123 protein-coding genes, 5 tRNA genes, 1 other RNA gene, 1 riboswitch and 3 other annotated features (1 of these 133 running past the window's edge) are annotated in these 115,343 nt (G+C 39.5%); of the genes, 18 read left to right on the forward strand and 111 right to left on the reverse strand.

Annotated features, from left to right (window positions below; translation table 11 throughout):
• Positions 1-135: 135 nt before the first annotated feature.
• The 7 genes from ABID56_RS02525 to ABID56_RS02555 all read right to left on the reverse strand — a co-directional run bounded on the left by ABID56_RS02525 (position 136) and on the right by ABID56_RS02555 (position 3,161).
• Positions 136-225 (reverse strand) — tRNA-Ser (locus tag ABID56_RS02525).
• Positions 226-246: 21 nt separating this feature from the next.
• A tRNA-Ile gene (locus ABID56_RS02530) sits at positions 247-323 on the reverse strand.
• 7 nt (positions 324-330) lie between these two features.
• A tRNA-His gene (locus ABID56_RS02535) sits at positions 331-406 on the reverse strand.
• Between the two features lie 26 nt (positions 407-432).
• Positions 433-506: transfer RNA gene (locus ABID56_RS02540), tRNA-Met, on the reverse strand.
• A 5-nt stretch (positions 507-511) separates the two neighbouring features.
• A tRNA-Asn gene (locus ABID56_RS02545) sits at positions 512-583 on the reverse strand.
• Positions 584-718: 135 nt separating this feature from the next.
• Positions 719-2,353: a Na/Pi cotransporter family protein gene (locus tag ABID56_RS02550; RefSeq protein WP_354219007.1), complete on the reverse strand. Its 1,635-nt coding sequence runs from the start codon at positions 2,351-2,353 to the stop codon at positions 719-721.
• 175 nt (positions 2,354-2,528) lie between these two features.
• Complete coding sequence (locus ABID56_RS02555; protein WP_354219009.1) at positions 2,529-3,161, reverse strand: NfeD family protein; 633 nt, start codon at positions 3,159-3,161, stop codon at positions 2,529-2,531.
• 144 nt (positions 3,162-3,305) lie between these two features.
• On the opposite strand from ABID56_RS02555, the gene ispG reads away from it, so the two are divergent.
• Entirely contained in the window at positions 3,306-4,409 is a 1,104-nt protein-coding gene (gene ispG / locus ABID56_RS02560; protein WP_354219011.1) for a flavodoxin-dependent (E)-4-hydroxy-3-methylbut-2-enyl-diphosphate synthase, read from the forward strand.
• 42 nt (positions 4,410-4,451) lie between these two features.
• Here the strand turns inward: ispG and ABID56_RS02565 are convergent, their stop codons facing one another.
• Together ABID56_RS02565 and ABID56_RS02570 are read right to left on the reverse strand one after the other, a co-directional pair.
• The gene (locus tag ABID56_RS02565) at positions 4,452-4,886 is read right to left on the reverse strand and encodes a hypothetical protein (RefSeq protein WP_354219013.1); all 435 of its coding nucleotides are present in this window, start codon (positions 4,884-4,886) and stop codon (positions 4,452-4,454) included.
• Positions 4,887-4,953: 67 nt separating this feature from the next.
• A complete protein-coding gene (locus ABID56_RS02570; RefSeq protein WP_354219015.1) occupies positions 4,954-5,658 on the reverse strand; it encodes a lytic transglycosylase domain-containing protein in 705 nt (234 codons plus the stop codon).
• A 159-nt stretch (positions 5,659-5,817) separates the two neighbouring features.
• On the opposite strand from ABID56_RS02570, the gene ABID56_RS02575 reads away from it, so the two are divergent.
• On the forward strand, positions 5,818-6,090 hold the full coding sequence (locus ABID56_RS02575; protein ID WP_354219017.1) for a DUF2624 family protein: 273 nt from the start codon (positions 5,818-5,820) through the stop codon (positions 6,088-6,090).
• Position 6,091: 1 nt separating this feature from the next.
• Here the strand turns inward: ABID56_RS02575 and ABID56_RS02580 are convergent, their stop codons facing one another.
• Both ABID56_RS02580 and ABID56_RS02585 read right to left on the reverse strand, forming a co-directional pair.
• Positions 6,092-6,985, reverse strand: coding sequence for a deoxyribonuclease IV (locus ABID56_RS02580; protein WP_354219019.1), 894 nt, complete (start codon positions 6,983-6,985; stop codon positions 6,092-6,094).
• Complete coding sequence (locus tag ABID56_RS02585) at positions 6,986-8,314, reverse strand: DEAD/DEAH box helicase (protein ID WP_354219021.1); 1,329 nt, start codon at positions 8,312-8,314, stop codon at positions 6,986-6,988. It lies immediately after the preceding gene.
• A 139-nt stretch (positions 8,315-8,453) separates the two neighbouring features.
• On the opposite strand from ABID56_RS02585, the gene ABID56_RS02590 reads away from it, so the two are divergent.
• Positions 8,454-9,413 carry a 4-hydroxy-3-methylbut-2-enyl diphosphate reductase gene (locus ABID56_RS02590; protein ID WP_354219023.1) on the forward strand — a complete coding sequence of 320 codons (960 nt, stop codon included), beginning with the start codon at positions 8,454-8,456 and terminating at the stop codon, positions 9,411-9,413.
• Between the two features lie 44 nt (positions 9,414-9,457).
• Here the strand turns inward: ABID56_RS02590 and guaA are convergent, their stop codons facing one another.
• The 23 genes from guaA to rpsU all read right to left on the reverse strand — a co-directional run bounded on the left by guaA (position 9,458) and on the right by rpsU (position 29,568).
• Positions 9,458-10,996, reverse strand: coding sequence for a glutamine-hydrolyzing GMP synthase (gene guaA, locus ABID56_RS02595; protein WP_354219025.1), 1,539 nt, complete (start codon positions 10,994-10,996; stop codon positions 9,458-9,460).
• Between the two features lie 76 nt (positions 10,997-11,072).
• A riboswitch (purine riboswitch) is annotated at positions 11,073-11,174 on the reverse strand.
• Positions 11,175-11,196: 22 nt separating this feature from the next.
• Positions 11,197-12,660 carry an IMP dehydrogenase gene (gene guaB, locus ABID56_RS02600; RefSeq protein ID WP_354219312.1) on the reverse strand — a complete coding sequence of 488 codons (1,464 nt, stop codon included), beginning with the start codon at positions 12,658-12,660 and terminating at the stop codon, positions 11,197-11,199.
• Positions 12,661-12,815: 155 nt separating this feature from the next.
• Positions 12,816-13,940 (reverse strand): Nif3-like dinuclear metal center hexameric protein, encoded by a 1,125-nt coding sequence (locus ABID56_RS02605; protein WP_354219027.1) that lies wholly within the window; start codon positions 13,938-13,940, stop codon positions 12,816-12,818.
• The gene (locus tag ABID56_RS02610; RefSeq protein ID WP_354219029.1) at positions 13,940-14,635 is read right to left on the reverse strand and encodes a tRNA (adenine(22)-N(1))-methyltransferase; all 696 of its coding nucleotides are present in this window, start codon (positions 14,633-14,635) and stop codon (positions 13,940-13,942) included. Before ABID56_RS02610 ends, ABID56_RS02605 begins: the two co-directional genes overlap by 1 nt.
• Before the next feature lie 90 nt (positions 14,636-14,725).
• Complete coding sequence (gene cccA / locus ABID56_RS02615; RefSeq protein ID WP_354219031.1) at positions 14,726-15,088, reverse strand: cytochrome c550; 363 nt, start codon at positions 15,086-15,088, stop codon at positions 14,726-14,728.
• Between the two features lie 99 nt (positions 15,089-15,187).
• The gene (locus ABID56_RS02620; protein ID WP_354219033.1) at positions 15,188-15,736 is read right to left on the reverse strand and encodes a hypothetical protein; all 549 of its coding nucleotides are present in this window, start codon (positions 15,734-15,736) and stop codon (positions 15,188-15,190) included.
• Between the two features lie 24 nt (positions 15,737-15,760).
• Positions 15,761-16,912, reverse strand: coding sequence for an RNA polymerase sigma factor RpoD (gene rpoD, locus ABID56_RS02625; RefSeq protein ID WP_354219035.1), 1,152 nt, complete (start codon positions 16,910-16,912; stop codon positions 15,761-15,763).
• Between the two features lie 26 nt (positions 16,913-16,938).
• Positions 16,939-18,768 carry a DNA primase gene (dnaG, locus tag ABID56_RS02630; protein WP_354219037.1) on the reverse strand — a complete coding sequence of 610 codons (1,830 nt, stop codon included), beginning with the start codon at positions 18,766-18,768 and terminating at the stop codon, positions 16,939-16,941.
• A 261-nt stretch (positions 18,769-19,029) separates the two neighbouring features.
• Positions 19,030-19,827, reverse strand: coding sequence for a pyruvate, water dikinase regulatory protein (locus tag ABID56_RS02635; protein WP_354219039.1), 798 nt, complete (start codon positions 19,825-19,827; stop codon positions 19,030-19,032).
• 16 nt (positions 19,828-19,843) lie between these two features.
• Positions 19,844-20,473 (reverse strand): transcriptional regulator CcpN, encoded by a 630-nt coding sequence (gene ccpN, locus ABID56_RS02640; protein ID WP_354219041.1) that lies wholly within the window; start codon positions 20,471-20,473, stop codon positions 19,844-19,846.
• A gap of 85 nt (positions 20,474-20,558) precedes the next feature.
• Entirely contained in the window at positions 20,559-21,302 is a 744-nt protein-coding gene (recO, locus tag ABID56_RS02645) for a DNA repair protein RecO (RefSeq protein ID WP_354219043.1), read from the reverse strand.
• A gap of 25 nt (positions 21,303-21,327) precedes the next feature.
• Positions 21,328-21,462 (reverse strand): YqzL family protein, encoded by a 135-nt coding sequence (locus ABID56_RS02650; RefSeq protein ID WP_377946481.1) that lies wholly within the window; start codon positions 21,460-21,462, stop codon positions 21,328-21,330.
• A 110-nt stretch (positions 21,463-21,572) separates the two neighbouring features.
• The gene (era, locus tag ABID56_RS02655) at positions 21,573-22,478 is read right to left on the reverse strand and encodes a GTPase Era (protein WP_354219045.1); all 906 of its coding nucleotides are present in this window, start codon (positions 22,476-22,478) and stop codon (positions 21,573-21,575) included.
• A gap of 124 nt (positions 22,479-22,602) precedes the next feature.
• Positions 22,603-22,962 (reverse strand): diacylglycerol kinase family protein, encoded by a 360-nt coding sequence (locus tag ABID56_RS02660; protein WP_354219046.1) that lies wholly within the window; start codon positions 22,960-22,962, stop codon positions 22,603-22,605.
• The gene (ybeY, locus tag ABID56_RS02665) at positions 22,952-23,425 is read right to left on the reverse strand and encodes an rRNA maturation RNase YbeY (RefSeq protein ID WP_354219047.1); all 474 of its coding nucleotides are present in this window, start codon (positions 23,423-23,425) and stop codon (positions 22,952-22,954) included. The genes ABID56_RS02660 and ybeY overlap by 11 nt, the downstream gene beginning before the upstream one ends.
• A gap of 15 nt (positions 23,426-23,440) precedes the next feature.
• A complete protein-coding gene (locus tag ABID56_RS02670; protein WP_354219048.1) occupies positions 23,441-24,394 on the reverse strand; it encodes a PhoH family protein in 954 nt (317 codons plus the stop codon).
• A gap of 3 nt (positions 24,395-24,397) precedes the next feature.
• Positions 24,398-25,546: a sporulation protein YqfD gene (locus ABID56_RS02675; protein ID WP_354219313.1), complete on the reverse strand. Its 1,149-nt coding sequence runs from the start codon at positions 25,544-25,546 to the stop codon at positions 24,398-24,400.
• Positions 25,547-25,579: 33 nt separating this feature from the next.
• A complete protein-coding gene (gene yqfC / locus ABID56_RS02680) occupies positions 25,580-25,858 on the reverse strand; it encodes a sporulation protein YqfC (protein WP_354219049.1) in 279 nt (92 codons plus the stop codon).
• Positions 25,859-25,936: 78 nt separating this feature from the next.
• A complete protein-coding gene (locus tag ABID56_RS02685; RefSeq protein ID WP_354219051.1) occupies positions 25,937-26,413 on the reverse strand; it encodes a YqfB family membrane protein in 477 nt (158 codons plus the stop codon).
• 25 nt (positions 26,414-26,438) lie between these two features.
• On the reverse strand, positions 26,439-27,437 hold the full coding sequence (floA, locus tag ABID56_RS02690) for a flotillin-like protein FloA (RefSeq protein WP_354219053.1): 999 nt from the start codon (positions 27,435-27,437) through the stop codon (positions 26,439-26,441).
• A gap of 22 nt (positions 27,438-27,459) precedes the next feature.
• Positions 27,460-28,782: an NfeD family protein gene (locus tag ABID56_RS02695; protein WP_354219054.1), complete on the reverse strand. Its 1,323-nt coding sequence runs from the start codon at positions 28,780-28,782 to the stop codon at positions 27,460-27,462.
• A 141-nt stretch (positions 28,783-28,923) separates the two neighbouring features.
• The gene (locus ABID56_RS02700) at positions 28,924-29,370 is read right to left on the reverse strand and encodes a GatB/YqeY domain-containing protein (RefSeq protein WP_354219056.1); all 447 of its coding nucleotides are present in this window, start codon (positions 29,368-29,370) and stop codon (positions 28,924-28,926) included.
• 18 nt (positions 29,371-29,388) lie between these two features.
• Positions 29,389-29,568 carry a 30S ribosomal protein S21 gene (rpsU, locus tag ABID56_RS02705; protein ID WP_306974537.1) on the reverse strand — a complete coding sequence of 60 codons (180 nt, stop codon included), beginning with the start codon at positions 29,566-29,568 and terminating at the stop codon, positions 29,389-29,391.
• A gap of 142 nt (positions 29,569-29,710) precedes the next feature.
• Between rpsU and ABID56_RS02710 the strand changes: the two genes are divergently transcribed.
• A complete protein-coding gene (locus tag ABID56_RS02710; protein ID WP_354219058.1) occupies positions 29,711-30,643 on the forward strand; it encodes a Na/Pi symporter in 933 nt (310 codons plus the stop codon).
• Between the two features lie 181 nt (positions 30,644-30,824).
• On the opposite strand, the gene deoC is transcribed toward ABID56_RS02710, so the two are convergent.
• The 12 genes from deoC to gpr form a co-directional block, all read right to left on the reverse strand.
• The gene (gene deoC, locus ABID56_RS02715) at positions 30,825-31,496 is read right to left on the reverse strand and encodes a deoxyribose-phosphate aldolase (RefSeq protein WP_354219059.1); all 672 of its coding nucleotides are present in this window, start codon (positions 31,494-31,496) and stop codon (positions 30,825-30,827) included.
• 51 nt (positions 31,497-31,547) lie between these two features.
• Positions 31,548-32,315 carry a 16S rRNA (uracil(1498)-N(3))-methyltransferase gene (locus ABID56_RS02720; protein ID WP_354219060.1) on the reverse strand — a complete coding sequence of 256 codons (768 nt, stop codon included), beginning with the start codon at positions 32,313-32,315 and terminating at the stop codon, positions 31,548-31,550.
• Between the two features lie 12 nt (positions 32,316-32,327).
• Entirely contained in the window at positions 32,328-33,269 is a 942-nt protein-coding gene (prmA, locus tag ABID56_RS02725; RefSeq protein ID WP_354219062.1) for a 50S ribosomal protein L11 methyltransferase, read from the reverse strand.
• A 25-nt stretch (positions 33,270-33,294) separates the two neighbouring features.
• The gene (dnaJ, locus tag ABID56_RS02730; protein ID WP_354219063.1) at positions 33,295-34,410 is read right to left on the reverse strand and encodes a molecular chaperone DnaJ; all 1,116 of its coding nucleotides are present in this window, start codon (positions 34,408-34,410) and stop codon (positions 33,295-33,297) included.
• 157 nt (positions 34,411-34,567) lie between these two features.
• Positions 34,568-36,385, reverse strand: coding sequence for a molecular chaperone DnaK (dnaK, locus tag ABID56_RS02735; protein ID WP_354219064.1), 1,818 nt, complete (start codon positions 36,383-36,385; stop codon positions 34,568-34,570).
• A 35-nt stretch (positions 36,386-36,420) separates the two neighbouring features.
• On the reverse strand, positions 36,421-36,984 hold the full coding sequence (grpE, locus tag ABID56_RS02740) for a nucleotide exchange factor GrpE (RefSeq protein WP_354219066.1): 564 nt from the start codon (positions 36,982-36,984) through the stop codon (positions 36,421-36,423).
• 150 nt (positions 36,985-37,134) lie between these two features.
• Positions 37,135-38,163 carry a heat-inducible transcriptional repressor HrcA gene (hrcA, locus tag ABID56_RS02745; protein WP_354219068.1) on the reverse strand — a complete coding sequence of 343 codons (1,029 nt, stop codon included), beginning with the start codon at positions 38,161-38,163 and terminating at the stop codon, positions 37,135-37,137.
• Between the two features lie 76 nt (positions 38,164-38,239).
• A complete protein-coding gene (gene hemW / locus ABID56_RS02750; protein WP_354219070.1) occupies positions 38,240-39,403 on the reverse strand; it encodes a radical SAM family heme chaperone HemW in 1,164 nt (387 codons plus the stop codon).
• A gap of 232 nt (positions 39,404-39,635) precedes the next feature.
• Positions 39,636-41,450 (reverse strand): translation elongation factor 4, encoded by a 1,815-nt coding sequence (lepA, locus tag ABID56_RS02755; RefSeq protein WP_354219071.1) that lies wholly within the window; start codon positions 41,448-41,450, stop codon positions 39,636-39,638.
• A gap of 85 nt (positions 41,451-41,535) precedes the next feature.
• On the reverse strand, positions 41,536-41,817 hold the full coding sequence (locus ABID56_RS02760) for a hypothetical protein (RefSeq protein WP_354219073.1): 282 nt from the start codon (positions 41,815-41,817) through the stop codon (positions 41,536-41,538).
• Between the two features lie 19 nt (positions 41,818-41,836).
• A complete protein-coding gene (gene spoIIP / locus ABID56_RS02765; RefSeq protein WP_354219074.1) occupies positions 41,837-42,946 on the reverse strand; it encodes a stage II sporulation protein P in 1,110 nt (369 codons plus the stop codon).
• A 65-nt stretch (positions 42,947-43,011) separates the two neighbouring features.
• Positions 43,012-44,100 carry a GPR endopeptidase gene (gpr, locus tag ABID56_RS02770; protein ID WP_354219075.1) on the reverse strand — a complete coding sequence of 363 codons (1,089 nt, stop codon included), beginning with the start codon at positions 44,098-44,100 and terminating at the stop codon, positions 43,012-43,014.
• Between the two features lie 187 nt (positions 44,101-44,287).
• Here gpr and rpsT point away from each other — a divergent pair, with 187 nt between their 5' ends.
• The gene (gene rpsT / locus ABID56_RS02775) at positions 44,288-44,554 is read left to right on the forward strand and encodes a 30S ribosomal protein S20 (protein ID WP_354219076.1); all 267 of its coding nucleotides are present in this window, start codon (positions 44,288-44,290) and stop codon (positions 44,552-44,554) included.
• A gap of 28 nt (positions 44,555-44,582) precedes the next feature.
• Here the strand turns inward: rpsT and holA are convergent, their stop codons facing one another.
• Positions 44,583-45,620: a DNA polymerase III subunit delta gene (gene holA, locus ABID56_RS02780; protein ID WP_354219078.1), complete on the reverse strand. Its 1,038-nt coding sequence runs from the start codon at positions 45,618-45,620 to the stop codon at positions 44,583-44,585.
• Positions 45,621-45,931: 311 nt separating this feature from the next.
• On the opposite strand from holA, the gene ABID56_RS02785 reads away from it, so the two are divergent.
• Positions 45,932-46,066, forward strand: coding sequence for a YqzM family protein (locus tag ABID56_RS02785; protein ID WP_354219080.1), 135 nt, complete (start codon positions 45,932-45,934; stop codon positions 46,064-46,066).
• A 49-nt stretch (positions 46,067-46,115) separates the two neighbouring features.
• Here the strand turns inward: ABID56_RS02785 and ABID56_RS02790 are convergent, their stop codons facing one another.
• From ABID56_RS02790 to ABID56_RS02800, 3 genes are read right to left on the reverse strand one after another with little or no spacing between them, the layout of a single operon-like run.
• On the reverse strand, positions 46,116-48,290 hold the full coding sequence (locus ABID56_RS02790; protein WP_354219081.1) for a DNA internalization-related competence protein ComEC/Rec2: 2,175 nt from the start codon (positions 48,288-48,290) through the stop codon (positions 46,116-46,118).
• 59 nt (positions 48,291-48,349) lie between these two features.
• Positions 48,350-48,919 carry a ComE operon protein 2 gene (locus ABID56_RS02795; RefSeq protein ID WP_354219082.1) on the reverse strand — a complete coding sequence of 190 codons (570 nt, stop codon included), beginning with the start codon at positions 48,917-48,919 and terminating at the stop codon, positions 48,350-48,352.
• A 60-nt stretch (positions 48,920-48,979) separates the two neighbouring features.
• Positions 48,980-49,570, reverse strand: coding sequence for a helix-hairpin-helix domain-containing protein (locus ABID56_RS02800; RefSeq protein ID WP_354219083.1), 591 nt, complete (start codon positions 49,568-49,570; stop codon positions 48,980-48,982).
• A 56-nt stretch (positions 49,571-49,626) separates the two neighbouring features.
• On the opposite strand from ABID56_RS02800, the gene comER reads away from it, so the two are divergent.
• The gene (gene comER, locus ABID56_RS02805) at positions 49,627-50,454 is read left to right on the forward strand and encodes a late competence protein ComER (protein WP_354219084.1); all 828 of its coding nucleotides are present in this window, start codon (positions 49,627-49,629) and stop codon (positions 50,452-50,454) included.
• Between the two features lie 77 nt (positions 50,455-50,531).
• Here the strand turns inward: comER and ABID56_RS02810 are convergent, their stop codons facing one another.
• The 8 genes from ABID56_RS02810 to ABID56_RS02845 are packed head-to-tail and all read right to left on the reverse strand — an operon-like array spanning position 50,532 to position 55,517.
• On the reverse strand, positions 50,532-51,260 hold the full coding sequence (locus ABID56_RS02810; protein ID WP_354219086.1) for a class I SAM-dependent DNA methyltransferase: 729 nt from the start codon (positions 51,258-51,260) through the stop codon (positions 50,532-50,534).
• Between the two features lie 18 nt (positions 51,261-51,278).
• Positions 51,279-51,626 carry a ribosome silencing factor gene (rsfS, locus tag ABID56_RS02815; protein WP_354219087.1) on the reverse strand — a complete coding sequence of 116 codons (348 nt, stop codon included), beginning with the start codon at positions 51,624-51,626 and terminating at the stop codon, positions 51,279-51,281.
• 6 nt (positions 51,627-51,632) lie between these two features.
• Entirely contained in the window at positions 51,633-52,211 is a 579-nt protein-coding gene (gene yqeK, locus ABID56_RS02820; RefSeq protein WP_354219089.1) for a bis(5'-nucleosyl)-tetraphosphatase (symmetrical) YqeK, read from the reverse strand.
• Positions 52,201-52,761 (reverse strand): nicotinate-nucleotide adenylyltransferase, encoded by a 561-nt coding sequence (locus tag ABID56_RS02825; RefSeq protein ID WP_354219090.1) that lies wholly within the window; start codon positions 52,759-52,761, stop codon positions 52,201-52,203. Before ABID56_RS02825 ends, yqeK begins: the two co-directional genes overlap by 11 nt.
• Positions 52,762-52,773: 12 nt before the next feature.
• Positions 52,774-53,064, reverse strand: a complete 291-nt coding sequence (gene yhbY / locus ABID56_RS02830; protein ID WP_354219091.1) for a ribosome assembly RNA-binding protein YhbY — start codon at positions 53,062-53,064, stop codon at positions 52,774-52,776.
• Between the two features lie 18 nt (positions 53,065-53,082).
• Entirely contained in the window at positions 53,083-53,865 is a 783-nt protein-coding gene (aroE, locus tag ABID56_RS02835; RefSeq protein ID WP_354219092.1) for a shikimate dehydrogenase, read from the reverse strand.
• A gap of 19 nt (positions 53,866-53,884) precedes the next feature.
• Positions 53,885-54,991, reverse strand: a complete 1,107-nt coding sequence (yqeH, locus tag ABID56_RS02840; protein ID WP_354219093.1) for a ribosome biogenesis GTPase YqeH — start codon at positions 54,989-54,991, stop codon at positions 53,885-53,887.
• A 1-nt stretch (position 54,992) separates the two neighbouring features.
• The gene (locus ABID56_RS02845; RefSeq protein WP_354219314.1) at positions 54,993-55,517 is read right to left on the reverse strand and encodes a YqeG family HAD IIIA-type phosphatase; all 525 of its coding nucleotides are present in this window, start codon (positions 55,515-55,517) and stop codon (positions 54,993-54,995) included.
• A gap of 346 nt (positions 55,518-55,863) precedes the next feature.
• Between ABID56_RS02845 and ABID56_RS02850 the strand changes: the two genes are divergently transcribed.
• The 8 genes from ABID56_RS02850 to sigK all read left to right on the forward strand — a co-directional run bounded on the left by ABID56_RS02850 (position 55,864) and on the right by sigK (position 62,292).
• Positions 55,864-56,004: a sporulation histidine kinase inhibitor Sda gene (locus ABID56_RS02850; protein ID WP_354219094.1), complete on the forward strand. Its 141-nt coding sequence runs from the start codon at positions 55,864-55,866 to the stop codon at positions 56,002-56,004.
• 158 nt (positions 56,005-56,162) lie between these two features.
• The gene (locus ABID56_RS02855; RefSeq protein ID WP_354219095.1) at positions 56,163-58,493 is read left to right on the forward strand and encodes a Na+/H+ antiporter subunit A; all 2,331 of its coding nucleotides are present in this window, start codon (positions 56,163-56,165) and stop codon (positions 58,491-58,493) included.
• Between the two features lies 1 nt (position 58,494).
• Entirely contained in the window at positions 58,495-58,830 is a 336-nt protein-coding gene (locus ABID56_RS02860) for a Na(+)/H(+) antiporter subunit C (RefSeq protein WP_354219096.1), read from the forward strand.
• The gene (locus ABID56_RS02865) at positions 58,823-60,307 is read left to right on the forward strand and encodes a Na+/H+ antiporter subunit D (protein WP_354219098.1); all 1,485 of its coding nucleotides are present in this window, start codon (positions 58,823-58,825) and stop codon (positions 60,305-60,307) included. Before ABID56_RS02860 ends, ABID56_RS02865 begins: the two co-directional genes overlap by 8 nt.
• A gap of 4 nt (positions 60,308-60,311) precedes the next feature.
• Positions 60,312-60,788: a Na+/H+ antiporter subunit E gene (locus ABID56_RS02870; RefSeq protein WP_354219099.1), complete on the forward strand. Its 477-nt coding sequence runs from the start codon at positions 60,312-60,314 to the stop codon at positions 60,786-60,788.
• On the forward strand, positions 60,788-61,093 hold the full coding sequence (locus tag ABID56_RS02875; protein WP_354219101.1) for a Na(+)/H(+) antiporter subunit F1: 306 nt from the start codon (positions 60,788-60,790) through the stop codon (positions 61,091-61,093). The genes ABID56_RS02870 and ABID56_RS02875 overlap by 1 nt, the downstream gene beginning before the upstream one ends.
• Complete coding sequence (gene mnhG / locus ABID56_RS02880) at positions 61,074-61,418, forward strand: monovalent cation/H(+) antiporter subunit G (RefSeq protein WP_354219102.1); 345 nt, start codon at positions 61,074-61,076, stop codon at positions 61,416-61,418. The genes ABID56_RS02875 and mnhG overlap by 20 nt, the downstream gene beginning before the upstream one ends.
• A 154-nt stretch (positions 61,419-61,572) precedes the next feature.
• Positions 61,573-62,292: an RNA polymerase sporulation sigma factor SigK gene (gene sigK / locus ABID56_RS02885; protein ID WP_377946486.1), complete on the forward strand. Its 720-nt coding sequence runs from the start codon at positions 61,573-61,575 to the stop codon at positions 62,290-62,292.
• A gap of 37 nt (positions 62,293-62,329) precedes the next feature.
• Here sigK and mtnN read toward each other — a convergent pair whose 3' ends face one another.
• The 16 genes from mtnN to ABID56_RS02965 all read right to left on the reverse strand — a co-directional run bounded on the left by mtnN (position 62,330) and on the right by ABID56_RS02965 (position 78,935).
• Positions 62,330-63,019: a 5'-methylthioadenosine/S-adenosylhomocysteine nucleosidase gene (mtnN, locus tag ABID56_RS02890; RefSeq protein ID WP_354219104.1), complete on the reverse strand. Its 690-nt coding sequence runs from the start codon at positions 63,017-63,019 to the stop codon at positions 62,330-62,332.
• Positions 63,020-63,049: 30 nt separating this feature from the next.
• Positions 63,050-63,817 (reverse strand): YrrS family protein, encoded by a 768-nt coding sequence (locus ABID56_RS02895; RefSeq protein WP_354219106.1) that lies wholly within the window; start codon positions 63,815-63,817, stop codon positions 63,050-63,052.
• A 71-nt stretch (positions 63,818-63,888) separates the two neighbouring features.
• Positions 63,889-64,365, reverse strand: a complete 477-nt coding sequence (greA, locus tag ABID56_RS02900; RefSeq protein ID WP_354219107.1) for a transcription elongation factor GreA — start codon at positions 64,363-64,365, stop codon at positions 63,889-63,891.
• A 52-nt stretch (positions 64,366-64,417) separates the two neighbouring features.
• A complete protein-coding gene (udk, locus tag ABID56_RS02905) occupies positions 64,418-65,050 on the reverse strand; it encodes a uridine kinase (protein WP_354219109.1) in 633 nt (210 codons plus the stop codon).
• Positions 65,051-65,068: 18 nt separating this feature from the next.
• On the reverse strand, positions 65,069-65,722 hold the full coding sequence (locus tag ABID56_RS02910) for an O-methyltransferase (protein WP_354219111.1): 654 nt from the start codon (positions 65,720-65,722) through the stop codon (positions 65,069-65,071).
• A gap of 148 nt (positions 65,723-65,870) precedes the next feature.
• A complete protein-coding gene (gene mltG / locus ABID56_RS02915; protein ID WP_354219113.1) occupies positions 65,871-67,004 on the reverse strand; it encodes an endolytic transglycosylase MltG in 1,134 nt (377 codons plus the stop codon).
• Between the two features lie 140 nt (positions 67,005-67,144).
• Positions 67,145-67,429: a DUF1292 domain-containing protein gene (locus ABID56_RS02920; RefSeq protein WP_354219114.1), complete on the reverse strand. Its 285-nt coding sequence runs from the start codon at positions 67,427-67,429 to the stop codon at positions 67,145-67,147.
• A 16-nt stretch (positions 67,430-67,445) separates the two neighbouring features.
• Entirely contained in the window at positions 67,446-67,862 is a 417-nt protein-coding gene (gene ruvX / locus ABID56_RS02925; protein WP_354219115.1) for a Holliday junction resolvase RuvX, read from the reverse strand.
• A 9-nt stretch (positions 67,863-67,871) separates the two neighbouring features.
• Entirely contained in the window at positions 67,872-68,135 is a 264-nt protein-coding gene (locus tag ABID56_RS02930) for an IreB family regulatory phosphoprotein (RefSeq protein ID WP_354219116.1), read from the reverse strand.
• A 46-nt stretch (positions 68,136-68,181) separates the two neighbouring features.
• Complete coding sequence (alaS, locus tag ABID56_RS02935) at positions 68,182-70,824, reverse strand: alanine--tRNA ligase (protein WP_354219117.1); 2,643 nt, start codon at positions 70,822-70,824, stop codon at positions 68,182-68,184.
• Positions 70,825-71,212: 388 nt separating this feature from the next.
• Positions 71,213-71,413 (reverse strand) — a binding site (T-box leader).
• Between the two features lie 310 nt (positions 71,414-71,723).
• Positions 71,724-74,042 carry an SF1B family DNA helicase RecD2 gene (gene recD2, locus ABID56_RS02940; protein ID WP_354219118.1) on the reverse strand — a complete coding sequence of 773 codons (2,319 nt, stop codon included), beginning with the start codon at positions 74,040-74,042 and terminating at the stop codon, positions 71,724-71,726.
• Between the two features lie 14 nt (positions 74,043-74,056).
• Positions 74,057-74,725: a tetratricopeptide repeat protein gene (locus ABID56_RS02945; RefSeq protein WP_354219119.1), complete on the reverse strand. Its 669-nt coding sequence runs from the start codon at positions 74,723-74,725 to the stop codon at positions 74,057-74,059.
• An 80-nt stretch (positions 74,726-74,805) separates the two neighbouring features.
• Complete coding sequence (mnmA, locus tag ABID56_RS02950) at positions 74,806-75,918, reverse strand: tRNA 2-thiouridine(34) synthase MnmA (RefSeq protein WP_354219120.1); 1,113 nt, start codon at positions 75,916-75,918, stop codon at positions 74,806-74,808.
• Positions 75,919-77,070 (reverse strand): cysteine desulfurase family protein, encoded by a 1,152-nt coding sequence (locus ABID56_RS02955; RefSeq protein ID WP_354219121.1) that lies wholly within the window; start codon positions 77,068-77,070, stop codon positions 75,919-75,921.
• A 21-nt stretch (positions 77,071-77,091) separates the two neighbouring features.
• On the reverse strand, positions 77,092-77,511 hold the full coding sequence (cymR, locus tag ABID56_RS02960; protein WP_354219122.1) for a cysteine metabolism transcriptional regulator CymR: 420 nt from the start codon (positions 77,509-77,511) through the stop codon (positions 77,092-77,094).
• A gap of 125 nt (positions 77,512-77,636) precedes the next feature.
• Entirely contained in the window at positions 77,637-78,935 is a 1,299-nt protein-coding gene (locus tag ABID56_RS02965) for a replication-associated recombination protein A (protein WP_354219124.1), read from the reverse strand.
• 165 nt (positions 78,936-79,100) lie between these two features.
• On the opposite strand from ABID56_RS02965, the gene ABID56_RS02970 reads away from it, so the two are divergent.
• Entirely contained in the window at positions 79,101-79,724 is a 624-nt protein-coding gene (locus tag ABID56_RS02970; RefSeq protein WP_354219125.1) for an RsfA family transcriptional regulator, read from the forward strand.
• A gap of 48 nt (positions 79,725-79,772) precedes the next feature.
• Here the strand turns inward: ABID56_RS02970 and ssrS are convergent.
• From ssrS to ABID56_RS03020, 10 genes are all read right to left on the reverse strand, one after another.
• A non-coding RNA gene (gene ssrS, locus ABID56_RS02975) (6S RNA) lies at positions 79,773-79,956 on the reverse strand.
• A gap of 91 nt (positions 79,957-80,047) precedes the next feature.
• The gene (gene aspS, locus ABID56_RS02980; protein ID WP_354219126.1) at positions 80,048-81,823 is read right to left on the reverse strand and encodes an aspartate--tRNA ligase; all 1,776 of its coding nucleotides are present in this window, start codon (positions 81,821-81,823) and stop codon (positions 80,048-80,050) included.
• Between the two features lie 11 nt (positions 81,824-81,834).
• On the reverse strand, positions 81,835-83,103 hold the full coding sequence (gene hisS, locus ABID56_RS02985; protein WP_354219127.1) for a histidine--tRNA ligase: 1,269 nt from the start codon (positions 83,101-83,103) through the stop codon (positions 81,835-81,837).
• A 60-nt stretch (positions 83,104-83,163) separates the two neighbouring features.
• Positions 83,164-83,396, reverse strand: a binding site (T-box leader).
• A gap of 54 nt (positions 83,397-83,450) precedes the next feature.
• Complete coding sequence (dtd, locus tag ABID56_RS02990; protein ID WP_354219128.1) at positions 83,451-83,894, reverse strand: D-aminoacyl-tRNA deacylase; 444 nt, start codon at positions 83,892-83,894, stop codon at positions 83,451-83,453.
• A gap of 12 nt (positions 83,895-83,906) precedes the next feature.
• Positions 83,907-86,093, reverse strand: a complete 2,187-nt coding sequence (locus ABID56_RS02995; RefSeq protein ID WP_354219129.1) for a RelA/SpoT family protein — start codon at positions 86,091-86,093, stop codon at positions 83,907-83,909.
• Positions 86,094-86,307: 214 nt separating this feature from the next.
• Positions 86,308-86,820: an adenine phosphoribosyltransferase gene (locus ABID56_RS03000; protein WP_354219131.1), complete on the reverse strand. Its 513-nt coding sequence runs from the start codon at positions 86,818-86,820 to the stop codon at positions 86,308-86,310.
• Complete coding sequence (gene recJ / locus ABID56_RS03005; RefSeq protein ID WP_354219132.1) at positions 86,810-89,125, reverse strand: single-stranded-DNA-specific exonuclease RecJ; 2,316 nt, start codon at positions 89,123-89,125, stop codon at positions 86,810-86,812. The genes ABID56_RS03000 and recJ overlap by 11 nt, the downstream gene beginning before the upstream one ends.
• Before the next feature lie 57 nt (positions 89,126-89,182).
• Positions 89,183-89,539 (reverse strand): lipopolysaccharide assembly protein LapA domain-containing protein, encoded by a 357-nt coding sequence (locus ABID56_RS03010; RefSeq protein WP_354219133.1) that lies wholly within the window; start codon positions 89,537-89,539, stop codon positions 89,183-89,185.
• A gap of 107 nt (positions 89,540-89,646) precedes the next feature.
• Positions 89,647-91,917, reverse strand: a complete 2,271-nt coding sequence (secDF, locus tag ABID56_RS03015; protein WP_354219134.1) for a protein translocase subunit SecDF — start codon at positions 91,915-91,917, stop codon at positions 89,647-89,649.
• Between the two features lie 49 nt (positions 91,918-91,966).
• Positions 91,967-92,263 carry a post-transcriptional regulator gene (locus ABID56_RS03020; protein WP_377946488.1) on the reverse strand — a complete coding sequence of 99 codons (297 nt, stop codon included), beginning with the start codon at positions 92,261-92,263 and terminating at the stop codon, positions 91,967-91,969.
• 215 nt (positions 92,264-92,478) lie between these two features.
• Here ABID56_RS03020 and spoVB point away from each other — a divergent pair, with 215 nt between their 5' ends.
• Positions 92,479-94,020 carry a stage V sporulation protein B gene (spoVB, locus tag ABID56_RS03025; RefSeq protein WP_354219136.1) on the forward strand — a complete coding sequence of 514 codons (1,542 nt, stop codon included), beginning with the start codon at positions 92,479-92,481 and terminating at the stop codon, positions 94,018-94,020.
• Here the strand turns inward: spoVB and ABID56_RS03030 are convergent.
• The gene (locus tag ABID56_RS03030; protein WP_354219137.1) at positions 94,000-94,653 is read right to left on the reverse strand and encodes a DUF421 domain-containing protein; all 654 of its coding nucleotides are present in this window, start codon (positions 94,651-94,653) and stop codon (positions 94,000-94,002) included. The genes spoVB and ABID56_RS03030 overlap by 21 nt on opposite strands.
• A 53-nt stretch (positions 94,654-94,706) precedes the next feature.
• On the reverse strand, positions 94,707-95,987 hold the full coding sequence (locus ABID56_RS03035; protein ID WP_354219138.1) for an ArsB/NhaD family transporter: 1,281 nt from the start codon (positions 95,985-95,987) through the stop codon (positions 94,707-94,709).
• A gap of 118 nt (positions 95,988-96,105) precedes the next feature.
• On the opposite strand from ABID56_RS03035, the gene ABID56_RS03040 reads away from it, so the two are divergent.
• A complete protein-coding gene (locus tag ABID56_RS03040; RefSeq protein WP_354219139.1) occupies positions 96,106-96,480 on the forward strand; it encodes a TIGR04086 family membrane protein in 375 nt (124 codons plus the stop codon).
• Between the two features lie 43 nt (positions 96,481-96,523).
• On the opposite strand, the gene yajC is transcribed toward ABID56_RS03040, so the two are convergent.
• The 25 genes from yajC to radC form a co-directional block, all read right to left on the reverse strand.
• On the reverse strand, positions 96,524-96,781 hold the full coding sequence (yajC, locus tag ABID56_RS03045) for a preprotein translocase subunit YajC (protein ID WP_354219140.1): 258 nt from the start codon (positions 96,779-96,781) through the stop codon (positions 96,524-96,526).
• A gap of 16 nt (positions 96,782-96,797) precedes the next feature.
• Positions 96,798-97,934 carry a tRNA guanosine(34) transglycosylase Tgt gene (gene tgt, locus ABID56_RS03050; protein ID WP_354219141.1) on the reverse strand — a complete coding sequence of 379 codons (1,137 nt, stop codon included), beginning with the start codon at positions 97,932-97,934 and terminating at the stop codon, positions 96,798-96,800.
• An 18-nt stretch (positions 97,935-97,952) separates the two neighbouring features.
• Entirely contained in the window at positions 97,953-98,978 is a 1,026-nt protein-coding gene (queA, locus tag ABID56_RS03055) for a tRNA preQ1(34) S-adenosylmethionine ribosyltransferase-isomerase QueA (RefSeq protein ID WP_354219142.1), read from the reverse strand.
• Between the two features lie 15 nt (positions 98,979-98,993).
• Complete coding sequence (locus ABID56_RS03060; RefSeq protein WP_354219143.1) at positions 98,994-99,194, reverse strand: DUF2905 domain-containing protein; 201 nt, start codon at positions 99,192-99,194, stop codon at positions 98,994-98,996.
• Positions 99,191-100,192, reverse strand: a complete 1,002-nt coding sequence (ruvB, locus tag ABID56_RS03065; protein ID WP_354219144.1) for a Holliday junction branch migration DNA helicase RuvB — start codon at positions 100,190-100,192, stop codon at positions 99,191-99,193. The genes ABID56_RS03060 and ruvB overlap by 4 nt, the downstream gene beginning before the upstream one ends.
• Before the next feature lie 11 nt (positions 100,193-100,203).
• On the reverse strand, positions 100,204-100,809 hold the full coding sequence (gene ruvA, locus ABID56_RS03070) for a Holliday junction branch migration protein RuvA (RefSeq protein WP_354219145.1): 606 nt from the start codon (positions 100,807-100,809) through the stop codon (positions 100,204-100,206).
• Between the two features lie 136 nt (positions 100,810-100,945).
• A complete protein-coding gene (locus ABID56_RS03075; RefSeq protein ID WP_354219146.1) occupies positions 100,946-101,665 on the reverse strand; it encodes a YebC/PmpR family DNA-binding transcriptional regulator in 720 nt (239 codons plus the stop codon).
• Between the two features lie 22 nt (positions 101,666-101,687).
• The gene (locus ABID56_RS03080) at positions 101,688-102,446 is read right to left on the reverse strand and encodes an SDR family NAD(P)-dependent oxidoreductase (protein ID WP_354219147.1); all 759 of its coding nucleotides are present in this window, start codon (positions 102,444-102,446) and stop codon (positions 101,688-101,690) included.
• A 48-nt stretch (positions 102,447-102,494) separates the two neighbouring features.
• A complete protein-coding gene (locus ABID56_RS03085; protein ID WP_354219148.1) occupies positions 102,495-102,992 on the reverse strand; it encodes a YhcN/YlaJ family sporulation lipoprotein in 498 nt (165 codons plus the stop codon).
• Between the two features lie 52 nt (positions 102,993-103,044).
• Entirely contained in the window at positions 103,045-103,803 is a 759-nt protein-coding gene (gene nadE / locus ABID56_RS03090) for an NAD(+) synthase (RefSeq protein WP_354219149.1), read from the reverse strand.
• Positions 103,804-103,908: 105 nt separating this feature from the next.
• Positions 103,909-104,328: a LysM peptidoglycan-binding domain-containing protein gene (locus ABID56_RS03095; protein WP_354219150.1), complete on the reverse strand. Its 420-nt coding sequence runs from the start codon at positions 104,326-104,328 to the stop codon at positions 103,909-103,911.
• Positions 104,329-104,405: 77 nt separating this feature from the next.
• Positions 104,406-105,695 (reverse strand): GTPase ObgE, encoded by a 1,290-nt coding sequence (gene obgE / locus ABID56_RS03100; RefSeq protein WP_354219151.1) that lies wholly within the window; start codon positions 105,693-105,695, stop codon positions 104,406-104,408.
• 18 nt (positions 105,696-105,713) lie between these two features.
• Positions 105,714-106,238 carry a Spo0B domain-containing protein gene (locus tag ABID56_RS03105; RefSeq protein ID WP_354219152.1) on the reverse strand — a complete coding sequence of 175 codons (525 nt, stop codon included), beginning with the start codon at positions 106,236-106,238 and terminating at the stop codon, positions 105,714-105,716.
• A gap of 137 nt (positions 106,239-106,375) precedes the next feature.
• Positions 106,376-106,666 carry a 50S ribosomal protein L27 gene (gene rpmA, locus ABID56_RS03110; protein ID WP_354219153.1) on the reverse strand — a complete coding sequence of 97 codons (291 nt, stop codon included), beginning with the start codon at positions 106,664-106,666 and terminating at the stop codon, positions 106,376-106,378.
• Between the two features lie 14 nt (positions 106,667-106,680).
• On the reverse strand, positions 106,681-107,013 hold the full coding sequence (locus ABID56_RS03115) for a ribosomal-processing cysteine protease Prp (protein WP_354219154.1): 333 nt from the start codon (positions 107,011-107,013) through the stop codon (positions 106,681-106,683).
• Between the two features lie 11 nt (positions 107,014-107,024).
• On the reverse strand, positions 107,025-107,333 hold the full coding sequence (gene rplU, locus ABID56_RS03120) for a 50S ribosomal protein L21 (protein WP_354219155.1): 309 nt from the start codon (positions 107,331-107,333) through the stop codon (positions 107,025-107,027).
• A gap of 13 nt (positions 107,334-107,346) precedes the next feature.
• Positions 107,347-107,420 (reverse strand) — a sequence feature (ribosomal protein L21 leader region).
• Positions 107,421-107,458: 38 nt separating this feature from the next.
• On the reverse strand, positions 107,459-108,874 hold the full coding sequence (locus ABID56_RS03125; RefSeq protein WP_354219156.1) for a ribonuclease E/G: 1,416 nt from the start codon (positions 108,872-108,874) through the stop codon (positions 107,459-107,461).
• Between the two features lie 16 nt (positions 108,875-108,890).
• On the reverse strand, positions 108,891-109,715 hold the full coding sequence (locus tag ABID56_RS03130) for a M50 family metallopeptidase (RefSeq protein ID WP_354219157.1): 825 nt from the start codon (positions 109,713-109,715) through the stop codon (positions 108,891-108,893).
• A gap of 1 nt (position 109,716) precedes the next feature.
• Positions 109,717-110,460 carry a peptidoglycan DD-metalloendopeptidase family protein gene (locus ABID56_RS03135; protein ID WP_354219158.1) on the reverse strand — a complete coding sequence of 248 codons (744 nt, stop codon included), beginning with the start codon at positions 110,458-110,460 and terminating at the stop codon, positions 109,717-109,719.
• Between the two features lie 119 nt (positions 110,461-110,579).
• Complete coding sequence (gene minD / locus ABID56_RS03140; protein ID WP_354219159.1) at positions 110,580-111,374, reverse strand: septum site-determining protein MinD; 795 nt, start codon at positions 111,372-111,374, stop codon at positions 110,580-110,582.
• A gap of 1 nt (position 111,375) precedes the next feature.
• Entirely contained in the window at positions 111,376-112,047 is a 672-nt protein-coding gene (minC, locus tag ABID56_RS03145; RefSeq protein ID WP_354219160.1) for a septum site-determining protein MinC, read from the reverse strand.
• Between the two features lie 22 nt (positions 112,048-112,069).
• Positions 112,070-112,594 (reverse strand): rod shape-determining protein MreD, encoded by a 525-nt coding sequence (gene mreD, locus ABID56_RS03150; protein ID WP_354219161.1) that lies wholly within the window; start codon positions 112,592-112,594, stop codon positions 112,070-112,072.
• Entirely contained in the window at positions 112,594-113,457 is an 864-nt protein-coding gene (mreC, locus tag ABID56_RS03155; protein WP_354219162.1) for a rod shape-determining protein MreC, read from the reverse strand. Before mreC ends, mreD begins: the two co-directional genes overlap by 1 nt.
• Before the next feature lie 23 nt (positions 113,458-113,480).
• A complete protein-coding gene (locus ABID56_RS03160; protein ID WP_354219163.1) occupies positions 113,481-114,512 on the reverse strand; it encodes a rod shape-determining protein in 1,032 nt (343 codons plus the stop codon).
• A gap of 207 nt (positions 114,513-114,719) precedes the next feature.
• On the reverse strand, positions 114,720-115,343 hold the 3' portion of the coding sequence (gene radC, locus ABID56_RS03165) for a RadC family protein (RefSeq protein ID WP_354219164.1). Its footprint extends 66 nt past the window's final position; only the last 624 of its 690 coding nucleotides appear in the window; its start codon lies beyond the right edge, outside the window; its stop codon occupies positions 114,720-114,722.

The raw sequence follows: 115,343 nt of genomic DNA on the forward strand, positions 1-115,343 counted from the left end.
CCTCCGTGTATATGTTTGATGTGGTTATCTACATTTTACACGAAACTGTTATGAGTTGCTTTTTTTAGGTGTTGCACTTAATATTACAATTCGTCACATAAAAAAACAAGCTTAGCGTCTAAGCTTGTTTGAAAGCGGAGGAGGAGGGATTCGAACCCCCGCGGGCCGTGAAGCCCCTAGCGGTTTTCGAGACCGCCCCCTTCAGCCGAACTTGGGTACTCCTCCGTAGAATAGTTTGAAATAGTATGGTGGACCCTGCAGGATTCGAACCTGCGACCGATCGGTTATGAGCCGATAGCTCTAACCAACTGAGCTAAGGGTCCGTCTAAATGGGGCGACCGGTGGGAATCGAACCCACGAATGCCGGAGCCACAATCCGGTGCGTTAACCTCTTCGCCACGGCCGCCATCAATCTTGCTTGTTATGTAAAAGTAGCGGCGGAGGGAATCGAACCCCCGACCTCACGGGTATGAACCGTACGCTCTCGCCAGCTGAGCTACACCGCCATTGACTCCAGCGGCAGGATTCGAACCTGCGACCAATTGGTTAACAGCCAACTGCTCTACCTCTGAGCTACGCTGGAATAAGTTCATCGCTAAGAACAGCGACGAAATATAATTTACCATGAGACAAACAGCTTGTCAACAGGGTTTAACCGTTTAAACAAAAAATATGTAACAGGCTAAAGGATGACGTCCCTTTAGCCTGTTTATTATAACTATTCTTTGTCTTGATCCACTTCTTGTGCAATGTTTAATGCATGGTCACCAATTCGTTCTAAGTTACTGATGATATCAACAAAGATGATACCTGCCGTACCTGTACACTTGCCTTCATTCAAACGCATAATGTGTTTCTTACGGTACGTGCGCTCCATCTCATCGATTTCATTTTCTTTACGCATGACATTACGCGCTAATTCAGCATCATCTGTTTCATATGCCTGCATAGCTTTTTGGACGGTATCGATTGTTAAATCAAACATTTCGTTCAGGTCTTCATTTGCTTGCTCTGTTAAATTAACTTTATTTGCGATCCTATACTCATTTAACTCAATAATGTTCTCAAAGTGGTCACCGATTCGTTCAATGTCACGGACAATATCAACGACAGAGGAGTGAGTTGCACTGTCTGCTTCATTAATATCTTCACTCGATACTTGTGTTAAATAGTTAGTAATTTTCTTATCTAAGTTGTTAATCGCATCTTCAAACGAATAAGCTATCTCAGAGTGTTTGGATTGATTTGTGTTTAAATATTCACGTGTTTGTTCTAAACCTTTGATCGCTAATTGACCCATGTGGAGCGATTCGCTTTTCGCTTGGTAAATTGCCATTGACGGTGATTGTGATAAGAAGATCGGATCTAAGTGTTGTGGTTTCGCATCCACCATGGTCTCCTCACCAGGAACAATTTTCGTCACTAAGAATGCAATAAAACCAATGAATGGGAACTGAATAATCGTGTTCGTTAAGTTAAACGTTCCGTGCGCAAAAGCAATCGTCATTTTCGGTCCTAATGATAATGATGTTGCTAACCATTCAACTAATGCTGTAAATGGTGCAAGTAATATAATGAACAATGTTGCACCTACAACGTTAAAAATAACGTGTGATGCGGCAGCACGTTTAGCAGCGACACTTGAACCGATCGCCGCAAAAACAGCTGTAATGGTCGTTCCAATATTATCACCGAATAAAACCGGTAATGCTGCGTCCAATTCAATCGCGTTTTCAGCATACAAGGACTGCAGAACGCCAATCGCTGCTGATGAACTTTGTACACTGACTGTGAAAATAGCACCAATTGCTGTACCTAAGATTGGAATATCACTCATAGTTACCGTTAAATCTTCAAATGCTTGTAAATTTTCAAGCGGACTTACACCTTCACCCATTAAGCTTAAACCATAGAATAACGCACCAAAACCGAATACAGTCTGACCAAAATACGTTACTTTCTTATTTTTGAAGAAGAATAATAAGAAAGTACCGACAGCCATAATCGGTAAGGCGTATGCTTCAATATCAATACCAATAATGAATGCTGTAACCGTTGTACCGATATTCGCACCAATAATAACACCAATCGACTGTCTTAGGGTCATAAACCCAGCATTAACTAAACCAACAACTAGAACTGTTGTCGCTGAACTGGACTGCAATAGGACAGTTACGATAATACCAGCTAACAGCCCCATAAAAGGGTTTGTCGTAAAACGGTCTAAAATGTCGCGTAGTTTATCACCAGCTGAACGCTGTAAGCCATCACTCATGTATTTAAGACCAAATAAGAAAATAGCTAAACCACCAATAAATTGAAATACGATGTCCTGAACAGAAAGACCATCCATTGTTTCTCACTCCAAATCTATAATTTTTGTGATTTCTTGTAGAAAATCGCAGAAAACTATTGTGCCAAGATAGTGTTATTAAGTAAACCCTTCTCACCTATTCTTTACACAATCTTTACATTCTTAACAAACTTAAAAGATCGCAGCATAGAATACCTATTACAATGATGCTTAACTAATCCCGTTCTAAACGATCGACTAATATTCTCGTCCCATCGACGCTGACAACTTTAATCGCTTCACCTTTTTCTATCCATTGGGCTTGTGACACAGCATCATATCGCTCATCTTGAATCGTGATCGTCCCTGTTGGTCGCAATACCGTTTCAGTATGACCGGTTAAACCTACTAACATTTGATACGATTCATTCATTGAATTGTAACCTTTTTCACTCGTTAGTTGATCGCGCAACGTCATCTTCCCCCACATTTGACGTCTCGGCAATAGGCGAATTTTTAATAACAACAAGCTACTTAACGAACCTACAATGACACCTGATATACTGTAAGCAGCTGACATCATATCTGGTGCAGCAAATCCGACAGAAAATGTTACGATGACAAACCCTATAACCCCTAAAATACCATCATTTAATAATTTACCGTCTGCCACAATCATACCTAGCCCAACCGCAAATCCGATGGCAACTAGAATAAGATCACCAGTTGATAAATGAGCCGAAAAATACATTCCTATGGCTAAAACACCGATTATAGCTCCGATACCACGCATTTTAATGAGTAATTCCCCGATAAAGAAAAACATAGCGATCGTTGTCAGTAAAAAAAGACCTAACACGCTTTCCATAACGACGCTCCCCCTTCAAAACAATTATTAACTTATCATCATTATAGCAGGATTCATCGTTAGCATGTTAAACTGATTATGTGTTATGATTCTGATGAATGAAAAAATAATAACTTGTTTCACAAATAAAGGAGAGTTGAATACATGTCTGCGATTACACATCGTAAAGATACAAGACCTGTCCGAGTCGGTAATGTGGTTATCGGAGGACGTGACGATGTCATTATCCAATCCATGACAACGACGAAAACACATGACGTTGAAGCGACTGTAAATGAAATACATCGATTAGAAGAAGCTGGCTGCCAAGTTGTTCGTGTTGCTTGTCCAGATGACCGAGCGGCTGACGCGATTCCAGAAATTAAAAAACAAATCAACATTCCATTAGTCGTTGATATCCACTTTGATTATCGCTTAGCGTTAAAAGCGATTGAAGGTGGCGCTGACAAGATCCGTATTAACCCAGGTAACATTGGTAAGCGCGAACGAATCGAAGCTGTAGTCAATGCAGCAAAAGAAAAAGGCATTCCGATTCGTATTGGTGTAAACGCTGGTTCATTAGAACGCCATTTACTCGAAAAATACGGTTATCCTACAGCTGATGCTATGGTGGAAAGTGCCTTGCATCACATTAAAATTCTTGAAGAGCTCGACTTCCACGATATTGTCGTGTCCTTAAAAGCGTCGGATATCCATTTAGCAATTGAAGCTTATGAAAAAGCAGCTGAACACATCTCTTACCCGATTCACTTAGGGATTACAGAATCAGGTACATTATTTGCCGGTACCGTTAAAAGCGCGGCTGGTTTAGGTGCTATTTTGAATAAAGGAATTGGAAGTACGTTAAGAATTTCATTGAGTGCAGACCCTGTTGAAGAAGTAAAAGTTGCCAAAGAGTTGCTTAAATCATTTGGTTTAGCATCCAACGCCGCAACATTAATTTCTTGTCCAACATGCGGTCGGATTGAAATTGATCTCATTTCGATTGCAAATGAAGTCGAGGAGTACATTCAACAAATTAAAGCACCAATTAAGGTCGCCGTGCTAGGCTGTGCCGTAAACGGACCTGGTGAAGCTCGTGAAGCTGATATTGGTATAGCTGGTGCTCGTGGTGAAGGTCTACTGTTCAGACACGGCGAAATTATTCGTAAAGTGCCTGAAGATATTATGGTTGATGAACTTAAGAAAGAAGTCGACAAATTAGCAGAAGAACATTATCAAAAACAGCGTGAAGAACAAGAAGTATAAATATAAAAGGACCCGTCATGATTTCATGGCGGGTCCTTTTATCTAAATCATTGGAAACACGAATAGTCGAATCAAAACGGCTACTAAGGCTGCTCCTATCGCTATATTACCAAGCGAATCAGCTCCGCGACGTTTGGCGTAAATTCCCATCACAACCCCAACGGTCGCAAACAAAAATGTCCATACGAAAAATGCTAAAAACGAAGCACTTAGTGCAATCCAGCCCCAACCTGCATCAACATGCTCTTCGTAATGAGCTTCTTTTTCCTCTTTTTGAATCTTTTCTTTATCGAGTTCATCAGGATTAAATGTTGCTGCATCACTACTGAATTCAACATCTTCGTGTCGTTCGTTTACCCGATCCTCAGCAAGCCTTACGCCAGTTAAAGGATCATTCGTTGGATTGAATCCTTTATTTTGTTCAAAATAATTATCGCCACTACTATAATCTTTAGGATGTTGGTCGTCGTTGCTCATAAACATTCCCTCACTTTCTATAGCTTATCTATAGTGTGTGAGGGAATGTTTAATTTATTCATTAACCTTACTGATTAAAAGCGACATTGCGGTTTTCATCTGCTTTTTCCTGGATTTCTACAGCATACCAACTTTCAGCATGTCCATTTTTTGCTCGGTACTGTTCTAATCCGCCAATACCTCTATGGTAAGCTGTCAGTGCCTCATCCCAATTACCATACTCGCCATATAAGTGGTCAAGATACACGATCGATAATTGAATGCTATACGTTGGATTAAACAACAATTCTTTTTCATACGGTAAATCGGCCATATCCGCTATCCACGGCGCAGTATTTTCCATAAACTGTGACATGCCATAAGCATGACCGTATTGCGTTGGCGGCCCTACTAACTCTGGATCAAATGTGTCACCTGTTTCGACTTTCAATAATTCGTAAACGATAAATGGATCAATACCATATGCATTCGCTTTTTGAACTAAAAACAGAGCCCACGATTTCTTGAACTCACCGTTACTATTGTTCACCATTTTATTAGCTTGGCGCTCAATTTCCTCCCAATGTTGGTAAGAAAAATCTGAATCCCAATTTAAACTCATCGTTTTCATCGGCTCTTGTTCAGACGCTAACACTTCTTGTTGTTCTTTTAATCGATCATTTTCATCTTCTAATTGGTCGATAGCTCGCTCGTAATATAAATTATTAATAATGAATGCTGTCACAATGATCATGATCGTCATGAAAAACAAGGCATAATGCTTTAGTTTCATTCAAACATCCTTTCTAGAGCTTTATAACTAGTTTTAAAGCTTGCCCTAATGTCGTATCATAACGAAACTTGACTATAGAAGCAACTATAACGACTCCAAAACACATTCTTCCCGCTACAGCATACAAATAAACATCTGACGCTTGAAAGGAGTAATTAAATGTTTAAAGAATTGATTCTCAACCGTTTATACCAAGCGACACCTGAAGAAATCGTATATTATAGTCACAAATACAACATACCGTTAAATGAACAAGAAGCTTCTGCTTTAATTCGTTTCATTCATCAAAAAAAAATCGACCCTTTTCAAGAAAAAGGTCGATTAAAAACATTTCAATTTATTGAACAGCAATTTGGTCCAAAAACAGCGCAAGACACAGCTGATTTGTTAAAAACATTAGCTGATCAGTACGGCTTAAATCACTTATTATAAGTTATTGGTTCATGATTTTGTCTTTTAAGTCAGGATCAAAGGTACCATTGGTCAACATATCGATTTCAAAACGATAAGGCGGTTTTTTGTTCTTTTTATCAGTCCCGACAAATGGTGTTTCTAAAATTTTAGGTAAATCTTTTAGTTGATCATGGTGAACAACATAATGAAGGGCATCAAAACCAATATGGCCAAAGCCAATATTTTCGTGGCGGTCTTTTTGGGCGCCACGTTCATTTTTACTATCGTTGACATGGACGACCTTTAATCGATCTAAGCCAATAATATCGTCAAATTGTTTCAACACACCATCAAAGTCATTGACAATGTCATAACCAGCATCATGAACGTGACACGTATCTAAACAAACGGATAAACGCTCATTATGAGTGACGCCATCGATGATTTGTGCAATTTCTTCAAATGAACGCCCCACTTCAGACCCTTTACCAGCCATCGTTTCAAGTGCGATTTGAACGTCACGATTATCTTCAAACACATCATTTAAGCCTTTAATAATTTGGTTAATCCCTTTGTCTACCCCTTCACCAACGTGTGAACCTGGGTGCAAGACAATTTGTTTAGCGCCGATTGCTTCTGTACGCTCGATTTCTGAACGAAGGAAGTCGACCCCCAACTCATATGTTTCCGGTTTATTCGTATTACCGATATTAATGATATACGGCGCATGAATGACAATCTCATCAATATCATGCTCAGCCATATGTTCTTTTGCCGCTTCAATATTCAATTCGTCGATCGCTTTCCGCTTTGTATTTTGCGGTGCACCTGTATAAATCATAAATGTATTCGCACCATATGAAACGGCGGATTCACTAGAACCTAATAACATCTTCTTCCCACTCATTGATACGTGTGAACCTAATTTCATCATTTAGTCTCCTCTCTTTTGACGATTCCCTTTACGATATTGATCACGTTTTAAGTCTTTTTTAAATTTATCTTTTTCTTGCTTCATCTTCTTTTTATAACCTGGTTTAACTTGTTTGCGCTTTTTGACTTTCTTCCACGCTTGTTGATCCAATTGTTGCTCTTGTTTTTCGCGCTGTTTACGTTCATTCCATTTTTTAACGGGTACCCATTCACCGTTTTTAATGTCATAGTTCTCAAACGTAATACCGCGTTCTTCTAATTCTTGGATCACAGTTAAATCATCGTCATGATACAAACTGACGGCTGTTCCTTCTAAGCCGGCACGGGCCGTTCGTCCAACTCGGTGAATATAACTTTCCACATCAAATGGAATCTCAGCATTAAATACGTGACTGACACCTGGAATATCGATGCCGCGTGCAGCGAGATCTGTTGCGACAATATACTCATAGCGCAATGCTTTGACATCTTTGAGCATCCGTTTACGTTCTCGCGGTTTTAGACCTCCATGGATAACACCTACATCAAGTCCTCGGTCACGTAAACTGTCCGCTAATTGATCGGCGTGTTCTTTTTTATTCACAAATATCAAGGCAATATACGGATGAATTAATTTAGACGCTTCTTCAATCACGGCTGCTGGTTCACGATGCTTTAATGGTATTAACCTGTGCTCTAACTGTTCCGGACTTAACACGTGCTCATCAATTTGAATATGTTCTGGATTCGTTAAATACTTTGTTAAAAACGGCTGCAACCCTTTCGGAATGGTTGCCGAAAACACTAATGTTTGTACATCATCATGCATGCGGTATAACACGTTATCGACTTCTTCAATTAAGCCTAAGTCGATCAACAAATCCGCTTCATCGATAACAACGTTTCTGACCGTTGACGGATTAATGGTTTGTTCTTCTATAAAATCTAATATACGTCCCGGTGTCCCGACAATGATATGGGGGGGGTGTTGTAGCTTTTGCTCTAATCGTTGTTTATCCGTTCCACCAATCACGAGCTTGGATGTCCATGCTTCATCTGTTAAGTTGATCATGGTTTTCACTTCTTCATAAATTTGCATCGCTAATTCACGTGTCGGTGTGATAATTAACGTTTGTGTTTCATCACGACTCGAATCAAGCTGATCAAATAATGGAATTAAATAAGCATGCGTCTTCCCAGTCCCTGTTTGTGACTGACCGATGATATTTCGTCGCTTCAACGCAGGCGGAATAACGCGCTGTTGAATGTCAGTTGGATGTTTAAAACCTAACTGATTCACAATGTGTAACATGTTTTGCGATAAATCATATGATTGAAAATACTGTTTCATTTTACCGAACTCCTTTTCTTCCCCTTCATATTATAAACGACACAAGCGAACAACGCTACTCATTCAAAGATTTTGTCAAAGTCGATAAAAACCATTATAATGACACTAGAGATGTTAGTTATGAGGAGGCCATGTTGACATGGAAGTCATTAAAATTGCGCCAAGGGGATATTGTTACGGTGTGGTGGATGCAATGGTTATCGCAAGTAATGCAGCAAAAGACCAAAACTTACCACGTCCGATTTATATACTAGGCATGATCGTCCACAATAGTCACGTCACACAAGCATTTGAAGATGAAGGTGTGATCACACTAGATGGAAAAGATAAAACACGTGACGAATTATTAAAAGATATTGATGAAGGTACTGTTGTTTTCACTGCTCACGGTGTATCACCTGAAGTGAAACAAGTAGCTGAAGAGAAAGGTTTAACGGTATTAGATGCTACATGTCCAGATGTTACGCGCACACACGACTTAATCCGTGACCGGGTCAGCGAAGGATATGAAATTGTTTATATCGGCAAGCGAGGACATCCTGAGCCTGAAGGGGCTGTCGGTGTTGCACCAGACCATGTTCATCTCATCCAAGATGAAGACGAAGTAGACGATTTAGATTTACCGAGTGATGCTAAAGTTCTCGTTACAAATCAGACAACGATGAGTCAATGGGATGTTTACGACACCATGTTAAAAGTACAAGAGAAATACCCACAAACCGAAATGGAACAAGAAATCTGCATGGCCACACAAGTCCGACAAGAAGCGGTTGCAGAACAAGCGGTAGATGCTGATTTAACATTAGTCGTGGGTGACCCAAAAAGTAATAACTCCAATCGTTTAGCGCAAGTGTCTAAAGAAAAAGCAGGAACTGAAGCCTATCGCATTTCAGATGTATCAGAGATCAATCTTGATTGGCTCGATGGCTGTAAAACAGTTGCTGTTACAGCTGGTGCATCAACACCAACACCAATTGCCAAAGAAGTGATCAAGTTTATAGAAGAATATGACCCGGACAACCAAGAAACATGGGATTTAACGAGTAAAGTGACAAGACAAAAAATATTGCCAAAAGTAAAACCGAAAAAACGTGCATAAAAAAATGCCGGTCTACTCCAATGTAGGCCGGCATTTTTCTAACCTTACTCCCATTCAATCGTGGAAGGTGGCTTGCTCGTGATATCATAGACGACTCGGTTCACTTGATTGACTTCATTCGTAATTCGATTTGAGATTTTTTCTAACACGTCCCACGGTAACCTCGCCCAGTCGGAAGTCATCCCATCAACTGACGTAACAGCACGAATCGCGACCGTATGATTATACGAGCGTTCGTCACCTTGTACCCCCACACTTTGAATGCCCGGTAAAACGGTGAAATATTGCCACACATCACGCTCTAAATCATTCCATTTGATCTCTTCTCGTAATATAGCATCTGATTCGCGTACAATCTCCAATTTATCTTCGGTAATATCACCTAATACACGAATCCCTAAACCTGGACCAGGAAACGGTTGACGCCATACAATATGCTCTGGAATCCCTAATTGTTCACCTAAACGACGAACTTCGTCTTTAAATAGCGCTTTAAGTGGTTCGATCAAGTCTAAATTCATTTGCTCAGGCAAACCACCGACGTTATGGTGCGACTTAATTGTTTGAGCTGTTTCCGTGCCACTTTCGATAATATCTGTATAAAGCGTCCCTTGCGCTAAATAATCAATATTCGTTAATTGATCCGCTTGCTCATCAAAGACTTCAATAAATTCATTACCGATAATTTTTCGTTTTTGTTCCGGATCCGAAACACCAGCTAACTTCGATAAAAATCGATCTTGGGCATCGACTTTAATCACATTCATGTTAAAGCCATCTTCAAACATCGTCATGACGTCGTCAGCTTCTTGTTTTCTAAGTAAACCGTGATCAACAAAAATACAGGTTAACTGATCTCCGATTGCTTTATGCAACAACACGGCGACAACTGACGAATCTACACCACCACTTAAGGCACATAACACGTTTCGACCTTGCACTTCGTCTCTAATTTGTTCAATTTGCATATCGACGACATGGTCCATTGTCCACTCGCCAACACACCCACAAACATCATAGACAAATTGTTTTAACATATCATTGCCGTGTTCAGTATGATTGACTTCTGGATGAAATTGCACCCCATAAAATTGCTTATCTTGATTGCTAAATGAAGCGATCGGACACGATTCATTCGTCGCATTCACAACAAAACCTTCAGGCACATCTGTCACCAAATCACCATGACTCATCCAGACGCGTTGCTGATGTGGTAAGCCATTAAATAATGCTGACGACTGTTGGATGTCAATTGACGCTTTACCGTACTCTCGGTTGGTTGCTTTCGTCACATCCCCACCTAATTGCTTAGCCATGACTTGCATACCATAACAAATCCCTAAAATAGGTACTCCCAACTCATAAATAGCAGGGTCTAGCTGCGATGCATGGTCATCATAAACACTTCCTGGACCGCCTGACAAAATAATGCCTTTCGGGTTCATCTCTTTCAGTTCATTTGCCGTGATGTTATTCGGGTGCAATTCACTATAAACCCCGACTTCACGCAAACGTCTCGTAATTAATTGATTATACTGGCTACCAAAATCTAATACAATGATCTTTTCTTGAATCGTCGTCATGTTCATACTCCTTATCCGATATTCAATTAACAAAAAAATACAACTCCACTTCATCGTTCACATGAAGGCAGAATTGTATCAATTAACCTGCCTTCATAGTCCAGTTGTTTAAGGCAACTTGGTAGAAACACTTACGCCTTATTCGTAAGTATATATGAAAGTTTCATTATTGTATTAAATTGTTAATCGTGTATGTGATATTAAACAGAATAATTAGGTGCCTCTTTCGTTACTTGTACATCATGTGGATGACTTTCACGTAGGCCTGCTCCTGTAATTTTTACGAATTGTGCTTGTTCACGTAAAGACGATAAATGAGGCGTACCGCAATACCCCATACCAGAACGAACACCACCGATCATTTGAAAGAGTGTATCAGCAACGGCTCCTTTATAGTCTACACGGCCTTCAATACCTTCTGGAACAAATTTCTTCGCTTCTTCTTGGAAATAGCGATCCTTACTTCCTTGTTCCATAGAAGCAACAGACCCCATGCCGCGATAGACTTTAAATCGACGGCCTTGATGAATCTCGACATGACCAGGACTTTCGGTTGTACCCGCTAATGCACTACCGAGCATAACCGCATGACCGCCTGCTGCTAATGCTTTAACGATGTCACCGGAATATTTAATGCCACCATCTGCAATAATTGGCACATTATGTTGACGAGCTTTTGTCGCACAATCATAGACGGCTGTTATTTGAGGAACGCCTACACCAGCAACGACGCGTGTTGTACAAATTGACCCAGGTCCGATTCCGACTTTAATCACATCAGCACCAGCATCAATTAACGCCTTTGTACCTTCAGCCGTTGCCACATTACCTGCAATGATATTGACACTTGGGTAAGTGTGACGAATCATATGAATCGTATCGAGCACACCTTGCGAATGACCATGCGCTGTATCAATCACTAACGCATCAACACCAGCTTGGACCAACTGTTCTGTGCGTCGTGTTGTATCACCCGACACGCCAACCGCTGCAGCGACGAGCAAACGGCCAGCTTGATCAACTGCAGAACTTGGGTATTCCACATCTTTTTCAATGTCTTTTATCGTGATAAGGCCTTTTAAAACATTATCCTCATCCACAAGAGGCAGTTTTTCGATACGGTGTTGTTGAAGAATTTGTTCCGCCTGATCTAACGTTGTATCAACAGATGATGTCACCAAGCGTTCCTTCGTCATGACATCGTTGATCGGCATTGAATAATCAACAATAAAACGCAAATCCCGATTCGTAATAATGCCAACTAACTTACGGTCATCTTCGTTATTGACAATCGGAACACCTGAAATACGATACTTACCCATTAAATACTCAGCATCAAACACTTGGTGATCAGGTGTTAAGTAAAACGGATCAGTAATAACACCACGTTCAGACCGTTTCACTTTGTCAACTTGGTCTGCCTGTTCTTCAATCGACATGTTTTTGTGTATAACACCTAAACCACCTTGGCGAGCCATGGCGATTGCCATATCTGCTTCGGTGACCGTGTCCATTCCCGAACTAATCAACGGCATTTTCAGCTTCAACGTGTCTGTTAATGTCGTTGAGACATCAACATCTTTCGGCACGACATTTGATTCAGCAGGTAATAACAATACATCATCAAACGTCAATCCTTCTTTTTTAAATTTGTCTTCCCACACGATTAACACATCTCCTTTTCACCTATTGCATTTTTTTCAACTCGTTAGTATCATGAGCTATTGATTGATATGCAAATATTAAAAGTAGATTAACAATCGCATCAGACCATGTCAATGACATGAAGACAAGTAAAAAGATTTGAAAAATTCATGCATTACGTATTTAAAAACTGAAACGGTTCAGTGACCTGGTTAGAGGAGATGAATTCAACATGACCATGTTTAGCACTGGCACGATTTTCAAGTTCACGTTTTAATTCTGACTTCACGATTTGTTCAATATGGTGACCTGGATCAATCATCGCTAAGCCGATCCCTAATGCATCATGTGCTGTGTGGTAATAGACATCGCCTGTGATCAATACGTCAGCCCCTTGACGTTTAGCCTGTTGAATAAATTTATTGCCATCACCACCAATAACGGCTACCTTTTTAACCTTTTTGTCTGGACGACCAACAAACCTTAACTGCGGAACATTAAACGCATGTTTGACTGCTTGCGCGAACTGTTCGAGCGTCGTCGCCTCAGACAGTGTTCCGATACGACCGAGCCCATATGTTTCACCTGATAAGTTTAACGGATAGACATCATATGCCATTTCTTCGTATGGATGGGCATCAGTCGCTTTCGTAATCGTTTCATTTAAACGTCCTTCAGATACGACTGTTTCCAAGCGTATTTCGTTCACTTTTTCCAATTCTCCTGCAGACCCGATATATGGGTCAGTACCTTCTTGAGGTTTAAAGGTGCCATATCCTTCGCTATTAAACGTACAATGGCTATAATTGCCAATATGACCTGCACCAGCTTCAGATAAGGCATCACGCACTTCATCTTCATGAGATGTTGGGACAAAGACGACGATTTTATACAGTGATTCTTGTTCTGTCGGTACCACAACATCGTCAGACTTAAGATTTAGCTGTGACATTAACCAATCATTAACGCCTCCTTGAGCTATATCTAGATTGGTATGCGCGGCGTACACTGTTATTTGATGTTGAATGAGCTTTTGAACGATTTTCCCTTTTTCACTGTTTAAATCCACTGTTTTTAACGGTTTAAAAATAAGCGGGTGATGAGCAATGATTAAATCGATATCTTTTTCGATCGCTTCATCGACGACACCCTCTAAAACGTCTAATGCTATCATGACACGGTTAACAGGTTGATTAAGATCACCAACTTGTAAACCAATCGGATCCCCATCAAATGCGAGTTTTTTCGGTGCAAAAGATTCCAATAACTTAATAATATCATTTGCAGTTGTTTGTGCCATTACGATAACGCCTCCTTAATCCAATGTAATTCTTGTTCAAATTGTTCAATTTTTTCTTGGTTAGGCACCTTCGCTTGTTTCATATTTTGAATAATATCTTGTTGATTCTGGTATACCGATGACCATTTTTCCCGAAACGCTTGATTCGGTTGTTGCAACATGAGAGGTCCAAGGTAAAGTTCACGCTCTGTGTAGTTGACTGGTTGTGCGCTTTTAGTTAATACTAAGATTTCATAATAATAACCATCTTCTTGCAAAACGGTTTCATAGTTAATGACAAATTGATTGTCGACTGCAAAACGGCGGATGAGGTTTGCATCAATATTAGGTTGCAATATAAGTAATTCGTCACCTGAAAGTTTGTCTTGACCATCTGTTAATATGGAAGAAATGAGTGAGCCACCCATTCCAGCAATTGTGATGCAATCCGCTTCACCTCGTTCAATGACCGATAAGCCATCACCAAGCCTTACATCGATTTGGTCAGATAAACCAAATTGGGTTACTTGATTTATGGCTGCTTGTTTCGGACCTTCATTCACTTCACCTGCAATTGCTTTCATTGACGGTCGTTCGAGGCAAATATAACAAGGTAATTGAGCATGATCTGATCCGATATCAGCTAAAACTTTGGTGTCATGCGGTATTAATTGTTTAACTTGAGTTAATCGTTGAGATAAGACGGACTGTTTCATGTAGGTTCCCCTTTGTTAAAAGTAAAAAGCCCAGAAACGATTGTCTGTATGTACATTACAAACATGCTCCTGGACTTATCATTCATATCCTTACTGTTCAGATAACCATTCAGCTAACATTTGCGCTTGCTCATCATTAGCATAGTTACCTGTCATTAGCGGGCTTCCTTCTACACCGTTCGCGATAATATCTTGTAATTCTTCAACAGAGTAATCATCACTAACATTTTGAAGAGAAGGGCCAGTCCCACCTTCTAAGTTACCACCGTGACATGACATACAATTATTCTCGTAGTATGCTTCAGGGTTTTCTGCTGACTCTTCCGTTTGTTCTTCACCATCAGATTCATCAGCATTTTGCATTTGACTTAAGCCAACGCCACTCATAACTATAATGGCTATAATACCTAAAACCGCAATCGTAGCAAATGGTACAATTGGATTTCTGCTCATCGAATTCATCCTCCTTAAGTGACCATAAATATGTATCTTTCAGCTATATTTATTTTACTTCAAAAATAGCATAACGGAAAGGGCAAAAATGTGAAATTATTATAAAAAAATCATTGACGCTAATAACATAATCCCAACAATGCCGGAAGCTGTTAAATAATAATAGCGCCAATATATCCCAATAATAACCCATAACACACAGTGAACCGCTATCACACCATTAAGTAACATACCTTGCCCGTATAATGTGTTGATAAACGATATTGAACTTATGAGTAATACTAAAAAAACAAGCATAACTGGAATGTGTATCATCGAACTCGCACGTCGTCTAAACCAATAGACATGGCCGATTAATATAATGAGTATTAATACAGATAACGATAAATCAACGGCGACATTAAGTTCAACCACGACTGACATCAATAATGAAGCAGGAAGAAGAAGGAGAAGAAAGATCACGTCTAAATAAATCAACGCTTGTTTACGATTCTTCTTCTTAACAGACTGATCATTTTCTTCTTCTACACCTTCCCCAAACGTATAAAGAGCAAGTAAAAAATCACAATATTCAGCTGGTAAAAGCTTGGATTTTTTCCAATGTTTTATTTCATCAATAATTACCTGTTTTCGATCATCATTCCCCATGTTGCACCTCCGAGATTGGAGAGGTTACTCAAGAAAGTCTTTTAATCGTTTACTACGACTTGGGTGTCTCAACTTACGCAATGCTTTAGCTTCGATTTGACGAATTCGTTCTCTCGTGACGCCAAATACTTTACCAACCTCTTCAAGTGTGCGTGTTCTTCCATCATCTAAACCAAAACGTAGACGTAGGACGTTTTCCTCGCGGTCAGTTAACGTATCTAACACATCTTCAAGTTGTTCTTTTAGCAACTCATAAGCTGCGTGATCCGATGGTGACGTTGCTTCTTGGTCTTCGATAAAGTCACCTAAATGTGAATCATCTTCTTCGCCAATTGGTGTTTCTAAGGAGACGGGTTCTTGAGCAATCTTCAAGATTTCTCGTACTTTATCAGGTGTTAAATCCATTTCTTCAGCAATCTCTTCAGGTGTTGGTTCACGACCTAAATCCTGCAATAATTGACGTTGAACACGGATTAATTTGTTAATCGTTTCAACCATATGCACTGGAATACGAATTGTACGCGCTTGGTCAGCAATTGCACGTGTAATGGCTTGTCTAATCCACCATGTCGCATACGTACTAAATTTAAACCCTTTACGGTAGTCGAACTTTTCAACAGCTTTAATCAAGCCCATATTACCTTCTTGGATCAAATCAAGGAATAACATGCCTCGACCGACATAACGCTTCGCAATACTCACGACTAGTCGCAAGTTGGCTTCAGATAAACGACGCTTAGCTTCTTCATCACCTTGTTCAATTCGGTTCGCTAGTTCAATCTCCTCATCTGCAGATAAGAGATCAACACGACCAATTTCTTTAAGGTACATACGAACAGGGTCGTTAATTTTAACACCTGGAGGCACACTTAAGTCTGTTAGGTCTAATTCTTCTTCTTTTGTAATGTTTTGCAACTTAGGGTCGTCGTTTTCGCCAATAATATCAATACCTTGATCAGCTAATTGTTCATAAAAGTCATCCATTTGCTCTGAGTCTAAATCAAAATGACCTAATTTATCAGCGATTTCTTCATAAACGAGGACGCCTCGCTTTTTACCAGTTTCAAGTAATTGTTCTTTCGTTTGATCTAACGTTAACTCTTGCTCGTCACCTTGTTCTTGGTTTTGAGTCTGCTGTTGTTGTTCTTCTTGAGATTCGATCGGCTTTTCAGCCATTGGTACCCCTCCTTCCAAACTGATTGCTATAGCTTGGATTTATTACTTTTCTTTCTCAATTCAAGTATTTTCATACCTATTCGAGCTGCCGACTTCGGATCATTTTCCTTTTCAGCATTTTTTAGCATTGTTTCTAATGATCGAATTTCTTGATCCACATCAGCTTCTTTTAGTATGGCAAATAAATAATCATCAAGTTCTTCTCTCTCTATTGTGTCATGGATTGGTAATAACGCTAACGATGCGACGAGTTGCTTTACGTCATCATCAGGCAAGCGTTCCATGAATCGACTGACATCCGGCTCATTCCCTTCCTCATAATATGCGTACAAATAAGTGACTAACACTTGATGTTCCTGCATGTTAAATTTTGAGCCTAGACGTTCTTGGACTTGTTCAGCGACATATTGATTCTGTAACATATGAGCGATCAAATAACGCTCAGCATTTTGATATGCGGGAAATATTTCAGTTTTTTGTTGACGTGTCTGAGTTCGTTGCGATTCCGTTCTAGCACGTTTAGCTTGTTCATCACGCCGTTCATTTATTCTCCGACGTTCAGCAATTTCTTCATCTAACGAATCACGCTGCACTCCTAAATCTTGAACCAACTGTTTTAAATAGACATCACGTTCCACTGCATGATCAACTGTAGCGATTAAATCGAGAGCCTTTTCAATATACTCAAATTGATCACTTTGTACGTGTAAGTTGTAGTCTTTTTTGAGATGGTTCAACATGAACGTCACGTATGTCTCAGCAGTACCCAACACTTGGTTTTGAAATTTATCGGCGCCGTACGATTGAATAAAGTCATCTGGATCCATCTGATACGGTGTGTTGGCAATTAATACATCCAACCCAACTTGCTGTAGCATGTCAGCCGCTCGTTTACTCGCCTCACGCCCGGCTTGATCACCGTCATAACAAATAATCACTTTTGAAACATAACGTTTTAACAAGTGAGCTTGTGATTCTGTTAGGCTTGTCCCTAACGTTGCTACACCATGTTGTACACCTGCTTGATGAGCTTTAATAACATCAGCATATCCTTCGAACAAAATAATTTCATTTTCTTTTTGAGCTACTTTTCGCGCGGCATGAAAGTTGTATAATAACTTTCCTTTTTGGAAAAGCTTAGAATCAGGGCTGTTTAAATACTTAGGTTCAACCCCTTCTTCTACTGCGCGACCACCGAAACCGACTATTTTACCTTGATGATTACGGATAGGAAAAATGACTCGACCTTTAAACCGGTCATTGAAGATATTCCCGTCACGCTGGCTAAGTAAACCTATACTAGCTAAGCTTTGTAGGTCAAAGCCCTTTTGTTCTAAAAAGGATGTTAAAAACTGGTCCTTTAACGGTGAGTAACCTATTTGAAACTCTTCGATATCATCGTCTGTAAATCCTCTATCATTTAAATATTGATAGGCTTCTTGCCCATCTTCTGTATAACGAAGAACATGATGAAATAATCGTCCTGCCCATTCATAAGCGTCAATCGCAGACTGTTCTGACTCTGATATAGATGATTCAGCAGATGATGGCACATATTCATCTGGAATCGTCTCGCCACTTCGTTTTGCAAGGGCTTGGACAGCTTCAACAAAGGATAAAGAGTCCAACTCCATTAAAAACTTAATGACATTGCCACCTTTGCCACAACCGAAGCAATGAAATATTTGTTTATCAGGAGAAACAGAAAATGACGGTGTATTTTCACCGTGAAAAGGACAAAGGCCAAAATAATTTCGGCCTTTATGCGTAAGCTGTATATGCTCACCAATCACATCGACAATATCGTTTTGTGACATGATTTGATCTATTAATTCTTCAGGGATTTTTTGTTGCATATACATCACCATATATCATTTATTCGATAGAAGTTTTTAAATCCCTTCAAAAATCGACAGTTTACAATAGTTTTTATAGATTTAAATTTATTATCGCAATTTCCGAGGGACAATCTACGAGTAAATTCACCACAAGTATGCATTATAACCTAAAAATCGTTTTAACGCCATTAGTTTGTTTAAAATTCATACTATGAAATCGACTTCATTTCAAAAGAAATCGACCCGTCTATATTAGACGAGCCGATCATGCCATTTGTTTCAACGAATCGTATTTAAAATAGCATTGGCTGTTTCTTCAACTGCTTTTGTTGAAACATTAATCGTTCGACAACCAATGTGGTCGACAATTTTGTTGAAATAATCTATCTCTTCTTGAATTCGTTCGCTTCGAGCGTAATTTGCACTTCCATCTAACCCAAGTGATTTAAGACGCTCATGACGTATGTGATTCAATTGCTCTGGTTCAATATTTAAGCCGACACATTTGCTCGGGTCAACTTGAAATAATTCCTCAGGTGGATCAACTTCAGGAACAATTGGGACATTGGCTACTTTCAACTGTTTATGTGCCAAAAATTGGGACAAAGGCGTTTTGGACGTTCTCGATACCCCAATCAACACTAAATCAGCTTTTAAAATCCCTTTCGCATCTCGCCCGTCATCATATTTAACAGCAAATTCAATTGCTTCAATTCGCTTATAATAATCTTCATCCAATTTATGCACCAACCCTGGTTGCAAAATAGGCTCTTCGTTCAAATAGCCTTGCAAATGATCCATAATCGGACCTAACATATCCATTGCAATAACGTTGGCCTCATCCGCGCGGGCTTGTAGGTGCTTACGGAAGTCTGGTTTGACTAATGTATAAGCAATGATCCCACCATTTTCTTTCGCTGTTTGGACTGTTTCATTAAGCGTTGCTACATCTTCAACGTAAGGAATTCGTTGTATACGCATTTCAGAATTGAGAAATTGACTAAGCGCTGCTTTCGCCATTAATTCAGCTGTTTCACCAACGGAATCGGACACAATATAAAACGTATTCGGGTTCATTCATCGTTTCCCCCTTTTATAAATCATCTCGATTGACTAGGCCTACAAAAGCCTTAGTAATATTAGTTTTTGTTAATCGACCAATTACTTCCATACCTCGTTCATGTTCTTGTATAACAGGTAATGCATCAATTTGATTCTCGATTAACTTAATACTCGCATCTACGAGTAAATCATTCTTTTGACACACTTTGATTTTCGGTAAACGCGTCATAATAATATGAACAGGGACTTCAGATAAATCTTGTTGCCCCATACTCGTCCTTAATAAATCTTTTCGCGACAATACACCGACTAAAATACCGTGCTGATCCACAACAAAAAGAGTCCCGACGTCTTCTAAAAACATTGTCGTAATCGCGTCATAAGCATGAGTTTGATCATTGACAACGACAGGGACGGAATAATGATCACGTACGGTTAGTTTTTTGATTTTATCAGTTAAAAGCTCACTACCTGTCTTACCTGTATAAAAATAGCCAACACGAGGCCTAGCATCTAAAAAACCAGCCATCGTCAGAATAGCTAAATCTGGTCTTAATGTTGCTCGCGTTAAATTAAGTTCATCAGCAATATTTTCTCCTGTGATTGGACCACGTTCTTTCACAATCGTCACAATTTGTTCTTGCCGATCCGTTAAATCCATTAACTTTCACCACCTTAAACGGTCATAAGTCATATGAATATTATACATTAATTTTAAAAATAAATAAATAGTATAACACATTTAATCAATCTAACCTTAAGTCATTCATTTGTTGTAGAAATCGTTTCGACTTAATCGTATAACCTCCATAATAATCGTAATACTGATTCAGTATATTTTTAATTAGCTCAAGTGTTTCATCTTGAATCGATACGCTTCGTATACTTTTGATACTTCTTTGACTCATGAGACGAAGAACATGAAATACCTGTGGTGAAAGGTTAATACAATCTGTTGTGCTGTAACGGCATCGCTCACAAACGACGCCACCTTCGCTTACCGAAAAGCCAACAATGGGTTCTTCCGTGTGTCCATTGACACATTGATTCACAACAGGAGCAAACCCTGCTATATGATACATTTTTAATTCATACATTAATGTAATGGCAAGCGGCGGATCGGATTCCATTCGCTCTAAACTGACACGAAATTCATCAAATAGCGGGGCGTTTGGTTGCTTTTCATCTAATAACTTCGTTGTTAGTTCTGCCATATAAGTTGCATAAGCCGTCAACATAATATCTTCTCTCACATGACGCATGCTATGTAACATTTCACCTTGATGTATCGTCCCCATACCTTTACCGACATAGAGTAAAAACTGACCATAGATAAATGGCTGCGACACCGCAGCCATTTGACTTCGAGATTTTTTGGCGCCACGCGCTATGGCGCTTAACATGCCACACTCTTCGGTTAATAATGTGATAATTTTATTCGTTTCCCCGTAATCTTGTGTTTTGAGTACAATACCATTCACTTGTTGCATAAGCCTCTCCACCCACTTTCCTACGTTATACGTTAGGTTTAAGTTTAGACGATTGAGGTGATGAGGATGGTTGCGTTTGTTTCACTTTCTCCATTTCAAGTTGTTTTGCTAATAAATAAGCTTCAACATTTCCGGTTTTCTCAAATAAACGCCAAGACATATTTAACATCCTATACGCCACCTTTCAGTTGTTGAACTGAAATCCTTAAGCTTATTTTCACCGAAATGAAACAGTTCATGAGTTAAAATAATTACCAATTAAACGCTTTATTAATATTCATCCTCACGGTAACCGAAATCACGCAAGTGGAATTGTCGATTGCGCCAGTCTTTTTGAACTTTCACCCATAATTCTAAATAAATACCCGTGCCAAGTAACGATTCTATATCTGAGCGCGCTTCGGATCCAATTTGTTTTAACATAGCTCCTTGCTTACCTATAATTATGCCTTTTTGTGAATTTCGTTCGACCACAATTGTGGCTTGGACATCTATCATGTCTTGGTCGTCACGTTCTTTAATAGAATCTATGACAACAGCGATTGAATGTGGTATTTCTTCGTGTGTATGATGTAACACTTTTTCACGAATAAATTCACTAATGATAAACCGCTCAGGGTGGTCTGTTAAATGATCTTCTGGGTAATATTGTGGCCCTTCTGGTAAATGACGACCTAAAACCGTCAACAGTTCATCTGTATTATTGCCTTCTAATGCCGAGATAGGGACAATATCGTCGAAGTCAAGCTTCTGTCGATATGTATCAATCATCGGTAATAGTTCATCTGGATGGACTTCATCGATTTTATTGATCACCAGTACGACTGGGTTTTGAACTTGTTTTAATCGTTCAATGATATATTCATCGCCTTTGCCGTAACCTTCGTCGGCATTAACCATGAACATAATCACGTCTACTTCATTTAATGTATTAACCGCCGACTGTACCATGAAATCACCGAGTCGATGTTTCGGTTTATGGACACCTGGTGTATCAATAAAAACATATTGTGCGTCGTCTGTCGTTAACACACCTTGTATTTTGTTGCGGGTCGTTTGTGGTTTATCGCTCATGATCGCTATTTTTTCGCCAATGACACGATTCATAAATGTTGATTTACCCACATTTGGTCGACCGATAATCGCAATAAATCCTGAATGATATTGTTCTGTCATAAGTCGCTCTCTCCTATTTTAAGCTTGTATTTTAAGTTTACTACAAACGGGATGAAAATTCACATAATCAAATGATGTGAGCCAATCGATAAAATAAAACCCGCCACTGTGAGCGAGTTTTACGTTATATCAACGAAGTCCATATTTTAGGGACGAAAATGATAATTCCAATGAGCATTGCTGTGATTGAAGAGGTTAACACTGCTGCTGCACTAATATCTTTAATCCGCTTTGCTATTGAATCATAGTCTGGAAATAGGACATCCGTTATCATTTCAATTACAGAATTAATTAATTCTAACGTGACAACAAAACCACCAGCTATAATAATCCATAACCATTCTATTCGACTCAAGTCAACCACTAACCCAGCGAAGACTGTTATGACTAAGACGATAAGATGGATTCGAAAATTATATTCTTGAGTTAGCGCGATCTTAAGTCCGTTTAAGGCATAGTTTAAGCCGATCCGATTACGTTTCATCGCGCTTCAATCCAAATGATTGTAAAATGGTTTCTTGTTTATGAAACATTGCTTTTTCGTCGGTTTCTGTCTCATGGTCATACCCTAACAAATGTAATAAACCATGAACGCCTAGAAAAGCGAATTCACGCTCAAATGAGTGATTATATTCATCTGCTTGCGCTTCCGCTCGGTCGATTGAAATGACAATATCACCTAAATGAACAGGAATATCATCACCTATAATATCCATCTCACCTTCACCTTGTTCTTCTAAAGCGAATGATATCACATCCGTCGCGTAATCTTTCCCGCGATAATCAGCGTTGATTTGCTGAATCGTCTCATCATCCACGAGTGTGACAGACATTTCTGCAGCATCATCAACTGCTTCTTGTTGAGCAGCATACTGTAAAACGTCATGTAATAACTGTATTAAATCATCTTGTACCTTTTCTGTTTCATCAATTAAGTCGATTTGCATGCTAAAGCCTCCTCATCACGTTTCATAAGCATCAATAATACGCTGGACAAGCGGGTGTCTTACGACGTCAGCCCCTTTTAGATAATTGAAAGAAATTCCTTTAACACCTGATAACTTTTCCTCCGTTACTTTAAGCCCTGATCTGACGCCTTTTGGCAAGTCAATTTGAGTAATATCGCCTGTAACAACCATTTTTGAACCAAAGCCTAAGCGGGTTAAAAACATCTTTATTTGTTCTGGTGTTGTATTTTGCGCTTCATCTAAAATAACAAATGCATCATCTAGTGTACGCCCACGCATATAGGCAAGCGGTGCGATTTCAATCGTTCCGCGTTCCATCAATCTCGCTGTATGCTCCTTTCCAATCACATCATGTAACGCATCGTATAATGGACGTAGATACGGATCGACTTTTTCTTTCAAATCCCCCGGTAAAAAACCCAAGCTCTCCCCCGCTTCAACAGCAGGTCGTGTTAAAATCATTCGCTTCACTTCACCGTTCCGAAGCGCTTTTGCAGCCATTACAACTGCCAAATATGTTTTACCTGTCCCGGCTGGCCCAACACCGAACACTAAGTCGTTCGCTTTCATTGCCGCAACATAATCCCGTTGACCTAAAGTCTTCACACGGATTGGTTTACCGTTTTGATTTTTCGTTATCTCATCTTCAAATAATGTTTCAAACTGTTCTAATTTATCCGTTCTAGCTAGTTCGATACCATAAATAATATCTCGTTCTGTAACGGTAATCCCTTTTTTAATAACATTTAGAACTTTTTGCAGTAAATCATGTACGAGTTCTATATCGTCTTTTTGACCTTCTATTTTAATTTGCCCACCACGTGTAATAATATTGACAGGCATAAACTCTTCAATTTGTTTGATATTGCGATCATTCGTACCAAATAAATTAAGCGTATCGTTATGATCTTCAAGATGTAAATTGATACTTTGTTTATCTGCTTGCATACATCAATCTCCTTGGTTGATTTTTTGCTCTTGTACAATGTTTTCATGAACTTTAATAAACATGTCTAAGTTAACTTTATCACTGTCCCGTTCCTCGTGCAAAACTTTTTGATACGTGACATCAATGGATGAACCTAATTGCCTTTTCAACTGTTCTTCAATCTCTCTTTCTAATTGTTCATCCAAATTAAATTCTGTTTGTTGGTCTGTTATTGTATGTATTTGATGACGATGAATCGACACGGGTAATTGCCAATCCAAAAAATAAACGGGACGAGTGGATGTATGGATAAGGTCGTCCGGGCGATCTGGCTTAAACAAATTCCAATTATCAAACAATGTTAACGAATACTTAGTCGATGGTTTTTGCTCGACTGTTTGATAACGATAATCCAAAGGAATCGAGGCTTGTACACGATACCAAACATCAGCAATTACTTCACCCTCTGCGTGAACCTGCACGTCTCCTTCTTCTTCAAGTTCACCACTCACTAACACATCCCCTTTATTAACTGTATCATGAATTCGAACTAAAGGGCGGCCAGTCTCAATGAACATGGATTGGATAACGCCTGTTTGTTTAGCAATCAAGTTGACAGGTTCTTCATTCAATGGCGGTTCATACACGTCTGTTTCCTCAACTGTGATCGTAAATGAACTGCCTTCTTGAGACAGACCTACATAGGCTAGTTCCTCAATTTGATTCATTAACTCTCGCTCAACTCGACTTAAGTCGTCTTGGCGGAAGACCCACTCCCCTTGTTTCAACCCTAATTCGTTCAATGATTGTCTTACATCATATCGAAGCTCTGGTGATCCACCAACAATGTCAACACGCCAAATAACATTCGATAGTAAAACGATGACTAAACAAACTAAAACGACGCCAAAACTATATGAGATCCATTGATGTTTGTGATGATAAAACCGCCATAAACGCGGTTTTTCTTGTAAAAGAATCGAACAATGGTAAGCTCGTCTAGTCTGTTTCATGAGTCGGATAGCCTGTGGTGATACCTTAACAAACAATGAGCTATCATCTATTCGTTTAACACCATAAACCGGATAACCTCGATCCACAATTGATTGGATAAATGCCTCAGGTTGTTCACCTGTAATCGTGACAGTCATTAAGTCATATTGATTCATCATGCCCAATGATTTACCCCCTCCTTTTTAAGAAGTTCATGCCTCCCAATTCACCGCGTCGATATGCCCTTCAACGACAATATCCTCCCGCAATAAATTTTTTATAACAAGCTCACGACCGTTAATGACGATCCGACCATTCGATTGGTTTACAATGACTTGGTCACTCGAAAAGTGACGCAACCCTTGATGATTTTCAATATAAATATGAATTTGACCGATCATCGTTATACGGGGGTAATCAAGAATAATATCTTTTGGTAATTGACCTTGATCACTTAACCAACGCTTAACTCGTTTTGATAACTGCGACACGTAATCGCCCCCTATCACCACCAATGTATGAAAAAAACACAGGATGTATACGTTCTACATCCTGTGTTTCATCCCTTTTTATAGCGTTCGTTTTGCCTTCGCTTTCGGTTTCCCTAACACTTCTGCCATGATAACACTTTCGACAATTCGTTTTCGTGTAATGTTTTCATGAACAGATACGCGATGAATCGATGAACGATCGTCGTCACGAATAGAGCCACGTTTTATCGTATCCATATTATCAATCGCACTACTATGGACACCTGTTCGTGATTCTGTCTCCACATCTTCTAATCGTTGGCGTGAATCTTCCATTGCTTCATACCAACTCGATGTTTGATTAGACAACTCATCCATTTTTTCTTGTGCTGTTTGTTGTACTGATTCTTGGGCCTCTTCTACCTTTTCCTTAGTTGGCCCGGATGGTGTAGCAGGTACTGGTCGGTTTCGTGTGTTTTTTTCTTTGTCACCATCTTGAAAAACACTCAGCAAACCGACAATGGCTGCTATAATAACGAAAATATTGCTAGCGATTAATTCAATTAATCCACCCATATGCAATCACTCTCCTTTAGAGCGATTATTTTCTATCATCACTCTCATCATTTTCGTGTTTGCTTAATTTACCAATCATTTCACGCATATCCGTATCAGCTAACATGTTTTTATAATTCACGTAATCCATAACGCCCATGTTACCATTTCGTAATGCTTCGGCAAGTGCTTGAGGTACTTCAGATTCAGCCTCAACCACTTTCGCTTGCATTTCTTGAACTTTCGCAATGTTTTCTTGTTCTTGCGCGACAGCCATTGCACGGCGTTCTTCTGCTTTCGCCTGAGCAATATTTTTATCGGCTTCAGCTTGGTCAGTTTGTAACATCGCGCCGATGTTCTTACCAATATCAATATCGGCAATATCAATGGATAAAATCTCGAATGCTGTTCCTGCATCTAACCCTTTAGACAACACATTTTGTGAGATCGTATCAGGGTTTTCTAATACCTTGCCGTGATTATCAGATGAACCAATCGTACTGACAATCCCTTCGCCAACACGAGCGATGACTGTATCTTCACCAGCACCACCGACTAGGCGATCGATATTGGCACGAACGGTAATACGTGCTTTTGCTTTCACTTCGATACCATCCATCGCAACACCAGCGATAAATGGTGTTTCAATCACTTTCGGGTTAACACTCATTTGCACGGCTTCTAACACGTCACGACCTGCTAAGTCGATCGCCGCACAACGTTCAAAGCTTAACTCAATGTTCGCACGCTGAGCCGCAATTAACGCATTCACAACGCGGTCGACATTACCACCGGCTAAATAGTGGCTTTCAAGTTGGTTCGTTTGAACGTCTAAACCAGCCTTATGGGCTTTAATTAATGGGTTAATTACCATTTTCGGTACGACACGACGTAAGCGCATACCAACAAGTGTGAAAATACTAATACGTACACCCGCTGCTAGTGCACTAATCCATAGCATCACTGGAACGAACGTAAATAAGATCGCAATCCCAATAATAAGTAATGCTACAATAATCAACGGAAATAAATCTGCTAATTCCATTAAACATCCTCCTTAAACTTTCTTATGAATTCATTTCGCGAACAACTATCCGAGACCCTTCTACTTTTACAATTTTAATGGGTTGATGTTGTGCAATAAATTGTCCTTCTGTTACCACATCTAATCGCTCATCACCGAATAATGCTGTTCCAGATGGTCTTAAAAATGTTAACGCTTGCCCTTCTTGGCCAATTAAATCGTCTCGATTATGATTGGACAAATAACCTTTTTCAGAACTTGTCTGATCTTTTAGAACGATATGTCGAAAGATACCGCGGTCTGTATCAAGCTTTTTGAATAAAAATACAGCCACTGCAATCGCGATTAAAATCGCAATGCTTAAACTGATGGCCATTTGACCAAGGTCAGCTCCTGATACAAGAAGAGCCCCTAATATAGCTACGCCACCAATCGCTCCTAATATACCACTAGGAACAAAAATCTCGATAATAATACAGACCAACCCTATTAACAGTAGTATCATCGCCTCATAGCCAGCAAACCCAGCAATGAGATGGCCATAGAAAAACAATAATAACGCCACCGCCCCCATAATACCTGCAATTCCAAAACCAGGCGAGTACAGTTCAACGATTAACCCAATACTTGCCACAGACAGTAATATCGAAATGACAACGGGGTTCGTCACAAAGCGAGCGATATTTTCAGAAATAGTCGGTTGGGTTTCAACAATTCGTGGATTGTCATAACCTAGTTGCGATATGACTTCTGCACGATTCGACACATTTGCCTTCGCATAACCTACATCTACAGCCTCATCAGGGCTTAACGTAAGGTACTCACCTTCACCTGCATCATATTCCGGAAGATCGATTGATGAATCAGCCATCGCTCTAGCATACAACGGATCACGTCCCTGACGTTCAGCCGCCGCTTCCATCGCTGCGATCCATGCTGATTGTGCTTTCTCATCAGCTGCTGTACCGTCTCCTGTTATGACACCTGACGCTCCCATCGTGGCTACACTATTCATATAAATGTCATCCGCCATTAAGGCTATGTAAGAACCTGCTGATAGAGCTTGACTTTTAACATACGCTGTAATAGGAGTATCCGTATCAGATAACAACCCGGCAATTTCATTCGCAGAATCAACCCGACCACCTGGTGTATCAATTTCTAAAATAATATGATCAGCGAATTGATTTTCTGCTTCTTCAATACTTCTCTCCATAAATGCAACTAATCCACGTTCAACATCTTCTTCAACAGGGACGATATAAACCGTATTGTTATCATTATGCTCATCAGCAATAAGTGATGGCATTTGACCGATTAAAAAAAACACAATAGCTACTGTGCACCATTGAAGCCATCGTTTCAAAGACAAGTCCCCCTTCCACGCTCAATCGTCGCAATTTTACGATAAAATAACGAAAAAATAAGTGCTAAGCCTATCAATGCATCATTTCTATCTAAGATCATGATGGTTTCATTGACAAGCAAAGCACCTATCTTCCTTCACCTATTGTAAACGTTCCATAACGAGCTTGTTTACTTTAGAGCCATCTGTCTTACCTTTTACTTTAGGCATGACTGCGCTCATCACAGTACCCATGTCTTGTTTGGACGTCGCACCGACTTCTTGAATTGTTTCATCGATAATCTCCACTAATTCTTCGTCGGATAACTGCTTAGGTAAATATGATTCAACAAGAGCTAATTCCTGCTCCGTTTTGTCGACTAAATCTTTACGATCAGCATCCTTGAACTCTTGGAGGGAGTCTTTTCTTTGCTTTACTTCACGCATAAGAACTTGGAGCTCTTCTTCTTCCGTAAGCTCGCCGTCCTTTTTGTTAAGTGCTTCATTTTGCAATGAAGATTTAATTCCACGAATGACTGCAAGCTTATCTTTCTCTTTGTTGCGCATAGCTTGTTTCATGTCATCGTTTAAACGATCAAGCAAAGCCATTAATGATACACCCTCTTCTTACTTTTTATTCTTTTTAGCAGCTTCTGTTTTCTTCTTCTTACGACGTTCGCTCGGTTTTTCGTAGAATTCGCGCTTACGATATTCTGAAAGCGTGCCATTCTTAGAAACCGATTTTCTAAAGCGTCGAAGAGCATCTTCAATAGACTCATTCTTTCTAACGTTAGTTTGATTTGACATGCTCAACCCTCCCTCCAAATAAAACGCATAAATCAATATGTGCCTTAGCACATCTTAAGTTATTATATTAAATATTTTTGCTTTGGTCAACGTTTTACTCATGACTTGTCCAAATTCACATAGTATGGATTGAGGTGTTACGATGTATTCACTTTTATTATTGATTTTCGTATTAATTGGTTTGTTAATATTTGGTTTAACACTTATGAAAATCGGCTTTCGCACGATGACGGAGCGACAGCTGTCAATATTGAAAGAAAAATTATCCAAAAGAAATGGCCTCATATTCGGCTTTTTGATGACGATTCTTTTGCAAAGTAGCTCCGTTTCCATTGCGATGTTAATGACGTTTATAAGGCGTGGTGACAGGGCTGTTCCCTTCATTCTTTGTTACTTAATTGGTGCTAATATCGGGACAACGTTAACGACACAATTATTTGTTTGGAACAATACGTTTTTAATGATTAGTTGTTTAATTTTAGGGACAACCTTAATATTATTACCGTTCAAACATTATGGGTGCTTTAGTATTGGTACCATTATGTTAGGGTTAGGTACCATATTTGCAGCATTATATGGATTTGAAAATTTAACGCATACGTTAACGTTGTCAAAAGTGGATCATTGGCTATCATCACCACAAACGAGCAACGTTGAATTGTTATTGACAGGCTTTGCGACAACAGCTGTATTACAATCGTCAACGACTTTTACTGCTTTATTGATCGGTTTATCGCAAGATGGTGCTTTTGTGATTAATCACATATTTTATTTGATCGTTGGCGCTAATCTCGGGACGTGTATAACCGTGATTATTTTATCAATTGGTCAATCTCGTTTAGCGAAAATGACAGCTTACAGCCACGTTATGATTAATATGCTCGGTATGATCATCGCTTTGATTCCGCAATTTAAAACTAGCATAATCTACATTGTGACTTGGGCTATCGATTCTGTGAACCAACAAATTGTCGCCTTAGCGTTTATGTATAATGTAGCACTAGGCCTAATCATACTTATCGGTTTAAAACCATTCTCCCGTGTTATGACATTCATTTATGAGCGTAAAGTTTAAAGAGGCTGAGACAAAAGTAAATAATACAAAGTAACACCCGAACAATTTTAAAAATAAATTGTTCGGGTGTTCTGCCAGGCGTCTACTTGTTTTGATTCCGCTTATTAGTGCTTAACTGTTATGAAGTTAAAATATTCGTCTTTTGTAAAATTTAATACCCTACTGTCCCAGCCTCTAGCACTTAGTAATCTGAATTAGATTGTTCGCCATTTACGATTTGTACACCAGAAGAAGCGCCAATTCGTGTTGCGCCAGCTTCGATCATCGCGTTAGCGTCTTCTAAACTTTTAACACCGCCTGATGCTTTAACACCCATTTCAGGCCCAACTGTCGCGCGCATCAGTTTAATATCTTCAACTGTTGCACCACCTCCAGAGAAACCTGTTGACGTTTTCACATAGTCTGCACCAGCACGTTTTGCTAATTCACACGCTTTAACTTTCTCATCTTGCGTTAATAAAGACGTTTCAATAATGACTTTAACGAGCGCACGATCCTTCGCTTCATCTACAACTGCTTGAATATCGCGCTCTACTTCTTCGTATTGACCATCTTTAAGTGAGCCAATGTTAATCACCATATCAACTTCCGTAGCCCCTTGGTCGATAACTTGATTTGTCTCAAACGCTTTTGTCTCTGGCGTTGTTGCTCCTAATGGAAAACCAATAACAGTACAAACTTTCACGTCTGTATCTTTAAGTAGTTCATAACTATGCGCTACCCAAGTCGGCGTCACGCAAACAGATGCAAAATGATTGTCTTTTGCTTCCTGACAAATTTGATTAATTTTCTCTGTTTGTGTTTCAGGCTTTAATTGTGTGTGATCAATTTTACTTGCTAATGATTGACTCATGGTCATCTCTCCTTCAAATTCCTATTTATAACACTTTTAAACAATGCTATATTAGTTTGTTTCCTCTAAAGAATACGATATAACAGATAATAAATAAAGTGAAGCTGTTTCTGTTCTCAAAATACGTTTCCCGAGACGCGCCGGCAATACACCAGCATCTTCACACTTCGCTAATTCATGTGGTGAAATGCCGCCTTCAGGTCCAATAATGATTAAAACACGATGTTGCCCTTTTATTAATTGCATTAAATCATCAAGTAACCGTGCTGGTTGATGGCTACCTTTTGCTTCATACTCACTTGCGACAATGATCTTATCAAAATGATTAAAATCTATAACGTCATCCAACGATTGGAGCGAATGAATGTGTGGAATCATTAATCGATGCGATTGTTCACTTGCTTCTTTAGCGATCTTTTTTAAACGGTCTATTTTTTTAGGCTGTTTTTTTCGATCCCATTTCACAATGGACCGGTCCATTTGTAGTGGGATAAACGAACGCATCCCTAGCTCAGTACCTTTTTGTACAATCGTGTCTAATTTATCCCCTTTAGGTAAGCCTTGAGCAACACTAATATGCACAGGTAATTCCGTATCTTCGTTTAACTCATAGTCAATCGTAGCATACAGTTGTTTTTGCGATTCATCGATTTGATCCAAGATGAGCTGATAGCTTTGTTCGTTTTCATTACAACCAATGATAGCATCACCTGAAACCATTCGCATAACGTTAACGATATGGTGAAAATCGTCACCTTCAATCAAAACTGATTGATTATCGTATATCCAGTTATCGTTCGGTATAAAATATCGCTGCATAATAACCTCTCACTATTCAGGCTTTTGTGCAATGATCGAAATCCAATCTTCCATTTGATTCGTTTCGACAATGTTAAAGCCTTGCTTTTCCAAATCTTGTTTAACAAGCTCTTTTTTAGCATTAATAATACCCGAGGTAATAAAATAGCCCCCTGGCTTAATTAATTGATAGGCTTCTTGCGTTGTTTTAACAATAATCTCCGCTAAAATATTAGATACGATAACATCAGCTTGTACGTCAATGTCTTTTAACAGATCATTTTGTCGCGTTGTGACACGGTCTTGTACTTTATTTAATTTAACGTTGATTGTCGTGCTTTTAACGGCAACTTCATCTAAATCAAACGCTTGAACATCGGCAGCTCCTAATAATATTGCACCAATCGATAACACACCTGAACCAGAGCCAACGTCCATGACGCTATCGCCAGTTTGAATATATCGCTCTAGGGCTTGTAAGCTTAGAACCGTCGTTGGGTGCGTACCTGTGCCAAATGCCATACCTGGATCAAGCTCTATGATGATCTCATCGCTACTGACAGGCTGGTAATCTTCCCAAGTCGGTGTGATTGTAATTTTATCGGAAATTTTAACTGGTTTATAGTATTTTTTCCACGCTGTCGCCCATTCTTCTTCATTAATCTCCGAAATGGTAACTTTATTATGACCAATATCGATATCGAACGTCTCGAGGTTATTAATGGCTTGTTTGATTTCTTCTACCGTTTCACCTAAAAAACTATTAACCGGTAAATAGGCTTTAATATAGACGCCTTCTTCTGGATAGTTTTCAGGATCCAACTCATAAATCGTACCATACATCGTCGACCAATCTTTATCTAAATCATTTCGGTCTTCAATGACAACCCCGCTCGCACCTGCTTCATGCAAGATATTTGAGACCGGTTCAATCGCCTCATTCGTCGTATGAATTTTAAATTCAGACCATTTCACTACTAATCAGCTCACTTTAATTAAATTAGTCACCTTTAAACGCGCGTTTGAATCGAGTAAATAAATTGTCTTGTTGTTCATCTAAAGAATCTTCGCCACTTAGTTCGTGGAATTCACGTAACAGTTCTTTTTGACGGTCGTTTAAGTTTTTCGGTACCATCACTTTAACTAAAATGTGTTGGTCACCTTGGCCATAACCATGAACGTTTGGCGCACCTTTTCCTTTCAATCGGAAATGGGTACCCGTTTGTGTACCAGCTGGTATTTTAAGTTTCACACGACCGTGAACAGTTGGTACTTCAAGTTCGTCACCAAGTGCAGCTTGTGTGAACGTGATTGGAATTTCGCATAATATATCGTCACCATCACGCTCAAAGAACTCATGACGTTTCACGCGGACTAAAACGAATAAATCGCCCGGAGGCCCACCGTTGACGCCTGCTCGACCTTGTCCTGTCACGCGGATTTGTTGACCGTCTTCGATACCACCTGGAATGTTGATATCAATCTTCTGGTGTTTACGGACTTTGCCGTCACCGCCACATGTTGAACATTTCTCTTCAACAAATTGGCCAGTACCAGAACAATGTTGACAAACGCGACGGTTGACAACACGTCCGAATGGTGTGTTTTGTTCAACGTTCATTTGACCTGAACCACCGCAATGGGAGCAAGTCGATACATTTGAACCTGGTTTAGCACCAGAACCATCACAAGTTTCACAGTCTTCGTCTTTAGGAATTTGGATGGTTGTTTCTTTTCCGAAAACTGCTTCTTCAAAATCGATTTCCATCGTATATTGTAAGTCTTGACCTTGGCGTGGTGCGTTAGGATCACGACGGCCGCCACCACCGAAGAACATGTCGAAAATATCACTGAAATCTCCGAAACCTTCTGCACCAAAGCCACCTTGGCCTTGTTGACCACCAGCATGCCCAAATCTGTCGTATTGTTGACGTTTTTGGTCATCACTTAATGTTTCGTAAGCTTCTTTGGCTTCTTTGAACTTTTCATCAGCGTTTTCTTCTTCACTGACATCTGGGTGATATTGTCTAGCTAGCTTGCGGTATGCTTTTTTAATTTCGTCTTTTGAAGCGTCTTGGGAAACACCAAGCACCTCATAATAGTCTCGTTTACTCAATTGAAGATCACACTCCCGTATCTTCTCACATAAAGTTTATATTAACATTATTGTCTTTGTTTCTGCAATTTTTGCTATGACTGATAGCAATCATAAATAAAGCCAAAGCCAAGAATAACCTCGCTTGGCTTTGACTTTTTTGGACTAAACGAAGCGCTTATTTGCGTTCGTCTTCGTTTACTTCTTCATAATCAGCATCAACTACGTTGTCATCTTCTTGACCTTCGCCTTCTTGTTGCTGTTGTTGCTGTGCTTGTTCATACATTTTCACTGATAGGTTTTGGACTTCTTGTTCGAGCGCTTCTTTCTTTTCTTTAATCGCTTCTTGGTCTTCACCTTCTAGTGCAGTTTGTAGTTCTTCTTTAGCTGATTCAGCTTTTTGTTTTTCTTCATCTGTTACATTGTCGCCAAGGTCGTTGATTGTTTTGTCGACAGTGAAAATAAGTTGATCTGCTTCGTTACGTAGTTCAACTTCTTCACGGCGTTTCTTATCCGCTTCAGCATTTTCTTCTGCATCTTTCACCATTTGCTCAACTTCTTCTTCAGATAGACCAGAAGATGATTTAATAGTAATCGATTGTTCTTTATTTGTGCCTAAGTCTTTCGCGCTTACACTAACAATACCGTTAGCATCGATATCGAATTTAACTTCGATTTGTGGAACGCCACGTGGTGCTGGTGGAATGTCAGTTAATTGGAAACGACCTAATGTTTTGTTGTCTGCTGCCATTTCACGTTCACCTTGCAGGACGTGAATGTCAACGGATTGTTGATTGTCAGCAGCTGTTGAGAATACTTGTGATTCACTTGTTGGAATCGTTGTATTACGTTCAATTAGTTTCGTCATGACGCCACCCATTGTTTCGATACCTAATGAAAGTGGAGTAACGTCTAGAAGTACAACGTCTTTCACATCACCTTGTAAGACGCCACCTTGGATCGCAGCACCGAGTGCAACAACTTCGTCAGGGTTAACACCTTTAGACGGCTCTTTGCCAATTTCTTTTTGGATCGCATCTTGTACTGCTGGGATACGCGTTGAACCACCAACTAAGATTGCTTGATCAATGTCTGATGATGACATACCTGCATCTTTAAGTGCACGGCGAGTAGGTCCCATCGTACGCTCTACTAATTCAGTTGCTAACTCTTCAAATTTAGCACGCGTCACGTTCATTTCTAAGTGTAATGGTCCAGCTTCGCCTGCTGAGATGAACGGTAGTGAAATTTGTGTTTGTGCTACACCTGATAAGTCTTTCTTCGCTTTTTCAGCTGCTTCTTTTAAGCGCTGTAACGCCATTTTATCTTGTGATAAGTCAATGCCGTTTTCTTTCTTGAACTCTGCAACCATATGATCGATTAAGACTTGGTCGAAATCGTCACCGCCTAGTTTATTGTCACCAGCTGTTGCGACAACTTCGAATGTACCTTCACCGATATCTAGGATAGATACGTCAAATGTACCGCCACCTAAGTCGTATACAAGAACTGTTTGATCTTGATCTTGGTCAATACCGTAAGCAAGTGCTGCTGCTGTTGGTTCGTTAATGATACGCTCAACTTCTAAACCAGCAATTGTACCAGCATCTTTTGTCGCTTGACGTTCAGCATCGTTGAAGTAAGCAGGTACTGTAATAACTGCTTTAGATACTTCTTCACCTAAATAATCTTCAGCATACTGTTTGATGTGTTGAAGAATGATAGCTGACATCTCTTGTGGTGTGTATTCTTTACCTTCAATTTCAACTTTATAATCAGTGCCCATATGGCGTTTAATTGATTGGATTGTGTTTTCGTTAGTGATTGCTTGGCGTTTAGCCACTTCACCTACTTGGCGTTCGCCATTTTTGAAAGCAACAACTGAAGGTGTCGTACGGTTACCTTCTGGGTTCGGAATAACTTTTGATTCGCCACCTTCCATCACTGCTACACATGAATTGGTTGTTCCTAAGTCAATACCAATAATCTTACTCATTGTAAAGTTCCTCCTTCATACCTTCAAAATTACATTTATTCGTTAACTTTCACCATTGCTGGTCGAATAACGCGATCTTTTAATTGATAACCTTTTTGCATTACTTCAATAATTTGATTTGATTCATAACCGTCCTCACTAACTTGCATGACGGCCTGATGTTTTTGCGGATCAAATTGTGCACCCTCTGATTCAATTTCTTCGATGCCATGATCAACTAATGCTTGTTTCAGTTGGTTATAAACCATTTTCATACCTTCAGCATAAGATTCTGTCGTTTCATCATTAACATCGACTTGTAGTGCACGTTCAAAGTTATCAACGACTGGAATTAAATCATTTGCTAAGTCTTGAGATTTATATTTCAGATCCGCTTCCCGCTCTTTCTTTGAGCGACGGCTGAAATTATCAAAGTCAGCTTGCAAACGAGCTAAACGCTCCTGTAAGGCTTCATTTTCCTGTTGTAATTGTTCTACTTCTGACAATTCTTCAGTTTCAGACTGCTCTTGATCAGTTGAAGTTTCGTTGACTTCTTCTGTTTGTTCAGTCTGTTCTACTTCCTCTTCAGTCACGTTTTCTTGTTTTGTTTCGTCGTTCATAACAGTCACCTCCTACTCCTTCGTTTTCACCAATTGTTTAATATACCATGTTTTAAACTTAAACAAAAGACTCGCACAAAGAAACTTGGCTTTTAAGTGATGCCAAGCTTCACAGTTTTATCATAGCCATTTACCATTTTACCCGCTGTCTTAATCTTTAAACCACTTGTGTAAAGACTGCGTCATATGACGAGACCACGTATCGAGTAACGAAATGGCTTTAGCATATTCCATACGTGTTGGGCCTAACAGCGCAATCGTTCCAATTTGTTCTTGTCCCATCGAATACGTCGCTGTAATCAATGTACAATGATTCATCGCTTCCATATCGTTTTCGTGACCAATCGAAATACGAATGCCTTCCTTATCTGCCTTAAGCATAGGTGCTATCGTTTCTTCACTTTCCATGACGTTAAATAACGACCTTGCTTTTTCAATATCATTAAATTCCGGCTGCATTAAAATATTCGATTTGCCACTGACATACAAACTCGATGTTTGATGTCCAAAAAGGGCGTTATGAATCAAGTCATACGATTTTTGATAATTCGACGTATAACGATTTAATAAGTCTAATACTTCACTTTCGATCATGCGATCTAGGTAAACGATCGGAACACCCACCAATTTCTCATTGAGAATGTTGACGACTTTTTCTAAATCGCTATGATCAATCGAATGTGGGACTGCAAAGGAACGATGCTCAACATGCCCAGTGTCCGTTACTAAAATCGCAATCGCTGACTGTTTATTAATCGGAAGAATTTGCAGTTGTTTTAACTTCGTTTCATAAACTTCTGGGCCTAACACGAGCGTTGTATACTGCGTTAATTCTGACAACATGTGTGCTGAGTTTTGCATCACTTTCTCCATTTCAATCATACGATCATTAAACTGTGATTTAATCACATCTAATTCTTGTCGCGACAATTTAAACGGCGACAACATATGATCAACATAAAAGCGATAGCCTTTCTCAGACGGCACTCGTCCAGAAGAGCTATGTGTCTTTGTTAAATAACCCCCATCTTCCAAATCAGCCATATCATTACGAATAGTAGCTGGACTGTATGAAATATGGTCCTTCTTTGCAATGTTACGTGATCCGATTGGCTGAGCTATTTCAATGAACTCATCAATGATCACTTGCAAAATGAGTGCTTGTCGATCAGTAAGCATCTGCATCACCCCTGTTAGCACTCAAACCTATCGAGTGCTAATGCTAAGTATAAGTTATCAAAATCATTTTAGGCTGTCAATTGAAAACTTTATTCCATGTTGTATCATCAATTAAGAACGATGAAAATGCGTCATTACCGAATAACATGCCGTCATGCGTTAAAGCGATTCGATTGCCATCTTGAATGAGCCAACCTTTTTGTTTCAAGCGGTCAATTTCTTCTTGGTAAAGATCAAAAAACGAAAAACCATAACGGTTATAAAACGTTCCATCAGACACTCCTACATCACGACGTAAACCTAAAAACATTTCTTCTTCCACTTGCTCTTTTAATGTAATAGGTTCCCGATGAACGACAGGCTTTGATCCATTTGCAATATAATCTTGATAATGGTTAACAGGTCTAATATTCACATACCTCTCACCGTCTAAATAACCGTGGGCTCCAGCTCCAAAAGCATAATACGGAACATTCGCCCAATACGTTAAGTTATGGCGACTTTCGTATCCTGGTTTGGCAAAATTACTAACTTCATAATGGCTCAACCCTTTTTCAGCCATCATCTCGACTAATGTATTGTACATTTCCGCTTCATCTTCTTCTGGTGGCTTCGTTAATTGACCTTTTTGATAGCGCATATAAAAGACCGTTTTCGGTTCAATTTGTAAAGCGTATGATGAATAATGCGGTAAATCATATGCTAAAGCTTGTTCCAACGTTTGGCGGAAGTGCTCAACCGATTGATTCGGTAATGCATATATAAAATCCATACTAATATTCGTTAAGTCGTATTGCTTCAGCATATCGACTGAATAGCTAACATCTTCTACTGAGTGGATACGATTCAACTGTTGTAAGTAGTCATCATCGAGTACTTGTACTCCTAAAGAAACGCGGTTCACGCCGTATTCAGCCATTAAACGAACATGCTCCTCTTGAAATTCACCTGGATTCGCCTCAATTGTCCATTCTTCGACGCTTGATGTATTAATAAACTGATGAATCGTTTGAAATAATCGTTCAAGCTGCGATGGGTTTAAGGCAGTTGGCGTACCTCCACCAATGTAAATCGTGTCCACATCTATCGGGCCGTCCGTAATATACATCGCCATTTCTTGATGTAATGATGTTAAATAGTGTGTTGCTGTTTCTTCGTCATAGTACATTTTCGCGAAATCACAATAATGACAGATTTCATGACAAAACGGTATGTGTATATAAACAGCTTTCGGTTCCATTTTACCCCTTCTTTCCTCTCTCTGTGTCATTCCACTCAAAACAACGGAAAGAGCTTAAAAAACTTATAAGGCAAAGTAAAACCCGAACAATTTTAATAAAAAATAAATCGTTCGGGTTCTCTGCTTAAATGACGCTCCATCAAAACGCTTCATAAGTACTTAACTAACGTTATTTTCTAACTCTTATAGATTGTAAAAAATAACTTACTGTCCCAAGCTTTCGTCGTTTCGCTTAATTATCATCATCCATCTCTAAAACAGACATAAAGGCTTCTTGCGGGATTTCAACTTTACCGACCATTTTCATCCGCTGTTTACCTTCTTTCTGTTTCTCTAACAATTTACGCTTACGAGTAATGTCACCGCCATAACACTTCGATAAGACGTTTTTACGCATGGCTTTAATTGTCGAGCGAGCAATGACATTATTACCGATTGCTGCTTGTACCGGCACTTCGAATTGTTGTCTCGGAATGAGCTCTTTTAATTTTTCTGCAATTTGTTTACCGCGATGATAAGCGAAATCTCGGTGAACAATAAAGGATAACGCATCAATGGTTTCGCCGTTTAATAAAATATCCATTTTCACTAGGTTCGATGGTTTATAACCTTTAAGTTCGTAATCAAACGATGCGTAACCTTTCGTTTGCGATTTCAATCGGTCGAAGAAATCGTACACAATTTCCGATAATGGAATATCATAAACGATATTAACGCGGTTTTCGTCCATATATTGCATGTCCGAATATTCACCACGCTTCTTCTGACAAATCTCCATAACTGGTCCGACATAATCATTCGGCACCATAATAGAAGCTGTCACAAACGGCTCGCGAACTTCATTAACTTGTTGTGTGTCAGGCATGTGAGCAGGGTTCTCAATCTCAATTGTGTTCCCGTCTGTTAATTCTACTTCATAAATAACACTCGGTGCTGTCGTAATTAATTGAATATTAAATTCGCGTTCAATCCGTTCTTGGATGATTTCCATGTGTAATAACCCTAAAAAGCCACAACGGAAACCGAACCCTAACGCTTGTGATGACTCAGGTTCATATTGTAAGGACGAATCATTTAGCTCCAAACGTTCTAAAGCTTCACGCAAATCGTTGTAATTGTCAGCACTAACCGGGAATAAACCACAGAAAACCATCGGATTCAAGCGACGGTAACCTGGTAATGGTTCATCAGCCGGATTGTTGGCAAGCGTGATTGTATCACCTACACGTGTATCCTTCACATTTTTGATAGAAGCTGTTAAAAACCCAACGTCACCAACAGACAATTCTTTTTTACGGACAGCATTCGGTGTGAAAACGCCCATGTCATTCACTTCGAATTCTTTTCCCGTTTGCATCATCTGGATTTTGTCGCCGATTTTAATAGAACCTTCTTTGACACATGTATAAGCGATGACACCACGGTAAGGGTCGTATAATGAGTCAAAAATCAACCCGCGTGTCGGGTCATCTTCCTTACCAGCTGGCGCTGGAATATCGGTTACGATGCGTTCCATAATCTCGTCTATTCCTTTACCATCTTTCGCAGAAGCTAAGATAGCCTCATCACCATCAATACCGATGACATCTTCAATTTCTTGTTTAACCCGATCAACATCAGCACTTGGAAGATCAATTTTATTGATGACTGGAATGATTTCTAAATCATTATCCAATGCTAAATAAACGTTCGCTAATGTTTGCGCTTCGATTCCTTGAGCTGCGTCGACAACGAGAATAGCCCCTTCACAAGCCGCTAAACTACGTGACACTTCATATGTAAAATCGACGTGCCCTGGTGTATCGATCAAGTGGAAAATATAGTTCTCCCCATCACTAGCACCGTATTCTAATTGAACTGAGTTTAATTTAATCGTAATTCCGCGTTCACGCTCTAAATCCATTCCATCGAGAAATTGTTCTTTCATTTCACGATCAGATAACGCTTTCGTTTTTTCTAATATTCGATCGGCCAATGTCGATTTGCCGTGATCAATATGCGCGATAATCGAAAAGTTTCGAATGTGTTGTTGTCTTTCATTAGTCAAATTTACCACTCCTGTATACGTCCATTCGCTAGCTCGATTATAGCAATACCACAGGTGATATTCAATTCAAATCTATTTTTTGTCGTCAACCAAACGTTACAGCTAAGCGATATAAAACATGAAAGATCGTGGCAAAAATCGTTTTGATATACTCTTCCAACAATTGAGCCACATGAAATAGACCACCTTCATCCTCTTCAGCTTCATTCATAACATCTTGATGTTTTTGGTCAAATGTTTTAGAGGATCCTGTTTCGTGTTCATGTTCTTCAATCACGTTCACTTTCTCTTGCTCGTCACCATGTCCAACTTCGAAACCGAATTGAAAGATCAAAACAATGACCAATACCCAAATAATTAAACGCATCGAAACACCTCTTCCACCACTATTGTTGTTGCTCGATATAATCCACGAATACATCCGCAAACAGCTCAAGACTATAGTTCATTTCGTCAAAATTGTTATCAACGCCACCGACTTCTAAGAGTAGTTTCTGATCTGAAATGTCTTGATTAAACACACCATTCGTTCCAGCGCCTTGACTGACTTGGACCCCTCGACTTAACGTCGGATATCGTTTTTCTAGCATGTCATGTAACTCAGCTGCAAAAGACAGGTTCGCTTCGTAATCTTCATGTTCTCCGCCAACAACAAACATGAGTTTTGCGGCTTTCTTTCCATTGATAGTTGTCGTCGTTATACGATGTGGCTGGGCATCTCGATGAATATCAATATAGTATTCTGTTTCGCCATTATCATCAATTTCAGACAACGTACGTCTTGCAACATCATATGAATCACCGTAATCAAGGCCTTCTTGCTGTAAGGTTTGATAAAAATCAGTCGTCTCGACATACGTTTCTACGCCATCATCTTGTAATTGACTTTGCAACTCCACGCTTAAATCAACAACATTATTCTTGTGACTATAGGCTTCATTACTCGTTGCATCGTCGTCAAGGTAAGGTAAAAAACCTTCTCGATTATGTGTATTATAAATATAAACTCGCTGTTGGTTGTACTCATCGCCACTTCGTTGTTCGTCTTGATCTATCTCTTCATCTTGTTCAAATATATAATCAGGTGGTGCAGATTCAACGGCCGTCGTGAAATAATTAGTACCACTTCCTGCTATCGCAATCTGATCTCCGTGACCAGGGAAATTCGGTAATTCATGCCCAAATAACAAACGCAAATCTTGATAAGGGGAGTTCGTAATTAAAGGGATTAAGATATTGGACATTGTTAGCGTTTGAGCATTTTCTGGTGACACGTCAGACATAATCGGTTGATCAAACGACAACAATGAGGTAAGTGAAGAGCCTTCTATGTCTTGAACCCACTCATGCAGTATATTGGTCGATGGTTCTGGTGCTATTTTTGCAAGTGTTGGAACACATAACCATAAACAGATAAAACATGTTATAAATATCGTTATAGGTTGATGCTTTACAGTTTTAATGAAATAAGCTAGATTCCGATAGCGTTTGGTCATACCTTTTCAACCTCTCTATTAACGTTCTATTAAACGTTATGTGATTAGTTGAAAAGGTAGAACCTCTACTTCAAAAAATCTTTAGCATTTTCAGGTTTCACAGCATGATGTAAGCCTTGGTTTAAACTAGAAGCTACTAATTTCGCCATGTGAACAATGACATCGTCCACTTCTTTTGGCGTCACGATCAGATTATGTCCAATCGGATCTAACACTTCTTTGATTAATTGTCTTTTTTCATCTTCATTCAGTTGCCCAATGACACCTAAATAACGTTCGCGAGCTTCAGAATCAGGTAAGTCGTCATCTGTTAATGTCTTGCGTTCACCAAATGTCATACCACTAGGGGTTAACGCTTTGCTTGCGTCATCTTGCTCATTCATTTCTCTTCCGAAATGTTTCAAGACGTAATCAATCGTGTCACTTGTGATCGTCACCGCATCAACAACAGTCGGTATTCCTATCGAAAAAACCGGAACATTAAGCGTTTTTTGACTCACTTCTTTCCGGTCATTTCCGACCCCTGAACCTGGATGAATACCTGTATCAGAAAGTTGTATCGTGGTATTAACGCGATCAATTGAACGAGCTGCCAACGCGTCTATCGCAATAATAAAATCGGGTTGTATCTTTTCAACGACACCAAAAATTAAATCCGTCGTTTCGACACCCGTCAACCCCATCACACTTGGCGTAAAGGCTGTAACTGGTCTATAACCTTTTTCGACACGTTCAGGTTGCAACTGAAACAAATGATTCGTGACGTACACCTTTTTCGTCACTTGTGGCCCTAACGCATCTGGTGTGACGTAATCATTACCAAGCCCTACGATAAGACCCATTTGGTCAGGGTGAATATCGTGAAACTCTAGCAATCGTTCTAACTCATTAGCGACCAATATTGCTAATTGCTTTTGGACTTCATCGTCTAATTGGCGCATCAAATGGGATTCAATTGTGACGTAACGGCCAGCCGATTTCCCAACCCTTTCAGCCCCTTTGTCATCAATTTTGACTCGTGTTAGTTTAATCTCATCTTCTTCAAACGTTTTAATCGTAATACCATCGAGTTCTTCTTTCTTATCTGGATTTTGCTCGACAAACATATCACGTGCTTCAATCGCAAGGTCCGTCCTTGGCTTTACATGTTTCATCAGCGATTCCACCTTTCATATCAAACAGTTTGACACGAATTAGTGTCACCCATTACGTCTATTTTTAAACGACAAGTGTATCTTCTTGACAGTAAACTATTGAAAACTAGCGAACGCTTTGATAAAATGACCCTTGTCCAAGATACGAATGAATTGGCACGGATATATTCATCAGGAGGTGAAAGAAATGGCTAACAATCCACAAGGTGAAAAACGAATTCGCATTAATGCTGACAAGCGTGAACGTAATATCGAACCTCGTTCAGATATGCGTACAGCTGCTAAGCGTGTTGAAAAAGCAGTTCGTAACAAAGACGTAGATGAAGCAAAGCGTCTTCTACAAACTGCAACAAGTAAAATCGATAAAGCAGTTCAACGTGGCATTATTCATAAAAACAATGGTAATCGTAAGAAGAGCAAGTTAATGCAAAAAGTTAACAGTCTAGTTAAGTAATTAGACACAAAAAACGTTCGCTATGTCACTAGCGAACGTTTTTTTGTGTCTTTGGTAAATGAGTTGCAACAGATTGTAAATACAATTCTAATGCCAGCCATTTATCAAGTTGTCCTGTTTTTAATTTTTCATCCGTATGAGCCGCATCACTAATCGCCGATTTTAATGCTTGTTCTGTAAAAAACCGCTCCCGCTTCATCGCCATTTTAACCGCATATGGATGCACACGAACTTGTTTCGCAATTTGTTGTTGTTGATAGCCTTTTCGTTTCAACAATTTGCACTGTAGTATTAGTCGAACTTGCGAGACGACAAGCGCCAACAATGCAATCGGTTCCTCATTTTGCTTCCGCAATTCCTTCAAAATATTTAACGCATCCCCTAAACGATTCTCAACTAACGCATCGATTAATGAATACGTGCTCGTCTCGGCGTAGGTGCTGATTAATGTTTCAGCTTCTTCGTCATTAATCGGTCGATCGTCAAAATATAACGATAATTTATGTAGTTCTGATTGCAAGGCATGAATGTGGTCACCCACGCGCTCAACTAACAAATCAATTACGTTTTGAGGTAGCGATAAATGATGATTGTCAGCCATTTGCTTAATAAAAGACTGCATATCATAAACATTAGGCGGCGAACAATCAATCATTTGAGCCGATTCTTTTAATTGTTTAACGATTTTACGTCGTTGATCTAATTTTTCATAAGGTGCAATAATAATCAGCGTCGTAAAATCCGTCGGTTGTGTCACATAATCCATTAATACATCCACATCATGTTCAACCTCTTGTTTCGACTGCCCCGTCAAAAAACTCGCTCGATTAATGATCACCATTTTATGATCACTAAAAAAAGGAAATGTCTCAGCATCATGAATGGCTTCTTGGACAGGGGTCGTCTCCATATCAAATCGTTGCTCGTCAGCCTCTGGATCAATCGTTTGAATTTTGTTAGTAATTTTTTCAGTTGCTTGTTGTATAAAAAATGATTCTTGTCCATAAAGTACATAAATAGGAGCTAAAGAAATCGTTTTTTGGTCAACAAATTGTTGTGCGTGCATAGTATGTCCTCCTCTATCGTTATCGTATACTGATTATGCTTATGGCACAAGAGTTGAATCACACAAAGAGAGGAGCCGTAACATTCAGGCCCCTCCCAAGATCTATATAAACACTAAAAACAAATGCCCGGGAACCTTTGTTTTTAGCGTTATTTGCTGTTATAATAAGTATGTGAGATATAAACGATAATTATCGCTGTTAGTTCTTAACAATCAGCGACGAAAAGGTCACAAATTTTTGACATTCAACAAAATGTATAGATTTTTGACGTTGAATCACTTATACTGTTATTGATGTAGGAGGGATGGTCGTGAACGATTTCGAACATGATGTACAATCAAAAAATAATGATGTTGTCGATTCCATTAAAGGATTTGGCTTTTCGTTCATTTTCTTCTTTTTAATCTTTGCGATTGGTACAATTTTTACGCTCTTCGCAAACTAAATGGATCTTCTTAAAAGAGGCTAATATCATTAGCCTCTTTTTATTTATCTTATGGCAAAAATGGTGCAACAGTACGTTGTCCATTTTTAACTTCAATCATAATCGCGCCGTTTTGATCTGTTCTGTAAACATCGATCCCTTCGTCTACGAGTCGTTCATAAACTTCTGGAGAAGGGTGGTTATAAGGGTTGTTTCGACCCGCTGATATGAGCGCAACGTCAGGACTTGTCACATCTAAAAAGTCAAACGAAGATGACGACTGACTACCGTGATGTGCCACTTTTAAGATATCGACATCCGTCAGAACACCTCGATGAATTAATTCTTCCTCCACACTTTCTGTCGTATCGCCAGTCATAAGCAATGACCAATCTGGATGGTCAATAAGTACAACGAGCGACCGTTCATTCTCTTCTTCAAATACGAAATCTTTAGACGGTGCCAGCACGCTAAACTGCGTGTCTTTCCACTTGATCGAATCACCCGCTTTTAATGGGAAGGTGTTTTCTATGTCCAAAGCATCTGCATGCTCTCCAAATGGATGGGTGAAAACAAAATCAGGACTGAAATCGTTTATGAAGTGAGGAGCTGATGCAACATGATCATAATCGAAATGGGTTAACCAAACGGCATCAACATGACGGATACCCTTCGACCATAAAAACGGTTTAATAATCGTTTGATAATTATCATCTGTTACCTCAGACTGAAATGATACTTCTTCACCAACATCAAAGATAAACACCCCTTCACGATGGGGCAATTCCACCACAATCGCCTCCGCCTGACCGACATCAAGCATCGTGATGTTAGAACTACGATCCCAATACGGCATCATTTGATTCACAATTAGTATGATAATCGTCGCAGAAGCAGTCAGGCCAGCAAAAGTTAACCTCCCTTCTTCCCAACTACGCATCATGATTAATAACCCGGCATAAAACAAGATTATAGCAACTAAATGCGGAACGCCTGTCACCCAAATCGCGACATCAGGTTGCCCGACTACATAAAACATTTGTATCATCCACTCTTGAATTGTTAAATACATCGTTTCAAGAGGCTTCACAATCGACAACGGAAACCAAACAAATAACAATAACAACAAACTGAACGGTATAATAACCACCGTATAAAACGGAATCATCACTAAATTTGCTAAAGGCGATAACACATTCGTAAAGTAAAAATGAGTTAATTGAATAGGTAAGATCGCTAACTGACTCACGATACTAATAATTAAGGACTGCCAAAGCCAATGATCGTAACGCATAAGTAAACGCTTTGATAATATTAACGCTAATGTTACAGCAAACGAAAATTGAAACCCGACTTGAAACATTAAAAAGGGATTCACCCATAACACGACTAAACAAACAATGGATAACACATCTGTTGCATCTAACCGTTTGTTTAAAAACGAAAGCACTAAAAACAATGACGCCATCATACCCGCTCTAATAACTGGTGGATTAGCTCCTGCTATGACAATATAGAGTGGTATCACCACTAATAAAAGCAACTTAACGAGTTCGCGTGGCAATCGAATCACACGTTGCAACATAATATAAAAAAGACCTAACGTTAAACCAACGTGTAATCCTGAGATCGCTAATAAATGAGATAAATTCCAAAATTGAAACGTGTCAATGACCTCATCTTGTAACAACGCTCGGTCACCGAAGATAAGCGCCGTGAGCCAAGCAACTGTCTCTTGTTGATAATGTGTATTTATTGCTTCAATCAGCCAGTGTCGATAATCATGAATATACGACAGGATTGATGCACCTTCACAATCATATAGCATCGGATGATAACTCGTTGCCACGATGCCTTGTGTCGTCAAATAATGAGCATAATCAAATTGACCTGGGTTTGTTGCAGTTGTTGGGGGTGTTAACGTTGCATCCAGTTGACATGTTGCTCCGTGTTTAACATTCGGTAAAGCTACATCTTTAGGAAAAAATAGTTGAGCACGACTACCATTGTCTAACTGGACCATATAAGAATGAGACTGTTTGTGAATTTGACGATCAGATATGATGTGTGCAGATTGATGATAACGTATTTCATTCTTTATCGGGGATAATATTTGAGGTGAGGGGGTGTGCCATAACGAGAGCGTGAAGAGGATCAAGCAGGCGATCAATAAGCTTAAACGTTTGTATAATATCGCCCAAAACAAATACAGGACGATGCCCATAACACCAAACGCTAAGCTCATCGGCAAATAACCTGCTATATAACTTAAAACGATAATATACCAATGTCCGCGCATTATCGTTAGTCAGAATACGTAAATAATTGGTTCGCTTTCATTCTCAAATCTTGCAGCTCTTCATCACTCGCTCCTCGTTCTTCTAATTTCTCAATTAAAGACGTCATGAAATAAAGCTTGTCTTTCGTGTTCGTATCAATATGTAAATAGTCTAATTCGACTTTCTCATATTCAACACCCGCTTCTTCTAATAGTTCGATCGCATAAGGGTGATTCTTATAATCATGTGCATAAAAGATTTTTTGGATACCGCTTTGAATAATGGTTTTACAACAATTCAAACACGGAAAATGCGTGACATAAATTTCGGCACCTTCTGTCGCAACACCAAACTTAGCGCACTGTAATATAGCATTAACTTCAGCATGAATCGTTCGAACACAATGGCCGTCAATCACTTTACACCCTTCATCAATACAATGAACACTTCCAGATGGACTTCCATTATAACCGCCTGCTATAACACGTTTATCACGTACAATCGTTGCGCCGACAGCCAACCGTTCACACGTACTGCGTAACGCCAGTAAATGACTTTGTGACATATAATACTGATCCCAAGAAATTCGTTCCATTCTCGTGCCTCCTTTTTATATTTATTGTATAGAACCGTCTGTATGACGTAAAGAGTCATATTAAGGAACCATAATATCATCACGTATGCGTTCTAATGTTTTTTCTCCTATACCACTAATGTTCAAAAGGTCTTCTGGTGATTGAAACGGCCCATGCTCATCACGATAGTCAATAATTGTTTGCGCTTTAGCATTGCCAATTCCGGGTAAAACCGTCAATTCATCGACCGAAGCATGATTGATTCTAATTTTGTCTTGATCAATCGTCATGTCAACTGACGACACTTCTCCGTTTTCTTGTTGAAAAGGTACGACAATCACCATTTCATCATAAACAAGTTGAGCTAAATTAACTTGATAACTATCTGCATCATCAGTCAGCCCGCCCGCTGTTTCAATGACATCAACGACACGATCACCTTCTTTCATATGATAAACACCCGGAATATTGATAGCCCCTTTTATATCAACAAGCCACTCCTTTTGAACATCACCCTGTTCAACTTGACTGTCGTCCTCAAGCACCGTTGTTTCTTCTTGCGCAATCGTCATATCAACTTCATTTGAATCTTGTGATGACTGAATGAAACTAACTAACATGACACACATCACGATTACGATAATAATAATCCATTTTTTCGGTATTAACATGTTTTTCACCTTCTATCATATATATAGAGATAAGTTGGTTTTGGAGGAGGATTAATATGAATTGGGGAATTATCGGGACAGGTAATATGGGAACAGTGTTGCTCAAAGCTTTAATAGACAGTCAAGCTGTAGACCAACAACACATTTACATTCATAATCGAACGTTACTGAAAGCGTATCGTCAAAAAGAAACATATCCTAACCTTCACATATTACAAACCGTCGATGCGATGGCAGCGTCATGTGATATCATTCTTTTGTGCACAAAACCGAAAGATATTATAACAGTTGCAAAACGGCTTGAACATCAAGTTTCAGACGATCAACTAGTTGTATCAATTACGAGTTCTATTTCAGCCGATGACCTTCAACATTTACTCCCATGTCAAACAGCTAGACTTATCCCAAGTGTTACGAATCAAGCGATGCAAGGGACAACGCTTTTAACATTCAATGATTCCATTACAGAAGAGATGAAATGGGGCTTATGGCAAACGTGCAAACTCTTTTCGACCCCAGTGGAAGTAAGTGAAGAACAGGTGAGGGTGGCATCAGATATCGTAAGCTGTGGCCCGGCATTTATTAGTTATTTACTCGAAACATTAATCGAAGCAGCCGTCGATGAAACATCAATTGATAGCGAGACAGCTCACTCACTCATGGCTTCAACGATCATCGGTTACGGGGCATTATTAAATGACGATGATGTTACGTTAGCGTCCTTAAAAGAAAAAGTGATGGTTAAAGGAGGTATAACGGGTGTTGGTATGAAAGGATTAGAGAAGAGTGTTCCAGTAGGATTTCACGACGTATTCAAACATACACATGCCAAATTCAATCAAGAAAAGCAACACGTCGATGAATGGTTGAATCTTTTCACATAGTGATATTACTTATATTTTAATCGATTCTACAAAAAAAGCAACCGTTAAGTACACCTTACCGGTTGCTTCCATTATGTTTACTTTTGACAAATATAAAACAAGCGATCAGCTTCATCAAGGTCTTCCGTTTGTCCCCAGTCACCTACTACAGACAATAACTTAAAACCTGCTTGATGCAACCATTCTCTCATATCATCTATGGTGAAAACGCGTTGGCGATGGGATTCATCGAATCGAGTGTATCGTCCATCCTCTTCTTGTACAAAGAAGGTCAAATCGTGATTGATTTCACCACGATGTTCACCGGGTTCCGTTAACCATACATACGACACATTATCTCGAATATCAGCAAACATTTCCGATTCGATTAACAATTCAATATAATGAATCGAATGACTATCAAATACGAACAATCCACCAGCATTCAAATGTTGATAAATAGTTTGAAACGTTTGAAACAAGTCATTCGGCTCGACCATATAGTTCATAACATCGAGATAACTGACGACCATATCAAACGTTTGATTTAACTGAAATTGTCGCGCATCCCCTTGTATCCAATGACATTCCTTCTGTAATTCAAAAGATTTTTGTTGTGCGACATCAATCATATCTTGTGACTGGTCTAGTCCAACGATTTCTTGAGACAAACCAGCTAATTTCAATGTTAATTCACCCGTCCCACAGCCAACATCGAGTATGCGCTCAGGGGATGTTGTAAAATACTTATCAATCGTTTGCCTAGTGAACAGTTCCCAATTCTCGTACGGGACATCATTCATTAATTCGTCATAAACGTAAGCCATATTTTTATACATGATCAATTACGAAACAGAAATCGATACTTCGTCTGCATCGCCCCATAATTTTTCTAAATTATAGTACTGACGTTCTTCCGCATGGAAAATATGAACGACGACATCATCTAAGTCTACTAACACCCAGCGCGCATCATCTTTTCCTTCAATTCGTTTCACCTCGATGCCTTCTTCTTCAACAGCATCTTTAATCCCTTTACTAATCGCTTCAACTTGACGCTCATTGCTACCATGACAGATTAAAAAATAATCAGCAATTAATGATACATCTCTCATGTCTAGTGCGACCAAGTTTTCTGCGCGCTTATCATCACACGCTTGCGCCGCGATGTTCAACAAATCTAAACTTTCCATATTTTATTAACCTCCATTTTGATTCAAACTCATCGTTAGTGCATTATATGCATGAAATGTTTCAGGATAAACAGGTTGCCCTTTACTCATTAAAAAATAAATCGTTTGTTGTAACGCATACTGACAAGCCTGGTCGATATCATGCTCTGCTAATCGTCTCGCTTCATGAACAGGTTCGAAATCGCGTCCTGGCTCAATATAATCAGCTAAAAAGACGATTTTTTCAATTAGACTCATCTGTACATGACCTGTTGTGTGCCACGTTATGGCCCCTAACACATCAATGTCGTCAATCATGAACCACTGCTTGACCATCTTAGCTCCAACAGGTCCATGCCATAATTCATGATGATAATCTAATAAATCTTTCGGGATATCATTCGACGTTACAATCCAGTGTTTGAGCAATTCACGATCCATATGTTTAGCGTAATCATGTAACGCGGCTGCTAACCCTACTTTATCTCGATCCGCTCCATATTTTTCAGCTAAATAGAGCGCTGTATCCGTTACACGCTCAACATGTTCATATCGTTTTAACGATAATGTTTTTTTCGTTTCAGCTAAAGCAGCTTCAACATTCATATAAATGATGCTCCTTTATATAATCTAAAACAGAAACAGGCAGTCCATCAGGTTGACTCATTTGCGCTAATTGTTGGCGAATAGACGTTGAAGACACATCAACATCTTCCATTTTTATTTGTTGCACCGTTTGATCACGAAATAATGAGCCGGGACGCGATACACCGACGAATTGGATCAATGACCGCAATTCTTCAATACCGTACCATTTAGGCAAATAATCAACCATATCGCCACCAATGACAAAATAAAATGTGTCATTTGGATAACGGTGTTGTAAGTCTTTGATCGTATCAACGGTATATGACAAACCTTGACGTTCACTCTCGATCGTGGTGACACGTATTTGTTCTTCATTTCTCACTAGTGTGTGCAACATGGCGACACGATGGTCAAACGATGCACGAGCTGGTTCTTTATGAGGCGGTTGATACGTCGGCATTAACCACACTTCATCTACTTCTAATTGGTCTAACACAGCGTGACAAACCGTTAAATGACCGACATGTGGGGGGTCAAACGTTCCACCGAATAACGCAATTTGCCGCATCATATCACACCCTTATGGTAAGTCATACTGTGACTGCTCTGCCGATTCACGGTATAAAACAATGATATTACCAATTGTTTGGACGATTTCCGCATCTGTTCCTTGAGCAATTTGTTCTGCTATATCATCTTTGTCTTCAAAATTGTTCTGCAAAACCGATACTTTTATTAATTCACGTTTTTCTAACGTTTCATCAATTTGGTCGATCATATTGTGATTAATACCACTCTTACCGACTTGAAATAAAGGCGATAAGTGATGAGCATGTTTTCTTAAATAGCGTTTTTGTTTTCCTGTTAACACGAATGGTCTCCTCCTATGTCATGATTCGTTCGTCCATATTTCAAATGCTTTAACCGCTTGATAGTATAACATGGATTCACCGAAAAGTAAGCAGTGACCACGTTCTTTCGCTTCTTTGAGTAATGGCGTCCATGTCGGTTGATAAATAATGTCACTGATTATGACATGATCCGGAACACGATCGAGAGAGATGACTAACTCATGATCATTTGGGGTCATACCAACTCGAGTCGTATTGAGGATTAAGTCGACATGCGGTTTAACATCATCAACTTGATTCATACTTATGGCCTCAACACCATCAAACTGTTGAGCTAAGGTTTCTGCTTTAGTATAAGTCCTATTTGCCACAATAACTTTGTTTATTTGATGCTTCAATAAGGCATGTATAACCCCTTTAGCTGCTCCACCTGCTCCTAGCACTAACACGGTATTCTCATGGCGATGTTGGTACCAATTTGGGTATGTTCGGTAAAGCGATTCAACATAACCAACTCCATCCGTGTTATACCCGACCAATTCACCATCTTTAATGTTAACCGTATTGACCGATTGCATGACAGCAGCACTGTCTTCTAATCGATCTAGATATGGAATGATGGCTTCTTTGTATGGAACGGTCACATTGAATCCTTTGAATCCTCCATCTCGCATTTGATTAAGCGTCTCTTCTATTTGTGTTGGCTTAATCGAGAACAAATGATATTGACCAGTTAAGCCTGCTTCATTTAATAAATGATGGTGTATATCTGGCGATTTCGATTGTTCAACGGCTTCTCCAATCAAACCGAGACGATACATGTCGTCCACATCCTTTTATTTAAATAATGGCATCACGTATTAGAACCCGGACGCCTTGTGGGGCATAAGCCGTGACTGACGTATTGCCTTGTGGGACTGTTACCCAGCCTAACCCAGAGAAGACGATATCCTGTTTGTGGTTAGCATTTAATTGGAACGTGTGCGGCTCTAAAGGCGGCACTTCATCAATGGTGTCTTCAGATGGCGGTGATAATAGTTCGCCTAAATGTTGATCATATAATAAGTCTGCTTTATCTGTCTTGGTGCGATGGATATGAATATCATTCGACATATAACAAACAAACCCTTTACGTTCGTCGACTTTATCAATGTCTAACCGAGCTATACCACCAAAAAACAACGTTTGATCTGATTCTAATTGGAACACTTTCGGTTTGACTTCTTTATTCGGTGTAATCACTTTTAAATCTTTTTTAGGTAGATAATGAGCGATTTGATGGCGGTTAATGATACCTGGCGTATCGATCAACGATGATTGATCATCTAACGGAATATTAATAAACCCTAACGTTGTCCCAGGGAAATATGATGTTGTAATGACATCATGTTGATCAATGGATCGATTAATCAAATAGTTAATAAACGTCGATTTCCCAACATTTGTAGAACCGACGACAAAAATATCTTTACCTTGACGGAGTCGTTCTAATTCAAACGCGCATTCTTCCATATTCGTCCCCTTCGTCGAACTCACAAGGTAAACATCTTTAACTTTCAAACCGAATTCTTTCGCGACGCGTTTCAACCAATGTTTAATTTTATTAAAGTTAATAGATTGCGGTAATAAATCGACTTTATTGCCGACTAATATGATATCATTTTGTCCAACAAACCGGTTGAGTCCTTTGACAAAACTCCCGTGAACGTCAAACAAATCAACGATATTAACGACTAACCCATCATGGTCTCCAATTTCATGTAATAAGGCAAGGAAGTCATCATCTGTTAAATCGACATCTTGCACTTCATTATAATGCTTTAAACGAAAACAACGTTTACAAATCACATCTTCCCGCTCTAACGCTGTGACAGGTGCATAACCTAACGCATTTTCATCTTCAGTTTGTATTTTCACGCCACATCCTTGGCAATAAATTGTTTCCATGTTAATCCTCCCAGTTTAAGTAACCTTTACGGCGAAAGTATTTCAATAACCGTCGTTCTACTAATCGGTTAAACCGTGTGAAGAAACCATCCGTTTTCACAATCGGCACAACTAATATCGTATGGTAATGAGCTCTGTTACCACCAAACACATCGGTTAACACTTGATCCCCTACTACTGCTATATCTTGACGATTCAACCCCATATTTCGTCGCGCTTTTTTGAACGCGTGTTGCATCGGTTTCCGCGCCTTTGAAATAAAAGGGACATCTAATGGTAAGCTGAATGATGACACTCGACTTTCATTATTATTCGATATAATAACAACTTGGATATTATGATGTCGAAGCGTTTCAATCCACTCAACTACCTCTTGCGTGGCATTTGGCTCGTCCCACGCAACTAACGTATTATCTAAATCCGTAATCACACCTTTAATTCCATGACGTTTAAGCATCGTTGGTGTGATGTTATGGATCGAATTGACATAATCATTCGGTAAAAACCTTTTTAACAATACCGTCACCTCATCACATTTTCTCACTAATTTACATCATATACAATCCAGCGACATCTTTCAAAGAAATTCTTACCTTTACGTATCTAATTTGTTTTGTGATATGAAAACAAAAAATCATTCATATGCAACTTTTCGTTCGACAAATCATTGCAATCTTTTTACCTGTGGATATGTTTATGCACATATTTTAACTTGATTTGACACGTTTTAACCGATTTTAACAAACAGATATAAACAAGTTGTACACATGTTAATCACATGTTAATCACATTGTCGATAACGGTTAGCCATGATAATATAAACGATACATTAGTCAAGATTAGGAGGTGGCAGCCTTTAGGGCTGACGGATTATGGAATCTTTATCCAATCAACTGCTGATCGATTCATATCGCAAAGCAAAACGTATGAACCTCAATGATGATTTCATCCAATTAATAGAACGAGAATTAAAAAAACGAAAAATATTTGATATGTTAAAAGAATCGTCATAATTTTAATTTCTTCCTATATTAGAATCAGACACATACATCGTGTGTCTGATTTTTTTATAACCTAAAAGCGTATAGTTTTGCTTTTCAAACGGACTGTAATATCGTTATAATGTTACTGTATTTATTGTTGTGTAGTTTGCTTGAAAGGATGAAAAAACATGATTTTTGCCATATTCGCTCCACTATTATTAGCAATTATTATCCCATTTTTAAGTCGTTGGAAGGATAAAATACATACTGGGTGGTTAATCTTACCGATTCCATTCGCTGTTTTCATCTATTTCCTTCAATTTGTTGGATCTGATTTTCAACCTAAAGTTTTTTCGGTTGATTGGATTCCATCACTCGACATAGCGTTAAGTTTCCATTTAGATGGACTAAGCTTACTTTTCGCATTATTAATTAGTGGAATTGGAACATTAGTCGTTTTATATTCCATTTATTACTTAAATCATAAAGAACAGCTCAGTCATTTTTATACGTATCTCTATATTTTCATGACAGCCATGTTAGGTGTTATTCTTTCTGATAATGTGTTCGGTTTATATGCCTTTTGGGAATTCACATCGATCTCTTCATTTTTATTGATTGGGTATTGGCACCATCGTGAACGTTCTCGATATGGCGCTTTAAAATCCATGTTAATCACCGTTTTTGGTGGATTCAGTTTACTTGCCGGACTTATTTTATTAACGATCGTAACAGGAACGACGAGTATTCAAGGAATGGTTGATCAAGCTGACACCATTGTGAACAGTGAATTCTTTCCGTTCATCTTAACCTTTTTAATACTTGGTGCTTTTACGAAATCAGCACAGTTTCCATTTCACATTTGGTTACCTGATGCGATGGAAGCTCCTACACCAGTTAGTGCTTACTTACACTCAGCAACAATGGTCAAAGCAGGTATTTACTTAATGGCTCGCTTTTCACCGATTTTAGCTGGAGAGCCATACGTCTTTATCATATTAAGTTTAGTCGGACTGGTAACGTTAACGTGGGGCTCCTACATGGCTGTGCGTCAAACAGACTTAAAAGGTATTTTAGCGTTTTCGACAATCAGTCAACTCGGCATGATTATGGCCATGTTAGGTTTTGGCACGAAAGTCGCGCTATTTGCTGCGGTGTTTCACATTTTAAATCATGCGACGTTTAAAGGTAGCCTATTTATGATCGCAGGTATCGTCGATCATGAAACGGGATCACGTGACATTCGCAAACTAGGTGGTTTATTTACATTCATGCCTGTTTCGGCGACGCTTGCCATCTTTGGTACATTTTCTATGGCTGGTGTGCCATTACCGTTCTTAAACGGTTTTTATAGTAAAGAAATGTTTTTCAAAGCATCATTGGACAATACAGCTTCAAGTCCATTCGCTGAAACGTTAGTGACGATCATACCTATTTTAGCTGTCGTTGGAAGTATCTTTACGTTTATTTATTCGATGTATTTATTCTTCAATACGTTTACAGGTGAATCACAAGTGGATGAATTACCGAAACATCCGCACGAAGCGCCTAAAATGATGCTTTTACCACCGTTTATTTTAGTATTAGGGGTTCTGACCATCGGGTTATTCCCGACGATTTTCAATGAGTCATTAATTACACATGCTGCTGACGCTGTTTATGGTGGTGAAGCCAATAAAGACATATACTTCTGGCACGGTTTGATTCCAGCGTTTTATATGTCGATTGCTGTCGTCGTTATCGGTGCTGTTATGTATCTGACAAAGTCAAAATGGGACCGCATTTACCATGCACTTCCTGGTCGTTTAAGTTTGAACAAGGTATACGACTGGATTGTGGCTAAAACAGAAACAGCATCTCAAGCGATTACACAATTTTACATGACAGGTTCACTCCGTAATTATATGGTGCTATTACTCACGGCTATCAGTGCCATTGTCATCAGTGTAATGCTGATAACAGACGGAATGAATTTTGACATGGCCGAAACAGCTCCTATTACAACGAGTGAAGTTCTTGTTGTCTTATTTATGGCAGCAGCTGCGGTAGCTACTATTTTCGCACGCAATCGCATTGCTATCATCTTAATAGTTGGTGTTGTTGGCTACGGTATGGCTGTCTTGTTCGTCATGTATCGTGCGCCTGACTTAGCATTAACACAACTCATCGTTGAAACGGTGACAGTTGCCCTATTCTTATTGTGTTTCTATCATTTACCGAATTTAAACAAATCGAAAACAACATGGTTTACGAAGTCCACTAACGTTATCATTTCTGTTGTCTTCGGTCTTATCATGATGGTGGTTGGTATTAGTGCGTACAATGGTCGCGCATTTGATCCAATTGCTCAATATTTTATTGATAATAGTTATAAATTAGGTGGCGGTGACAATATGGTTAACGTTATCCTTGTCGATTTCCGTGGCATTGATACGTTATTTGAAGTGGCCGTACTCTTCGGTGCAGCCTTAGCCATTGTCGCCATGATCAAACTTCGTCGAAATAAGGGGGCGAATTAATATGGAATTTATTTTAATCGGCTTAGCCTCGTTATTATTTGGAACGGGTATTTACAACCTTTTACAAAAACAGTTGTTGCGCATCATTATCGGCACTGTTCTTGTATCACATGGTGCACACTTATTTTTATTAACGATGGCACGTGTCAAAACAGGAGCTCCTCCATTAATTAGTGATGCATCAAGCTATACAGACCCATTGCCACAAGCGCTTATTTTAACAGCGATTGTTATTAGCTTTGGTGTTACTAGCTTCTTACTCGTTCTCGCTTATCGAACGTACACATTAAATAAAACAGACAATATGGAAGAAATGCGAGGTCGTGAATATGAGTAATTTAATATTTTTACCAATCGTCATTCCTCTTCTCGCAAGTATAGTCGCAGCATTGTTTGCGAAACAGTTAAGAGGTGTACGACTCTTTTCCCAAATCACTGCCGTTTTATCCCTCGTGTTTATTAGTGGATTAACGTTTTATATTTTTAGTGAAGGTACAATTGTAGGGCAAGCAGGTGGATGGCAGGCACCTTATGGGATCTCGATAGTCGGTGATCCACTAGCTATGCTACTTGTCACAACAACAAATGTGATCGGAACAGCCGCTCTTTTCTATGCACCGAGAATCTTGGAGCGACAGCAAGAAACGTTTTATTTTTATGGTTTTTACTTTTTGTTGATATCCGGTGTTTCTGGTGCATTCATGACAGGGGATCTATTTAACTTATTCGTCTTTTTTGAAGTGTTACTTATGGCTTCATATGGCCTGATCGTATTAGGAAATGGTAAAGCACAGTTACGTGAATCATTTAAATATGTGTTGTTTAACTTATTTTCTTCGATGTTATTCATCGTGTCAGTCGCTTATATCTATTCAATTACAGGAACGGTGAACTTTGCTCAATTAGCAGAGCGAGTGGAGTCCGTTGATCAACAAGGGGCTTTAACGACCGTCGGGGTTATACTCTTTTTCGTCTTTGCGGTAAAAGGAGCGATTTTCCCACTTTACTATTGGTTACCGAATTCTTATGTTGTACCGAATCCAGTAGTATCAGCATTATTCGGTGCTTTGTTAACAAAAGTCGGTATTTATTCGATCATTCGCATCTATACACTTATTTTCGTTCATGAAACGGGTGTGACGCATCAATTATTTATATGGCTAGCAATGCTCACGATGCTATTCGGTGTCATCGGTGCTTTATCAACTCATAATGTGAAATTAATTATCGCGTACAACATTATTCCTGCTGTAGGGTTCATGCTAATGGGGGTTGGTTTATATTCGCCTGAATCGATTGCAGGATCTGTCTATTATTTGATGCATGATATGGTCATTAAAGGTGCCCTGTTTTTCTTAATTGGGGCATTAGTCGTCGCTGCAGGCACAAAAGACTTACGTCAAATGAGTGGCGTGATTCAGCGTTATCCACTACTAGGCTGGATTTTCTTTGTAGCTTCACTTATTCTAGCTGGAGTACCGCCATTTAGCGGGTTTATTGGTAAAATTCTTTTATTAGAAGGTGGTTTAGCACAAGAAGAGTTTTTACTCGTCATTGTCGCTCTACTATCCAGTTTGCTCATTTTATTATCGATGATGCGTATCTTTGTTTACGGTTTTTGGGGCGAAAAAATGGACGGCATGTCATCTGATTATAAACATATTCGCAAATTAACAATTCCAGGGGTTGTCTTAGTGGGAATTGCGATCTTTTTAGGTGTTGGTGCCGAATTCGTCTATCCACACATTGAATCCATTTCTAATATGCTGTACGACAGAACGGAATACATTAGTTCTGTCTTAAAGGAGTCATGATAATATGGCGGTACAAATTGTTGTCAACTTACTTATAGCCATTACATGGATGTTTTTAAGTGAAACGTATGATTTTGTCAGCTTCTTTGTTGGTTATGTAATCGGGATTGGCCTATTGTTTTTACTACGTCGATTCTTAACTGATAAGTATTATATGGTGCGTGTGTTTTCCGTGATAAAATTAATTCTTATTTTTATCAAGGAATTAATTTTATCCAGTATAGAAATTGTAAAACACGCCTATAAACCATCCATCAATGTAGAACCTGGCATTTTCGCATTGCCTATCGATCTAACGAGTGATAAAGAAATCACACTATTAACATCTTTAATTTCATTAACGCCTGGTACGTTAAGTGTTTCAGTCTCTTATGATTGTAAGCATGTCTATATTCATGCGATGGATCTACCTGATGTCGAAGCATCTATAAATGACATAAAGCAAACATTTGAATCGGCCATAATGGAGGTGACACGCTAATGCTACAAGATTTTGGAGCAGACATGTTAAGTGTCACGGTTTGGATCAGTTTTATCGGGATCTCCTTATCCATTATTTTATTAGTTTACCGTACAATTAAAGGACCGACGAATGCAGACCGAGCTGTTGCACTTGATTCAATTGGAATTAACATGATGGCATTAGTTGGTTTACAAGCAATTAATCTTGCAACTGATCAGCTTAATGATATTGTCTTATTGATCGGTATCTTGCTATTTATCGGTACGATTGCTATAGCAAAATTTCTAGAAAAGGGTGTTATCATTGATCGACATAATCATTAGTTTATTACTTTTAATCGGTACGTTTTTCACCTTTTCTGGCTCGCTCGGTATCATTCGTTTTCCTGATGTTTATACACGCTTGCACGCCGCTACTAAGGCTGCAACGTTAGGAGTTGCTGGTGTATTACTCGGAGCCTTTTTCTATCTATTATTCGATCAAGGCATTGTGAGCGGTAAATTATTAATTGGTATTGTTTTCGTTCTCATGACTGCACCAATAAGCGGTCATATGATTTCACGAGCCGCTTACAACTCAGGTGTTCAACTTACTCAACACACCAAACATGATCAACTTAATCAAGACACACGACGGACAACGAAATAAACGAATAAATCGATCCGACCCTTCTTGTTTGAAATTGCATAGAAGGGTCGGATCATTTTTATTTAATAATAATTGTATGTGTACACGCACATTTGCCTATTGTGGCTCATAAAGTAAACATAGAGACTAAATACCCTTGTAGGGAGATGATTGCGTGCTAAGCGTTATAAAACTTCTGTCGATCTTTCTGCACAATCCTTATCTTTTCTTCGCCTACGTCAAAGGTCATGCCTTCCCACAACCCTTATCACCAGATGATGAGCGTTACTACTTGGAACAATGGCAAAAAGGGGATATTGACGCTCGCAATAAATTAATCGAGCATAATTTACGTTTAGTCGCTCATATCGCTAAAAAATATGAACAAAACAACGAAGAACAAGAAGATTTAATATCGATAGGGACAGTTGGTTTGATTAAAGGAGTTGAGAGTTATTCGCTCGATAAAGGGACTAAGTTGGCCACGTATGTCGCACGATGTATTGATAACGAAATTCTTATGTTTTTACGTTCCACGAAGAAAAGTCAAAAAGATGTTTCTCTTCAGGACCCCATTGGCCATGATAAAGAAGGTAACGAAATCAGTCTCATTGACGTATTAAAATCCGACCAACCTGATTTAACGGATAAAGTCCAAACAGCGATTGATATTGAAGCGATTTTTGGTTATTTACACCTACTTGATGAAAGGGAAAAAGAGGTCATTGTTAAACGTTACGGATTGGGACGTCAGCCTGATTATACACAGAGAGAAATTGCTAAGGCGTTGAACATTTCACGTAGCTATGTATCCCGAATTGAAAAGCGGGCCTTAATGAAAATGTTCCATGCTTTTTATCGAGATCGTCAACAAAATGAGTCATCTACAAAATAAAAGCAGCTATCTGATTGATTCAGATAGCTACTCAACATTATGTCAACATCTCAGCAATTAACGTTGCACTATTTTTCGCTGCTTTTTCTAAATAAGCTTCAAAGGAAATATCAGATGATTGACCAGCGATATCGGATAATGACCGAATGATTAAGCACGGTGTATCATATTGATGACACACCTGTGCGATGGAAACAGCTTCCATTTCTAAAGCTTTAACGTCAGGAAAGCGTTTTGCAACGGTTTGAACACGTTCATAATCTGACATAAACGAATCTCCGGTTCCAATTAACCCTTCAGCCACTGTCACGTCGTCTGGTAAAATTTCTTTCGCTTGTTGTGCTCGCTTAACTAATTCATCATCAGAACGAAATCGAGCCGGCATTTGTGGAATCTGGCCATGTGTATAACCAAATGCCGTCGCATCTGCGTCATGGTGAATCGTCTCAGTACCAATGACGATATCACCTACATTTAACGACTGATCAACACCGCCGCTTGATCCTGTATTGATAACATAATCAGGTTGGAAACGTTCATGAAGTAACGTTGTTGATATAGCGGCATTCACTTTACCAATTCCTGATCGTAATAAGACGACATCATGGTCGTGTAACTGTCCAACAATAAAATGACAGTTCGCAATTGTTTCTTCATAGTCAACAGTCATTTGTGATTTCAGCCATTCTACTTCTTCATCCATTGCTCCAATTAAACCGTATCGCATTTGTCGTATGCCTCCTGTATTGTTCACTCATTACTCGTCATTTGATGATTCTGCATTGTAATCAGGATGTTCATCATTGACTTCTAGTACTTCCATCTTTTGTGGTTGCCAACCTTCTTCTTCAATCCAATCTAAATAGACGCGATACACATCATCTTGGGCACCATCTGTCACTGTACCTATAACATGATTAGCCATACCGCCACTTTCTAAGCGCCAAAAAATGATATCGTCTTCGGCTAATCCTGTCGCATACTCGATCGCATCTTCCATTTCTTTACGATCTTGTGTTCCTTCAGAGAATTCAGAGTTATGAGGTTCTTCTTGTTCCGTTCCAATAGGCTCCCAATCGCGTTCGATTACACGAATTACATTGTCTTTATCCGACTCTGTTACGGTTTCTTCTGTCGGTTCATCAGGGTTACTTGTGTCGTCTGATTGACTTTCGTCCGAGTTGGCCTCGTCTTCACTGCCTTCTTCATCAGATTGTGAATCATCGTTAGCGTCGGTTTCATCTGTTGATTCATCCGCACCCGATGATGCTTGATTATCATCGCTGTCAGCGTTTTCAGATTCGCCTGCATCACCCTCATCTTCTGATGATTCATTGTTTCCATTGTCTGATGATTCTGCCGCTGGTTCATCTTGTTGCTGATCAGCTGTATCATCATTGCCACCAAACAACCAAAAACCGACTAATACAATAATTAAAAGAACGACTAACCAAATTAATGAATTCATTAACTTTGTGTTTTTACGACGTTTCTCAAAACGTTCAGAACGACTATCATGTTCCATTGCTCGGCCTCCTTATACGCAACTATTATGTTAAACAGTCCTACACGGTTGTGTAGGACTTTAATTGATAGTTATTTGACTTCTTTAATTTTAACTTCGAATTCGCCACCAGGTGTTTGGACCATCACTTGATCGCCAATTTTTTTACCGAGTAAGCTTTGCGCCATCGGTGAATCATTGGAAATACGACCTTCAAATGGATCCGCTTCGGCACTACCAACGATTTGATATTCTTCTTCATCACCATCAGGTAACTCTTCAAATATAACCGTTTTACCTAATTGGACAATTTCATTATTATCATCATCATTTTCAATAATAACAGCATAACGAATCATATTTTCAATTTGTGAAATGCGCGCTTCAACAAAAGCTTGTTCATCTTTAGCAGCATCATACTCAGAGTTCTCTGATAAGTCACCAAAGTCACGTGCAATCTTTATACGTTCAACCACTTCTGGTCGTCTTACGGTCTTTAACTCTTCTAATTCTTCTTCTAATTTGCGTTTTCCGTCTTCTGTCATGTAATAGCTTTGTTCTTCAGCCATGTTTGGACACTCCTTCTCATTCATATATCTACATTAGCGCTAATATTAATGGTTATATTTGTTTTTTGTCAATAATACTTTTGATTTTTGTTGATAATAAATCAATTGCGACGTGATTTTCGCCACCTTCAGGTATGATAATATCCGCATACCGTTTCGCCGGTTCAACGAATTGTAAATGCATCGGTCGAACGACATTCATATATTGATTCATGACCGATTCTAATGTTCGGCCGCGTTCTTTAATGTCACGCATCATGCGTCGAATAATACGAATATCAGCGTCTGTATCAACAAAGACTTTAATATCCATAATATCTCGAAGACGAGCATCCTCTAATACGAGAATACCTTCTAAAATGATCACTTCTTGTGGCTCAGTGTGGATCGTTTCATCTGAACGCGTGTGTAATTCGTAATTATACACCGGTTTTTCGACCGATTCACGGCGAGATAATCGATTGAGATGGTCAATTAATAAATCATTATCAAATGCTAATGGATGATCATAATTGGTATTTAATCGCTCTTCAAATGGTATATGTGATTGATCTTTATAATATGAATCTTGTTCTAACATTAGAATCGATGTATTTTGAAATTGTTCACAAATGGTTCTAGTTACAGTCGTCTTACCTGAACCAGTACCACCTGCAACCCCTATTATTATCGGCTTATCGTTCAAGGCCTGTTGCTCCCTTCTTCACTCACTATCTGTTTGACTGTTTTTAACCGCTATCGCCACACCATCACCTGATTCAACGATCGTCGTCGTGTAATCGCTATGGTTCGATAACCACTGATTAAACTGATTAATTTTTTCACCTATATTAACAAACCGCTCATTGTCTTGTACCTCTTTAGCAACATACCCCTTAAATAAAACGTTGTCAACCACAATGAGACCACCTTCTGCTACAAATGGATCAATCTTTTCTACAAAGGCTTGATACTGCCCTTTTGCCGCATCAACAAACACTAGGTCATACGTTTGACTATCAGAAGATAACTCGTCCAACCAAACATTCGCATCGTGATGAATCACTTGAATCCGATCGTGTAATTGGGCTTCATGAATAAAATGTGTAGCCTCTTGAAAACGATTGTCGTCACGTTCGATTGTCGTAATAGACGCATGTTTAGTTGCTAGCGCCATTTGAATCGCCGAATACCCAATGGCTGTTCCGATCTCTAGTATATGTTGTGGTTGGTGTAAACGCACTAACTGTTGAAGTAATCCTATGCCATCACGTTCCATAATAGGTACGTGATGATTGTCGGCATACTGCTCCATTTTATCTAACAACGGGTGTTGTTCAGGTTGTAATGAACGGATATAATGCTTTGTTTTAGACATGTTACTTTCACGCGTCCTTCCATTGCCATAAGCAACGACGTTATTTTACCACAAGCTGAAGCTATTTGTCTTATGATGAACTTCAATGTGATGAATTTAGACAAAAATAGAGGAATGCGATATGACATCGCACTCCTAACAATGATGATTAATCATTTGATGGTCGATACTGATCAATATTTTGATTATGTTCTTCTAAAGTTTCAGCGAAATGAACATCCCCATCGTCACCATGTAAGAAGTATTTATAATTATGGTATTCTGGGTTAACAGCTGCTTCTAATGCACTTTCATGGTAGTTAGATATAGGCCCTGGTGGCAACCCTAGATTTTGATACGTATTGTACGGATGATCAATTTCTAAGTCTTCATATAAAACCCGTTCTTGATGTTCCCCTTTCGCATAGAGAACAGTTGGGTCTGTTTGTAACGGCATTTCTTGCTCACCTTCATCAGGGTTTATTCGATTATAAAAGACACCTGAGATCATAGGGCGACTTTCTTGTTCTGATGCTTCATTTTCAATTAGTGAGGCCATCGTCAATGCTTCGTGAATCGATAAATTACGACTATCAATTTGATCGATATATTGGAACACTTGGTTTTGCGTTTCGTCCAACATCATTGTAACAACTTGTTCAACGGTCGGATCTTCTTCATAAAAAGGATACGTTAATGCATTTAAGTACCCTTCTAATGGATAACGAACTTCCTCAGCGAGAATATCATCTGACAATAGTTCAGGATACTGCTCCATCATTGACTGAATAAATGCTTCGTCATTCATTTTATCCATAAATTCTTGTTCATTGATCGACGTTTCCTCTGCAAAGATGCCGGCGATTTCTTCAATGGTTGTCCCTTCTGGAATCGTGACTCTAAAGATTGGATCAACCATAATGACACCTGTTTTTAATGTTTCAATAATTTCATCCATCGTTAAGCTTTTAGACATTTGATAGTCACCAGCTTGAAAACCTGTTTCATTTTTGAATGTGACGTAGTAGTCAAAAATGGTGGCATTACTGATAATATCTTTTTCTTCTAAAATACTAGCAATATCTTCGACGCTTGATCCTAGTGGGATATTAACTTCGATGAGTTCATCATTATCTGGGTCAACAGGGCTTAAACCTTCTTCAATATAGTTGTATAAGAAGTAGCCACCGATGGTAAATAAAATCACTAACACTAAAATGACAATCAAAATAACTTTACGAGCCATACTTGCTTCTTTGACACGTCTTGCTTTTATATTTTCTGTTTCATTGGAAGATGACAAATAACTTCCCCCTATCATTCTTAATACCAAATAAAGTATAAAATAAAACACGACATTTTTCTATCTTTGTTGTTAAATTGTTGATAAATATTTTTGGGAAACATAAAAGAGACCATGTGATATCACATGGTCCACTTAACTTATTCTGTTTCTTCATCTGACTCAGAAAATGTCGCGAGCATTTCTTCTACGATTTGCCATTCTTCTTCGGTTTCAATTTGAAAGAGGGTTAAATCGTCTGAGTCACCTTCTGCTTCTTCGTAACGAAACGCAAATACTTCGACTTCTTCCTCTTCTTCTTGTTCAGCAGGTACAGCAACCAAATATGATTGCTCTGTGTGATCTACATCAAACGTGAACAGCACATCAAATAAATGTTCTTCTCCTGACTCATCAGGAATAATAATACGTTCTTTCTCCTGCATAGGGGTCCACTCCTTTTTAACGGTTAGCGTCAAGATAACTTTGTAAAATCATGACGGCTGCCATTTTATCAATGACTTGCTTTCGTTTCTGTCGGCTCATATCAGCATCTAATAAAACCCGTTCAGCTGCCATTGTTGTTAACCGTTCATCCCATAACACGACGGGTAATTCATATGTTTCTTCTAAGTACGACGCGAACTCTTGACTAACTTCACCTCGTTCACCAACAGACCCATTCATGTTCTTAGGAAAACCGACTACAATTTTACTAATCTCATGCTCTTGGATGATACGACTCATTTTGTCTTTGACTGACTCATAGTTATCTTCATTCCATTTAAGCGTTTCTATACCTTGAGCAGTAAAATGTAATGCATCTGATACGGCAATACCGATCGTTTTTTCACCTACATCTAGTCCTAAAACTTTCATGTGTTATCCTCAAGTATCTTTCGTTGTTTTTAAGTAATTTTTCACAACTTCTTCGATAATTTCATCGCGTTCGAGTAGTGACATTAAATTACGGGCGTCATTGTGACGAGGGATATAAGCTGGATCACCCGATAATAAATAACCAACGATTTGATTAATCGGATTATATCCTTTCTCTTCAAGTGATTGATAAACTTGATGCAATGTTTCGTTCACTTGTTTGGCCTGTGAGTCATCAGAAAACTGATACTGCATTGTGTGATCATTTGACATATACAATCCCCCTCAAACGACTTTAACTTCATTATATACTGAAATGCTACGAAGATAAAACCGTTTTGACATATTCTTTTGCTACAGCCAGTGCATCGTCGATTTTTTCGGGTTGTTTACCGCCTGCTTGTGCCATATCTGGACGGCCACCACCGCCGCCACCACACTGTGTAGCTGCTTCTTTAATCAGATTGCCTGCATGGAAACCACGGTCAATTAAATCTTGAGACACACCTGAAGCCAATTGGACTTTACCGTCGTTTTCCATCGCTAATAAAATGATGCCAGAATTTAATTGTTGTTTCAAATCATCAACCATATTGCGTAACGCATTCATATCACTAACGTCCACTTTTTCTGCTAATAACGAAACATCATCAATGGTTTCGACTTGATCTAAAATATTAGCTGACTCAACATTCGCAAGTTTTTGGGTAAGCGATTCATTTTCTCGTTGTAAATCTTTTATTTCTTGGTATAAAGCATCAATACGCTGTGGCACTTGCTCTGTTTTTGTTTTCAATTTTGACGCTGCTTCACTTAATAACTGCTCACGGCCTTCGTAATATGCGTAAGCACCTTGGCCTGTAGTCGCCTCAATACGACGTGTGCCAGCACCAATACCAGTTTCTTGCGTAATCTTAAATAGGCCGATTTCCGCTGTATTATTAACGTGGCACCCGCCACATAATTCAATACTATAATCATCCACGAATACAACACGTACTTCTTCGCCATATTTCGCATCGAATAAGGCCATAGCTCCCATCTCTTTAGCTTCCTCTAACGTGTGATGAGAGATAGCTACATTGATGGATTGCCACACTTTTTCGTTTACAATACGCTCGATTTCTTTTAATTGTTCTTCTGATACGGCGTTAAAATGAGTGAAGTCAAAACGTAAACGATCTGGGGCCACTAGTGAACCTGCTTGGTTAACGTGATCACCTAAAACATCTTTAAGCGCTTGATGCAGTAAGTGTGTGGCTGTGTGGTTTTTAACTGTTTGCTTACGGTCATATTCGTTGACTTCCGCTTCGACTGATTGTTGAAGCGTTAGTGTACCTTCTGTCACGTCGATCTGATGCAAGTTTTGCCCGTTTGGCCCTTTTTGCACATCTTTAACATGCGCAACACCTGTTTCTGATTTGATTACACCTTTGTCAGCTATCTGTCCACCACTTTCTGCATAGAAAGGTGTATCAGCTAATACAATCGTCGCTTCATCACCAGCTTGAAGGTTCGAAGTCATGGCTTGATCTTTAACAATTGTTGACAGTGTCGTTGTCGTCGTTAATTGGTCATAACCAATAAATTGACTGTCTACATCAATTTGCTGTAACACTTCATCTTGTACTTGCATTGAGTCCACTTTTTGGCGTGCTTCACGCGCTCTTTCACGTTGTTTAGACATCTCTCGTTCAAAACCTACTTCATCAATCGTGAAGCCCTCAGCCTGAACATATTCTTCAGTTAATTCTTTCGGGAAGCCGTACGTATCATATAACGTAAATACTTCTTCACCTGGAAAAACATTGCTCTGTTTCGCTTTTTCAGCTTGCATCACTTTTTCTAAAATCGCTAAGCCTTCTTGCAATGTTTCATGGAAACGTTCTTCTTCTTTTTTCACCACTTCTTGAATGAAATCTTTTTTATTATGAACTTCTGGATAGAAGTCATACATAATCGTTGCGACTTGATCCACTAATCGATACATAAACGGTTCATTTAAATTCAAGTCCTTCGCAAAACGAATAGCACGGCGTAATAAACGACGTAGGACATAACCACGACCTTCGTTTGATGGAAGTGCTCCGTCTCCGATTGCGAATGCTACTGTACGCACGTGGTCAGCGATAACTTTGAACGCTGTGTCTTGTCGTTCGTTGTCATGATATTGGACACCCGACAGTTGCTCTGTTCGTTCGATAATCGGTTTGAATAAATCCGTTTCAAAGTTTGTTCGTGTATCTTGGATGACAGAAACGATTCGTTCTAATCCCATCCCCGTATCAATATTTTTCTTCGGTAATGGGGTATAAGTATCATCAGGGTTATGGTTAAATTGTGAAAAGACGAGATTCCAAATTTCTAAGTAACGTTCATTTTCGCCACCTGGGTATAGTTCAGGATCTTTCGGGTCATTTCCATATGCTTCACCACGGTCGTAGAAAATCTCTGTGTTCGGTCCACTTGGGCCTTCACCAATATCCCAAAAGTTTTCCTCAATACGTATGATACGCTCAGTCGGTAAGCCGACTTGGTCTTTCCAAATATGATACGCTTCATCATCTTCTGGGTGCACAGTGACTGATAAACGTTCAGCGTCAAATCCAATCCAGTCATCACTTGTTAAGAATTCCCACGCCCATTCAATCGCTTTTTCTTTAAAATAATCACCGATTGAAAAATTACCGAGCATTTCAAAAAACGTGTGGTGACGAGCCGTAAAGCCGACATTTTCGATATCGTTTGTTCGAATCGATTTTTGTGCATTGACAATACGTGGATTGTCCGGAATGATTCGTCCGTCAAAATATTTTTTAAGCGTGGCCACCCCACTGTTAATCCATAGAAGGGTTGGATCTTCTTGTGGCACGAGTGATCGGCTTGGTTCTACACCATGGCCTTTTTCTTTAAAAAAGTCTAAAAACATTTGTCTCACTTCATGCGATTGCAATTGTGTCATCTTTATTCCTCCTGTATCGTTTATTTAAATGTCATTTAAAATTAGGCTTTGTTAAAGTCTGTTGTTGAATTGTGATCCGCTTTTGGTGGACGCTTTCCGACGACCCGGATGGTCTAGTGTCGACGTTGGCCACAAAAGCGGATTTCATAAGCTTCCTTGACTAATTCTGCGCCGAGTACTCGCAGGCGCAGGACGTACTTCGACACGATGTCGTGACGTCCACGTTGCAAACAGGACGTTTGCGTTCTTAGTGGACGTTCCTCCGTGTATCGAGCTGGAGTCGCCACCTCCGCTTCTCACAATTCAACAACTCAATGCTAATTCATTTGAAAATCAAGACTAAACATTAACAGAGCCTAAAATAAAAAACCGTCCCTACACTTCAATGTGTAGGGACGGTTTTTCCGCGGTACCACCCTAATTATAGGCAAATGCCTATCGACTTAAGCACAGTAACGTTGTGACGACGTCGGGGGTTAACCGCTCTCCAGATTAGCGTTCAGTGACACTTATCTTAGGGTTTTTTCCAGCTAATAAAACCCCTCTCTGTAAGTAGTTTGTCACTTACTCGATCCTTCATTGATTTATATACGTATTATATTCAATCGTTATTATAGAGAACCCCGGTCGTTATGTCAACTTATATCATTATGTAGGCCAGCTACCCAAAATCGATAGCTAGCCATTAATACTGATTAACGAAAACGTTTCATCAACTTCCGACTTGACCGACGGAGCTGTTTCATCGTTTTGTTTTTACGAAAGCGTTTATTATTTCGTAAGGCATATACGATTGCAGCTCCAATGACTCCAGTCGACATAGCACGCCCCAAATCATCACCAACCTTATCATTAAAAGCTGTGTCATACCGAACGGTACAACCATTCTTAGCTTTTACTTAAGACATAAAATCATAAGGCGAAAATTCTTCCTGCTCATCAACTTCAGCGTTTTCAAGATTTTGTTCGGCTGACTGGGGAACTTGTTCAACATTATGCCCTAAAAACGCTTGAATACGCGACACTAAAGTGGTTCGTCTTTCATATGCATCGCCTTTTTGTAGCCCTTCGAGAAAAATATCGTAGTCACCACAAATAATTAAGGATGCCTTGCCTCTTGTCACTGCTGTATAAATTAAGTTTTTAACGAGCATTCGTTTGAATGGCCTAACAATTGGCATAATGACAATCGGGAATTCGCTTCCTTGTGATTTATGAATCGATATGGCATAAGCTAACATGATTTGGTTTAAATCTTGGCGCGTATAGGACACTTCAAGCCCTTCGAAATTAATGATCAGTTCATCTTTATTGGAATCAGCTTCTTTTGCGTCTTTAACGGCAACTATTTCACCAATATCTCCGTTGAATACATCTTTTTCTGGTTGATTGACGAGTTGGATCACTTTATCGCCTGTACGATAAACCGACTGGAAATGCAACAATTCACGTTTTGATTCTTCTTTCGGGTTAAAAATTTGCTGTAAAGAGTCATTCAACTCATGAATACCGACTTTCGTTTTGTACATGGGCGCTAACACTTGTATATCTCGCATCGAGTAGCCTTTTTCAAGTGCTTTCGTGACAATCTTTTCAATCGTGTCAACTGCATAATCACTCGAGGTGTCAATAAAATTAAAATCGGCTTTTTTTCCAACGGATTGTTCAGGTAATTGATCGTGTTTGATGTCATGAGCCAATTTAATGATATAGGAATCATTTTTTTGCCGGTAAATATCTTGTAATCGACAAACGGGTATGGATTGTGATGCTAAAAGGTCTGCTAATACTTGTCCTGGGCCAACGGATGGTAACTGGTCCTCATCACCGACAAAAATGACTTTCATATCAGCAGGAACAGCTTTAAGCAATCGGTTCGCTAACCAAATATCAACCATCGAAAACTCATCAACAATCATAACTTTCCCGCTTAATTGATTACTCGCATTATATTCAAACTCTTCTTCACCTGACCAGCCGAGTAAACTGTGAATGGTTTTCGCTTTAATCCCTGTTGATTCAGTCAAACGTTTCGCCGCACGTCCCGTTGGTGCTGCCAAAATATAATCGCTTTGCTTTTTTTGTTCTTTCTTTTGAAACAATGCTTCATAACAATGGAGAATGCCTTTAACAACAGTCGTTTTACCCGTGCCGGGTCCACCTGTTAATAACATCACTTTTTCATTTAACGCTTTTTTGACCGCTTCATATTGTTCTTCACCATAGGCGATACCTTCTTGTTCCTCGACGTCACCAATTGCCGCCATTAATTCACTCTCATCAAACGTTAAGTCTTCATTCGTTTCTAATAGACGCGTTAGCTGTGAGGCAACTCCTTCTTCTGCAAAATAAAGCTGAGGTAAATAAATACGGTCTGCTTCCATTACAATTAATTCGTCATCCACTAATTGATTTAAATAGTCATGAAGTGACTGTTTTGTTTCTTCAGTTTGTCCACGAAACAACAATTCATTTAATCGTGTGACTAACGAAGGTAATTCAACATACACGTGCCCATTCGTTGATTCTTCATCTAAAACATGCAAAATACCAGCTTGGACTCGCGTCGGGTGGTTATCTTCAATCCCGATGGTTTTAGCGATCTCATCGGCTCTTTGGAATCCGAAACCATCAACATAAAACACAAAATCATACGGATTATCTTGTAGTTGTTTTATCGTGTTTTCAGCGTAAACATCGTACAATTTTTGAGCTAGTTGTAGGCCGACACCATATTTCGCTAATTCAACTGTCACTTGTTCAAAACCTTGGTGCAACCTTAAATCCGCGATAAATTGCTTTTTAGTTTCAGCTTTTAGCCCTACGACTTCATCTAATTTCGATTCGTCACGTAATATGTCATCCACGGCATTAAGACCGAGCGTATCGACAATCTTCGACGCTGTTTTTTCACCGATGCCATAAAATAAATCACTTGCTAAATATTTTACTAAACTATCTTCGGTCTTTGGGAGCTCCTTTTCATATGTAAAGACATTCAGTTGATCACCAAATTTTGGGTGATTCTGCATTTGACCGTAAAATATGTAATCATTACCATGAGTTAAGGCTGGAAAATGGCCTTTAACAACTAAATCTTTTTCATCGATATCTATGTCTGTTTCCACAACAGAAATAGACGCAATCGAAAATTGCGTCTGTTGGTTTTGGAAAATCATTTGATTTAGCTGTCCTTTTGCATAATAGTGTTCCGCCATTACAGCTCGCTCCCTTAAGCGTCATCTTCGTTTAATAACTGTTCCACCTGTTTTTTGCCATGACTAGCTAGCACATGGTCAGGGTGTACCTCTAGCGCATGGTCAAATTGTTTAAGTGCCGCTTCAGGTTCCTCACGGTGTAACAAACATACAGCTTTATTATAATAAGCATCACTATGGTTTGCATCTAATGATATGACGATATCCATTTGCTTCTCCGCTTCATCAATCATACCCGAATAGGCTAACGTTAATCCATACTGAAACTGAATGTCGACATCATCATGACTTAACTCACTTGCCCGTTGCATATAAGGTAAAGCTAGTTTTGGTTGATCCTGACTAAGAAGTGACATACCTAGCATAAAGTAAACGTCTTCATCAGATAACCCTTGTTTGATCGCTTCTTGAAACTGTTCTGTTGCATCAGCAAATTGTTCTTGTTCGTAAAATAAGCTTCCTAAACCATAATGAGCAGCCGGTAATTCAGATTCTAATGATAACGCTTTTCGATAAAAACGCTCTGCCGATTCGAATTCTTGTAAATGAACAAGCAAATTAGCGAAATTAATGAAGCCTACTGGATCTTCAGGATTAGCTTCAATATAATCATTAAACGCTTGTGCCGCCTCTTCAAATTGATGATTTTGCATATAGTCAATGCCTTTTTGTAACTCACTCATAATTGTATCCCTTTCTTTCTTTATGTAACGTCAAAAAAGTCACCACGCGTCTTATGCAGTGCTGACTTTTTTGATTACCTTTAAGCTAAATGCGCTAACGGCTCCTCATGACGATAAGCTTCTTCGATTGTACCGCCACCAAGGCACAGGTCATCATCGTAAAATACAACAGCTTGTCCCGGCGTGATAGCACGTTCAGGCTCATCAAATTTCACTTGCACGGTCCCATCAGCGTTCGGATAAACGGTCACGCCACTATCTTGTTGACGGTAACGAAATTTCGCCGTACACGTGAACGGTTCTGATAAATCTTGATCTACTAACCAGTTCACATCCACTGCTAATAAGGCATCGGAATATAACGCGTCATGATGAAAACCTTGACCGACATATAAAACATTATCGTCCAGATTTTTACCAACAACAAACCACGGGTCGCCTGCACCGCCAATACCTAATCCTTGACGTTGACCGATCGTATAATACATTAAACCGTCGTGTTCACCTTTTACTTCACCCGATAACGTTTGCATTTGACCAGGTTGAGCCGGTAAATATTCACTTAAGAAATCTTTGAAGTTTCGTTCACCAATGAAGCATATACCGGTACTATCTTTTTTCGTCGCTGTCGCTAAATCATGCTCTTTCGCAATGTCGCGTACTTCTTGTTTATCCAATTCGCCAAGTGGAAACATAATTTTAGGTAAAATGTCACTCGATATTTGGTTTAAGAAATACGTTTGGTCTTTGTTACGATCGACACCACGTAGCATTTCCACCTGTCCATCTCGTTCACGAACGCGAGCATAATGCCCTGTTGCTAAATAATCCGCGCCTAGACCCATCGCATGGTCTAAAAACGCTTTGAATTTAATTTCTTTATTACACATGACATCAGGATTCGGTGTTCTGCCTGCTTGGTATTCGTCTAAGAAATATTGAAACACTTTGTCCCAATACTTCGATTCGAAATTGACCGAGTAATACGGTATATCGAGTTGATGACAAACACGTGCAACATCCTCATAATCTTCCGTTGCGGTACAAACGCCGAACTCATCTGTGTCATCCCAATTTTTCATAAAAATCCCGACGACGTCGTATCCTTGTTGTTTAAGCAACAACGCAGTTACAGATGAATCGACCCCGCCTGACATACCAACAACGACGCGCGTATTCGCATTATCTGACATTTAAGTCACCACCTTTTCTAATCGTTCTATTATCGGTTTTATTTTTTCAGCGACGATCTGCATATCGTCTTCTGTATTATCAATGCCGAAACTAAATCGAATTGAATTCGTTAAACGAGCATCCTTTTCACCGTACATCGCTTTTAATACGTGTGACGGATCAATCGAACCTGCTGTGCAAGCCGAACCAGATGACACAGCAATACCAGCTAAATCAAGATTCGTTAAAAACATTTCGACTTCGGTCTTAGGGAAGCTAAGGTTTATAATATTCGGCACTCTTTGAGTCAAATCACCGTTGACTGAAAACTCTATCCCTTGCTTTTCCAATTCTAATATTAATCTGTCTTGCAATGCTTGATAATGCTCGTGTCTCTTTTCACGATTGGCTTGTAACGTTTGAATCGCTTGATTGAAGCCAGCGATAGCCAATGTATTTTCTGTCCCCGGTCGCCACTTGCGTTCTTGTTCACCACCTAGTAATTGTTGCTCAAGGTGAATGTCATCACGTTTGTATAATAAGCCAACGCCTTTTGGGCCATAAATTTTATGACTCGAAGCAGTTAGTAAATCGACTCCAAGCTCAGTCACATCAATCGGCATGACGCCAAACATTTGCACAGCATCCGTATGAAAGACTGCCTGATGGTCGGTTAGCACGTCGCTAATCTCTTGAATCGGTTGAACGACACCTGTTTCGTTATTCACCGCCATAATTGTGACTAAAATCGTATCGTCTCGAAGGGCTGCTTGTACATCTTGTACACGCACTTGGCCTGATTGATCAACAGGCAAGTACGTCACTTCGAAACCAGCTGCTTCCAATTGTTCGCACGGATGTAAGACAGCATGGTGTTCAATCGTCGTCGTAATAATATGGTTTCCTTGAGCTCGATAAGCATGAGCTGTTCCGAAAATCGCTAAATTATTCGCTTCAGTGCCACCGCTTGTAAAAATAATCGAAGAAAACGGCGCATTCAACGCTTTAGCGGCTGTCGTTCTCGATTCGTCTAACAGTTTGCGGCCATCTCGTCCATATCGGTGAATGCTGGACGGGTTACCGAAGTGATGTTGCATCACGTCCGTCATTTTAGCTTGTACATCCGAATGAATGGGCGTTGTTGCCGCATGATCTAAATAAATCGGCTCCATGTTGTCACCTACTTTGAACTCTTAAATATAAAACATATGCTCTTCTTGATAAATATCATCATCGTATTCAGCTAAATCTTCGAGCGTGGTTTGTTCTAACACGTCTTTGACGGCATCGCGGATCCGTTTCCACAATTCGCGCTTTGCCGGTTCTTCATCTTCCATTTCTTCAACGGGACGAATTGGACCTTCTAACGTTCGAATGATATCAGCTGCCGTGATTTGCTTTGGTTCTCGCGTGAGTAAGTACCCACCTTTAGCTCCTCGAACACTTTTAACTAAACGTTCATTCCGTAACGGAGCAATCAGTTGCTCTAAATAATGTTCGGACAATCCGTAATCGGCTGCAATTGATTTTAAAGGTATCGGCTTATCACCGTATTGTTTAGCGAGCGCGATCATAATCGTTAATCCATAACGCCCTTTTGTAGAAATTTTCAACCGGAGTGCCTCCTATCATTCTCATCCATACTTATCTTTATTATAACACGGTCAATCATTGATTGCCGAAGTAGTCGCTTGAAAAACCAGATGATATTATATCATGTTTTAACGATTCATTGCATTTATTCTGATCGATTTTGCCGACCTTTTTCTTTTAAATGATTTAGTTTTTCATAAATTTGTGCGAGTCGTTTCTCTTCGCCAATTTCTTTCGGTTTATAATATGTCGCATCTTTCAACCGTTCTGGTAAATACTCTTGATACACCCAACCCCCTTGATAGTTGTGAGGGTATTTATAATCGATACCATGACCTAAATCTTGAGCACCTTGGTAATGAGTGTCTTTTAAGTGATCTGGAATATCATCAGTCATCCCTTTTTGGACATGAGTAATTGCTTGATCTAATGCTTTATAGGCTGTATTTGATTTCGGCGACAAACAAAGCTCAACCGTGACGACTGACAACGGAATGCGCCCTTCAGGTAATCCAAGTCGTTCAACGGATTGAATCGCTGGAAGCACTCGCGCCGTTAATGGCGGATTGGCTAACCCAATATCTTCATACGCAATGACTAATAAACGTCGTGTGATCGCTTCTAGATCGCCACCTTCTAACAGCCGTGCTAAATAATGCAGTGCCGCATTCACATCGCTACCGCGTATACTCTTTTGAAAACTGGACAACAAATTATAATAGATGTCACCTTTTTTATCGTGTGAAAACCCTTTGTTTTGAATACAATACTGGACAGTGTCATCTTGAACATGATAAACACCTTTATCGTCTTGATCAGAAGCAAATACGATGTCTTCGAGTAATGTTAAGGCTGTACGCGCATCGCCGGTCTGTGAAGCAATACGTTCTAATTGATCCTGTGATATCTCAATGGATAAATGACCTAACCCTTTGTCAGCGTCAGACAACGCATGATTCAGTAGTGTCATAATCGCATCACGCGTCAGTAATGACAATTGCTTAATTTGACCGCACCGCGATCGAATTGCATTATTCACACTGTGAAACGGGTTCTCCGTTGTCGCGCCAACAAGTGTGATCACACCTTCTTCAAGCGCTTTAAGCAAATAATCTTGTTGGCTTTTATTAAATCGGTGAATCTCATCGATAAAAAGAATGGCTCCACCGCTCATTTTTGATTTAGCAATAATCTCTTCAATATCTTTTTTGCTAGCTGTTGTCGCATTAATCGCATAAAAATCCTGATGGGTGGATCCTGCGATAGCAAATGCGAGTGATGTCTTGCCTGTGCCAGGCTCACCATACAAAATCATCGATGGAACATGATTTTGTTTAATCATTTTATATAATGGCGTATTAGGCCCGATGATATCATCTTGACCAATCACTTCTTCAATTTTTTCAGGGCGCATTCGATACGCTAATGGTTCATTCACTAACATAGCATAACTCCTTTAATTCGTACGCTAATCTTATTTTACACGATTGGCTAACATGTGACGAATATTATTTCCCTTTATGTATAAACCTTGCTCATTCTGTATATGATAGATATCGAAATCTATAATCACTAGTTAAATGATATAAATGAAAGGAACGATTCGTCTATGGTGAAAGTACGTCAAGATGCGTGGTCCCACGAAGATGATTTGTTGTTAGCCGAGACCGTACTACGTCACATTCGTGAAGGCAGTACACAACTCAATGCATTCGAAGAAGTCGGCGATGCTTTAAACCGAACAGCCGCCGCTTGTGGATTTAGATGGAATGCTGAAGTAAGGCAAAACTATGAAAAAGCAGTAGATTTAGCCAAACGACAACGGAAAGAACGTAAACGTGCCCAAAAACAATCGCAACCTGTTGCACAAGCTAAGCCTGAAGAACCGAACAATTTACCGGCAAAAATCGATACACCACAAATCGATGCGCCGGCAAATCCATCAATTGATCACATTATTCAGCAACTTCAATTGTTGAAGACAGCTTTTGATGAACAACAACATATTAATCAAGTCCAATCCGAAAATCATCAATTAAAAGAGGAAAACGATACGTTACGAAACGAATTACATCAACTTCAATCGCAATACGACAGTTTACAAGACGATTATCAAACTTTTATCGCTATTATGGATCGTGCTCGTAAAATGATGATTTTCGATGAAAGTGATACGGATTCGCCTACATTCCAAATGGAGAAGAATGGTAATTTACAACAAGTGGCGAAATAAAAGAAGAGAGGTTATTCCCTTTTTGGAAATAACCTCTCTTCTTTATGTAACAATCCCAATTGTGCCGTCTCTCCATTTTGTTTTGAACCCGCTCAAGGCAGGTGGGTGTCTTGTTCCATGTTTGTTGTAAGTCCTCGAAAGGCATTTACGCACCATGGAAACGTCAGACTCCCATTTTATATAAGTGTTCGGTCAAAACGTATGAGGAGTTAGACGTACACATTAGGATTGCTTCATTTGTTATTTTGTATTTAAATCATAGCATGAACCCGCTTACGTTTCAAGCCCAAAAATCGGCCAAAATGACAACAAAATTTTCCTTATTAAACGTCTTGTTGATCAGTTTTTGTCGACTTTAGATGCAATTCATCTAGTTGACGTTCATCGACGACATCAGGTGCTTTTGTTAGCAGATCTGATGCTGATGCTGTCTTCGGAAAGGCAATCGTATCGCGTAAGTTCGTTTTACCAGCTAATAGCATCACTAGACGGTCAAATCCTAACGCAATACCACCATGTGGTGGCGCGCCAAATTCTAATGCTTCTAATAAGAAACCGAATTGTTCTTCTGTTTCTTCTTGCGTAAAGCCTAATGCTTCGAACATCTTCTCTTGCATCTCTTTATTATAAATACGAAGAGAACCGCCACCTAGTTCGTACCCATTGAGCACAATATCGTAAGCTTTTGCTTTTACGTCTTGTGGATTGTCTTTTAAGTCGTCTAGACGATCAGTCTGTGGCATTGTAAATGGATGGTGAGCCGCATGATAACGACCATCATCCTCATCGTATTCGAAAAGTGGCCAATCGGTTACCCACAAGAAATTGAATAAGCTTTCATCAATAAGTCCTAATTCCTTGCCAAGTTTCTGGCGAAGGGCACCTAGACTGTCATAAACGACATCGGCTTGATCGGCTACGAATAGTAATAAATCATTTGATTCACCGTTTGTGGCCTCTAAAATGGCTTGGGCATCATCGCCGTCAAAGAACTTCGCAATTGGTCCGGATAACTCGCCTTGATCGACCTTCATCCACGCTAACCCTTTCGCACCATAGACAGCAACGAATTCGGTTAACTGATCAATATCTTTACGCGAAAACTGGTCGGCGAACCCTTTAACATTAATAGCACTCACTTTGCCGCCTGATTCAATTGCTTGTTTAAACACTTTGAATCCACTATCGGCAACAACGTCATTTAAATTGATTAATTCCATACCAAACCGTGTATCAGGCTTATCTGATCCGTAACGTTCCATCGCTTCATCATACGTTAAACGCGGGAATGGATATGGGACATCGACACCTTTAACGTCTTTTACGACTGACGCCAACATTTCCTCTGTCATGTTCATGATTTCCTCTTGAGACATAAACGATGTTTCAATATCAACTTGTGTAAATTCTGGCTGGCGGTCAGCACGTAAGTCTTCATCACGGAAACAACGCGTGATTTGATAATACTTTTCAAAACCTGACACCATAATTAACTGCTTAAAGATTTGTGGTGACTGTGGAAGTGCATAAAACTCACCTGGATGAACCCGGCTTGGGACTAAATAGTCACGCGCCCCTTCAGGTGTGCTCTTCGTTAAAATCGGTGTTTCCATTTCTAAAAAGTCTTGATGATTCAAGTAATGACGAATCGCTTGCGCTGTTTTGTGGCGCAACTTCAACGTTTCTTGCATCGTGTCACGACGTAAATCTAAATAACGGTATCTGAGACGCGTATCTTCATTTAAATCGTTCGCATCATCCACTTTAATCGGTAACGCTTTTGACGTATTCACTAAGGTCACATCTTCTACGACAACTTCCACTTCACCAGTCGTCATGTTCGAGTTAACTGTTTGTGCATCGCGCTTTTTAACCGTTCCTTGAATTTCAACGACAAATTCGCTCCGTAACGATTCAGCCGTTTCTAATGCTTCTTGATTAACATCAGGACTAAAAACGGTTTGAACGACTCCAGAACGGTCGCGCAAATCAATAAAAATCAAACCACCTAAGTCCCGTCGTTTTTGTACCCAACCTTTTAATAATATCGTTTGATCGACTAAACTTGTCGTCACATGTCCACAGTGTGTTCTTTCCATGATGTTCCTCCTTACATTCCTTGCTGTATTTCATTAGCAATTTGGTCAATTGCGACCGTTTTTTGTTCACCATCTGCTAAACGCTTGATCGTTGCGACACCTTGTTCCATCTCGGATTCACCGATGACAACAGCATATGTTGCTGCATAACGATCAGCAGCTTTAAATTGAGCTTTCATTTTCTTATCTAAATAGTCTTGGTCGACTTTGTAGCCCGCTTGTCGTAACTGATATACAAGTTGTGAACCAGCAAATTTCGCTTCATCACCCATCGTCACGACGTAGCAATCTAATTCATCATCGTTTTGAAGGTCGATACCTTCAGCATCTAATGCCATAATTAATCGTTCAATACTTAACGCAAAACCAATACCTGATGATTCAGGACCACCAATATCCTGTATAAGTCCGTTGTAACGGCCGCCACCAGATAATGTCGTGATCGAACCAAACCCTTCTGCTTCACTCATAATTTCAAACGCTGTATGCGTATAATAGTCCAACCCGCGCACTAACGTTTCATCGACCACATAATCGATCCCCATATAATCCAAATGCTTTTTCACGTCTTCGAAATACTGTGAAGAATAGTCGTTTAAATACTCCAAAATAGATGGAGCATCTTGCATCGACGGATGATCTTGATCGACTTTACAATCTAACAAGCGTAATGGATTTTGTTCTAAACGCATTTGGCAATCAGCGCAAAGTTCATCAGCGTGTGGCTTAAAATGATCGACAAGCGCTTGACGGTGAGCTTCACGACTTTCTTGATCACCTAAGCTATTGAGTACAAGCTTTAGCGAGCGTAAACCTAAGTCACGATAACTATCCATTGCTAAAGCAATGACTTCCGCATCAATTGCTGGGTCAGCACTACCAATCGCCTCAATACCGAATTGCGTAAATTGGCGTGTGCGGCCCTGTTGTGGTCGTTCATAACGGAACATTGGCCCTAAGTAATATAGTTTCGTCGGTTGTTCGGCGTTACCGTGCATTTTATGTTGAACGTAAGATCTGGCGACAGAAGCCGTTCCTTCGGGTCTTAACGTTAAGCTACGACCACCTCTATCTTGAAATGTGTACATTTCTTTTTGGACAATATCTGTTGTATCACCAACACCGCGTTGGAATAATTCCGTTCGTTCGAACATCGGTGTGCGAATTTCATGGTAATGATATCTATCAGCTAATTGTTTTAAAGTGTGTTCAATCACTTGCCACTTTTTCGTTTGCTCTGGTAATAAATCTTCAGTTCCTCTTGGAATATGAATGTTCATAACCATACCCTCCCTAACTATTTTATTGACATTAAAAAAGTCCCTATCAAATGGATATTTGATAGGGACGAGATATACCCGTGTTGCCACCCTGATTAAAGCATACTATGATATGCTCTCACTTCATTAACATAACGCTTTATCGCGATCACACTTACTGAACATTAACGTCTTTCAGCACGATACCTCCAGAATGTCTTTCATGAAATGGATTGAATAGGTTCGCTTCCAGCCACGGCAAACCCTCTCTGTCATTGTCGACATTTCACTACTCTTTCCTTCTTCGGTTTTTACGTATTCAAATGTTTTTACTATCATATCCATAAACGATACGACTGTCAAGTATATCATTCATTAGAATCTAAAATCAATGTGACAGGTCCGTCATTTAGTAACGATACATTCATATGCTCACCGAAAGCTCCAGTTTCAACTGGCACACCTGACTCACGAACGCGATCATTAAACTGTTCATATAATTTATTGGCATAATCAGGTTTTGCTGCTTCTATAAAACTCGGGCGTCTTCCTTTACGCGTGTCACCGTATAAGGTGAATTGCGAAATCGATAACACGTGTCCACCGACATCTTTAACTGATAAATTCAGTTTCCCCGCATCATCTTCAAAAATACGTAAATTCGTCACTTTATCAGCAATGTAATTGATATCTTTCTCTGTGTCATCATGTGTCACACCGAGTAACACAACTAACCCTTCTTGAATGGCTCCTGTCGTTTCACCATTCACTTCAACAGAACCATGGGCTGCACGTTGTACGACTGCTTTCATCGTCTCTCTCCCTTACTGAATCATACGCTGGACAGTAAATACATCACGAATATGCTTAATCCGTTCAACTATCCGCTTCAAATGGTCGACATTTTGAATTAAAATCGTTAAATTAATCGTCGCCATTTTGTTTTTATCTGATTTACCTGATACGGCAACGATATCTGTATTCGTTTCGTTGACGACTTGTAGTATCTCGTTTAACAAGCCGTTACGATCGAAACCTGAAATTTCAAGATCAACACTATAATTTTTCCGTTGACGATTTACATCTTCCCATTCGACGTCAATTAAACGGTTTTGATCTTCATTTTTGATATTCGGGCAATCGGTACGGTGAACAGATACACCACGACCTTTCGTGATGAACCCAATAATCGGATCACCCGGAACAGGCGTGCAACATTTGGACAGACGAACCATTAAATTGTCCATGCCTTTGACATTGACGCCAATACCTGTCTTCTTCTGTCGTTTTGTTTCCATCTCTTGCTGGGCTTCGATTAACGAATTCTCAAGGTCTTCTGCCTTTTCTTCTTTTGCGATTTTTTCGGTTAGACGGTTAATGGCTTGTTGTGTTGTAATTCCTTGATAACCAACCGCAGCATAAAGATCCTCAAGAGAGTTAATATGCAACTTATCAATCGCATTTTGGATATTTTCTTCAACGAGCACTTCTTTAGGCGATAATTCTAAGTTCTTTAATTCTTTGTCGATAATATCTTTACCACGTTCGACATTTTCATCACGACGTTGTTTCTTAAAGAATTGCTTAATCTTATTTTTCGCCTGAGACGTTTGAGTAATTTTTATCCAATCTTCTGACGGACCATACGAATGTTTTGATGTTAACATTTCTACAATGTCGCCGGTTTGTAATTGGTAATCTAACGGCTCAATTTTACCGTTCACTTTCGCGCCAACGGTTTTATTCCCAACTTCTGTATGAATGCGATAAGCAAAATCAAGTGGTACAGAACCACTAGGCAATTCTATAACATCTCCGTTTGGTGTAAAGACATATACCATATCGGAAAAGAAATCGACCTTTAACGACTCCATGAACTCTTCAGCGTCATTTGTTTCATTTTGCCATTCAAGAATTTCACGGAACCATGCCAGTTGCTTCGACATATCTTCTTGACTCGATTCTTTACCTTCTTTATAAGCCCAATGTGCCGCAATACCGTATTCAGCAATGTCGTGCATTTCTTGTGTTCGAATTTGTACTTCTAACGGATCACCTTTAGGCCCAATAACCGTCGTATGAAGGGACTGGTACAGATTCGGCTTCGGCATCGCAATATAATCTTTAAATCGGCCAGGCATCGGCTTCCAACACGTATGAATGATGCCTAATACCGCATAGCATTCTTTAATACTTTTCACGATGACGCGGACTGCGAGTAAATCATAGATTTCATTGAAATCCTTTTTATCGATCGCCATTTTCCGGTAAATACTATAAATATGTTTCGGTCTACCTGAGATTTCGGCCGTTATGTTCACATCGTCTAATTGACCTTGAATCTCATTAATGACCTTATCAATATAATACACCCGCTCGTCCCGCTTCTGTTTCATCAAATTCACGATTCGATAATATTGTTGCGGGTTTAAATACCGTAGGGAAATATCTTCAAGCTCCCATTTGATTGTGGAGATACCTAACCGGTGCGCTAATGGCGCAAAAATCTCTAACGTTTCATTCGCAATTCGACGTTGCTTATCTTCTGGTAAGTGGTCGAGTGTTCGCATATTGTGAAGACGGTCAGCTAATTTTATTAAAATAACACGAATATCCTTCGCCATGGCAATAAACATTTTACGATGGTTCTCAGCTTGTTGTTCTTCCTTGGATTTATACTTGATTTTACCTAACTTTGTAACACCTTCGACAAGCGATGCTACCTCTTCGCCGAATTCCTTTGTTAGATCGTCATAAGACGCATCTGTATCTTCAAGAACATCATGTAAAAAACCACTAGCAATCGTCGCTGGATCCATTTCTAATTCAATTAGGATGCCTGCGACCTGGACTGGATGCGTAATATATGGCTCGCCTGATTTACGCGTTTGGCCTTCGTGCGCTTCTTTCGCATAATCGTAGGCAAGTCGAAGAAAGGTCGTATGTTCTTCATTCAAATAACGACCTGCATCTTCAATGACTTCTTCAATTGTTTTTTCATGCTTAGACATAACATCACCTAGGTGTACATAATTTGTTCATATGATTTACGATTCGATTCTGCTATGGTCAGTTGTTGATCCACACTAAATCTTAATATCGATTATAATTAAAAAAATTAAATGTTACAAAACAAAAATTTGTTATCCGATTGCATATTCAAACATTTTTCGAGTGGTAAATAATAAAACTTGGCTGCCCTTAAGGTGGGTCAGCCAAAGTTGTTTAGTATTCCATAAGTTTTAGTATATCATAATCTTTTAGCTTTTCACGACCATTTAGATAAGATAATTCAATTAAAAAGGCACACCCGACAACTTCACCACCGAGTTGTTCAACTAAGTCAATTGTCGCCTCAACTGTTCCACCGGTCGCTAATAAATCATCAACGAATAACACGCGCTGACCAGGTTTAATCGCATCTTTATGAATCGTTAAAACATCGGAGCCATACTCCAATCCATAATCGACTTTAATCGTTTCACGAGGGAGTTTTCCTTCCTTACGTACAGGCGCAAATCCTACTTCTAACGCGTATGACACTGGACAACCGACAATAAAGCCTCTTGCTTCAGGCCCAACAATAACGTCAACTTCTTGCTCTTTCGCATAAGCCACAATTTCATCAACTGCCGCTTTAAAAGCAGGTCCATTATCCATCAATGTCGTAATATCTTTAAAACGAATGCCTTCTTTCGGCCAATCTTCTACGATGGTCACATAATCTTTAAAATTCATATACGACTTCCCCTTCCTTAAATCGAGAATGAATTCGGCTTTGAATCCATTCTTTTAATTCGCGGTACGTTGAGTAATATAACGTCTCCTCAACTGTCACAGCATTTAATTTTCGCTGATAAGTTGGTGATTCATCGAGTGGTCTAAACGACACATTATCTTGTATAACAATTAAACCATTAGTTATTTTAACAAAATTCAAATCAAAAAACACGTCTAACATAAAATCAAGTTGATCAGAAGACCAATTTTTTGCTTTTGCTAACTCGGGTTTTTGATCTAGTCGGATCTGTTGATGTTTCTTAAAAATCGCATATAGTTGTTTGAAATCATCTCGAGTTGGTAAGGTCGACAGAAAATGTGAATGCTCTTGCCGGAAACATAAATAAATGGCTTCAAATTCGAACTGCTCTAATAACGATTCGAATTGATCGAGTGATTCTGGCATATCAACACAAACAACTTTAAGTGATTGCTCGAATGGCTCATGAATGATCTCATTGTAATGCATCACGTTGTCCTCAGTTTGAGATTGTTGTTGAAAGGATACAAATACAGTTCCTTCACTATCTTGTAACTGCTGTTTCGTCGAGTCGTTTAATGCCTTACCTCTGTAATCAAATAATTGCCACTCCATACAACGAACATCTTTTAATTTGATTTGTAACTTTTGATACCCGTTCCATTCATTGAGCTCAATTTCACCGACGACATCAATTGAAGCACCAGAAGTTAAACGATCGGCTAAATTTCCGAGCTGAAACCCAATCATTTCGACAGATGTTTGGTCTTTCGTTCCTAACATCTTAATATGATTCTGATTAGATCCAATTCGTTTAATTTGCGTCAATGTAATGTTCGATACTTGAAAAATGGGTTTATCATTTCCCATACCGAACGGCGCTAATTTTTCTAATTCTTTCGGGAAATTCAAATCGATATTAGCCCATGAGACGTCATCTTCAACCGTCAACGTCGGGGTGAAATCATCATCAGTTAACACTTCTTTAGCATGTTCATTAAGCTGTTGACGTAGCACATCCACTTGAGATAATTCAACGGTCATCCCCGCTGCTTGAGCATGGCCTCCGAAATGCATAAAATAATCCCGCACACGCATTCCTTCTTGGAACATATCATAAGCAGGAATACTGCGACCACTACCTTTTGCGATACCTTTATCACGGTCGATCCCAAGTACGATTGTCGGACGATAATACGTATTGACAATACGAGACGCAACAATTCCTAAAACACCTGGGTTCCATCCTTCCCCTGCAACAACAATGACATCATCTTCTTGGTGATACGTTTCAATTTGTTCAAATGCTTCGTTTGCGATTGTTTTGACGAGTTGCTGACGTTCTTGGTTTAAAGCATCTATTTCTTTAGCCATATCTTCCGCTAAAATTGGATCATCAGCGAGTAATAGGTCAACAGCTAAATCAGCATCTTGTAGACGTCCTACCGCATTCAGTCGAGGGGCAATGACAAATCCAATATTGTCAGCTGTTAACGTTCCCTCTAGTTTACCTAGCTGTTTCAGCGCTTCAATGCCTGGTTGGCATGGTTTTGATAGAACCGATAAACCTTGTTTAACGAGCAATCGATTTTCGCCTCGAAGCGGAACTAAATCCGCTACAGTTCCAATTGCAACATAACTCGTCAATTCCTTTGGTACTTCACCTAACAAGGCTTGTGCCACTTTAAACGCGACACCAACACCAGCTAAGTCATCATCGGGATAGCTTTCTGATAAAGCTGGGTGGATTGTTGCGAACGTCTCAGGTAATGCAGATTGCGGCTCATGGTGGTCCGTTATAATCAAATCCATACCTAATGCTTTAGCCAGCTGCGCCTCTTCAGGTGCTGCAATACCATTATCGACTGTAATCAATAATGTGCACCCTGAATCAGCCATCATACGAAAAGCTTCTTCGTTCGGTCCATATCCCTCAGTAAACCGGTTTGGAATATAATAATCGACTGAAGCTCCTAATGATGAGAGAGTGGAAACTAGAACCGACGTTGCTGTCACACCGTCTGCATCATAATCGCCATAAATAACGATATATTCTTGATTCTCGATCGCTTGTTCAATACGCGATACGACCTTCTCCATATCTTCGAATAAAAACGGGTTATGTAAATCATTTATATTGGGAAATAAAAACTGTTCAGCTTCTTCTTGAGTCGTAATCCCTCGTTTAACGAGCATCCGTTCAATAATGGGAGAAACAGATAAGTTAAACGGCGGGGTTATAGTGCTTTGATTTAATTGCCAATGCATTTTACTCTTTAACATAACGTCACCCCTAACTCACTCATTATACAAGAGCTTGTCAGGGGTATCAATTGACGATTACGTGTCTTGGTTATTTTTTTGTTCGTCTGTGTCACCGTCTTGACCAGTTATAGTTTGATCTTGTTGTTCCGAATTATTTTTTTCTTCGTGTTCTGTTGATATCGTTTCTGTTTCGCTAACATTTTTCGTTTGCTCACGTTTCAGTTGCTTTTGTAATTGATAAATCTTAGTGAAACTAGCACCTGCTGCAACCAATGCACCTAGCAATACTGACAATAATATGACAAGAATCAACGGGGCATCAGTTTGAGCAAATAGAAAATCCACAGGGACAGATTCGACGTTAATAATCGCAAAAATAGCGATAATAATCGTGAATAGAATTGTTAAAATAATAAGCGTTTGTTGTTTCATATGACCTCTCCCGTTCTATAAAAATTTGTATTCATCTATTCCCTAATCGTTAACCATTTAATCATGTAAAAAAGTGACAGAGACTGTTCCCTGTCACCTTTGCCCATTTATACTTGTGGGCCTTCTTGTTTTTTCTTCTTACGATAATCGATCGGTTTTTCCTTAATATTGCGTCCACGCGTAATAAGCCATAGCTGAGAACCTAGGAATAGAGATGAGTAGGTACCAGCAATTAGTCCAACGATTAACGCAAATGAGAAGTACGTAATCGCTTGAGCGCCGAAGACGAATAGCATCACAGCAGCAAATACAACGGTAATAACCGTGTTAAAGCTACGTGCTAATGTCTGCATTAAACTCTTATTCACAATGGATGCTAATTCCTTAAACGATTTAACTCGTTGTTCAAGGCGTAAGTTTTCCCGGATACGGTCGTATGTCACAATGGTATCGTTAACCGAGTAACCGACAATGGTCAGTATCGCAGCAATAATTGTAATATCAAATTCAAACTGGAATATACTGAACAATGCCAAGATAAAGAATGCATCATGCAATAATGCTAAAATAGCCGTGATCGCAAAGAACATTTCAAAGCGGAATGTAACATAGATAATGATCGCAATCGATGCATAAAGAACAGCGTATATCGCATTCATCGCTAGTTCTTGTCCGATCTTCGGTGTGACCGTACTGACACTTGGTTCATTACCGTATTCTTCACTAAAGTAATTATTTAACTCAGCAATTTGGTCTTGGCCTAAGACGGAATCAAATCGAACCATTGCCATATCATTCGAATCACCAGCCATGACGACTTGGGTCGGATTTAAACCGAGTGAATCAAAATCTTGTTCCACTTGCTCAGTCGTTAACGTGTCATCAGCTAACACTTGAACCCTTGAACCACTTTCGAAATCAATTCCTAAGTTCAAACCAGCTGTCATTAAGAAAATGGCACCTGCCGTAATTAAAGCAATTGAAATCGAGAAGAATTTATTTCGATGTTTAATAAAGTCAAACGTTTTACCAAAGACATGAGGCTTGACCTCTTCACCTTTTGTAATATCCATGATCTCATTAGGTTTAACACCGAATAAGCGTGGTTTGTTATCTAGCGCCTTACTATTGACCCATAAGTTAAGCAATAAGCGAGTTAAATAAACGGCTGTAATAAAGCTTAAAATAATACTAATAATCAACATCGTCGCAAAACCTTTAACCGAACTTGTACCGAAAATGAACAATACCGTTGCGGCAATAATTGTCGTAATATTCGCGTCTAAAATGGTTGCGAGTGATCGTTTATTTCCGGCTTTATAAGCTGACTTTAATGTCTTACCAGCTTTTAATTCTTCCTTAATGCGCTCAAATGTAATGATATTCGCATCGACTGCCATACCGACACCGAGCACTAAGGCCGCAATACCTGGTAATGTTAACACACCATTAATTAAGTTAAACACGAGTAAAATTAAATAAATGTACACACTTAACGTGACAGCTGAAATAATACCTGGGAAACGGTAATAGCCGATGATGTACAAGAGAATAAGTAGTACGCCTAAAGCACCAGCGAAAATCGTTTTATCTAATGCTTGCTCACCGAACTGTGCCCCAACTGAAACAGAGTACACTTCATTTAAATCAGCGGGTAATGAGCCTGCGTTTAATAAGTCCGCTAATTGTTGTGCTTCTTCAATCGTGAAGTTACCTTCAATCATCACATCGTTTCCAGGAATTGGTTTTTCGACTGCGGGTGCTGATAAATATTTCGGATCTTCAGATTGTCTTTGTTCTTGGAAAGAATCGCCTTCTTCATAATCGAGCCAAATCACAAGTAGATTCTCTCCACGTGGTTTAGCGGCAACTTCTTCAGTTACATCACGAAAGTTTTCGTATTCACTGTCTTCGAATTGGCGCTTTGTTTCTAGCGTGACAATCGGTTGGTTCGTCTCACCAAAATCCTGAGCAGCACTTCCTTCAACGAGTTGAGAGCCATCAAAATAAAGTTCATCATCTACACCGCGAAACGAAATACTAGCCGTCGTCGAAAGCAATTCCCTTGCTTCGTTTTGATCACTGACGCCTGCTAGCTGAACACGAATTCGGTTATCCCCTTCAATATTAATCGAAGGCTCATTAACACCTAAAACGTCGACACGTTGGTACAAGCTTTCTACCACCGCATCGAGCATATCATCAGTTACTTCGTCCCCCTCGTTTAAAGGTTCGACTTCATACAAGACTTCAAAACCACCTTGTAAGTCAAGACCGAGCGGAATATCTTTTGTAATAGAAGTCGCTGTCGTTCCGATAACCGTTCCTAACATAATCACGATTAAAAAGAACGCAACTATTCGTCCCTTTCTCTGCATCTTTCTCGTTTCCTCCTTTGGCCGTAACAACACTTTTCAGTCACTATTATTATTCATTTGATGATAATGCTTCAATATGTTCCATTAAGTCACCAGGTTCTTTTTGGGCTTGAACGGTTAAATAACTCATAAATAGTTGATCCGTCATATGTAAAATATCTTGAACAACTTGGTGGAGCGTAAGTTCTTTATTTTTCCGCCATACTTTTTGATTTAAACAACGCCATACATCATCATGGCTCACTTCATCATAACCTAAAATTGTGAGCTCATCTACTTTACTTTGAATCACATCATAAAGTTCAGGACGCCAATGTTCAACATGTTTTGTAATCGGCTCCAACACACATCCTCCTTTTATATACCTGCTTGTCTAACTAATTTTAAAACGAAACTTATAAAACCTAATAAAGTCCCCAACCAAATCATGTGGGAAGGGGCATGTTAAATGTGTTTATTTATATTTCGAAAACTTGTTTAAGTCTAACATGATGAACCACTTCACAAGCATATAAATTATTGTATCGAAATTTCGTTCGTTTGAGAAGGTAGGTATTCAAATTGTCCAAGCAGACTTTTATTAAAGGAGCCCTCATTTTAATTGTTGCTGGTATGATCAGTCGGTTACTCGGCTTTATAAATCGCATGGTGCTAGCCCGTATACTCGGTGATGAAGGTGTCGGTATTTATATGTTAACGTTACCGGCCTTGTTTTTTGTCATTACATTGTCACAAATTGGGATACCTGTTGCTGTGTCCAAACTCGTTGCAGAAGCGCATACGAATCAACAATATCATCGGATCAGACAGATTGTCACGACTTCTTTAATTATTACCGTCTCATTAAGTATTATCCTGACCGGTTTATTAATCACACTCGCACCTTATATTACAACTTATCTCATTTTAGATGACAGAACGTATTTATCATTTATCGCGATCAGTCCCATTATTGTGATCGTTGCGATTTCTGCTGTTCTACGCGGGTATTTCCAAGGATTACAGAACATGAAACCGCAAGCAATCGCTCAAGTTATTGAACAAATTGTCCGTATTGGGTTTGTCATTTTATTCGTACAACTGACCATCCCATATGGACTAGCCGCAGCATCAGCAGGAGCGATGGCATCAGTCGTCATTGGTGAATTCGTATCACTTCTATATATGTATTGGTGTTACAAGCGAGAGCAACCTGCACTATTAACCAAATCGATCCCCAAGGCTCAGTCTGCGATACAAGATGTCTATAAACGGTTGCTCAATATTGCTTTACCGACTGCTGGTACCAAACTAATAGGGTCAGCTACATACTTTTTAGAACCGATTTTCGTTTCCCATACACTACTAATCGCTGGTTATACCATTAGTGAAAGTACGAGCCTTTACGGGCAATTGACAGGGTATATTATGCCATTATTACTATTACCAACATTCATTACCCATTCACTCTCTGTTGCTCTCATTCCGTCTATTAGCGAGGCGAACGCTAATCAACACCAACAAACCGTCCATTATCGAATAAGACAAGCGATCCGTCTTTCGTTCGCATCAGGTGGTGTTGCGACGATTATCTTTTTATTACTGGCTCCGACGATATTAAACCTTATTTACAACACCGAATCGAGTTCAAGTATGTTAACGTTTATGGCACCTTTTTTCCTACTTTTATATATACAGGCGCCTCTACAAGCTGCGCTACAAGCATTAGAGTTCGCTAAGCAAGCGATGATCAATAGTTTAATCGGCGCCGCCGTTAAGCTTATCACGTTGTGGTTACTGGCTACAAAACCATCATTTGGGATTGATGGGGTGATGTTATCGATCATTGCAGGCGTCATTGTCGTGACATTACTGCATATTGTATCGCTCGCAAAACTGATTCATTTTACAATTCCAATGTCATTAGTCGTGAAAATGATTAGTCTCATGACCGTACTATATGTGATTGGCGAACAGCTAACAAACTGGCTGCATTATTTACCGTCGATTTTATATGTGTCTTGTTCGATCGCTATCATAACGATGTTGTATGTGGTTGGACTTTGGTTGTTAAAAATTTTGTCAAAAGACGAATGGAATCAATTAAGAACTGGGCGGTTTTAAGTCAATATGAATAGATCCATCCTCTTCTACTTGTGCAAACGATATGGCATCAATTCGTTCGATGCCATGTCGTTTTAATTGTTTTGACGCTTTCTCTTTTGTCATGTTTTGTTCCTCTAGGGCACTCTGTTGCCACTTCCCATCAATAATGATTGGTTCAAAATAGTTTAACGGCTTATCTTTTTTTGTGAACACAGAAAGCTTGCCACTCGTTTCTAAAATGGCAAGCTCAACATCACGCATATGAACGACACCTTTTTCCCTCAGTTGGACCATCAGATCATCTAAATTATAGCGTTGTTTCTTCATAACATCTTCGTCTATTTTGCCATGTCGGATAATCACGGATGGTTTTCCGTCTAATACGGTTCGAACGCGATGGCTTTTTAACGATAATTGTGCTGTGAGTCGTTGAATAATGAATAAAATTATCATGGGGGTTATTAAGACAAAGAAAGAATCATCCGTTTGTTCAATCGACAGGATCCCGATTTCTGCTAGCATAATGAAAATGACTAAATCCATGACACTTAATTCACCGATTTCTCGCTTACCCATGAATCGAAACAATAAATAAACAATAGCATATACACTAATCGTTCTAACCGATAATAAGACAATATCATGTAACATCTCTTCAGCTCCCAAACTCTTTCTCAATAGTTTATCCTGAAGAGATACCACTATTAAAAATAACGTATTATTAAGTAACCGGAAGCGATCACTAACGATATTAATACGACGGTAAATCCGTATAGCATATAGCGTATAAATGGTATTTTCACTCCGTTTGTGCTCGCTATTCCTGCTACCACAACATTCGCTGACGCACCTAACAGCGTACTATTACCACCTAAACAAGCGCCTAATGCTAGCGACCACCACATTGGGTCCGTCGCCTGTATACCGAATTCATCTAATTCTAATAAAACTTGAATCATCGATGCGACATACGGAATATTATCTAAAAATCCTGACAAAAGGCCTGCAGACCATAAAATCGCAAATGATGATGCGAAACTTTCCCCTTCTGTTAAACCGATAAACATAACAGCTAAATGATCAATAATCCCTGTTTGCTCTAATCCTCCCACTAATACAAATAAACCGATGAAGAAAAAGAGTGTCGTCCATTCGATTTTAGAAAAGACCACATCGCACATGTCATCTTTTTCAGACAATAGTAATAACAGCAATGCACTCACTAATGCAATCGTCGTTAATTCTACGTGTAATACCCCATGAAACATAAAAGCTACAATCGTTAAGATCAATATCGTCACCGATTGATACAATAATGGCGTTTTCTTAAGAACAGATATCGGTTCTATTGTTGCAATGGACCGGTTTGACATCTGGGTTGATTGATTTAATGAACGGCGGAATAATCCATACAAAAACGCCGTGATAACGACAAAAATAACGATCACAACAGGCGCCAAATGATTAATAAATGACATAAACGTTAAATGGTCGACCGCTTGTCCAATCATAATATTCGGCGGATCACCTATCATCGTTGCTGTTCCGCCAATATTCGATGCAATCACCACCATGACGAGATAAGGAAAAGCAGGTAACGCTAATTCGCGTATCATATGAAGTGAAATCGGGACAAACAAAAGAACAGTTGTGACGTTATCTAATAGTGCTGACCCCACAGCTGTTAAAACGGCAATCCAGACAAACAACGCTTTCGGCTTTGCCCCAACTCGTTTAATCATCCACAACGCTAAAAACTCAAACACACCTGTCCGTTGTGTAATCGTAATTAACACCATCATAGAAAACAATAAAACAATCGTACTCCAGTCCACATATTGCGTTAATGCCTCGTCGACCGTAAAAATACCAAATAGAATTAACAAGGCACCACCACATAACGCTACAAGAGCACGGTTAATCTTCTCCAATAATAAAAACATGTAACAAATGATAAAAACTGTGATTGCAATGACCGCTTCCACTGACCATTCCCCTTTATACGAAGGCTTATCTATTTATACGTCTTTTTATAGCCGGACATGCATAGTTTTGTATTAAGACAGGCATGGGTCATATTTGATTAACGAAAGGGGGATATTAATGAATAATCGATTTAAAGCAGTGCTGTTCGGTGTTTTACTTGTTTATGGACTAATGCTCAGTGCAAGCTTCATCTTGGCATTATTTGTCCGATTTGACTGGATAAGTACACAGTCGTTGGATTGGCTACCGTTTTTAATAAGCTTAACCATTATGTTGTTAGGTGGTGGGCTGAGTGGATTTCGGTCGTCTGAAAAAGGATGGTTATCTGGTGTCTTAGTCGGGGTGATCTATACGGTCATGATTATGCTGTACCAATTTTTAGCGCATGATGTTTGGCTTCATGATGGACAATGGTTGCATTTCATTACATTTTTGCTCGCCTCTATTTCAGGTGGGATTATCGGTGTTCAGCTCAATCAGCGCAACGACTAAAAAAGCCGCTTCAGGCGTTTTATTACCTGAAGCGGCTTCTCATTTAACCTTTCTTTTCACGAATCGAAGAACGATCATATGTAAGCTTTTGTCCTTCATTCACTTCTAATACAATCGTACCTTCATCTAAAGCGTGAACTGTTGCGTGCAGACCACCAATGGTGATGATCTCATCGCCTTTTTGTAAGTTGTTTTGCATTTCCGTTACTTGTTTTTGGCGTTTTTGTTGCGGTCTAATTAGAATAAACCAGAACAACCCGATAAACAAAATAATCGGAAGTATCGCACGGATAATATCCATCTATTGCGCCTCCTTTCTAGAAGTTCTTAGCATTGGGTCCGTTAAAACCATACTGTTCAAAAAATGCTTCACGAAAATCGCCTAAACGATCTTCTTGAATCGCATTTCTTACTTGCCCCATTAATTTTACCAAAAAGTATAAGTTATGATAAGTCGTAAGCCTAATTCCTAATGTTTCGTTCGTCTTAATTAAATGACGAATGTACGCACGCGTGTAATTACGACACGTATAACAATCACAATTTTCATCAATTGGTGTAAAGTCTCGAGCAAACTTTGCATTTCTTACAATAAGTCGTCCATTAGACGTCATACACGTCCCGTTACGAGCAATTCGAGTCGGCAAGACACAATCAAACATGTCAACGCCTCGCATTGCACCATCGACTAGAGAATCAGGCGAGCCAACACCCATTAAATAGCGTGGTTTTTCATCCGGCAGTAAAGGCGTTGTGAAATCGAGCACACGGTTCATCACATCTTTCGGTTCACCGACAGATAATCCGCCAATCGCATAGCCCGGAAAGTCCATGCTCGTTAAATCACGCGCACTCTGTTTGCGTAACTCTTCATACTCGCCACCTTGGATAATACCGAATAACCCTTGTTGATCAGGCTTTTGGTGCGCTTCTAAACAGCGCTCTGCCCAACGGCTCGTCCGCTCAACTGACGATTTCATATAGTCATAGGACGCTGGGTAAGGAGGGCACTCATCAAACGCCATCATAATATCCGACCCGAGTGAATTTTGAATATGCATCGCTTTTTCTGGGGACAAAAATAATTTCGCTCCACTGATATGATTCCGAAAATGAACGCCTTGTTCTTCAATTTGGCGCATATCACTCAAACTAAATACTTGGAAACCACCAGAATCAGTTAAGATCGAACCGTCCCAATTCATAAATTGGTGAAGACCACCTGCTTCTTCGACAATATCTTCACCTGGTCTTAACCATAAATGATACGTATTCGATAATATAATATTAGCCCCAATAGATTTCAATTCTTCTGGTGCCATCGTTTTAACAGTTGCTAATGTACCGACTGGCATAAACGTCGGTGTATCAAATGACCCGTGCGGTGTGTGTACACGCCCAAGTCTAGCACCTGTTTGCTTACATGTTTTGATTAATTCATAAGTAACAGCCATGGTCACGTCTCCTAACAATTATAATATGATCATTGCATCGCCAAAACTAAAGAAACGATAGCGTTGATCAATCGCCTCGTGATAGGCGCGCATGATAAAGTCTTTCGTTGCAAACGCGCTCACAAGCATAATTAATGTCGATTTCGGTAAATGAAAATTCGTAATGAGGCCATCGACTGCCTGAAACGAATACGGCGGATAAATGAAGATATCTGTCCAACCTGATGCTGCTTTTAACTCTTGATGATCGCGCATGACCGTTTCGAGCGTTCTAATCGACGTCGTTCCTACAGCGATAATTCGACCACCTTGCTGCTTCGTTTCCTTCAATTGCTCGGCCGCTTCAGCTGACAAATGATAATATTCTGCATGCATATCGTGTTCTTCAATATTATCGACTTGAACGGGTCGGAAAGTACCGAGACCCACGTGAAGTGTCAAATAAACAATATTAATCCCACGATCACGAATCGTTTGCAACAATTCTTCAGTAAAATGAAGACCAGCTGTCGGTGCTGCTGCCGAACCAGGATCTTCTGCATAAACGGTCTGATAACGATCTTGGTCGTCCAACTTTTCCTTTATATAAGGTGGTAATGGCATTTCACCCAACTCATTTAACACTTCTAAGAAAATGCCATCATAATCAAATTCTATAATCTTACCGCCTTGTTCAAGATTTTCGACACATGTTGCTCTTAACAACCCGTTACCAAACTGAATCATCGTTCCTTCTTTTATTTTTTTAGCTGGTTTCGCTAAAACTTCCCAACGATCCCCTTCGATTTGGTGCAATAACAGTAATTCAACATTAGCGCCCGTTTCTTCTTTCGTCCCGAGTAAACGAGCCGGCAATACTTTAGTATTATTTAATACAAGACTATCGCCAGGCTTTAAACAATCAATAATTTGAGAGAACTGTCGATGCTCAATCGATTCATCTGACCGGTTTAACACCATTAAATTCGATGAAGCCCGTTCTTTAAGCGGTGTTTGCGCAATCAGCTCCTCTGGCAAGTGAAAATCAAAATCGTCTATATTCATCGTTGTTACATCTCCTTACTTTAACCTTCCTACGATCATAAAGATCACACTTAAAATAATACTCACGACAATGGATGTCACGATCGGAAAATAAATGGTTGTGTTTCCTGTTTTAAACGTAATATCACCCGGTAGTTTTCCGATAAAACTCCAAATCAACCCAATAACAATGAAAATAACTCCTAATAAAATAAATAACTTTCCGAATCCCGTCAAGTATCTTGAACCTCCCGATTAAAATGGTCGTATGCTTTATGAGTGGCTACGCGACCACGAGGCGTGCGTTGAATATAGCCTTGTTGTAACAGAAATGGTTCATAAACATCTTCAATCGTTTGCGATTCTTCGCCAATAGTGGCCGATAACGTGTCTAACCCAACTGGACCACCTTTAAACTGATCCATAATACTTAGCAAATATTTATGATCAATATGATCTAATCCTGACGCATCAACTTGTAACATGTCCAGCGCCTTTTGAGCACTGTTCATCGATATAATCGTCTCGTGATTAACTTGTGCTAAGTCACGAACACGCTTTAACAAGCGATTCGCAATTCGCGGCGTTCCCCTTGAGCGTGACGCGATCTCCGTTGCTGCGTCAGCATCAATTTCAAATTCAAATACAGACGACGTTCTTTCTATAATCGAACAGAGATCACGTTCTTGATAAAATTCCAAGCGACTTAAAACGCCAAAACGATCACGTAATGGCGCTGACAATAGGCCTGCGCGTGTTGTCGCACCGACAAGTGTAAACGGTGGTAAATCTAAACGAACAGAACGAGCTGCATCACCTTGGCCAATGACGATGTCTAACATGTAATCCTCCATTGCGGGATACAACACTTCTTCAACAGAACGGGGTAAGCGATGAATTTCATCGATAAATAAGACATCCCCTGCTTCAAGCGATGACAAAATAGCCGCTAAATCTCCCGCTCTTTCAATTGCTGGACCAGATGTTGTGCGGAATTGCACACCCATTTCCTCGGCAATAATCGCAGCAAGTGTCGTTTTCCCTAAGCCCGGTGGTCCATATAACAAGACGTGGTCCAATGGCTCTTCGCGCATTTTCGCCGCTTCAATAAAGACTTTTAAATTTTCTTTCGTTTTGTCTTGACCAATATATTGCGCTAACGTCTGGGGTCTTAAGCTTTGTTCCACTTGAACATCTTCCCACTGCGCTTCATTGGACACCATACGTTCATCCATTTAACTCACCCTTAACGCATTAATAGTTGTAAGCCTTGTTTGACAAGGTCATCGGTTGATTCAGCTGATGATGCTTTCAAATTTGGTGCTATTTGATCAATTTCTCGTTTCGTATAACCTAGTGCTAGTAGCGCTTCAACCGCTTCGTCAAACATGTGATGATTCGGTGTGAAATCGTGTTCAATTGATAACACATCATCATGTGACGTTTGCATCCACTGATCGACTTTTCCTTTTAAGTCTAATATCATTTGGCGTGCTGTTTTTTTACCGACACCTGGAAACTTTGTTAAATAGGCATCATTTTCCTGCTCGATCGCTTGAGCAAAATCGTGCACGGATGTTTGACTAACGATACTAAGAGCATTTTTCGGTCCGATACCTGAGACGTTTAATAATTTTTTAAATAAATCTTTTTCTTCGTGCTGATGAAATCCGTACAACATATGCGTATCTTCACGGACATAAAAGTATGTAAACATTTTAATCGTTTCGTTTTGTTTCGTTTGGTACCGTAATGGGTTTGGACACCATATTTCATAACCGATACCTGCAACATCTAATATGATGTATTCTTCTGTTGAAGCTGTTAATTCCCCTTGAATATATGCATACATAATGGACCCCCTACTGTCACTGAACAGACGTTCTCTTTCACTAGTTTAACATGTTCTAGCCAATTCGTCCGCCCTTTATTGTTTCGCATGAAGGATACAGAAAGAACACCTCCCCAAGGCGAGGAGGTGAACGGAATTACTGTATATTATGATGAACTTCTTGTACGTCATCTAGGTCTTCAAGCATATCAATCAGTTGATTCATATCGTCTTCATGGTCTTCAGGCATCGGTGTGTACGAATCGGCAACCATCGTCATTTCAGCAGCTGCTAATGGATACGTTTCTTTTAACGCGTTACGAACTGTCTCGAAATCTTCTGGTTCAGTAAATAATTCGAAAACGTCTTCGCTCGTCTCTATATCTTCACAACCAGCTTCTATGGCTTCTAACATAAAATCTTCTTCATCAACACCTGCTTGGTCACGTTCGACGACGATATACCCTTTTCGGTGGAACATAAATGATACACAACCATTTTCGCCTAAATTACCGTTGTTTTTATTAAAGGCGTGACGGACTTCAGATGCTGTACGGTTTTTGTTGTCAGTAAGGACGTCCACCATAACCGCTACACCGCCTGGTCCATAACCTTCGTACGTTAATTCTTCATAATTTTCACCGTCTAAATTGCCCGTTGCTTTATTAATCGCACGTTCAATGTTTTCATTTGGCATATTATTCGATTTTGCTTTATCAACCGCTAATCGGAGAGCTGAATTGGTTTCTAAATCAGCGCCACCTTCTTTAGCCGCCACATAAATTTCTTTCGCCAATTTCATGAATAATTTGCCGCGTTGTGCGTCTTTAGCATTTTTTTTATGTTTTATATTATGCCATTTTGAATGACCTGCCATTTTCGTCCCCTCCCTGTTGTGTTTACTTCACTAAATCATAGACGCGATAAACCCGTCCGTTTTCGAGCGTTTCGGGTTGGTCAATTAATTGCTGTAATAAATCAGCTACATCTTTTGCACTTCTCAGTTGATTGTTTTCTTTTAACTGCTTGAAGTTATCAACATCTTTAAAATCATCTGAACTAGCGGATCGAATTTCACCTTGCATATCCGTATCCATAACCCCTGGACTGAACGCAATATGCGTATCACCAGAAGATAATTCATCAGCCTCCAATGCCGCCGTCTCAGTATACTGATTAATAGCCGCCTTCGTTGAACTATAAGCATTCCAACCATAAATCGCTTTTTCAGCAGCACCTGATGTAATATTAATAACAGTTAAATGTTTCGCGTCGATCGTTGCTTTAATCGTATTCACTAGCATCATAGGCGCTGTTAAATTAAGCGTCACATGTTTGGCAATGGATGAATCTTCAAGCTGTCCGACTGGCCCCATCGGTGTCACCATTCCAGCATTATTAACGAGTAATAATTCATCAATTGGTTGGCCAGAAAGATTGTCAGTTAACAGTTTAGAAAACGATTCAATCTCACTTAAATCTGATAAATCTTTTGCAACATGGTGATATTCTGTTGTGACTTGTTGAGACAACATTTCCAACTCATCAACTTGTTGTTGCCTAGCCACTGTATAAACATGATAACCGTTTTGTAATAAATTTTTAGCGACTTCTTTTCCTAACCCTTTAGATGCTCCCGTTACAATAGCGTATTTCATTGTTCCATCCCCCAAATCATAGTATGTACGTAAGCAGGGCTCGCCTGCTTACTTTTTACGATCTTCAATTCGATTGTGAAACTCACGGTTAACATACACAGTTACATCAGTACGCTCTGTTACTTTGTGAACGATTTCTTTGACGCGTTGTATAGCATCTTCTTCAGTCGTACGTGATGGTAAGTCAATCGAAATATAAATATGGTCATCTTGAATGTTGATACCAGCTTGATCCACTTCGTCTAAATGCATGAGCTGATAATATAACTGTCGTTCTGTTTCAATCCGTTCTGATACTTCTTTAGAAACATATGGGCGCCCATCCGAATTATCGAGCGTTTTTTCTATTTCTTTTTCTTTAAAATATTCATATGGATTCTCATACATATTCAAACGAATTTTTTCTTCATCCGTCAATTTCTTGTCTTGTTGCATCCGAGTCGATTCCTGGCTATTCGTTAAGCTCGACTCACGATCCGGATTGACAAATGTACAACCTGTTAACATCACAACCGTTATCATGATAATCCATACCGATTTAAACATGCAAAACACCTCCGTTTCATTAGTGTGAAATGAGAGGTGTTAAGACATGCATTTATTCAAGTGTGAAATGATGGAAATCAGGTGGCGACTTCGGCAATGCACGTTTGTGCGCTGTTTTTTGATGCATCATTTCAATTTTTTCAGCGGCATCATCATCAACGGAATCACCATTTAAGAACGCATCGATTTCATTATATGATACACCCATTTCGTTCTCATCTGTCTGTCCGTCCCAAAGGCCAGCGCTAGGTGCTTTATCAATAATCGCTTTCGGAACACCCAATGCTTTACCTAACTCACGAACTTCTGCCTTAGAATAATGTAATAATGGCACAATATCGACGCCACCATCACCGTATTTCGTAAAGTAACCCGTATACCATTCAGCCGCATTATCCGTACCGACAACTAAATAATTATAATTGGCTGCGACTGTATAGAGGGTGCTCATACGCAAACGTGCCCGTAAATTGGCGTCGGCCAGTTGTTCTTTTTCGTTATCCCAGTCCTGTTTTGACTGAATTTGCTGCTTGATCGTATCAAACAAGGCATCATGTTGTTCTGTTAAATCAATCGTTACAGCATCAATCCCTAGTTCATTGACGACTATTTGTGCATCGTCAGCATCTTGATCATGACTTTTACAAGGCATAATCACACCTAGTGAGTGTTCAGGAAATGCTTTTTTTATAAGATAAGCAACGACAGTCGAATCAATACCGCCGCTTAACCCGACAACTAATCCATTTGTGTTCGATTCTTTCACTGTTTCTTGTAGCCATTGTACTAATTGACCGATATGATGATCCATATGATTAGCTCCTTTAACCCTCTTTGTTAAACTTATTTTATCATAGTCGATATCAAAAGAAAATCAAGCCGACGTTAGCGACTTGATTTTGGGTATAAATGATTGTTAGTAACCACAGGAATTCGTTCCGGGTCTCGTATGCTGTGGAACTTCATAAAAATGTGGATAAGGGTAAGGCATCGTGAATGGCTGAGGGGATTGATATTCGGCTACGGATTGATACGGTGTATAAGGTAGTAGCTGTTTATCAAACCACTCGTCTTCTCGTATGACGGCTAATGGTTTGGGTGCATGAGATTGATTCGGTAAAGGAAACCGCTCATCATTCGACTTATTATTCTCATTAGTATCATGATGACGATTTTGTACGGTGACATTGTAAGGAACCTTCACTTTCATCCCTTCGATTACGTCCGTTGTTTCTGATAAGTGTTTGTTCATCTCATACAACTCTTTTTCGCTAAGACGATACTTATCAGCAATGGTCGCCATCGATTCACCTTGCTTAACGATGTGAATTTTCACACCAACTCCTCCTTCATGTAAAACTACTAGGCGTTAGTATTAGGATATGCATTTCAAAGGAGAAGTTGACGACTTATTTATTCAACAAATTCAAACTCAAAATCTAACAATCGAACAGTGTCGCCATCTTCGGCTCCACGATTACGTAAGGCTTTATCAATTCCCATATGTCTCATTTGTCTAGAGAAGCGACGCACAGATTGATCACGATTAAAGTCCGTCATCTTGAATAGTCTCTCGACTTTAGGTCCTGATAAAACAAACGCACCATCAGAATCACGCGTAATATAAAACGAATCATCGTCGCCTTCATATTTATACACGACTCGTTCATCACTACCGTCTTGTTCACTCGTTTCAAATGTGTCTTTAGGTATTTCATCTAATGTATCCGCGATTTCAAATAATACATCACGCAAGCCACTTTGCGTATAAGCGGAAATCGGGAAAATAGGAATATCCTCGCCTAATTGCTCTTTAAACATCTCAAGATGTGTTTCCGCATCAGGCATGTCCATTTTATTCGCGACAATGATTTGCGGACGTTCTAATAATGTCTCATCATATGACTGCAATTCATTGTTAATCGTAACGTAATCATCATACGGATCACGACCTTCTATCCCTGACATATCAATGACATGGACAATCACTCTCGTTCGTTCTATATGACGTAAAAATTGAAAACCAAGGCCAACACCTTCGTTCGCCCCTTCAATTAAACCTGGTAAATCAGCAATAACGAAACTACGCTCATCTTCCGTACGAACCATCCCTAAGTTAGGATTTAACGTCGTGAAATGGTAATCAGCTATTTTCGGCTTAGCACCACTCACCACGGATAAAAGCGTTGATTTTCCAACACTCGGAAATCCAACTAACCCGACGTCTGCTAATACTTTTAGTTCTAATTCTACATCCAGCTCATCACCTGGTGCCCCGTTTTCTGATAGTTCGGGCGCTCGGTTACGGGCGTTCGTAAAACGAATATTACCGCGACCACCGCGTCCACCAGCTGCGATAACAGCACGCTGACCATGTTCAACGAGGTCGGAAATCACTTCTTGCGTTTCAGCATGTCGGACTGTTGTCCCAGGTGGTACAGGGATCACATACGGGTCAGAATTTTTACCGTGCTTTCCTTTATTCATGCCATTTTCGCCACGTTTTGCTTTAAAATGACGTTGATACCTAAAATCCATTAATGTATTTAATCCTTCGTCAACTTCAAAGACGACGTCACCACCGTGACCGCCATCACCTCCGGCAGGTCCACCCATCGGTTCATATTTTTCACGACGAAACGCAACAAGGCCATCGCCACCGTCACCAGCCTTAACATAAACTTTGACTCGATCGACAAACATATCGTTCACCTTCTTTCTCTAATCACTTTCTTTATACTGTATCGTTAACAACAGATTATGATCATGTTGTTCTGTGTGTTCCCATACACCTTGAAAACAAACCTTATTTAACAACGACTGCTGATCGTTTTTGGGTAAATCGAGATCGTAATGAATAGACAATGCGTTCTCACCTTCTATAGAGACATGCATTGAAACATCTGTCCACTCGTTCACGACAGCCTCTAACTGTTCAACAATCATCTGCCCATCATGGGTTAACAATTCATCTAATGCTGATACGTCAGTTAACGGTGTATCAACCGAAAACGTTAAATTGAGATCATGTTCAGTTAATGACGTCGATAACAACCAATAGACAAACGCATCGCAGTTTAACGTTTGTAATAACCGCTCTTGTTTCAGTCGTTCAATGAGTGCATTCACTTTTTCCGTTGATTTGTCATGCTTTCCCATACTCGCATAGCCTTGGACAATTTGCAAATCATTCATGAGGTCGTGTCGATAGATCCGTAACCATTCCAAAAATTGTTCGCGGTCCATAAGATTCACCTGCACTTTTTCTTTTATCATATCATAATTAGCCTTTGAACTATGATCGATTTCTCAAGATTATAGGAATCAAAACATACAAAACCATAAAAAAACCGACCCTAATATTAGAGCCGGTTTAGCATACATTATGCTTCTTGTGCTTCTGGGTAAACACTAACTTTTTTGCGATCGCGTCCGTAACGCTCGAAACGAACAACGCCGTCTACTTTAGAGAAAAGCGTATCGTCGCCGCCGATTCCAACATTATGGCCTGGATAAACTTTCGTACCACGTTGGCGGTAAAGGATTGAACCGCCTGTCACAAATTGACCGTCTGCACGTTTAGCCCCTAGGCGTTTGGATTCAGAATCACGACCGTTTTTCGTACTACTTACACCTTTTTTCTGTGCGAAAAACTGTAAATTTAAGCGTAGCATTGCCATGCACCTCCTTAAGATGTCGAGATGTGAATATATTGTCCATAGTCTCTTTCAATTGTTTCGAGTGATACAACCATACCATCTAGCAATAATTGCGCTCTTTGTCGCACATCATCAGCCAAATCAGTTGGCAATGTCACATCTAAAAAACCACCATCGTCACGTTGATCAATTAACGGTTCGATATCACATAACGAAATAACCGCGTTGACAGCTCCAAATGAGACAGCTGATGCTGCTGCACACACTAAATCATGACCATAAGGGCCACTATTAGCATGACCAGACATTTGAAACCCTTTTATCGTGCCATCTGTATAGCGATTAACGGTTACTTCAATCATGGTGACAGTCCTTACGCGTTAATTTTATCAATCGTTACTTTTGTATATGGCTGACGGTGACCTTGTTTACGTTTGTAGTTCTTTTTCGGCTTGTATTTGAAAACCGTGATTTTACGTCCTTTACCGTTACGGTCAATTTTACCTGTAACAGACGCGCCATCAACGTATGGTGTACCTGCTTTCGTCGTATCGCCACCTACGAAAAGTACTTTGTCAAACGTTACTTCTTCACCAGCTTCACCATCTAGCTTTTCGATGAAGATCGACTGACCTTCTTCTACTTTAACTTGTTTACCACCAGTTTCAATAATTGCGTACATACTTGCACCTCCTCTAATAACTCAGACTCGCCATTGAAGGTACTCAAATAGAGTTTATCAACCTTCTCTGAGCGGTTGTAGCATGCGGGTGCTACAAAATATAACACTATTGATATTACCACGCGCTAAAAAAGCTTGTCAATAGACAAGCCTTCATTTTCGACTTGTGATAATAACCATGCAACGTTCCCTATTTTATATAATTGGTAAGCCTCTTGTAAAGACTTTTTTTCGTGAATAAAAACATGAAAGTGAAATTGATGGTTAGCTTGTAATTGTTTGAGATAAGATTTCATCGTTTGCACCATATCAGACCGAACATCGATCTGCAGACACTCAAACGATGTGTCTTCTTGGTACCAACACATGACCTCTTCTAACTCATTCAATATAAAGTCCGTTTTTCGATCGAGTGAACGCTCATCAATCCCAAATAACTGATAACTAGAGACACCTGTACGTTTACGCGTGACTTCTAGCATTCCCAATGTCGTAAAGCCGACAACATGTGTCTCTTGGTAATCTAATGCTGTCTGCTGCTTCATAACTTTTATCACGTCTTTTTGTTCTTTTGACGTTTTCATATTTAATAAATCAACAATAATCGCACCTGATAAATTACGTTCACGTAACACTCGGCTCGTCGCTTGAACCGCTTCACGGTTAATCACCATATAAGATGGTTCTGAAGTCTGTTTGGATTGATAAGAACCGAAGTCGACGTCAATGGCTGTTAACGCTTCAGCACGGTCAATAACGATCGATGCCCCATTTGATAAGCGAATGTGTCGTTTCGTTAAGTACTCGGCTAATTGATGATAAGCGTACGGCTTATGATGATAAAAGCGACGATCTAATGTTACGTTTTCCGCTAAAGACGGTACAAATTGACGAATTTTTTCTTTCATATCTTCTGTATCCACGATCAATCGATCAATCGTCTCGGGGTCTTCGTTCGCCAATTGTTCGATAAACGGATCATACAAGGACAATACGCGCCCTTTTTGTAAACGATTGTAATCGATCGATTGATAATGTTTGATCAAGCGATTAAGTTGATCGCGTAACACTTCACCGTCTTGTTGACTCGCTTTCGTTCGTACGACGATACCACCGTCTATATCAGAAGCAGACCATAACGCTGACAGTCGATCTCGTTCAGTTTCAGATAGCTTATGCGATATACGTACGCCCGATTCCAATGGCAAATAGACAAGGGCGTCCGTTTTAAATTGAATGTTGGTCGTGACAGTCGCTAGTTTGGATTGCGTTGCTAATCGTTCAACTTGAACAAGCAGATAATCGCCACGTCGAACTGTATGATTATAAAGAGATTGAAACGGTAAATAAACACGCCGCCCTCCTCCAACATCGAGAAAACAAACGTTGAGCCGTTCATCTATTTGATCAACCGTACCATACAAAATATCGCCAATTTGATCGTCATTTGCTTGATAAAACGCCACGTCGTGAATCTGTCCATCATTTGTATCGAGATAAACGCGGTGTGCCGTCTTTGTTTGGATCCATATTTGTCGCACAATTCTTCACCTTAATTCATTCAGTCATTTTTAGTTCATGTTTGTTAAAACGGGTAAATAAACCACGTAAACAATCCGATTCACTTAACATCATGCCGTTATCGAAGTAAACATAATGATAATTAAATCGTTTAAATCGCTTCACAACCTGATCGATTGATTGATCAACAGGTAATGTTAATAAATTAACAGCCATCTCTTGGTCTGTTTCTTGTAAATAACGCCCTAATAAATGCTTAAGCAAAAACCGTTGCCGTTGACGCCACAAAAACCAATTATCCAACAACAAAAACAACGATAATATTAGCCAATGAAGTGAATAAACTTGGCTTGTCCATAGTATAGCATTAATACCAACAATCAACACAATCGAGAACCACACCATGATGATAAGCACACGGTAAAATGACAGCCACCTGAACAAAACAAGTGCCAACAAACGACCACCATCAAGCGGTTGAATCGGTAACAAATTAACGCACAATATCGCTGTGTTCATCATATACCATATCGTTATCAATGTTGGCTGACTTATCACATGACTTAATAAGGCAATTAAGCCGTACAACCAAATATGTTGCAGAGGGCCTGCTATCGTGACAAACCACTCTTCTTTAAACGGACGATTATAATAATCGCTCGTTTCCATCACGCCACCAAACGGCCAAATTACGATTTTCGTTATGTGCCAGCCTAATAATTTGGCTGTCACTACATGACCTAATTCGTGAATTAAAACGAGTGTAAATAAACTGAGCAATTCAACAAACCAACCAAATATGTAAGCAACCACACCCACTAGCATTAAAAGTGGATGAAGTTCCACAGTCCGGAATGTCATATTATCGGTCCAATATAACAGGTACAGGATCTAATGATTGATGGCGATTTTCTAAAGCGAAGTAGAGTTTTGCCGTTTGAATAGCTGAATCAGGTCTGATCGTACCTAAATCATTGGACGGGTCGACGAATTGATAGTGAAATACATCAATTTCTGATAAATGGCCATAAATTGATTGTCGTCCGTCTTCGTGTTGAATGATGACTGTCTTACCTGTGTCCGGTTTAGTTCCTGCAAACAGAACTGTGCCACGTTCTACAGGATGAACGGTTTGCTCTTTCATTATATCAATCAAAACATGATCGTCATTCGATGTCACACGATTTTCTTGAATACCACTCGCAAGAACGGCTTGATCAGGTTCTGTCGGCTCATTGACAGGCGCATCAAACCCTGATGAAACAAACATCGTTGCGATATGAGCATCATACCAAGCTTGTACTGTCGCAAATGGGAGATCTTCGGTTAACAACCCATTCACACGATTATCTACTTCTTTCATCCAAGATGCTGACGATTGATTGATGATGAGTACCATAGCGAATAATCCGAGCGCTACGACCGCTTTTTTTAATAAGGGGGTGATCACATCTGATGTTTTTGACGGTTCAGATTGAGGTATCGATGAAAAGCCGTGTGATTCTTCTCGCGTCGGAAGAATAGTCGTATTGTGTTTAACGTTTCGACGTTGCATTGAGCGACGTTTCGCAATGTTTTGGCGAATATTTTGTAGACGTCTATCCATAAGTCACCATTCCTTTTTCCGTTTGTACTAGCCTATTTCGATGAATGATGATTTATGATTTGTCGTCAATAAAACAAACCTCAATTGCTACGTCATCGTAACAACTGAGGTTTTATCGCTTACTTCATACCGAGCATTTTTTTCATTTTCGTTAGAAAGCCTTTTTCTTCTTCAAATAACATTAACGGAACCGACTCGCCGAGAATGCGTCTAGCAATATTACGGTAACCAATCGATGCTTTCGTATCTGGTTGAAAGGCGACAGGGTTCCCGTGGTGAGAGGCACGAATCACATCTTCGTCATCCATAATCACCCCTAATAGTTCAACAGATAATGTTGACACAATATCGTCGACCGCAAGCATATCGCCACTATCCATCATATGTTTACGAATACGGTTAATCACGAGATGAGGTGCTTTTAAATCTTCTTGTTCTAACAATCCAATAATTCGATCAGCATCGCGGACGCTAGATTTTTCTGGTGTGGTCACGACGATTGCTTTATCAGCACCTGCTACGGCATTTTTATAGCCTTGTTCAATACCCGCCGGACAATCGATTAATATATAGTCATAGTCAGGCTTTAATTGGTCGACGAGTGTTTTAATACCTTCGGGTGTCACTTCATTTTTATCACTAGATTGAGCTGCTGGTAATAGATGCAAACAATCAAATCGTTTATCTTTCACTAACGCAGCTTGTAACTTACAACGCCCTTCAATCACATCGATAATATCAAATATGATTCGATTTTCTAAGCCTAGAATGACATCTAAGTTACGTAAACCAATATCCGTATCAATCAAACACACCTTTTTATCTTGTAAAGCTAAAGCTGTACCGATATTTGCAGTCGTCGTCGTTTTACCGACGCCACCTTTACCCGATGTAATAACGATTGATTCTCCCATTTTAAAGTCCCCTTTCCGCAATATCCGTTAAATGTGGACGGATTTTTTGAAGGTTATGTAAGTCGTCAAGCTCGATTTGTTCGGATTGATTATTAATAAACGCAAATTCTCTATGCGAACCTTCCATTTCATAATCAGGTGCTCGACTTAACTGATCGGCAATTCGAATTTGACTCGGGTTCATATATGAAGCGGCAACAACTTCGTGGATACCATCAGGATAACCAGCATGCGCAATACCTCTAAGTTGCCCTAAAATGAACACACTGCCTGTCGCACTAACGGTTGCTCCAGGATTCACATCTCCAATAATAAACGCATCACCGATGACATGCAAAACTTGACCTGACCGAATCGTTTTCACATGTGGTTTTAACGTCGTATGATCATACCATGATTGCGCTTCTTCCTTCGTGATCACATTAGATTCAATCGATTTCACATCGATTAAACTCATATCATTTAGTACTTCACGTATGCGTTGTTGTTGCCACGGTTCCAAGTAACGATTTTGCGTGTGCACTGTTACAGCCGTTCGGTGATGAAGAGAATCTGATTGTAATTGTTCTTTTAATGTATTTAACAATTGATCAAATGAGCACTGATCGTCTAAATAGACAATAATACCGTCACTCGTCCCTTTCATTGTAAGATATAGATTCGATTCTGTCATAAGTCGAGACACCCTTTAATCATTATTTATTCTCGAGTTCGTATTTCCATTTAGTTAATATCGGTTTCAACCATGGGTATAACATAAACAAACCGATGACATTCACGACAAGCGTCGGCACAAGGCGAATCATGAGATAGTTTTGAAAACCGAGTGATATTTGTCCTACTAAAAAGTATACGCCATACAGGACGATATCAGCTAAACTAACACCGAGTAAGACAAATAGCAAAACAACGAAAATATTTTTATGCAACACACGCTTTAATAAATGAATAAGGTATAGTGCCAAACCATATGCTAATAAATAGACACCTAATATTGAGGTATAAGCTAAATCGGTTAAAAAAGCGAATGCTAAACCATTTATCAACCCGACATAACTATGTTCGCGGTCATAAAACGTCATAATAATAATCGAAAATACCAACGTCCAATGCGGTATGTATAAATAACTTTCTAAAAACGTTTGAGGAATGACTTCAGTTAAAACACTTTGAAAGACAAACACTAAAAAGATAGCAAGCGGGAGTAAAAATACTTTCATCACTCTTCCTCCTCGCTTGTCTCAACAGTTTGCAATTGTCGGTCAACTACTTTGACCTGATTAATATCATCTAAATCCGCAGCCGGCTTCACATAAGCAACATTCGTCAGTCCATAATCATCTAATTCGATGGAACTGATCTCTCCGATTAATATTCCCTTTGGAAAAACACCACCCAATCCAGATGTGACGACAGCTTGCCCTTCTTCAATCTCACTTTCGTTTGATAAATCCCGGAATATGAGTTGATCAGATTCACTGTGATAACCTTCAATCAGCCCAAAAATCGACTCATCACCATCGACAATAGCAGACACTTGGTGTTCAGAACCAAAGCCACTTAATAACTGCACAGTCGATGTTAACTGCGACGCATCAACAACTTTACCGATCATCCCTTCAGCCGATTGTACTGCCATATTGGCTTCAACACCATGTTGTGTCCCTTTATTAATCGTGACTTGTTGAAACCACCGCTCAGAACTTCTTGCAACAACCGTTGCATTTAACGTTTCATAATCACTTAATGTGGTATCGACATCAGCCAACGCTCTTAACTCTTCATTTTCTTTTTCTAATTCATTGACTTCATAGGCTAATGATTTATAATCTTGTAACTCTCGTTTCAACACTTCATTTTGGTCATAAACTTGTCGAATATTTTTTACAGAATCAACGAAGTCATTGACCGCTGAAATCGGTGTGTGTAGAACACTTTGAAAGAAACCAACTGTATCCATTGCGAATTGTGCTGGTAGACTTGATGAATCATCTGTACGTAATGAATACCCGATTAAACTAACAATGAGTATTATGCTTAATAAAAATACGACTAATTTTCTCTTTCTAAAAAACGATGGCATATCTTTGACACCTTCTCTTAACGTCACATATTCATTTCAACGTCATTTGTTATGTGTTTTAGTTGACTGAATTGGTCGATTGCCCCCATCGTACCTCGAACGACACAGTACAACGGGTCTTCTGCTAAAATGACGGGTATCGCTGTCATTTCCCTAACAACAGAAGATAGCCCACTTAACAACGCACCGCCACCCGTTAATACGATGCCTCGTTCCATTATATCAGCCGATAATTCAGGCGGTGATGCTTCTAATGTATCCATAATTGCATCGGCAATTGATTGGACGGTATCTTGTAATGCCGTGACCATGTCGTGATTGGACACGCTTACGGTTTCTGGCAATCCCGTCACAATATCACGATCTCTTACATCCATTTTATCACGGTTGTCATCATATTTTGCAGAGCCTAATTTAATTTTTAATAATTCAGCCGTAGCAGACCCTATTGCTAAACTATATTGTTTTCGAATATAAGATTGAATTTGGTCATCCATATAATCTCCGGCAATCCGAATCGAACGGCTTGTAACTAAGCCACCTAAAGAAACAATGGCTACCTCAGTCGTTCCTCCGCCAATATCTACAATCATATTACCAGTCGGCTCCCAAACAGGCAAACCAGCACCTAATGCTGCCGCAAGTGGCTCAGTGATAACGAAGACGTCTTTCGCACCAGCTTGTTTGCCAGCATCCCAGACAGCACGTTTCTCCACTTTTGTAACCCCAGAAGGAACACAAATCATGACACTCGGTTTTTTTGTCCAAAACCCTTTAGCATCAACGCGATTCAAAAAATACTGTATCATGGTTGATGTCGTTTCAAAATCTGCTATAACACCTTCTTGCATCGGACGGATAACGTCAATATTTCCGGATGAACGGCCAATCATCTGCTTCGCCTCATAACCAACAGCTATAATATCACCTGTTTGATGATGTTGAGCCACAACAGTCGGTTCATTTAATACGATACCTTTGCCTTTAATCGCTACAAGCGTATTAGCCGTCCCTAAATCAATCGCTACATCGCGGTTGAAAAACGATGATTTCAATCGTGATCGCCTCTTTTCTATGATAAGTCATACTACAAGGTACGTTCACTTATCATGAAACATGAATAAGCACCACAAACTCATCAACAGGAAACTGTGGTGCTTTTCATGACAGTACTTATATTATAAGGTAAAAGCAAATAAATGGATAGGCTAAGCGGTCTTAAATTTCATATGAAATAGGACCTATTTTTAAGGGGCGTCAAATTACAGATATCCTTTCTCTTTCATCGACGTGAATTTTTCATCACCTATCACTAAATGGTCGAGTAAATCAATGCCGATTACTTTCCCAGATTCATATAATCGACGTGTGACTTGGATATCTTCATTTGATGGAGAAGGATCACCAGAAGGATGGTTATGAGCACAAATGATTGAGGCGGCTGAACGTTTAATCGCTTCTTTAAACACTTCGCGTGGGTGAACGATGGAGGAGTTGAGGCTGCCAATAAATATCGTTTGCCTGTGTATGATTTGGTTTTTAGTATTCAGATAAAGCGCTACGAAATGTTCTTGTTGTAACCCTCTGAAATCTTCCATTAAAAAATTCGCCCCATCTTCTGGGCTTTTAACGACGTATTGATCTCGGTTTTTGTACGTATGAATGCGCTTGCCCAACTCTAAAGCAGCCATTAACTGAACCGCTTTAGCCGTACCAATTCCTGAAATCATCGTCAATTCATTAATTGATGCATCACGTAATAACGCAATGCCTTCAAAATGTTTCAACACATTGGTCGCGAGTGATAGAGACGAATGGCCTTTCGTTCCGCTTCCAATTAAGATGGCGATAAGCTCTTGGTTCGACAAATATTGTGGCCCAACTTC

The sequence above is a fragment of the Alkalibacillus flavidus genome (genome assembly GCF_040545925.1).
In the GTDB taxonomy this organism is placed as follows: Bacteria; Bacillota; Bacilli; order Bacillales; family Alkalibacillaceae; genus Alkalibacillus; species Alkalibacillus flavidus.

Coding starts and splice junctions, on each gene's coding strand:
- ABID56_RS02550 (WP_354219007.1), bottom strand. CDS start 2,353: ATGGATGGTCTTTCTGTTCAGGACATCGTATTTCAATTTATTGGTGGT.
- ABID56_RS02555 (WP_354219009.1), bottom strand. CDS start 3,161: ATGGAAAGCGTGTTAGGTCTTTTTTTACTGACAACGATCGCTATGTTT.
- ispG (WP_354219011.1), top strand. CDS start 3,306: ATGTCTGCGATTACACATCGTAAAGATACAAGACCTGTCCGAGTCGGT.
- ABID56_RS02565 (WP_354219013.1), bottom strand. CDS start 4,886: ATGAGCAACGACGACCAACATCCTAAAGATTATAGTAGTGGCGATAAT.
- ABID56_RS02570 (WP_354219015.1), bottom strand. CDS start 5,658: ATGAAACTAAAGCATTATGCCTTGTTTTTCATGACGATCATGATCATT.
- ABID56_RS02575 (WP_354219017.1), top strand. CDS start 5,818: ATGTTTAAAGAATTGATTCTCAACCGTTTATACCAAGCGACACCTGAA.
- ABID56_RS02580 (WP_354219019.1), bottom strand. CDS start 6,985: ATGATGAAATTAGGTTCACACGTATCAATGAGTGGGAAGAAGATGTTA.
- ABID56_RS02585 (WP_354219021.1), bottom strand. CDS start 8,314: ATGAAACAGTATTTTCAATCATATGATTTATCGCAAAACATGTTACAC.
- ABID56_RS02590 (WP_354219023.1), top strand. CDS start 8,454: ATGGAAGTCATTAAAATTGCGCCAAGGGGATATTGTTACGGTGTGGTG.
- guaA (WP_354219025.1), bottom strand. CDS start 10,996: ATGACGACGATTCAAGAAAAGATCATTGTATTAGATTTTGGTAGCCAG.
- ABID56_RS02605 (WP_354219027.1), bottom strand. CDS start 13,940: ATGGCACAAACAACTGCAAATGATATTATTAAGTTATTGGAATCTTTT.
- ABID56_RS02610 (WP_354219029.1), bottom strand. CDS start 14,635: ATGAAACAGTCCGTCTTATCTCAACGATTAACTCAAGTTAAACAATTA.
- cccA (WP_354219031.1), bottom strand. CDS start 15,088: ATGAGCAGAAATCCAATTGTACCATTTGCTACGATTGCGGTTTTAGGT.
- ABID56_RS02620 (WP_354219033.1), bottom strand. CDS start 15,736: ATGGGGAATGATGATCGAAAACAGGTAATTATTGATGAAATAAAACAT.
- rpoD (WP_354219035.1), bottom strand. CDS start 16,912: ATGGCTGAAAAGCCGATCGAATCTCAAGAAGAACAACAACAGCAGACT.
- dnaG (WP_354219037.1), bottom strand. CDS start 18,768: ATGCAACAAAAAATCCCTGAAGAATTAATAGATCAAATCATGTCACAA.
- ABID56_RS02635 (WP_354219039.1), bottom strand. CDS start 19,827: ATGAACCCGAATACGTTTTATATTGTGTCCGATTCCGTTGGTGAAACA.
- ccpN (WP_354219041.1), bottom strand. CDS start 20,473: ATGGATTTAACGGATCGGCAAGAACAAATTGTGACGATTGTGAAAGAA.
- recO (WP_354219043.1), bottom strand. CDS start 21,302: ATGCAACAAGTGAATGGTATTGTACTCAAAACACAAGATTACGGGGAA.
- ABID56_RS02650 (WP_377946481.1), bottom strand. CDS start 21,462: ATGTCTTGGCGTTTATTTGAGAAAACCGGAAATGTTGAAGCTTATTTA.
- era (WP_354219045.1), bottom strand. CDS start 22,478: ATGACAGAACAATATCATTCAGGATTTATTGCGATTATCGGTCGACCA.
- ABID56_RS02660 (WP_354219046.1), bottom strand. CDS start 22,962: ATGAAACGTAATCGGATCGGCTTAAACTATGCCTTAAACGGACTTAAG.
- ybeY (WP_354219047.1), bottom strand. CDS start 23,425: ATGCAAATCGACTTAATTGATGAAACAGAAAAGGTACAAGATGATTTA.
- ABID56_RS02670 (WP_354219048.1), bottom strand. CDS start 24,394: ATGCAAGCAGATAAACAAAGTATCAATTTACATCTTGAAGATCATAAC.
- ABID56_RS02675 (WP_354219313.1), bottom strand. CDS start 25,546: ATGATGAATCAATATGACTTAATGACTGTCACGATTACAGGTGAACAA.
- ABID56_RS02685 (WP_354219051.1), bottom strand. CDS start 26,413: ATGGGTGGATTAATTGAATTAATCGCTAGCAATATTTTCGTTATTATA.
- floA (WP_354219053.1), bottom strand. CDS start 27,437: ATGGAATTAGCAGATTTATTTCCGTTGATTATTGTAGCATTACTTATT.
- ABID56_RS02700 (WP_354219056.1), bottom strand. CDS start 29,370: ATGGCTTTGCTTGATCGTTTAAACGATGACATGAAACAAGCTATGCGC.
- rpsU (WP_306974537.1), bottom strand. CDS start 29,568: ATGTCAAATCAAACTAACGTTAGAAAGAATGAGTCTATTGAAGATGCT.
- ABID56_RS02710 (WP_354219058.1), top strand. CDS start 29,711: ATGTATTCACTTTTATTATTGATTTTCGTATTAATTGGTTTGTTAATA.
- deoC (WP_354219059.1), bottom strand. CDS start 31,496: ATGAGTCAATCATTAGCAAGTAAAATTGATCACACACAATTAAAGCCT.
- ABID56_RS02720 (WP_354219060.1), bottom strand. CDS start 32,315: ATGCAGCGATATTTTATACCGAACGATAACTGGATATACGATAATCAA.
- dnaK (WP_354219064.1), bottom strand. CDS start 36,385: ATGAGTAAGATTATTGGTATTGACTTAGGAACAACCAATTCATGTGTA.
- grpE (WP_354219066.1), bottom strand. CDS start 36,984: ATGAACGACGAAACAAAACAAGAAAACGTGACTGAAGAGGAAGTAGAA.
- hrcA (WP_354219068.1), bottom strand. CDS start 38,163: ATGCTTACTGATCGACAAGCACTCATTTTGCAAGTGATCATTGATGAG.
- hemW (WP_354219070.1), bottom strand. CDS start 39,403: ATGGAACCGAAAGCTGTTTATATACACATACCGTTTTGTCATGAAATC.
- ABID56_RS02760 (WP_354219073.1), bottom strand. CDS start 41,817: ATGCGTTTAATTATTTGGGTATTGGTCATTGTTTTGATCTTTCAATTC.
- spoIIP (WP_354219074.1), bottom strand. CDS start 42,946: ATGACCAAACGCTATCGGAATCTAGCTTATTTCATTAAAACTGTAAAG.
- gpr (WP_354219075.1), bottom strand. CDS start 44,100: ATGAAACATGTAAAGCCAAGGACGGACCTTGCGATTGAAGCACGTGAT.
- rpsT (WP_354219076.1), top strand. CDS start 44,288: ATGGCTAACAATCCACAAGGTGAAAAACGAATTCGCATTAATGCTGAC.
- holA (WP_354219078.1), bottom strand. CDS start 45,620: ATGCACGCACAACAATTTGTTGACCAAAAAACGATTTCTTTAGCTCCT.
- ABID56_RS02790 (WP_354219081.1), bottom strand. CDS start 48,290: ATGAGCTTAGCGTTTGGTGTTATGGGCATCGTCCTGTATTTGTTTTGG.
- ABID56_RS02795 (WP_354219082.1), bottom strand. CDS start 48,919: ATGGAACGAATTTCTTGGGATCAGTATTATATGTCACAAAGTCATTTA.
- ABID56_RS02800 (WP_354219083.1), bottom strand. CDS start 49,570: ATGTTAATACCGAAAAAATGGATTATTATTATCGTAATCGTGATGTGT.
- comER (WP_354219084.1), top strand. CDS start 49,627: ATGAATTGGGGAATTATCGGGACAGGTAATATGGGAACAGTGTTGCTC.
- ABID56_RS02810 (WP_354219086.1), bottom strand. CDS start 51,260: ATGGCTTACGTTTATGACGAATTAATGAATGATGTCCCGTACGAGAAT.
- rsfS (WP_354219087.1), bottom strand. CDS start 51,626: ATGGAAAGTTTAGATTTGTTGAACATCGCGGCGCAAGCGTGTGATGAT.
- yqeK (WP_354219089.1), bottom strand. CDS start 52,211: ATGAATGTTGAAGCTGCTTTAGCTGAAACGAAAAAAACATTATCGTTA.
- ABID56_RS02825 (WP_354219090.1), bottom strand. CDS start 52,761: ATGCGGCAAATTGCGTTATTCGGTGGAACGTTTGACCCCCCACATGTC.
- aroE (WP_354219092.1), bottom strand. CDS start 53,865: ATGTATCGTCTCGGTTTGATTGGAGAAGCCGTTGAACAATCGAAATCG.
- yqeH (WP_354219093.1), bottom strand. CDS start 54,991: ATGGAAACAATTTATTGCCAAGGATGTGGCGTGAAAATACAAACTGAA.
- ABID56_RS02850 (WP_354219094.1), top strand. CDS start 55,864: ATGGAATCTTTATCCAATCAACTGCTGATCGATTCATATCGCAAAGCA.
- ABID56_RS02855 (WP_354219095.1), top strand. CDS start 56,163: ATGATTTTTGCCATATTCGCTCCACTATTATTAGCAATTATTATCCCA.
- ABID56_RS02860 (WP_354219096.1), top strand. CDS start 58,495: ATGGAATTTATTTTAATCGGCTTAGCCTCGTTATTATTTGGAACGGGT.
- ABID56_RS02865 (WP_354219098.1), top strand. CDS start 58,823: ATGAGTAATTTAATATTTTTACCAATCGTCATTCCTCTTCTCGCAAGT.
- ABID56_RS02870 (WP_354219099.1), top strand. CDS start 60,312: ATGGCGGTACAAATTGTTGTCAACTTACTTATAGCCATTACATGGATG.
- ABID56_RS02875 (WP_354219101.1), top strand. CDS start 60,788: ATGCTACAAGATTTTGGAGCAGACATGTTAAGTGTCACGGTTTGGATC.
- mtnN (WP_354219104.1), bottom strand. CDS start 63,019: ATGCGATACGGTTTAATTGGAGCAATGGATGAAGAAGTAGAATGGCTG.
- ABID56_RS02895 (WP_354219106.1), bottom strand. CDS start 63,817: ATGGAACATGATAGTCGTTCTGAACGTTTTGAGAAACGTCGTAAAAAC.
- greA (WP_354219107.1), bottom strand. CDS start 64,365: ATGGCTGAAGAACAAAGCTATTACATGACAGAAGACGGAAAACGCAAA.
- ABID56_RS02910 (WP_354219111.1), bottom strand. CDS start 65,722: ATGTCTAAAACAAAGCATTATATCCGTTCATTACAACCTGAACAACAC.
- ABID56_RS02920 (WP_354219114.1), bottom strand. CDS start 67,429: ATGCAGGAGAAAGAACGTATTATTATTCCTGATGAGTCAGGAGAAGAA.
- ruvX (WP_354219115.1), bottom strand. CDS start 67,862: ATGAAAGTTTTAGGACTAGATGTAGGTGAAAAAACGATCGGTATTGCC.
- ABID56_RS02930 (WP_354219116.1), bottom strand. CDS start 68,135: ATGTCAAATGATCACACAATGCAGTATCAGTTTTCTGATGACTCACAG.
- alaS (WP_354219117.1), bottom strand. CDS start 70,824: ATGACACAATTGCAATCGCATGAAGTGAGACAAATGTTTTTAGACTTT.
- recD2 (WP_354219118.1), bottom strand. CDS start 74,042: ATGGCGGAACACTATTATGCAAAAGGACAGCTAAATCAAATGATTTTC.
- ABID56_RS02945 (WP_354219119.1), bottom strand. CDS start 74,725: ATGAGTGAGTTACAAAAAGGCATTGACTATATGCAAAATCATCAATTT.
- mnmA (WP_354219120.1), bottom strand. CDS start 75,918: ATGTCAGATAATGCGAATACGCGCGTCGTTGTTGGTATGTCAGGCGGG.
- ABID56_RS02955 (WP_354219121.1), bottom strand. CDS start 77,070: ATGGAGCCGATTTATTTAGATCATGCGGCAACAACGCCCATTCATTCG.
- ABID56_RS02965 (WP_354219124.1), bottom strand. CDS start 78,935: ATGTTAGTGAATGAACCATTAGCGTATCGAATGCGCCCTGAAAAAATT.
- ABID56_RS02970 (WP_354219125.1), top strand. CDS start 79,101: ATGGTGAAAGTACGTCAAGATGCGTGGTCCCACGAAGATGATTTGTTG.
- aspS (WP_354219126.1), bottom strand. CDS start 81,823: ATGGAAAGAACACACTGTGGACATGTGACGACAAGTTTAGTCGATCAA.
- hisS (WP_354219127.1), bottom strand. CDS start 83,103: ATGAACATTCATATTCCAAGAGGAACTGAAGATTTATTACCAGAGCAA.
- dtd (WP_354219128.1), bottom strand. CDS start 83,894: ATGAAAGCAGTCGTACAACGTGCAGCCCATGGTTCTGTTGAAGTGAAT.
- ABID56_RS02995 (WP_354219129.1), bottom strand. CDS start 86,093: ATGTCTAAGCATGAAAAAACAATTGAAGAAGTCATTGAAGATGCAGGT.
- ABID56_RS03000 (WP_354219131.1), bottom strand. CDS start 86,820: ATGAATTTTAAAGATTATGTGACCATCGTAGAAGATTGGCCGAAAGAA.
- recJ (WP_354219132.1), bottom strand. CDS start 89,125: ATGTTAAAGAGTAAAATGCATTGGCAATTAAATCAAAGCACTATAACC.
- ABID56_RS03010 (WP_354219133.1), bottom strand. CDS start 89,539: ATGAAACAACAAACGCTTATTATTTTAACAATTCTATTCACGATTATT.
- secDF (WP_354219134.1), bottom strand. CDS start 91,917: ATGCAGAGAAAGGGACGAATAGTTGCGTTCTTTTTAATCGTGATTATG.
- ABID56_RS03030 (WP_354219137.1), bottom strand. CDS start 94,653: ATGTTACATGATATTGTCTTATTATCGGTTAGAACGATTAGTGTATAT.
- ABID56_RS03040 (WP_354219139.1), top strand. CDS start 96,106: ATGAATAATCGATTTAAAGCAGTGCTGTTCGGTGTTTTACTTGTTTAT.
- yajC (WP_354219140.1), bottom strand. CDS start 96,781: ATGGATATTATCCGTGCGATACTTCCGATTATTTTGTTTATCGGGTTG.
- tgt (WP_354219141.1), bottom strand. CDS start 97,934: ATGGCTGTTACTTATGAATTAATCAAAACATGTAAGCAAACAGGTGCT.
- queA (WP_354219142.1), bottom strand. CDS start 98,978: ATGAATATAGACGATTTTGATTTTCACTTGCCAGAGGAGCTGATTGCG.
- ruvB (WP_354219144.1), bottom strand. CDS start 100,192: ATGGATGAACGTATGGTGTCCAATGAAGCGCAGTGGGAAGATGTTCAA.
- ruvA (WP_354219145.1), bottom strand. CDS start 100,809: ATGTATGCATATATTCAAGGGGAATTAACAGCTTCAACAGAAGAATAC.
- ABID56_RS03075 (WP_354219146.1), bottom strand. CDS start 101,665: ATGGCAGGTCATTCAAAATGGCATAATATAAAACATAAAAAAAATGCT.
- ABID56_RS03080 (WP_354219147.1), bottom strand. CDS start 102,446: ATGAAATACGCTATTGTAACGGGAGCATCTAAAGGGTTAGGAAAAGAA.
- ABID56_RS03085 (WP_354219148.1), bottom strand. CDS start 102,992: ATGTTTAAATCGGTATGGATTATCATGATAACGGTTGTGATGTTAACA.
- nadE (WP_354219149.1), bottom strand. CDS start 103,803: ATGGATCATCATATCGGTCAATTAGTACAATGGCTACAAGAAACAGTG.
- obgE (WP_354219151.1), bottom strand. CDS start 105,695: ATGTTTGTCGATCGAGTCAAAGTTTATGTTAAGGCTGGTGACGGTGGC.
- ABID56_RS03105 (WP_354219152.1), bottom strand. CDS start 106,238: ATGGACCGCGAACAATTTTTGGAATGGTTACGGATCTATCGACACGAC.
- rpmA (WP_354219153.1), bottom strand. CDS start 106,666: ATGCTACGCTTAAATTTACAGTTTTTCGCACAGAAAAAAGGTGTAAGT.
- ABID56_RS03115 (WP_354219154.1), bottom strand. CDS start 107,013: ATGATTGAAGTAACCGTTAATCGCTATACAGATGGCACGATAAAAGGG.
- rplU (WP_354219155.1), bottom strand. CDS start 107,333: ATGTACGCAATTATTGAAACTGGTGGTAAACAAGTTAAAGTAGAAGAA.
- ABID56_RS03130 (WP_354219157.1), bottom strand. CDS start 109,715: ATGACATTCCGGACTGTGGAACTTCATCCACTTTTAATGCTAGTGGGT.
- ABID56_RS03135 (WP_354219158.1), bottom strand. CDS start 110,460: ATGGATAGACGTCTACAAAATATTCGCCAAAACATTGCGAAACGTCGC.
- minD (WP_354219159.1), bottom strand. CDS start 111,374: ATGGGAGAATCAATCGTTATTACATCGGGTAAAGGTGGCGTCGGTAAA.
- minC (WP_354219160.1), bottom strand. CDS start 112,047: ATGACAGAATCGAATCTATATCTTACAATGAAAGGGACGAGTGACGGT.
- mreD (WP_354219161.1), bottom strand. CDS start 112,594: ATGAAAGTATTTTTACTCCCGCTTGCTATCTTTTTAGTGTTTGTCTTT.
- mreC (WP_354219162.1), bottom strand. CDS start 113,457: ATGCCATCGTTTTTTAGAAAGAGAAAATTAGTCGTATTTTTATTAAGC.